The sequence below is a fragment of the Microlunatus sp. M237 genome (assembly GCF_056896895.1).
On sequence record NZ_JBXHBL010000001.1, the window covers coordinates 56834 to 169116 of the forward strand.

The 112283-nt window shown below is 69.2% G+C and carries 107 protein-coding genes and 1 tRNA gene (2 of these 108 running past the window's edge); 53 read left to right on the forward strand and 55 right to left on the reverse strand.

What is annotated here, in order from left to right; translation table 11 throughout:
* Nucleotides 1–1180, reverse strand: the 5' portion of a protein-coding gene (gene leuS / locus AC1XX3_RS00255) for a leucine--tRNA ligase (protein ID WP_483319069.1). It extends 1322 nt beyond the left edge of the window; only the first 1180 of its 2502 coding nucleotides appear in the window; its start codon is at nt 1178–1180; the stop codon falls past the left edge of the window.
* A gap of 244 nt (nt 1181–1424) precedes the next feature.
* On the opposite strand from leuS, the gene AC1XX3_RS00260 reads away from it, so the two are divergent.
* Both AC1XX3_RS00260 and galE read left to right on the forward strand, forming a co-directional pair.
* A complete protein-coding gene (locus AC1XX3_RS00260; RefSeq protein WP_483319070.1) occupies nt 1425–2612 on the forward strand; it encodes a winged helix DNA-binding domain-containing protein in 1188 nt (395 codons plus the stop codon).
* Between the two features lie 220 nt (nt 2613–2832).
* Nucleotides 2833–3837, forward strand: a complete 1005-nt coding sequence (galE, locus tag AC1XX3_RS00265) for a UDP-glucose 4-epimerase GalE (RefSeq protein ID WP_483319071.1) — start codon at nt 2833–2835, stop codon at nt 3835–3837.
* Nucleotides 3838–3843: 6 nt separating this feature from the next.
* Here galE and AC1XX3_RS00270 read toward each other — a convergent pair whose 3' ends face one another.
* Nucleotides 3844–5388: a class I SAM-dependent methyltransferase gene (locus AC1XX3_RS00270; RefSeq protein ID WP_483319072.1), complete on the reverse strand. Its 1545-nt coding sequence runs from the start codon at nt 5386–5388 to the stop codon at nt 3844–3846.
* 218 nt (nt 5389–5606) lie between these two features.
* On the opposite strand from AC1XX3_RS00270, the gene AC1XX3_RS00275 reads away from it, so the two are divergent.
* From AC1XX3_RS00275 to AC1XX3_RS00290, 4 genes are all read left to right on the forward strand, one after another.
* A complete protein-coding gene (locus tag AC1XX3_RS00275; protein ID WP_483319073.1) occupies nt 5607–6983 on the forward strand; it encodes an ammonium transporter in 1377 nt (458 codons plus the stop codon).
* On the forward strand, nt 6980–7318 hold the full coding sequence (locus AC1XX3_RS00280) for a P-II family nitrogen regulator (RefSeq protein ID WP_483319074.1): 339 nt from the start codon (nt 6980–6982) through the stop codon (nt 7316–7318). Before AC1XX3_RS00275 ends, AC1XX3_RS00280 begins: the two co-directional genes overlap by 4 nt.
* Before the next feature lie 35 nt (nt 7319–7353).
* Complete coding sequence (locus AC1XX3_RS00285) at nt 7354–9705, forward strand: [protein-PII] uridylyltransferase (protein ID WP_483320186.1); 2352 nt, start codon at nt 7354–7356, stop codon at nt 9703–9705.
* Between the two features lie 206 nt (nt 9706–9911).
* Nucleotides 9912–10979 carry a DUF2776 family protein gene (locus tag AC1XX3_RS00290; RefSeq protein WP_483319075.1) on the forward strand — a complete coding sequence of 356 codons (1068 nt, stop codon included), beginning with the start codon at nt 9912–9914 and terminating at the stop codon, nt 10977–10979.
* Nucleotides 10980–11011: 32 nt separating this feature from the next.
* On the opposite strand, the gene AC1XX3_RS00295 is transcribed toward AC1XX3_RS00290, so the two are convergent.
* Nucleotides 11012–11992 carry a carbohydrate kinase family protein gene (locus tag AC1XX3_RS00295; protein ID WP_483319076.1) on the reverse strand — a complete coding sequence of 327 codons (981 nt, stop codon included), beginning with the start codon at nt 11990–11992 and terminating at the stop codon, nt 11012–11014.
* A gap of 33 nt (nt 11993–12025) precedes the next feature.
* Nucleotides 12026–13039, reverse strand: coding sequence for a DUF4192 domain-containing protein (locus AC1XX3_RS00300; protein ID WP_483319077.1), 1014 nt, complete (start codon nt 13037–13039; stop codon nt 12026–12028).
* 152 nt (nt 13040–13191) lie between these two features.
* Between AC1XX3_RS00300 and AC1XX3_RS00305 the strand changes: the two genes are divergently transcribed.
* The 3 genes from AC1XX3_RS00305 (at nt 13192) to AC1XX3_RS00315 (ending at nt 16024) form a co-directional block, all read left to right on the forward strand.
* A complete protein-coding gene (locus AC1XX3_RS00305; RefSeq protein ID WP_483319078.1) occupies nt 13192–13944 on the forward strand; it encodes a DUF4352 domain-containing protein in 753 nt (250 codons plus the stop codon).
* A gap of 62 nt (nt 13945–14006) precedes the next feature.
* Nucleotides 14007–14990 (forward strand): aldose epimerase family protein, encoded by a 984-nt coding sequence (locus AC1XX3_RS00310; RefSeq protein WP_483319079.1) that lies wholly within the window; start codon nt 14007–14009, stop codon nt 14988–14990.
* Nucleotides 14987–16024: a DUF2891 domain-containing protein gene (locus tag AC1XX3_RS00315; RefSeq protein WP_483319080.1), complete on the forward strand. Its 1038-nt coding sequence runs from the start codon at nt 14987–14989 to the stop codon at nt 16022–16024. The genes AC1XX3_RS00310 and AC1XX3_RS00315 overlap by 4 nt, the downstream gene beginning before the upstream one ends.
* Before the next feature lie 48 nt (nt 16025–16072).
* Here the strand turns inward: AC1XX3_RS00315 and AC1XX3_RS00320 are convergent, their stop codons facing one another.
* Both AC1XX3_RS00320 and AC1XX3_RS00325 read right to left on the reverse strand, forming a co-directional pair.
* Nucleotides 16073–17086 (reverse strand): Gfo/Idh/MocA family protein, encoded by a 1014-nt coding sequence (locus AC1XX3_RS00320; RefSeq protein ID WP_483319081.1) that lies wholly within the window; start codon nt 17084–17086, stop codon nt 16073–16075.
* Entirely contained in the window at nt 17083–18111 is a 1029-nt protein-coding gene (locus tag AC1XX3_RS00325; RefSeq protein WP_483319082.1) for a Gfo/Idh/MocA family protein, read from the reverse strand. Before AC1XX3_RS00325 ends, AC1XX3_RS00320 begins: the two co-directional genes overlap by 4 nt.
* Before the next feature lie 242 nt (nt 18112–18353).
* Here AC1XX3_RS00325 and AC1XX3_RS00330 point away from each other — a divergent pair, with 242 nt between their 5' ends.
* The 6 genes from AC1XX3_RS00330 to AC1XX3_RS00355 all read left to right on the forward strand — a co-directional run bounded on the left by AC1XX3_RS00330 (nt 18354) and on the right by AC1XX3_RS00355 (nt 23288).
* Nucleotides 18354–18959, forward strand: a complete 606-nt coding sequence (locus AC1XX3_RS00330) for a rhomboid family intramembrane serine protease (RefSeq protein WP_483319083.1) — start codon at nt 18354–18356, stop codon at nt 18957–18959.
* An 82-nt stretch (nt 18960–19041) separates the two neighbouring features.
* Entirely contained in the window at nt 19042–19794 is a 753-nt protein-coding gene (locus tag AC1XX3_RS00335) for a DUF4129 domain-containing protein (protein WP_483319084.1), read from the forward strand.
* Nucleotides 19787–20320 (forward strand): hypothetical protein, encoded by a 534-nt coding sequence (locus AC1XX3_RS00340; RefSeq protein ID WP_483319085.1) that lies wholly within the window; start codon nt 19787–19789, stop codon nt 20318–20320. Before AC1XX3_RS00335 ends, AC1XX3_RS00340 begins: the two co-directional genes overlap by 8 nt.
* Nucleotides 20317–21330 (forward strand): AAA family ATPase, encoded by a 1014-nt coding sequence (locus tag AC1XX3_RS00345; protein WP_483319086.1) that lies wholly within the window; start codon nt 20317–20319, stop codon nt 21328–21330. The genes AC1XX3_RS00340 and AC1XX3_RS00345 overlap by 4 nt, the downstream gene beginning before the upstream one ends.
* Before the next feature lie 3 nt (nt 21331–21333).
* The gene (locus AC1XX3_RS00350) at nt 21334–22677 is read left to right on the forward strand and encodes a DUF58 domain-containing protein (protein WP_483319087.1); all 1344 of its coding nucleotides are present in this window, start codon (nt 21334–21336) and stop codon (nt 22675–22677) included.
* 11 nt (nt 22678–22688) lie between these two features.
* Nucleotides 22689–23288: a hypothetical protein gene (locus AC1XX3_RS00355; protein ID WP_483319088.1), complete on the forward strand. Its 600-nt coding sequence runs from the start codon at nt 22689–22691 to the stop codon at nt 23286–23288.
* Nucleotides 23289–23292: 4 nt separating this feature from the next.
* Here AC1XX3_RS00355 and AC1XX3_RS00360 read toward each other — a convergent pair whose 3' ends face one another.
* Both AC1XX3_RS00360 and AC1XX3_RS00365 read right to left on the reverse strand, forming a co-directional pair.
* Nucleotides 23293–23619, reverse strand: a complete 327-nt coding sequence (locus AC1XX3_RS00360) for an Hpt domain-containing protein (RefSeq protein ID WP_483319089.1) — start codon at nt 23617–23619, stop codon at nt 23293–23295.
* The gene (locus tag AC1XX3_RS00365; protein WP_483319090.1) at nt 23616–23996 is read right to left on the reverse strand and encodes a response regulator; all 381 of its coding nucleotides are present in this window, start codon (nt 23994–23996) and stop codon (nt 23616–23618) included. The genes AC1XX3_RS00360 and AC1XX3_RS00365 overlap by 4 nt, the downstream gene beginning before the upstream one ends.
* 229 nt (nt 23997–24225) lie before the next feature.
* Here AC1XX3_RS00365 and AC1XX3_RS00370 point away from each other — a divergent pair, with 229 nt between their 5' ends.
* The 4 genes from AC1XX3_RS00370 (at nt 24226) to AC1XX3_RS00385 (ending at nt 29179) form a co-directional block, all read left to right on the forward strand.
* Nucleotides 24226–27135: a hybrid sensor histidine kinase/response regulator gene (locus AC1XX3_RS00370; RefSeq protein ID WP_483319091.1), complete on the forward strand. Its 2910-nt coding sequence runs from the start codon at nt 24226–24228 to the stop codon at nt 27133–27135.
* A gap of 123 nt (nt 27136–27258) precedes the next feature.
* Complete coding sequence (locus tag AC1XX3_RS00375; protein WP_483320187.1) at nt 27259–27765, forward strand: pyruvoyl-dependent arginine decarboxylase; 507 nt, start codon at nt 27259–27261, stop codon at nt 27763–27765.
* On the forward strand, nt 27762–28367 hold the full coding sequence (locus tag AC1XX3_RS00380; protein ID WP_483319092.1) for a hypothetical protein: 606 nt from the start codon (nt 27762–27764) through the stop codon (nt 28365–28367). The genes AC1XX3_RS00375 and AC1XX3_RS00380 overlap by 4 nt, the downstream gene beginning before the upstream one ends.
* 23 nt (nt 28368–28390) lie before the next feature.
* Nucleotides 28391–29179: a response regulator transcription factor gene (locus tag AC1XX3_RS00385; protein WP_483319093.1), complete on the forward strand. Its 789-nt coding sequence runs from the start codon at nt 28391–28393 to the stop codon at nt 29177–29179.
* Here the strand turns inward: AC1XX3_RS00385 and AC1XX3_RS00390 are convergent, their stop codons facing one another.
* The gene (locus tag AC1XX3_RS00390; protein WP_483319094.1) at nt 29180–29626 is read right to left on the reverse strand and encodes a hypothetical protein; all 447 of its coding nucleotides are present in this window, start codon (nt 29624–29626) and stop codon (nt 29180–29182) included.
* A gap of 467 nt (nt 29627–30093) precedes the next feature.
* Entirely contained in the window at nt 30094–31371 is a 1278-nt protein-coding gene (locus tag AC1XX3_RS00395; RefSeq protein ID WP_483319095.1) for a uracil-xanthine permease family protein, read from the reverse strand.
* A 100-nt stretch (nt 31372–31471) separates the two neighbouring features.
* Here AC1XX3_RS00395 and AC1XX3_RS00400 point away from each other — a divergent pair, with 100 nt between their 5' ends.
* Nucleotides 31472–32449: an NAD-dependent epimerase/dehydratase family protein gene (locus tag AC1XX3_RS00400; protein ID WP_483319096.1), complete on the forward strand. Its 978-nt coding sequence runs from the start codon at nt 31472–31474 to the stop codon at nt 32447–32449.
* 131 nt (nt 32450–32580) lie between these two features.
* Nucleotides 32581–33372, forward strand: a complete 792-nt coding sequence (locus tag AC1XX3_RS00405) for a hypothetical protein (RefSeq protein ID WP_483319097.1) — start codon at nt 32581–32583, stop codon at nt 33370–33372.
* A gap of 22 nt (nt 33373–33394) precedes the next feature.
* Here AC1XX3_RS00405 and AC1XX3_RS00410 read toward each other — a convergent pair whose 3' ends face one another.
* The 3 genes from AC1XX3_RS00410 to AC1XX3_RS00420 are packed head-to-tail and all read right to left on the reverse strand — an operon-like array spanning nt 33395 to nt 35501.
* Entirely contained in the window at nt 33395–34711 is a 1317-nt protein-coding gene (locus AC1XX3_RS00410) for a M20 family metallopeptidase (protein WP_483319098.1), read from the reverse strand.
* A gap of 54 nt (nt 34712–34765) precedes the next feature.
* Nucleotides 34766–35056, reverse strand: coding sequence for a Dabb family protein (locus tag AC1XX3_RS00415; protein ID WP_483319099.1), 291 nt, complete (start codon nt 35054–35056; stop codon nt 34766–34768).
* Nucleotides 35057–35084: 28 nt separating this feature from the next.
* Complete coding sequence (locus tag AC1XX3_RS00420; RefSeq protein WP_483319100.1) at nt 35085–35501, reverse strand: ChaB family protein; 417 nt, start codon at nt 35499–35501, stop codon at nt 35085–35087.
* Between the two features lie 113 nt (nt 35502–35614).
* On the opposite strand from AC1XX3_RS00420, the gene AC1XX3_RS00425 reads away from it, so the two are divergent.
* A complete protein-coding gene (locus AC1XX3_RS00425; protein ID WP_483319101.1) occupies nt 35615–36424 on the forward strand; it encodes an alpha/beta fold hydrolase in 810 nt (269 codons plus the stop codon).
* A 75-nt stretch (nt 36425–36499) separates the two neighbouring features.
* Nucleotides 36500–37939 carry an HNH endonuclease signature motif containing protein gene (locus tag AC1XX3_RS00430; RefSeq protein ID WP_483319102.1) on the forward strand — a complete coding sequence of 480 codons (1440 nt, stop codon included), beginning with the start codon at nt 36500–36502 and terminating at the stop codon, nt 37937–37939.
* Nucleotides 37940–38106: 167 nt separating this feature from the next.
* On the opposite strand, the gene AC1XX3_RS00435 is transcribed toward AC1XX3_RS00430, so the two are convergent.
* The gene (locus tag AC1XX3_RS00435) at nt 38107–39339 is read right to left on the reverse strand and encodes a saccharopine dehydrogenase family protein (RefSeq protein ID WP_483319103.1); all 1233 of its coding nucleotides are present in this window, start codon (nt 39337–39339) and stop codon (nt 38107–38109) included.
* A gap of 106 nt (nt 39340–39445) precedes the next feature.
* Here AC1XX3_RS00435 and AC1XX3_RS00440 point away from each other — a divergent pair, with 106 nt between their 5' ends.
* The gene (locus AC1XX3_RS00440; protein ID WP_483319104.1) at nt 39446–40009 is read left to right on the forward strand and encodes a type 1 glutamine amidotransferase domain-containing protein; all 564 of its coding nucleotides are present in this window, start codon (nt 39446–39448) and stop codon (nt 40007–40009) included.
* A 23-nt stretch (nt 40010–40032) separates the two neighbouring features.
* Nucleotides 40033–41325, forward strand: coding sequence for a plasmid pRiA4b ORF-3 family protein (locus AC1XX3_RS00445; RefSeq protein ID WP_483319105.1), 1293 nt, complete (start codon nt 40033–40035; stop codon nt 41323–41325).
* 21 nt (nt 41326–41346) lie between these two features.
* Here the strand turns inward: AC1XX3_RS00445 and AC1XX3_RS00450 are convergent, their stop codons facing one another.
* The 3 genes from AC1XX3_RS00450 to AC1XX3_RS00460 all read right to left on the reverse strand — a co-directional run bounded on the left by AC1XX3_RS00450 (nt 41347) and on the right by AC1XX3_RS00460 (nt 43120).
* A complete protein-coding gene (locus tag AC1XX3_RS00450; protein WP_483319106.1) occupies nt 41347–41640 on the reverse strand; it encodes a hypothetical protein in 294 nt (97 codons plus the stop codon).
* A gap of 102 nt (nt 41641–41742) precedes the next feature.
* Nucleotides 41743–42039, reverse strand: coding sequence for a hypothetical protein (locus tag AC1XX3_RS00455; protein ID WP_483319107.1), 297 nt, complete (start codon nt 42037–42039; stop codon nt 41743–41745).
* 88 nt (nt 42040–42127) lie between these two features.
* Nucleotides 42128–43120, reverse strand: coding sequence for an aldo/keto reductase (locus tag AC1XX3_RS00460; protein WP_483319108.1), 993 nt, complete (start codon nt 43118–43120; stop codon nt 42128–42130).
* Nucleotides 43121–43287: 167 nt separating this feature from the next.
* On the opposite strand from AC1XX3_RS00460, the gene AC1XX3_RS00465 reads away from it, so the two are divergent.
* On the forward strand, nt 43288–43827 hold the full coding sequence (locus tag AC1XX3_RS00465) for a Dps family protein (protein WP_483319109.1): 540 nt from the start codon (nt 43288–43290) through the stop codon (nt 43825–43827).
* Between the two features lie 63 nt (nt 43828–43890).
* Entirely contained in the window at nt 43891–45153 is a 1263-nt protein-coding gene (locus AC1XX3_RS00470; protein ID WP_483319110.1) for a geranylgeranyl reductase family protein, read from the forward strand.
* A 1-nt stretch (nt 45154) separates the two neighbouring features.
* Here the strand turns inward: AC1XX3_RS00470 and AC1XX3_RS00475 are convergent, their stop codons facing one another.
* Complete coding sequence (locus tag AC1XX3_RS00475; protein ID WP_483319111.1) at nt 45155–46012, reverse strand: DNA-3-methyladenine glycosylase family protein; 858 nt, start codon at nt 46010–46012, stop codon at nt 45155–45157.
* A 133-nt stretch (nt 46013–46145) separates the two neighbouring features.
* Here AC1XX3_RS00475 and AC1XX3_RS00480 point away from each other — a divergent pair, with 133 nt between their 5' ends.
* Together AC1XX3_RS00480 and AC1XX3_RS00485 are read left to right on the forward strand one after the other, a co-directional pair.
* Nucleotides 46146–47618, forward strand: coding sequence for a S8 family peptidase (locus AC1XX3_RS00480; RefSeq protein WP_483319112.1), 1473 nt, complete (start codon nt 46146–46148; stop codon nt 47616–47618).
* Nucleotides 47615–50212, forward strand: a complete 2598-nt coding sequence (locus AC1XX3_RS00485; protein ID WP_483319113.1) for a CHAT domain-containing protein — start codon at nt 47615–47617, stop codon at nt 50210–50212. The genes AC1XX3_RS00480 and AC1XX3_RS00485 overlap by 4 nt, the downstream gene beginning before the upstream one ends.
* Nucleotides 50213–50240: 28 nt before the next feature.
* On the opposite strand, the gene AC1XX3_RS00490 is transcribed toward AC1XX3_RS00485, so the two are convergent.
* Nucleotides 50241–51521 carry an aminotransferase class V-fold PLP-dependent enzyme gene (locus AC1XX3_RS00490; protein WP_483319114.1) on the reverse strand — a complete coding sequence of 427 codons (1281 nt, stop codon included), beginning with the start codon at nt 51519–51521 and terminating at the stop codon, nt 50241–50243.
* 337 nt (nt 51522–51858) lie between these two features.
* On the opposite strand from AC1XX3_RS00490, the gene AC1XX3_RS00495 reads away from it, so the two are divergent.
* The 6 genes from AC1XX3_RS00495 (at nt 51859) to AC1XX3_RS00520 (ending at nt 57806) form a co-directional block, all read left to right on the forward strand.
* Nucleotides 51859–52890 (forward strand): Gfo/Idh/MocA family protein, encoded by a 1032-nt coding sequence (locus AC1XX3_RS00495; RefSeq protein WP_483320188.1) that lies wholly within the window; start codon nt 51859–51861, stop codon nt 52888–52890.
* Between the two features lie 62 nt (nt 52891–52952).
* Complete coding sequence (locus tag AC1XX3_RS00500; RefSeq protein ID WP_483319115.1) at nt 52953–53978, forward strand: Gfo/Idh/MocA family protein; 1026 nt, start codon at nt 52953–52955, stop codon at nt 53976–53978.
* A gap of 101 nt (nt 53979–54079) precedes the next feature.
* Nucleotides 54080–55483 carry an MFS transporter gene (locus AC1XX3_RS00505; RefSeq protein WP_483319116.1) on the forward strand — a complete coding sequence of 468 codons (1404 nt, stop codon included), beginning with the start codon at nt 54080–54082 and terminating at the stop codon, nt 55481–55483.
* Nucleotides 55484–55535: 52 nt separating this feature from the next.
* Nucleotides 55536–56081: a gamma carbonic anhydrase family protein gene (locus tag AC1XX3_RS00510; RefSeq protein ID WP_483319117.1), complete on the forward strand. Its 546-nt coding sequence runs from the start codon at nt 55536–55538 to the stop codon at nt 56079–56081.
* Between the two features lie 72 nt (nt 56082–56153).
* Nucleotides 56154–57125 carry an aldo/keto reductase gene (locus AC1XX3_RS00515; RefSeq protein WP_483319118.1) on the forward strand — a complete coding sequence of 324 codons (972 nt, stop codon included), beginning with the start codon at nt 56154–56156 and terminating at the stop codon, nt 57123–57125.
* 189 nt (nt 57126–57314) lie between these two features.
* Nucleotides 57315–57806, forward strand: coding sequence for a MarR family winged helix-turn-helix transcriptional regulator (locus tag AC1XX3_RS00520; protein WP_483319119.1), 492 nt, complete (start codon nt 57315–57317; stop codon nt 57804–57806).
* 29 nt (nt 57807–57835) lie between these two features.
* Here the strand turns inward: AC1XX3_RS00520 and AC1XX3_RS00525 are convergent, their stop codons facing one another.
* The 6 genes from AC1XX3_RS00525 to AC1XX3_RS00550 form a co-directional block, all read right to left on the reverse strand.
* Nucleotides 57836–58726 (reverse strand): LysR family transcriptional regulator, encoded by an 891-nt coding sequence (locus AC1XX3_RS00525; protein WP_483319120.1) that lies wholly within the window; start codon nt 58724–58726, stop codon nt 57836–57838.
* A 21-nt stretch (nt 58727–58747) separates the two neighbouring features.
* Nucleotides 58748–62005 (reverse strand): DEAD/DEAH box helicase, encoded by a 3258-nt coding sequence (locus tag AC1XX3_RS00530; RefSeq protein WP_483319121.1) that lies wholly within the window; start codon nt 62003–62005, stop codon nt 58748–58750.
* A 40-nt stretch (nt 62006–62045) separates the two neighbouring features.
* Nucleotides 62046–63515: a mannitol dehydrogenase family protein gene (locus tag AC1XX3_RS00535; protein ID WP_483319122.1), complete on the reverse strand. Its 1470-nt coding sequence runs from the start codon at nt 63513–63515 to the stop codon at nt 62046–62048.
* Nucleotides 63516–63596: 81 nt separating this feature from the next.
* Nucleotides 63597–64637, reverse strand: coding sequence for a zinc-binding dehydrogenase (locus AC1XX3_RS00540; protein WP_483319123.1), 1041 nt, complete (start codon nt 64635–64637; stop codon nt 63597–63599).
* On the reverse strand, nt 64637–65686 hold the full coding sequence (locus tag AC1XX3_RS00545; RefSeq protein WP_483319124.1) for a D-2-hydroxyacid dehydrogenase: 1050 nt from the start codon (nt 65684–65686) through the stop codon (nt 64637–64639). The genes AC1XX3_RS00540 and AC1XX3_RS00545 overlap by 1 nt, the downstream gene beginning before the upstream one ends.
* A gap of 52 nt (nt 65687–65738) precedes the next feature.
* A complete protein-coding gene (locus AC1XX3_RS00550) occupies nt 65739–65951 on the reverse strand; it encodes a KTSC domain-containing protein (protein ID WP_483319125.1) in 213 nt (70 codons plus the stop codon).
* Nucleotides 65952–66078: 127 nt separating this feature from the next.
* Here AC1XX3_RS00550 and AC1XX3_RS00555 point away from each other — a divergent pair, with 127 nt between their 5' ends.
* Together AC1XX3_RS00555 and AC1XX3_RS00560 are read left to right on the forward strand one after the other, a co-directional pair.
* Nucleotides 66079–66921: a pentapeptide repeat-containing protein gene (locus tag AC1XX3_RS00555; protein WP_483319126.1), complete on the forward strand. Its 843-nt coding sequence runs from the start codon at nt 66079–66081 to the stop codon at nt 66919–66921.
* 121 nt (nt 66922–67042) lie between these two features.
* The gene (locus AC1XX3_RS00560; RefSeq protein ID WP_483319127.1) at nt 67043–68347 is read left to right on the forward strand and encodes a DICT sensory domain-containing protein; all 1305 of its coding nucleotides are present in this window, start codon (nt 67043–67045) and stop codon (nt 68345–68347) included.
* Nucleotides 68348–68388: 41 nt separating this feature from the next.
* Here the strand turns inward: AC1XX3_RS00560 and AC1XX3_RS00565 are convergent, their stop codons facing one another.
* From AC1XX3_RS00565 to AC1XX3_RS00580, 4 genes are all read right to left on the reverse strand, one after another.
* Nucleotides 68389–69567, reverse strand: coding sequence for a PQQ-dependent sugar dehydrogenase (locus AC1XX3_RS00565; protein ID WP_483319128.1), 1179 nt, complete (start codon nt 69565–69567; stop codon nt 68389–68391).
* A gap of 79 nt (nt 69568–69646) precedes the next feature.
* Entirely contained in the window at nt 69647–70114 is a 468-nt protein-coding gene (gene arfB, locus AC1XX3_RS00570) for an alternative ribosome rescue aminoacyl-tRNA hydrolase ArfB (protein ID WP_483319129.1), read from the reverse strand.
* A 45-nt stretch (nt 70115–70159) separates the two neighbouring features.
* The gene (locus AC1XX3_RS00575; RefSeq protein WP_483319130.1) at nt 70160–71035 is read right to left on the reverse strand and encodes a CPBP family intramembrane glutamic endopeptidase; all 876 of its coding nucleotides are present in this window, start codon (nt 71033–71035) and stop codon (nt 70160–70162) included.
* On the reverse strand, nt 71032–71568 hold the full coding sequence (locus AC1XX3_RS00580) for a PadR family transcriptional regulator (RefSeq protein ID WP_483319131.1): 537 nt from the start codon (nt 71566–71568) through the stop codon (nt 71032–71034). The genes AC1XX3_RS00575 and AC1XX3_RS00580 overlap by 4 nt, the downstream gene beginning before the upstream one ends.
* Nucleotides 71569–71677: 109 nt before the next feature.
* On the opposite strand from AC1XX3_RS00580, the gene AC1XX3_RS00585 reads away from it, so the two are divergent.
* A complete protein-coding gene (locus AC1XX3_RS00585) occupies nt 71678–73021 on the forward strand; it encodes an MFS transporter (protein ID WP_483319132.1) in 1344 nt (447 codons plus the stop codon).
* Between the two features lie 14 nt (nt 73022–73035).
* Here the strand turns inward: AC1XX3_RS00585 and AC1XX3_RS00590 are convergent, their stop codons facing one another.
* Nucleotides 73036–73473, reverse strand: a complete 438-nt coding sequence (locus tag AC1XX3_RS00590) for a DUF1810 domain-containing protein (RefSeq protein WP_483319133.1) — start codon at nt 73471–73473, stop codon at nt 73036–73038.
* Between the two features lie 50 nt (nt 73474–73523).
* Here AC1XX3_RS00590 and AC1XX3_RS00595 point away from each other — a divergent pair, with 50 nt between their 5' ends.
* Complete coding sequence (locus AC1XX3_RS00595; protein WP_483319134.1) at nt 73524–73991, forward strand: GrpB family protein; 468 nt, start codon at nt 73524–73526, stop codon at nt 73989–73991.
* A 37-nt stretch (nt 73992–74028) separates the two neighbouring features.
* Nucleotides 74029–75198, forward strand: a complete 1170-nt coding sequence (locus AC1XX3_RS00600; RefSeq protein WP_483319135.1) for a GntR family transcriptional regulator — start codon at nt 74029–74031, stop codon at nt 75196–75198.
* Here AC1XX3_RS00600 and AC1XX3_RS00605 read toward each other — a convergent pair.
* From AC1XX3_RS00605 to AC1XX3_RS00620, 4 genes are all read right to left on the reverse strand, one after another.
* Complete coding sequence (locus AC1XX3_RS00605) at nt 75195–76256, reverse strand: glycoside hydrolase family 76 protein (RefSeq protein ID WP_483319136.1); 1062 nt, start codon at nt 76254–76256, stop codon at nt 75195–75197. The two genes, AC1XX3_RS00600 and AC1XX3_RS00605, sit on opposite strands and share 4 nt — an antisense overlap.
* A gap of 8 nt (nt 76257–76264) precedes the next feature.
* On the reverse strand, nt 76265–77524 hold the full coding sequence (locus tag AC1XX3_RS00610) for an ABC transporter substrate-binding protein (protein ID WP_483319137.1): 1260 nt from the start codon (nt 77522–77524) through the stop codon (nt 76265–76267).
* A 93-nt stretch (nt 77525–77617) separates the two neighbouring features.
* Nucleotides 77618–78544 (reverse strand): carbohydrate ABC transporter permease, encoded by a 927-nt coding sequence (locus AC1XX3_RS00615; protein WP_483319138.1) that lies wholly within the window; start codon nt 78542–78544, stop codon nt 77618–77620.
* Nucleotides 78541–79497 (reverse strand): carbohydrate ABC transporter permease, encoded by a 957-nt coding sequence (locus AC1XX3_RS00620; protein ID WP_483319139.1) that lies wholly within the window; start codon nt 79495–79497, stop codon nt 78541–78543. Before AC1XX3_RS00620 ends, AC1XX3_RS00615 begins: the two co-directional genes overlap by 4 nt.
* Nucleotides 79498–79801: 304 nt before the next feature.
* Between AC1XX3_RS00620 and AC1XX3_RS00625 the strand changes: the two genes are divergently transcribed.
* Nucleotides 79802–80998, forward strand: a complete 1197-nt coding sequence (locus AC1XX3_RS00625) for a glycoside hydrolase family 76 protein (protein WP_483319140.1) — start codon at nt 79802–79804, stop codon at nt 80996–80998.
* Between the two features lie 46 nt (nt 80999–81044).
* On the opposite strand, the gene AC1XX3_RS00630 is transcribed toward AC1XX3_RS00625, so the two are convergent.
* Nucleotides 81045–82172 (reverse strand): TetR/AcrR family transcriptional regulator, encoded by a 1128-nt coding sequence (locus AC1XX3_RS00630; RefSeq protein WP_483319141.1) that lies wholly within the window; start codon nt 82170–82172, stop codon nt 81045–81047.
* Nucleotides 82173–82220: 48 nt separating this feature from the next.
* Here AC1XX3_RS00630 and AC1XX3_RS00635 point away from each other — a divergent pair, with 48 nt between their 5' ends.
* The 3 genes from AC1XX3_RS00635 to AC1XX3_RS00645 are packed head-to-tail and all read left to right on the forward strand — an operon-like array spanning nt 82221 to nt 84639.
* Nucleotides 82221–82793, forward strand: coding sequence for a hypothetical protein (locus tag AC1XX3_RS00635; RefSeq protein WP_483319142.1), 573 nt, complete (start codon nt 82221–82223; stop codon nt 82791–82793).
* Between the two features lie 3 nt (nt 82794–82796).
* Nucleotides 82797–83426 carry a histidine phosphatase family protein gene (locus AC1XX3_RS00640; RefSeq protein ID WP_483319143.1) on the forward strand — a complete coding sequence of 210 codons (630 nt, stop codon included), beginning with the start codon at nt 82797–82799 and terminating at the stop codon, nt 83424–83426.
* Nucleotides 83398–84639, forward strand: coding sequence for a PEP/pyruvate-binding domain-containing protein (locus tag AC1XX3_RS00645; protein ID WP_483319144.1), 1242 nt, complete (start codon nt 83398–83400; stop codon nt 84637–84639). Before AC1XX3_RS00640 ends, AC1XX3_RS00645 begins: the two co-directional genes overlap by 29 nt.
* A gap of 237 nt (nt 84640–84876) precedes the next feature.
* Here AC1XX3_RS00645 and AC1XX3_RS00650 read toward each other — a convergent pair whose 3' ends face one another.
* Nucleotides 84877–85200 (reverse strand): hypothetical protein, encoded by a 324-nt coding sequence (locus AC1XX3_RS00650; protein ID WP_483319145.1) that lies wholly within the window; start codon nt 85198–85200, stop codon nt 84877–84879.
* A gap of 395 nt (nt 85201–85595) precedes the next feature.
* Here AC1XX3_RS00650 and AC1XX3_RS00655 point away from each other — a divergent pair, with 395 nt between their 5' ends.
* The 4 genes from AC1XX3_RS00655 (at nt 85596) to AC1XX3_RS00670 (ending at nt 89089) form a co-directional block, all read left to right on the forward strand.
* A complete protein-coding gene (locus AC1XX3_RS00655) occupies nt 85596–86144 on the forward strand; it encodes a helix-turn-helix domain-containing protein (protein WP_483319146.1) in 549 nt (182 codons plus the stop codon).
* Nucleotides 86137–86964, forward strand: a complete 828-nt coding sequence (locus tag AC1XX3_RS00660; protein WP_483319147.1) for a CPBP family intramembrane glutamic endopeptidase — start codon at nt 86137–86139, stop codon at nt 86962–86964. The genes AC1XX3_RS00655 and AC1XX3_RS00660 overlap by 8 nt, the downstream gene beginning before the upstream one ends.
* An 860-nt stretch (nt 86965–87824) precedes the next feature.
* Entirely contained in the window at nt 87825–88406 is a 582-nt protein-coding gene (locus tag AC1XX3_RS00665; RefSeq protein ID WP_483319148.1) for a hypothetical protein, read from the forward strand.
* A 239-nt stretch (nt 88407–88645) separates the two neighbouring features.
* Nucleotides 88646–89089, forward strand: a complete 444-nt coding sequence (locus tag AC1XX3_RS00670) for a hypothetical protein (protein WP_483319149.1) — start codon at nt 88646–88648, stop codon at nt 89087–89089.
* Between the two features lie 194 nt (nt 89090–89283).
* On the opposite strand, the gene AC1XX3_RS00675 is transcribed toward AC1XX3_RS00670, so the two are convergent.
* From AC1XX3_RS00675 to AC1XX3_RS00705, 7 genes are all read right to left on the reverse strand, one after another.
* A tRNA-Ala gene (locus AC1XX3_RS00675) sits at nt 89284–89359 on the reverse strand.
* Nucleotides 89360–89423: 64 nt separating this feature from the next.
* Entirely contained in the window at nt 89424–90065 is a 642-nt protein-coding gene (locus AC1XX3_RS00680) for a histidine phosphatase family protein (protein ID WP_483319150.1), read from the reverse strand.
* Nucleotides 90062–90430: a ribosome silencing factor gene (gene rsfS, locus AC1XX3_RS00685; RefSeq protein ID WP_483319151.1), complete on the reverse strand. Its 369-nt coding sequence runs from the start codon at nt 90428–90430 to the stop codon at nt 90062–90064. Before rsfS ends, AC1XX3_RS00680 begins: the two co-directional genes overlap by 4 nt.
* 38 nt (nt 90431–90468) lie before the next feature.
* Nucleotides 90469–91131 (reverse strand): nicotinate-nucleotide adenylyltransferase, encoded by a 663-nt coding sequence (nadD, locus tag AC1XX3_RS00690; protein WP_483319152.1) that lies wholly within the window; start codon nt 91129–91131, stop codon nt 90469–90471.
* Nucleotides 91132–91278: a hypothetical protein gene (locus tag AC1XX3_RS00695; RefSeq protein WP_483319153.1), complete on the reverse strand. Its 147-nt coding sequence runs from the start codon at nt 91276–91278 to the stop codon at nt 91132–91134.
* 94 nt (nt 91279–91372) lie between these two features.
* Nucleotides 91373–92647: a glutamate-5-semialdehyde dehydrogenase gene (locus AC1XX3_RS00700; protein WP_483319154.1), complete on the reverse strand. Its 1275-nt coding sequence runs from the start codon at nt 92645–92647 to the stop codon at nt 91373–91375.
* 62 nt (nt 92648–92709) lie between these two features.
* Nucleotides 92710–93030: a putative quinol monooxygenase gene (locus AC1XX3_RS00705; RefSeq protein WP_483319155.1), complete on the reverse strand. Its 321-nt coding sequence runs from the start codon at nt 93028–93030 to the stop codon at nt 92710–92712.
* Nucleotides 93031–93188: 158 nt separating this feature from the next.
* Here AC1XX3_RS00705 and AC1XX3_RS00710 point away from each other — a divergent pair, with 158 nt between their 5' ends.
* Entirely contained in the window at nt 93189–95237 is a 2049-nt protein-coding gene (locus AC1XX3_RS00710) for an AAA family ATPase (RefSeq protein WP_483319156.1), read from the forward strand.
* Nucleotide 95238: 1 nt separating this feature from the next.
* On the opposite strand, the gene AC1XX3_RS00715 is transcribed toward AC1XX3_RS00710, so the two are convergent.
* From AC1XX3_RS00715 to AC1XX3_RS00740, 6 genes are all read right to left on the reverse strand, one after another.
* Complete coding sequence (locus AC1XX3_RS00715; protein ID WP_483319157.1) at nt 95239–95748, reverse strand: methylated-DNA--[protein]-cysteine S-methyltransferase; 510 nt, start codon at nt 95746–95748, stop codon at nt 95239–95241.
* Nucleotides 95745–96872: an ABC transporter ATP-binding protein gene (locus AC1XX3_RS00720; RefSeq protein ID WP_483319158.1), complete on the reverse strand. Its 1128-nt coding sequence runs from the start codon at nt 96870–96872 to the stop codon at nt 95745–95747. Before AC1XX3_RS00720 ends, AC1XX3_RS00715 begins: the two co-directional genes overlap by 4 nt.
* Nucleotides 96872–97960 (reverse strand): ABC transporter ATP-binding protein, encoded by a 1089-nt coding sequence (locus AC1XX3_RS00725; protein WP_483319159.1) that lies wholly within the window; start codon nt 97958–97960, stop codon nt 96872–96874. The genes AC1XX3_RS00720 and AC1XX3_RS00725 overlap by 1 nt, the downstream gene beginning before the upstream one ends.
* A gap of 2 nt (nt 97961–97962) precedes the next feature.
* On the reverse strand, nt 97963–98904 hold the full coding sequence (locus tag AC1XX3_RS00730; RefSeq protein ID WP_483319160.1) for an ABC transporter permease: 942 nt from the start codon (nt 98902–98904) through the stop codon (nt 97963–97965).
* Between the two features lie 7 nt (nt 98905–98911).
* Nucleotides 98912–99952, reverse strand: coding sequence for an ABC transporter permease (locus AC1XX3_RS00735; protein ID WP_483319161.1), 1041 nt, complete (start codon nt 99950–99952; stop codon nt 98912–98914).
* Between the two features lie 124 nt (nt 99953–100076).
* Nucleotides 100077–101750 (reverse strand): ABC transporter substrate-binding protein, encoded by a 1674-nt coding sequence (locus AC1XX3_RS00740; RefSeq protein WP_483319162.1) that lies wholly within the window; start codon nt 101748–101750, stop codon nt 100077–100079.
* 297 nt (nt 101751–102047) lie between these two features.
* Between AC1XX3_RS00740 and AC1XX3_RS00745 the strand changes: the two genes are divergently transcribed.
* Nucleotides 102048–102695, forward strand: a complete 648-nt coding sequence (locus tag AC1XX3_RS00745) for a TIGR03085 family metal-binding protein (protein ID WP_483319163.1) — start codon at nt 102048–102050, stop codon at nt 102693–102695.
* A 96-nt stretch (nt 102696–102791) separates the two neighbouring features.
* On the opposite strand, the gene proB is transcribed toward AC1XX3_RS00745, so the two are convergent.
* The 4 genes from proB to rplU all read right to left on the reverse strand — a co-directional run bounded on the left by proB (nt 102792) and on the right by rplU (nt 106108).
* A complete protein-coding gene (gene proB, locus AC1XX3_RS00750) occupies nt 102792–103922 on the reverse strand; it encodes a glutamate 5-kinase (RefSeq protein WP_483319164.1) in 1131 nt (376 codons plus the stop codon).
* Nucleotides 103923–103942: 20 nt separating this feature from the next.
* Nucleotides 103943–105418 carry a GTPase ObgE gene (gene obgE, locus AC1XX3_RS00755; protein ID WP_483319165.1) on the reverse strand — a complete coding sequence of 492 codons (1476 nt, stop codon included), beginning with the start codon at nt 105416–105418 and terminating at the stop codon, nt 103943–103945.
* Nucleotides 105419–105513: 95 nt separating this feature from the next.
* Nucleotides 105514–105786 (reverse strand): 50S ribosomal protein L27, encoded by a 273-nt coding sequence (gene rpmA, locus AC1XX3_RS00760; RefSeq protein ID WP_483319166.1) that lies wholly within the window; start codon nt 105784–105786, stop codon nt 105514–105516.
* Nucleotides 105787–105796: 10 nt separating this feature from the next.
* The gene (gene rplU / locus AC1XX3_RS00765) at nt 105797–106108 is read right to left on the reverse strand and encodes a 50S ribosomal protein L21 (RefSeq protein ID WP_483319167.1); all 312 of its coding nucleotides are present in this window, start codon (nt 106106–106108) and stop codon (nt 105797–105799) included.
* 215 nt (nt 106109–106323) lie between these two features.
* Between rplU and AC1XX3_RS00770 the strand changes: the two genes are divergently transcribed.
* Together AC1XX3_RS00770 and AC1XX3_RS00775 are read left to right on the forward strand one after the other, a co-directional pair.
* Nucleotides 106324–107082: a HipA family kinase gene (locus AC1XX3_RS00770; protein ID WP_483319168.1), complete on the forward strand. Its 759-nt coding sequence runs from the start codon at nt 106324–106326 to the stop codon at nt 107080–107082.
* Complete coding sequence (locus AC1XX3_RS00775) at nt 107079–107552, forward strand: DUF3037 domain-containing protein (RefSeq protein WP_483319169.1); 474 nt, start codon at nt 107079–107081, stop codon at nt 107550–107552. The genes AC1XX3_RS00770 and AC1XX3_RS00775 overlap by 4 nt, the downstream gene beginning before the upstream one ends.
* Before the next feature lie 36 nt (nt 107553–107588).
* Here the strand turns inward: AC1XX3_RS00775 and AC1XX3_RS00780 are convergent, their stop codons facing one another.
* Nucleotides 107589–109031, reverse strand: coding sequence for an FAD-dependent oxidoreductase (locus AC1XX3_RS00780; protein ID WP_483319170.1), 1443 nt, complete (start codon nt 109029–109031; stop codon nt 107589–107591).
* Nucleotides 109032–109146: 115 nt separating this feature from the next.
* On the opposite strand from AC1XX3_RS00780, the gene AC1XX3_RS00785 reads away from it, so the two are divergent.
* Entirely contained in the window at nt 109147–109533 is a 387-nt protein-coding gene (locus AC1XX3_RS00785; RefSeq protein WP_483319171.1) for a DUF1304 domain-containing protein, read from the forward strand.
* A gap of 133 nt (nt 109534–109666) precedes the next feature.
* Here the strand turns inward: AC1XX3_RS00785 and AC1XX3_RS00790 are convergent, their stop codons facing one another.
* A protein-coding gene (locus AC1XX3_RS00790; protein ID WP_483320189.1) for an Rne/Rng family ribonuclease crosses the window boundary here: on the reverse strand, nt 109667–112283 show its 3' portion. The gene runs 473 nt beyond the window's last position; only the last 2617 of its 3090 coding nucleotides appear in the window; its start codon lies off the right edge, out of view — the gene reads right to left on this strand; it ends in the stop codon at nt 109667–109669.

The window sequence follows — 112283 nt, forward strand, 5'->3', positions numbered from 1 at the left end:
CGGCAGTCGCCTCGAAGCTCTTGGCCGGGTCCGGCGCGCCGGTGTCGACGACCATCCGGACCGGCAGGTCGTGGTTGCGGGCGAAGTCCAGGTCGCGCTGGTCGTGGGCCGGTACGGCCATCACCGCGCCGGTGCCGTAGTCGGCCAGCACGTAGTCGGCGGCCCAGACCGGGATCCGCTCTCCGTTGGCCGGGTTGGTCGCGTAGACGCCCAGGAACACCCCGGTCTTGGGCCGGTCGGTGGCTTGGCGCTCGATCTCCGTGGCCTGCTTGGTCTTCTCCAGGTAGGCCTCGAACTCCGCCCGCTGCTCGTCGCGGACGATCTCGGCGGCCAGCGGAGCCTCGGGGGCCACCACGAAGAAGGTGGCGCCGAACAGGGTGTCCGGGCGGGTGGTGAACACCGTCACCGGGTCCTTGTGGCCCTCGATCTCGAAGTCGACGTACGCCCCCTCGGAGCGCCCGATCCAGTTGCGCTGCATGGCCAGCACCCGGTCGGGCCAGCCGCCCTCCAGCTGGGCCATGTCGTCCAGCAGCCGCTGGGCGTACTCGGTCACCCGGAAGTACCACTGGTTCAGCTGACGCTTGGTGACCACCGAGCCACAGCGCTCGCACATGCCGGCCACCACCTGCTCGTTGGCCAGCACCGTCTGGTCCTTGGGGCACCAGTTGACGAACGAGTCCTTGCGATAGGCCAGGCCACGCTCGCGGAACCGCAGGAACAGCCACTGGGTCCAGCGGTAGTACTCGGGGTCGGAGGTATGCAGCCGGCGAGACCAGTCCAGGCTCAGCCCGTAGCGCTTGAACGAGTTGGCCTGGGTCTCGATGTTGGCGTACGTCCACTCCGCCGGGTGCGCGTTGCGCTGGATGGCCGCGTTCTCGGCCGGCAGGCCGAAGGAGTCCCAGCCGATCGGGTGCAGGACGTCGTAGCCCTTCAGCCGCAGGAATCGCGACACCACGTCACCCATCACGAAGGCCTCGGCGTGGCCCATGTGCAGGTCGCCGGAGGGATAGGGGAACATGTCCAGCACGTAGCGGCGCTCGCGGCGGTCATCATCGGCCGGGGTGAAGGTGCCGTCGGACTCCCAGAACGCCTGCCAGCGCTCTTGAGCCGCGGCGGCGTCATAGCGAGCGCGCTCCGGACGGTCGTCGGTGCGCTCGGCCTGGTCCACGTGCTGGGTCATCGATCTCTCCTTAGTCATGCACTCGTACGTTTCGGACGCCCTGCGGGCAGAAAAAAACCCCTCGCGAGGTGCCGATAGGCACGAGGGGCGGCCGCGTAGGAAGACCTACGCGGCTAGGTAAGGAGTGCGACACGATGCATGGCACCATCTTATCGCACCTGGCCGGACTGTCAGCCCTGCGGCCTACCGTGATTGTCATGACCGACAGTGAGCACCGGACGGGTCCACGGCGACGGCCACCACGATGCGTGAGCTGACCGGGGCCGAGCTCCGCGCCCGCTCGCTGAGTCGTCAGTTCCCGCTACCGGCCGACACGAACGCGACGGCGGTGCTGGCACTGTTCGACCGGCTCGGTCCGATCCAGTCCCAGGTCCCCCGCTCGCCGTTCCTCACCGCGGCGTCCCGGCTGCCCGGGGTGACGTACGAGATCGTGCGCGACCTCTTCGTCACGGCCAGGTTGGTGAAGACCTCCAGTCTGCGGGGCACAGTGCACACCACCACTCGCAACCACTTCGCCGCCACCGACGCCGTCGCCCGGGGCCCCCGTGCCGCTGCGCTGCGCCGCGAGCTGGGACTCCTCCGGCTACACCCGGAGGAGGTGTACGCCGAGGTCCGGCGCTTCTGCGCCGACAACTGGCGCCCGCGGGCCGACCTCGTCGAGCACCTTCGCGACTGGGTGGCCGAGCACGAGTCGGCGAGCAGCGCGGCTGCGCTGACCGGCAGCTCCGCCGAGGGTCTGGTGTGGAGCCACAGTGGCCTGCTCCGCCGGCCGCGGGCGCCGGGCCCCGATGTCGAACCGGGCTCGGGCGGCTGGGACACCCGGACTGACGCGTTCCACCGCACCGCCGCCTCGGTGCTGCCCGACCTGGTGCCCGTCGAGCCGGAGCCGGCGTTGCGGGACCTCGTCCGGACCCAGCTGGGCGCCTGCGGACCGCTGACCCGCGACGACCTGGCGTACTTCTTCGGCGTCGGGCTCGGGCAGGTGGACCGGGCCGTAGCTGCGCTTGGCGACGAGGTGGAGCCCGTCGGCCTGCTGGAGGGTCGCCCGTGTCTCGACCTGGTCGAGCCGCCGCGCGGCGACCCGGACCCCGGCGTCCGCCTGCTGCCGGAATTCGACGCGCTGCTGGTGGGTTACGCCGGCCGCCACCGGCTCCGGTTCCTTGACGCCGACCAGCTCGCCCAGGTGTGGGCCAAGGCCAACGGGCAGTTCGCCCCGGTGCTGCTGGCCGGTGACCGGCTGGTGGCCACCTGGCGCAGCGTGACCCGCGGCCGGCGGTTCGACCTCGAGGTGACGCCGCTGCCCGGGGCGGGCTCGCTGCGCGGAATCGAGCTGACCGAGGCCGTCCGGGCCGTCGAGCTGGGCCTCGGCGTCGGCGTCACCGACGTACGGCTGCTGCAGGGGTCACACAGGTCCGCAAGCTCGGCGCCGTAGCTGCGTCGCGCCACGACGGCCCTGGCCGGTCGGCCGGCACGCTCGACGATGTGTTCCTCCCGGTGCACTGCCTGGAGATGATCAAGAAGCTCGGAAATGGTGCTGCTTCGTCCGCCGATCATGGGACTCACCCTGAGCGGATAGTTGCATAAGTCAAGGCCCATTCTCTGTGCCTGCCACCGCCCGCCGCGGCAGCGACGCAGCCCACTACAGTGCAGGCATGACTGTCCTGGTGACTGGCGGCGCGGGCTATATCGGCGCGCACGTGATTCGACTGCTCCAGCAACGTGGCGACACCGTCGTGGTCGTCGACGACCTCAGCAGCGGGATCGCCGAGCACGTCGGCGACGCCGCGTTGGTGCACCTCGACCTCTCGACCCAGGAGGCGGTGGACAAGCTCGAGGCGATCCTGACCGAATACAGCGTCGACGCCGTCATCCATATCGCGGCGAAGAAGCAGGTGGGCGAGTCCGCCGAGCGGCCGGCCTGGTACTACGCGCAGAACGTCGGCGGATTCGCCCACCTGCTGCAGGCCATGCAGAACGCACACGTCGACAAGATGATGTTCTCCTCCTCCGCCGCGACCTATGGGCTGCCGAACCTGCCGCCGGGCCAGCTGCTGACCGAGGACACCCCGCCGAACCCGATCAGCCCGTACGGCGAGACCAAGCTGGTCTGCGAGTGGATGATGCGGGCCGCCGGCAAGGCGTGGGGGCTGCGCGGGGTGGGGCTGCGCTACTTCAACGTGGCCGGCGCTGGCTGGCCCGAGCTCGGCGACCCGGCGGTGATGAACCTGATTCCGATCGCCCTGCGGGCCTGGACCAACGGCGAGCAGCCCACCATCTACGGGCGGGACTACCCCACTCCGGACGGCACCTGCATCCGCGACTACATCCATGTGCTGGACCTGGCCGAGGCGCACCTGTCGGCCTTGGACTACCTGGGCAGCGACGACCGGCCGCACGACATCTTCAACGTCGGCACCGGCACTGGGTCGTCGGTGATCGAGGTGCTGGAGCACCTGGCCGCGTCGTCGGGCTACGCCCTGGATCCGGCGATCGGTCCTCGGCGTGCGGGTGACCCCGCCGCCCTGGTCGCCGACGTGACCCGGATCGAGTCCGTGTTGGGCTGGCGGGCCACCAGGGACCTGGCCGAGATGACCGACTCCGCCTGGCAGGCCTGGGCGCCCGTGCACGGCGAGCCCGCCACTCCCCCGTCGCGCTGACCCGACTCAGCCGACGGTGTGGTCGGGTCGGCTGGCGACCGCCAGCAGGTGGGTCACCGGCCACTCCATCCCCGCGCCGCTGAGGTCGCGCAAGGACGCCACCGGGGCGATCCGGTTCTCGATCACCCAGTCGTTGCGCCACGCGTGCGACCCCGGCGCCAGGGTGAGACCCGCATTCTGGATGATCATGGTCCAGTCCGCCCAGGACAGACCGCAGAACTGCTCGTGGGCCTCCGACAGCCAGTTGTCGGCGTAGTCCTTGCGAGTCAGGAAGTCCATCGCGTCGCCGAGCCGCAGCTGCACCTCGTCGCCGACCGCGACGACGTCGATCGCCACCCCGGCCTGGGCGGCGAAGTCCCGCACGAACTGGTCCAGCCGGGCCCGGGTCGACAGGGTCCGGATGTGGTCGGCGACGCGCTCCCGCTCCCAGCCCGTCAGGTCGACGGTACGGGCGGGGTTGGCGCCGTCGGAGTCGTCCAGTCCCAGCAGCACCTGACGGTCACCGTCGTCGGGTCCGCAGACGTCGGAGTTGATCCACACCCCGCCCGGCGCTGTGTGGGCGGCGATGTTGTCGGCGAAGCGCTGGACCGCGCGGCGGCGCGCCTGCGGATCGGTGGGCCGCGTGTACGACCAGATCTCATGGGTCAGCGCGATGCTGATCGAGGTGTCGATCGAGCCCGGCGCGAAGATCGCATCACCGAGCATGTTGCGCTGATAGAAGAAGACGTTGGGGTTGGTGAACACGCCCTGGGCGAGTTTGTGCTCGCACTCGGCCATCAGGTGCCGCGCCACCTCGACGCCCAGCAGGTCCGACTCGTGGAACCGGGGGTCGCGGTCGATGCACTCCAACAGGCCACCGGTCGCGCAGCCGATGTCGAGGATGCGGCCCGGGCGGACGTGTTCGGCGATCTGGTTCCACTTGCGCGCCGACGCGGTCTCGAAGGCCTCCGCGTAGGTGTGGTAGTCGCGGGTGGTGGTCAGTCCGCCGTCGTCACCGATCACCGGGTCGTTCACCACCCGGGCGATGTGAGTCGCCAGGTTGTAGCGGTCGAAGACGTCCACGGTGGCGGGGTGGGCGAGCTCGCGCCACTGCGCATCCCCGGTGGCCACCTGCAAGAGCACGTCCCACGGCCGGGCGGGCGAGGGGTCGACGGTGTCCTCCACGCCGACCACCGAATAGCCCAGGGACGCATACATCGCCGCCACCGACGGCGTCGAGCATGCCACCACCGCCGCAGCCGGGCTGAGGTCGACGCCGAGCTGCTCCTCGCAGACCTTGATCGTCGTCGCGGCGAAGTCGTCGTTGGGCGGCACGTCGTGCACGCCAACCACCAATGACCGCAGCCCTTCGCGGACCGACAGCTGCTCGATGGCCGCTTCGCGGCGGTGGTACGGCACCGGGTTGCGGCGGGTCGTGTGGTGGTTGGCCGAGGTCACCGCCCAGACCACCGTCGCCGGCTCACCAGAGTCGGTGGTGACCAGCCGGGCCAGGTGCTCGGCCTGGAACCGGGTCAGAACATGGTGTCGGCCGGGGAACAAGACGGTAGGCACCGGGTCACCGTACCCACTCCCGGAGCAGCGTCGCTCCACCGTGGTGCGCGGCGCGAAACGTGTTCGTCACACGCACCTCGCAAGTGTCACCGAGCCGTAACGCACGAAGCCTTCGGTGCAACACGCACAGGACAGAGTTCTTCCTAGCCTGCTACGTCCAGGATCCAGCCGTGTCAGGTCAGTGCATACGTCCAGTTTCCTTCACCGAAAGAAGCAACATGACCCCACTCGAACTCGATTCGGGCGACACCGCCTGGATTCTCACCTCGGCTGCGCTGGTGCTCTTGATGACACCGGGCCTGGCGTTGTTCTACGGCGGCATGGTCCGCGCCAAGAGTGTCCTCAACATGATGATGATGAGCTTCGGAGCGCTGGCGCTGGTGTCCGTGCTCTGGGTGCTCTACGGCTATTCGTTCGCCTTCGGCAACGACATCGGCGGTGGCCTGCTCGGCGACCCGGGCGAGTTCTTGGGCCTGAAGGGTCTGATGGCCGAGGATCCGGAGGCGAGCTACCCGGTGATGGCCTTCGTGGCCTTCCAGGCCGTCTTCGCGATCATCACCGTCGCGCTCATCTCCGGCGCCATCGCCGACCGCGCCAAGTTCAGCACCTGGATGATCTTCGTCGGCATCTGGGTCAGCATCGTCTACTTCCCGATCGCCCACTGGGTGTTCGACTTCACCGTGACCGACGACGCCGACGTGATCACCCACACCGGTGGGTGGATCGCCAACAACCTGGGCGCGATCGACTTCGCCGGAGGCACCGCGGTCCACATCAATGCCGGTGCTGCCGGCCTGGCCCTGGCCCTGGTCCTCGGTCAGCGGATCGGCTTTCGGCGGGAGCCGATGCGGCCGCACAACCTGACCCTGGTCATGATCGGTGCCGGCCTGCTGTGGTTCGGCTGGTTCGGCTTCAACGCCGGCTCCGCCCTGTCGGCCGGCAACACCGCATCGGTGGTCTGGGTCAACACCCTGGTCGCCACGGCGGCCGCCTCGCTCGGCTGGCTGGTCACCGAACGGCTGCGGGACGGACACCCGACCTCGCTGGGCGCCGCCTCCGGTGTGGTCGCGGGTCTAGTCGCCATCACCCCGTCCTGCTCCTCGGTCAGCCCGATCGGTGCCATCATCATCGGCGTCCTCGCCGGTGTGCTCTGCGCGCTGGCGGTCGGCCTGAAGTACAAGCTCGGCTACGACGACTCGCTCGACGTGGTCGGCGTCCACCTGGTCGGTGGTCTGTGGGGCACCCTCGCCATCGGTCTGCTCGCCACGGCTGACGCCCCGGCCGCGGTCGACGGTCTGTTCTACGGCGGTGGTGTCACCCAGCTCTGGAAGCAGGCGGTGGGCGCTCTCGCTGTGCTGGTCACCAGCTTCGTCCTGACCCTGCTCATCGGCCTACTGTTGGAGAAGACGATCGGCTTCCGCGTCAGCGAGGACGACGAGCTCTCCGGTGTCGACGGGTCTGAGCACGCGGAGTCGGCGTACGACCTCGGCACCCTCGGGGCAGGTCTGCGTGGGCTGGGCGGCGGTTCGCCGGCGCGCCGTCCCGACACCGACCCCACCACCACCACGAACACCGATGAGGAGGTGACGGCATGAAGCTCGTGACTGCGATCATCAAGCCGCACATGCTGGACGAAGTGAAGACAGCCCTGGAGTCGTTCGGGGTCGAGGGCATGACGGTCAGCGAAGCCAGTGGGTTCGGCCGTCAGCGGGGCCATACCGAGGTCTACCGCGGTGCCGAGTACACCGTCGACCTGGTCCCGAAAGTGAGACTTGAGGTGCTCGTGGACGACGCCGATGCGAAAGACATCGTCGACGTCTTGGTGAAGAGCGCTCGGACCGGCCGTATCGGTGACGGCAAGGTCTGGTCCGTTCCCGTGGATGACGTCGTCCGCGTACGAACGGGCGAGCGCGGGCTGGACGCGCTCTGAAGCGTGATGTAACCAGCGAGCGTCTCAACGTCGCGATCCGGTCCGCGTGGTCTTCCACGGCAGGGCCGGATCGTCGGCGTTCGGTGACGGACTCGGTCGAGTCCGCTCTGGTCGGGCTCTACGCCGACGTGGCCGGACCGGCGAAGGGTACGGCCCTGGCGGCGGTCGGCAGCCTGGCCCGCGGTGAGCTGGGCCCCCGCAGTGACATCGACCTGGTGCTGCTGCACGACGGCCACGACCGTGGCGCGATCACCGCGTTGGCGGACCGGCTCTGGTATCCCCTGTGGGACGGCGGGGCGCGGCTCGACCACGCGGTCCGCACGCCGGCGGAATGCGCGCAGGTGGCTGGGCAGGAGCTCAGCGCCGGCGTCGGGCTGCTCGACCTGCGGCTGGTCAGCGGCGACGCGGAACTGGTGGCGTCGGCGCGGACGTCGCTGCTCACCGCGTGGCGGGGGAACGCCCGCAAGCGACTGGCTGAGCTGCTGGCCGCGGTCGAGGAGCGGCACGCCCAGCACGGCGACGCGGCCTACCTGCTCGAGCCGGATCTCAAGGAGGCCCGCGGCGGCTTCCGCGACATGATCATGCTCCGGGCGCTGGCCGCGACCTGGCTGACCGACCGGCCGCACGAGGGGGTCCGCGAGCCGTATGAGCGGCTCCTCGACGTCCGGGACGCGCTGCACATCACGTCGGGGCGTACCCTCGACCGGCTGCTCGCGGCCGAGGCGGGCGACGTGGCGACCCTGCTCGGTCACGCCGACACCGACGCCCTGCACCGCGAGGTGAGCCTGGCGGCCCGCCGGATCGGGCACGCGGTGGATCTCACGGTCCGCGCCGCCCGGCAGGCCCTGCCGCAGCGCCGGGCGCTCTCCTTCACCCGCCGGGAGCGCCGGCCCGTATTCGACTCCGCCCCGCACGGGCTGATCGTCCACTCCGGCGAGGTGGGGCTGGACCGGACCACGCCGGCGGACGGGCCGCTGCTCGGGCTCCGGGCCGGTGCGCTCGCCGCCCAGCGCGGCCTGGTGCTCTCCCCCGTCACGGCCGAGAATCTGGGCCGGCACGCCCCGGCCATCGAGACCCCGTGGCCGGCCGAGGCGCGAGACGCCCTCTTGGAGCTGCTGGCTGCCGGACCCCACCTGGTGCCGGTATGGGAGGCGCTGGACCTGGCCGGATGTATCCCCCGGTGGATCCCCTGCTGGAACCTGATCCGCGCCCAGCCACAGCACAACCCGGTGCACCAGCACACCGTGGACCGGCACTCGGTGCAGACCGCCGCCGAGGCGCACCGGCATCTGACCCAGGTGGAGCGGCCCGACCTGCTGCTGCTCGCCTGCCTCTTCCATGACATCGGCAAGGTGCCCGGCGCCGGCGTCGACCACGCGACCGTCGGCGCGCCGATCGCCCGGCGCGCGGTCGAGGACCTGGGCCTGGACGAGGCCGATGCCGCCCTGGTCGAGCGGCTGGTCCGTCACCACCTGACCCTGGCCGAGCTGGCCACCCGACGCGACCACGACGACCCGGCGACCGTGGACGCGCTGGTCGAGGCGGTGGACGGCCGGCTGCAGACCCTGCAGCTGCTCCGCCGGCTGACCGAGGCGGACGCCCGTGCGGCCGGACCTGCCGCCTGGTCGCCGTGGCGGGCGCAGCTGATCCATGCCCTGGCCGAACGGGCCGAAGGACGGTTGGTCGGCGAAGAGCGACGCGAGGCGTTCGCGGAGCTGAGCGACCTCGGACTGGCACGCTCGGTCCGCGTGGACGGCCTGCCACGGATCAAGCTGGATCAGCGTCCCGGCGGGATCCAGCTGATGATCGCCGCCCGCGACCGGCTCGGACTGTTCAGCGAGACCGCCGGTCTGCTGGCGGCCCACTCGGTGTCCGTCCGCTCGGCGGTGCTGACCACTGTCGAGGGCATCGCGGTGAACACGTGGCGGGTGGACGCCCAGGTCAGCGCCGACCTGCCCGACCTGGCCTTCTTGGTCAAGGAGCTGCAACGGCTGGAGCGGGGCGACACGACCATGCTCGCCGCCATCCGGCGCCGAGAGGACCGGGCCCAAGACGGTGCGGCGGCGGAAGGCGCGGCACCGTTCGTCGCCGTGGTCCCCGACGCCAGCGAGACGGCAGCTGTGCTGGAGGTCCGTACCGGTGACCGTTCGGGTCTGCTGTTCGGCCTCGGCCGGGCGCTGAAGGCGGAACGGATCTCGATCCGCTCGGCACACATCTCCACCCTCGCCAACCAGGCGATCGACACCTTCTATCTGACCGAGGTGGACGGGTCATCCCTGACCCCGGACCGAGTGCGCCGCGCCGTCGCTGTGCTCGCCGAGGCGGCCGGCGGACCGGGCACGGTGGACTCCGGCCGGCTGGTCGGGCGGGCTGCGGAACCGAGCTGAGATCGGTCGGGCTCTGCTCGACCAGCTCGAGGACGACATCGAGGGCTTCACTCGTTGTGGGTGATGCCACGGCCCAGCAGCGGCGATTAGCGTCGATGATCGGAGCAGTCAGCAGGTGTTGAGACGCTCGTCGGTGCGTCTGCTGGTTGCTGGCCGTCCGTCCGTGTTCCCCGGACCGACCGTCAACGCAGCGAGGTCGTGGTTTCGTGAACTATTGGGTCAGCGTCATCTTCCGGGCCATCCCGCTGGCCATGATGGGCGTCTGCGTCGGGTTCGGCAGCTATGTCTGGCAGGCCGGCGATGCCCCCGGCAACTTCGTGGCCGGGCGGGTGGTCACCTTCCTCGGCGCGATCTGCCTGTGCCTGTTCTGCACGGCCGCCACGATCATCCGGCAGCTGATCGGACGGTTCAACGCTCTCGACCGGATCGCCTACCCAGCGCTCGGCTACCTGGCGGCGATCTGCACCTCGGCGTACGGCATCAGCGTCTTCGCCGGAGCCTCCGGCGGCGGCCAGAACCCGGAGTACGTCGCCGGACACGTCGTGTTCGGCCTCGGCCTGATCAGCGGCTGCGTGGCCACCGTTGCCACGGCGTCCACCAAGTTCTCGCTCATCCCCGCCAACTCCGCGAAGCCCGCTGCGAAGGAGGCGGTACCGCCACCGGGGTCGTTCGCCGCAGGCGCCGTCATCGTGCTGGCGGCGCTGCCGGTGCTGCTGGCGGCCGTCGCCTGGGCCTTCGCGATCGTCAACCTGCTGTCGACCAGCTCGCCGAGCAGGTTCACGGTGGGCCACGTCGTCAGCGGCCTGGCGATGATCTGTACCAGCCTGATCGGGCTGGTGTGGAGCATCCTGCGCCAGGTCCAGGACGTCTACGGCCCCCGGGACCGCGTCGGATGGTCCTGGCTGGTGATCGTCATGGGCACTGCCGCCATGCTGTGGGGCATCGTGCTGCTGATCCTCGACAGCGAGCCGTACTACCGCACCCCCGGCTTCGTGATGATCGGCCTGGGTCTGGTCTGCTTCAGCATCCTCAGCAAGGTCGGCCTGCTGGCGCTGGTGTGGCGCCGCACCTTCAGCCTTGCCAACCGGGTCCCCCTGATCCCGATCGTGACCGCCCTCAGCTGTCTGTTCCTGGCAGCGTTCGTGTTCCAGGCCGCATACACCGACCCCAACGTCTTCATCGCCGCGCACGTGCTGGTGGGGCTGGGCGCCATCTGCTTCACGCTCTACTCGATCGTCTCCATCCTGGAGAGCGGCACGTCCTCCTCGTCGTGAGCCGGAGCGTCCCAGGACGAGCCACAAGCCCGTTACGCGGGCGCGTCAGGCACGCCGGTCATCGGCCGCCGTGGCATCCCGACCAGCTGGTCGACCTCGGCTGCTGTGGGCGGCTGAGCTCCTTGTCGACCGCAGACGATCGAGGCGGCTGCGGCACCCCGACGCAGGGCCGTGTCAACGTCGGTCCCCTGCTCCACCCACGCGTCGAGGAACCCGGCCATGAAGGTGTCTCCAGCACCCACCGTGTCGACCACCTCCGTCTGATAGCCCGGCACCCGAGTGACGACGCCGTCGGGCTGCACGGCCACCGCACCGTCGGCACCCAGCGTGACGACCGCCATGGCGAGCCCGTAGTGCGCCACCCAGTCAGTCGCGATCTCGACCGGGTCGTCGCTGCGAGCGCCGGCCGCAGCCAGGAAGGCCAGGTCCTGGTCGCTGGCCTTGACGATGCCGCCGCGATGGCCGATGGCCCGCAGCCATGGCTTCACCCGGGCCCAATACTGCTCGGGCTCGGGGATCACGGTGGGCCGGACGTTGATGTCATAGGAAGCGCGCGCCGTGGTCCCCTTGACCCAGTCGAGCAGTACGTCCGCGCCCGGACTGACCACGCAGGCCAGTGACGCGACGTGCAACCAGTCGGAGGGTCCCAGGTTCGGGAGGTCCTCGGGCTGCCAGCCGAAGTTGGCCGTGTCCGCGAAGTGGAAGGTGTAGCTGGCCACACCCTGCTCGTCGAGGCTCACCACTGCGATCGACGTCGCCTGGGACGACTCGGTGGACAGGTCCAGCTGGACCCCGGCATCGTTCAGGTGGTCGCGGAGCTGGCCACCGAAGGCGTCGGTGGAGATCCGGCCGAGAAAGTGGGCGTCGGCACCGAGCCGGCCGAGCGCGACGGCAGAGTTCATCGGTCCACCGGCCGACAGCGCCTGCCAGGAGCTGCTGAAGCTGCTCCGAGGCGACGCGTCGGACCGCACGAGATCGATCAAGGTCTCCCCGCACACCACGAATCGCGTCATGGGGCCAAACCTTAGCCCGCCGCAGCCACCTCCTCATCCGCCCGCCAGCCCGACGATCTCCCGTAGCGATGCCGCCATCTCGTCCCACACGTCCGGCGACACCGCGCGCAGATTCAGGTCCTCCAGCAGCCGCGCCATGGTGCAGTCCGGGTCACCCTCGAGCGCCCGCTCGATGCAGCACACCATCAGCGCGCCGTCCCCGCTGATCCACGCCGCCATCCCGAGCAGACACAGCGGTGCGGTCTCCAGCGGGGGCGGCGTGCGGCTGACCACCCGCTGCCAGAGCCGGACGTGGTCCTCGGCCGTGGCCTGCGTGATCAGCGCCCAGGCCACGTCGCGGACGTCCACGTCGGCCGCCAGCAGCGCGAGCCAGGCGCACTCCGCCTCGGTGGCCACCGGCTCCGCCTGCAGCAGCCGGCTCACCGCCTCGGCCATCAGGCGCTTGCGGGCCGCGCTCGACCGGCCCGCCAGCTTGTCCCTGGCATGCGTTCGCAGCGCCAGCAGGCCGGCCACGGTGTCGGCGGCCGGACCGCGGACCCGGGCGGCCACGTCGTCTCGGCTGGCCCGGGCGCTCAGCCCGGCATAGACCGCCTCCGCCGCCAGCCGGCCGCCCACCGGGTCGTACGGGGTGCCCTCCTCGGGACAGCACGCGCCGCCACACACCAACGACCACCAGCGCCGGCCGTCCGCATGCAGCACGTCGACCAGGTCGACCTGCTCCAGGCCTGAGGCGACGGTGCCGAGCACCGCCCGCGCTCGGTCGGCGTCGGCGGTGAACGCGAGCAGCACCACACCGCTGGCGCGGTGCTGGTTGGCCAGGCCGGCCAGTCTGTCGGTCAGCAACCCCTCCAGTCCCGGCGCCGGCAGATCGACCCGGGCAGCGAGTGCCACCTGGTGGCCGCGGATCACGATCAGCACCACCGACTCCTCCGGATGGAACCCGAGCAGGTACGGCACCAGCTCGAGCAGGTCGGCCGGACTCCTCGTGCGGAGCCGGACCCGCGGCCGAGCGGCCCGCGCACCGGCGGAGTTCTCTGGACTTCTCATGCCCCATCCCTGCCCACGGTGGGCCCGATGGGTCCGACCGCCTGCCGTGCTGTGGATGACCACGTCCCGGCCCCGCCCCTGTGGACGGGCGGACCGCCCGCCGGCTCGTTGCCGCCGGGCGACGGATGGGCCAGCGAGTAGGTTGGGTTTCGATGAGCGAGTCCCACGACCCCACCCGCCCGGACCCCGGCCCCACCGCGCCGCCGACCGGTGGAGCGGTCACGCCCGGCCAACAGACACACGGCATGGGCGGCAGTCCACGCGGCCCCGAGTTCGCGCCCGTCTCGTCCACCGGACCTGGATGGCCCGCCCAGTACGGCCCCGCTGCCGGGGCACCCCTACGGGTCCCCAGCGTCGCCCCGGACCCGAGCACGTACACGCCGCCGCGCAGCCGCTGGCCCGGCCTGCTGAGCGCCGCCGCGATCCTCGTCGTGGCACTGGTCGTCGCCGTGGCGACCGTGGTGGCGAACCGGCCGGAGACCGCACCGGTGGCCACCGGCGGCGCGTCCTCCAGCAGTGCCGTCCCAGCCCCGGTCCCGGCGGAGGACGCGATCGACTTCTCCTCCGACGAGGGCGCCGGACGGCTCGTGATCCTCGACCACAGCTGGCGACCCGGCAGCGGGCCCAACTCGAGCCAGACCCACCTGCGGCTCCAGGTCGAGCTACGCTGCGCCTCCGGCGAGGTGGACTACGACCCGTACCTGTTCCAGGCCTTCGACGCTCGCGGTGACCTCTATGACACGGCCCCGAGGCAGGGCGCGGGCACCGACCTCGGGACCGGAACACTGCGTCCGGGCGAGATCGTCCGAGGCATCATCGGATTCGACATCCCCCGCGGCGACGTCACGCTGCTGCTGACCAACCAGAGCTCGACCTCGGTCACGGCCATCAAGATCGACGACTGACTCCGGTCCGCCACCCGGCCACCTGACCGGGAGCGACGACGGCGCACCGTAGGCTGCCTGCCATGCCAGATGTCGAGCCCCGAACCCGTAACGGCTGGGAGGTCCTCCACCTCAGCACCGACAGCCTGAGCCTCGAGGTCGTGCCCGGACTCGGCGGCACCATCGTGTCGCTGCGACGTCGGTCCGACGACGTGGAGCTGCTCTGGTCCTCCCCCTGGGGGCTGCGCTCCCGCGGGGCCGCCACGCTGCCCGGCAGCAGCGAGGCCGTCATGGTCGACCACTTCGCCGGTGGCTGGCAGAGCCTCTTCCCCAACGCCGGGGACACCGCCAACGCGCACGGGGTCGAGTGGGGCTACAACGGCGAGCTGCGCATCGCCCCCTTCGCCTGGGAGCTGCTGGGCGATGCCCTGGTGATGACCACCCGACTGGTCCGCTCCCCCTTCGAGGTCACCAAGATCATCACCCTGGACGGCGACCGGGTCACCGTGGAGGAGACCGTGCTCAACGTCGGCGGGGAGGAGATCGAGACGATGTGGGGGTCGCAGCTGATCTTCGGTGCCCCACTGGTCAGCGAGCACACCATCGTCGACGCCGCGGCCGCGCTGGTGCACCCGGACCCAGGGGTCACCTCCGGCAGCGGCTATCACGACATCTCGCCCTGGCCGCGGACGCGGGGCGGTGACGGTTCCATGATCAATCTCCGGACGCTGCCGCCGCCGGAGGCCCAGCAGTCGCGGATGGCCTACCTGGCCGAGTTCTCCTCGCCCCGGATGACGGTCCGCAATCCACAGCTCGACCTCGGCGTCGAGCTGGAATGGGATTCCGACGTCTGGCCGTTCGCCTGGTACGCGCTGGAGGCCGGCCGTCGCGGCGGCTTCCCCTGGTTCAAGGCCGGCTACTTCTTGGCCCTCACCCCGTCGAGCAGCTGGCCGGCCCACGGTCTGCACGACTCCCGGCGGGTGAGCGAGACGACGAGGCGCATCCAGCCCGGCGAGACCCGCAGCAGCCACGTCACCCTGCGGCTGCTGTCGCCGACCCGGCGATGATCACGCTGCCGCACGCGGCGGCCTGGGCCCGTACGGCTGTCCAGGTGCTGCAGACGCCGTACCCCTACGGCGCCGCCCACCAGTCAGGCCACGCCCGTGACAATGACGTCACCCCCGAGGTGCTGCACCCTGCGTTCTGGGGCGCGCTCGACTGGCACTCCAGCGTGCACATGCAGTGGTCCCTGGTCCGGCTGCTCACGCTGGCTCCCGAGGCGCTGGCGGCAGCCGGTCTGACCGAGCAGGTCTGCGCGCTGCTGGACGATCGGCTGCAGCCAGCGGCGATCACGACCGAGGTGGCCTACCTGCGATCCCATCCGGGGTACGAGCGCCCGTACGGTTGGGCCTGGGCCATCGCCCTGGCCGGCGCCGCCCGCACCGCTCAGCTGCCACAAGCCGAGCAGTGGGCGAGCGCCACGAGTGAGCTGACAGCGGTCATCACCGACCAGCTGGCGGCGTTCCTGCCGAAGCTGACCTATCCGGTCCGCTCTGGAACGCACCCGAACACCGCCTTCTCCCTCGCGCTGTGCCTGCCGGGACTCCGCGAGCTCGGGTTCGACGACCTGCAGCAGCTGATCATGGAACGCGCCGAGGACTGGTATGCGCACGACTCTGACGCCGACACCCGCCATGAGCCCTCGGGCACCGACTTCTTGTCCCCCGTGCTGTGTCAGGCGGTGCTGATGCGCCGGGTGCTGCCGGCCACCGCGTTCGGCCCCTGGTTCGACGCATTCCTGCCGGGGCTCGGACACCCCGGCGGCAGTCGCCATGATCATCTGCTGACGCCGCCGACGGTGACAGACGCCACCGACGGTCAGCTGGCCCACCTGCACGGGCTGGCGCTGTCCCGGGCCTGGGCGTTGGCCGAGATCGCCACCGCTCTGCCACCAGACGACCGTCGGCGACCGGTGCTGCTCGCCTCAGCACGCCGTCAGTACGACGAGACGCTGCCGGTCGTCGTGGGTGGGCACTTCATGTCCACCCACTGGCTGGTCAGCTTCGCGCTGCTGGCCGCCACCGCCCTCGACGCTGCCTGACAGGCAGGGCCGAGGGCCGTGGACGCCTCTGGCGGACCCTATCGAGCACTAGCCGAGAGTCACCGGCTGGCCAGTGCGCACCGACTCATAGCCGGCGGACACCACCTGCAGCGTCCGATAGCCCGCCTCACCGTCCGGCTGCGCGGGTCGCCCTTCGGCCACGGCCGAGAGAAACTCCTTGATCATCAGCTGGTCGGAGTCAGCGCCATAGTCGAGCCACAACGCAGACCGGCTGGACTCCGCGTGACCATGCACCCGGGACCCGAACGCGTCCATGTCGGCGATTCCGGCCGTACCGACCAGCTGCAGGGTCAACCCACCCCAGGTGGGGTAGGAGTCCGGCTTGGACCAACTGCAGTCGATCGTCGCCACCACGCCGTTGGCGTACTCGATGCTGATCAGTCCACCGGTCTCCACCTCGACGTCGTCGTGGTGCAGCACCCGGTTGGTGGTGGCGTAGACGCTGCGCGCCGGCGTGCCGCCGAACAGGCAGTCGAGCAGGTCGGCGACGTGCACCGTGTGGTCGGTCAGCGACCCGCCACCGGCGAGCTCAGCGTCCACGAACCACTGGCGCACGTTCAGGGGAATGCGACCGTTGTTGGTGCCGGTGATGGCCAGCGCCTCACCCAGCGCACCGGAGTCGTACGCCGACTTCAGTCCGGCGAAGGCCGGCGAGAACCGAACCGGGTAGGCGATCATGAGCTGCACCCCGGCTGCCGCGCAGGCGTCGATCATGGCGCGCGCGTCCTCCAGCGAGGTGGCGATCGGCTTCTCACAGAGCACGTGCGCTCCGGCGGCCGCGGCCAGCTCGACCACCTCACGGTGCTTGGCGTTCTCCGAGCACACCACGACACCGTCGGGTCCCCAGGCGAGCGCCTCCTCGTAGCTGTCGACGTAGGCCACGCCGAGATCGGCAGCCAGCGACGGACCACCGGCCTCGCCCGCAGGGCGGTTGACGTGATCGGGATCTGCGGTCAGCAGCTCGATCCCGTCCATGGCCTGGAGCGAACGTACATAGGACACCGCGTGGAGGTGGGCGAAGGACAAGATGGCGATCTTCATCGGACGGCTCCTGCGATGTCGGCGGTGCTCTGGGCGGCGTGGAGAGGGGCGGCGGGCTGGACGGCCCGGCCGGTGGCGAGCGACTCGATCGCGGCCTCCGCCAGCTGGACGGCGACCACGCCGTCCTCGGCGCTGACGCGCGGGGGTGGCCCACCACGGAAGGCGGCCAGGACCTCACGCAGCTCGGTCAGGAACGGGCTCTCGCCGAAGCCCATGGCCGGCAGCAACCCGGTACCGGACTCGTCGACGGCGCCGCCGTCCACGAACAGCGGCGGGTGCTCACGCGAGTCGTGCTGCAAGACGCCGCCGCTGCCGGCGATCTCGAACCGGGTCCGGAAGGTGGTCCCGGGCCGCGCCCAGGTTCCCGTGACGTAGCTGATCGCGCCGGAGGTGTGGGTCAGGACGACCTGGCAGCTGCGCACCCCCGAGCCGCTGACCTCGCGGGCGAACACGGTAGCCACCTCGCCGGCGTTCCACCGGGCGAAGTCGATGTCGTGGATGCTCTGGTCCATCACCAGCCCACCGGACATCTCGTCGTCGGAGAACCAGGGGGCCTCCGGTCGTGAGCCGGTACGGGCGAAACGCTGCACAGCGACCTCGCCGATCTTGCCGCCGGCCACGGCGGCGTGCATGGTGGCGTACTCCGGGAAGTAGCGCACCACGTGGCCGGGATACAGCTGCACACCGGCAGCAGCGCAGGCGTCGACAACCCCGCGGGCCTGCTCGGCGGTGCGGGCGAGCGGCTTCTCGCAGAAGATGTCACGCCCCGCGGCGGCAGCCGACAGCGCGATCTCGGCGTGGCTGGGGGTCGGGGTGCAGATGTCGACGGCGTCGCAGGCGGCGAGGAGTTCGTCCAACGACTCGACCACGCGGCCGCTGCCGTGGCGGCTGACCAGCTCCGGCGCCCCCTCCAGGGAGAACACCACCACCTCCACCCCGAGCGCGGTCCAGGCAGGCAGGTGGGAGTTGGCAATCCCGCCTGCACCGACCATGCCGACGGTATAGCTGTCGTTCCTTGTAGACACGTGAAGATCGTCCCTTCGTCCGTCATGGCTGTGCGGCAATGACATGTCTCGCTCGGTACGTCCTTGATCAGCTGCGGTCTGCCGCTGGACGTCGATGCTGCGTTACATGATCACGCCGCGATGCAGACATGCTAGGGGTCCCGGCGGCGCTGATGCCGACCGGGCCTCTGGCGTGAGCAGCTTGACATTTGGCACCAGCGGGCACGCTGGGTGGCCTAGAGCACGAAAGGGTGGCGAACCAGATGTCCTCCATCACCGCGGCACGCAGCCGCGTCGACCGGCCCGCCCGAGCCGCGGGCGTGATGGGACTGCTGTTGATCGCTTTGTGGCTGACCGAGCTGGTGGACACGCTCGCCGGTCACCGGCTCGACCTGTATGGCATTCACGCCCGCGAGCTCGACGGACTGCCCGAGATCGCTACGGCCTGGTTCCTGCACGCCGGCTGGGACCATCTCATCTCCAACTCGCTGCCGTTCTTCGTGCTCGGGTTCCTGGTGCTGCTCGGGGGGCTGGCGCGCTGGATCTGGTCCTCGGTGATCAGCATCCTCACCTCAGGGCTCGCGGCCTGGCTGCTCACCCCCGCCGGCACGATCGTGCTGGGGGCCAGTGGCCTGATCCTTGGTTGGCTGACCTATCTCCTGGCTCGCAGCCTGTGGTCGCGCCAGCCGCTGCAGGTGCTGCTCGCCGTCGCCGTCCTGGTCGTCTACGGCGGCATGATCTGGGGTGTCCTGCCGACCGAGGCCGGGATCTCTTGGCAGGCCCACCTCGGCGGCGCCGGCGGCGGCGTGCTCGCGGCGTGGCTGCTGCACCGGCGGCGGCCGGCCGTCCGTCGGCGCGCGCTCCACTGACCCACGCCGGCGAACCGGCTGCCCACGAGCACGGTCCGGCTCGTATGCTGGCGGACCAGACCCTGGAGATGGAGTTCGTTTCGTGCGTCGCGCAGCCCGCTCGGGCACCGAGGGCCCGCGCCGGTCCGCCGTTCCCGGCGCAGCGGTGGCCGGGGTCGCGGTGGTGCTGACGCTGGTCGTCGCCTCGGCCGGTGTCGGGGGCAGCTGGACACTGGTGAACCGCTTCCCGCTGCAGCCGGGCGGCGAGCGCTCGCTGCAGCTGGAGCCGCCACGCGGCCTGACGCCGCCGACCGGCGCGCCTTCGGTACCGCCACGCTCGAGCCGGGAGCCACTGGACTTCAGCTGGCTCCCTCCGGTGCTCGCCGGGCTCGGCGCCCTGGCCGTGATCGCGGCGATCTGGTGGCTGGTCCGTCGCTATCGGGCCACCCGCGTCGCACCGGCAAACCCGCCGCGGGGCGCGGAGCTGGCCGACCTCGGCGAGCCGGAGCCGGACCTGCCGGCGCTGCGCCGCGGGGTCGCCTCGGCGCTGGCCGTGGTCAGCGGCCATGCCGATCCCCGCGACGCCATCCTCGCCGCCTGGCTGGCGATGGAGTCAGCCGCGGCCAGCTCCGGAGTGGCCCGCGACGCAGCGCAGACGCCGACCGAGTTCACCGTCGCTGTGCTGTCGCGCACCGCGGCAGACCCGAGCGCCGTGCGCGAGCTACTCGACCTCTACCTCCGGGCCCGGTTCGCCGCCACCGGCTCCACCGAGGCGGACCGGGAACAGGTCCGAGACGTGCTGAGCCGACTCGCCGCCAGTTGGGCCCCGCTCGCCACGACGGATCCCCGTGGCTGACCTCCAGCCGCGCCGCGCGGCGCTCACCGCGGCGATCGTCGGCGTCGTCGTGGGTGTCGTGGGCTGGTTCGGCGGCCTGGCCGTGGCTCAGGCTGGCCTCCTGGCCGCCGCCGGCGCCCTGCTCTGCTGCCTGCGACTGGTGCCGTCCTCGACCGACGACACCGACTGGCCCGAGACGACCGAGGACTCCAGCCGCGACGACGGTGCCCGACGTGAGGTGGCCCGCCTGTCGTGGCAGCTGCGCGGATTCGAGGCGCGGGTGGAGCCACGCTCGGTCCGGCGGCTGGAGTCGGTCGCCGCCCGACGGCTGCAGGCCCATGGTCTGGTCCTGGCCGAGCCCACCGACGCCGACCGGTGCCGCTCGCTGCTGGGCGATCGGGCGTACGCCGCGCTGACCACGGACGTCAACCCGCCGCCCTACTACGACGACTTCGTCCACGCCCTGACCGCCGTGGAACGGCTCGGACCCCCCGACCCGACTGCTGCCCTGCACGTACCCACCCCCGAGAGGACCTTTCCGTCGTGACCCCATCGTCCAGCCCTGTCCCTGCCGACCGGGAGCCGAGCACGCCGCTGCCGGTGGCCGAGGTGGCCCGCCTCGCAGAGCTGGTGCTGGCCGAGGTCGGCACCGTCGTGGTGGGCATGCAGTCCGCCCTGCGGACTGCGTTGGCCGCGATCCTCGCCGGCGGCCATGTGCTGTTCGAGGATGTGCCGGGCCTGGGCAAGACGCTGGCCGCGCGCAGCCTGGCCCAGGCACTGGGACTCGACTTCCGCCGGCTCCAGTGCACCCCCGACCTGCTGCCGGCCGACATCACCGGCTCCTACGTCTACGACCCGGCCGAGGCCACCTTCGACTTCCGCCCCGGACCGGTGTTCACCGGTCTGTTCCTGGCCGACGAGATCAACCGGACGGCGCCGAAGACCCAGTCCGCCCTGCTCGAGGCGATGGCCGAGCGACAGGTGACGGTGGAGGGCCACAGCTTCCCCCTGCCCGCACCGTTCCACGTGATGGCCACCTCCAACCCGGTGGAGTACGAGGGGACGTACCCGCTGCCGGAGGCACAGCTGGACCGGTTCATGGTGCGGCTGGGCGTCGGCTATCCCGAGGCCGGCGCGGAGAGCGACGTGCTGCGCCGTCGGCTGTCCCGCCGCGAGGAGGCCACCCAGGTGGCCGCAGTGGTCGACCCGTCGGTGCTGTTGGCGATGCAGGCCGGGGTGGAGACCGTTGACGTCGACCCCGACATCGTCGACTACTGCGTCGCCCTGGCCGCCAGCACCCGCAGCCATCCCTCGGTCGAGGTCGGCGCCTCACCACGCGGCTCGCTGGCCCTGCTGCTGGTGGCGCGCGGGATGGCTGTCCTCTCGGGTCGTGACTTCGTCACCCCCGAGGACGTGAAGCAGATCGCCGTCGCTGCCCTCGCGCACCGGCTGACGTTGACCCCGCAGACCTGGGCCAGCGGCATGCAGCCGGCCGATGTCGTCTCCTCCCTGCTCGGACGCGTACCGGGCCCGGCAGCCATGGCAGCGGTGCGCTGACCCGTGCCGCAGATCAACAGTGTCGCCGGACCGTGGTGCCGTGGCCCGGCGGCCGTTCCGGTCGCGGTCAGCGGACTGATCCTGTTGGTGGTCGGCGTGGTGGTGCAGCGAACCGATGTCGCCGTGCTCGGTGTCCCGCTGGTGGCCCTGGTCTGCCTGGCGTGGCTGCGGCCCGCTCCAGGCGCGGTGTCGGTCCGGCTCCGCAACGCCAGCCAGCTCGACCAGCCGGGCGAGGTGCCGGCCACGGTGGAGATCGACGCGCCGGACGGCGTCGAGACGGTCGCACTGCGGGTGTCGGCACCTGGTCACCGGATGAGGACGGCGCTGGTCGCCGCCGGTCAGCGCGAGATCAACGTCTCGATGCGGACCGTCCGCACCGGTGCCCGGGCGCTCTTCACCATCGACCACCGGGCCGGTACGGCCGACCAGCTGCTGCGGACGGTGCCGGTCAGCCTCGGGCCGATCACCGTGACCGTGTTGCCTGGCAGCTCACCGTCGCGCGAGCTGCCGCTCCCCTTCCGGCTGCAGGGGCTCACCGGCCCGCACAGCTGGCGACGTACTGGCGACGGCGGCGACCTGCACGACGTGAACCTGTTCACCCCGGGAGACCGGCTGCGCCGGATCGACTGGCGGGTGACCGCCCGCCATGTCGGACCGCCGCCCGCGGACCGGGCCGGTCAGGCCCGGATCTCCGAGCTGTACGTCCGCCGCACCTTCGCCACCGCGGACGCCACCGTGATGCTGGTGGTGGACTCCCGAGACGAGGTCGGCCCGGACGTCGCCACCTGGGGTGACGCCACCCAGCTGCGGGAGGACGAGCCCACCTCGTTGGACATTGCCAGGACCGCGGCGGCGTCGCTGGCCCGCGGCTATCTGGAGGCCGGGGACCGGGTCGGCCTGGAGGATCTCGGTCGGCTCCGACGCCCGCTCCCGCCGGGTGGCGGCCGCAAGCACCTTCGCCGAGTGGCGCAGCGGCTGGCGCTGTCCCGGCCGGAGGGCGAGCCGAAGCGACGCGAGCGGGTACCGCGGCTGCCCGCCGGGGCGCTGATCGTCGTCTTCTCCACCTTCCTGGACGACGACACCGCCCGGTTGGCCCAGATCTGGCGGTCGTCGGGCCACCGGGTGCTCGCGGTGGACGTGCTCCCCCGGCTGCACACCGCCGACCTGTCCGCCCGGGTACGCACGGCCTACCGTCTCGTCGCCATGGAACGCCGGGACCGGATCGATGCGCTGACCCGCGGCGGCGTGGAGGTGCTGGCCTGGGAAGGCCCTCAGCCCGTCGGCGACCCGGCGCTCGCCCCGGACGTGGTGCTCGCCGGCCTGGCCCGGGCTCGAGCGGTCCGATGAGGATCGCGGGTGTGCTCGAGACCTGGACCGGTCGCTGGCAGCGCCTGGTCGCGACCCTTCGGCTGCGCCGCTCGCCCACCGAGCGGGTACTGCCCCGGGTTCAGATCGGCACTGCCGCGGCGGTCCCGGCCTGGGTCGTGCGACTGCTGATCGCGGCGGTCGGGGTGGGAAGCGGATGGCTGCTGCACCCGCCGGTGCCGCTGTGGATCGTGGTGGGTCTCGCGGTCGCGGTGACGGTGCTACGCCCCGGCGGTCCGGCACCCGCTGTTCTCGCGGGGGTGCTGGGGCTGACGCTTCTCGTCACGGACCCGGGACCGTTCGCCCTCGCCGGATCGCTGCTGCTGGTCGCGGTCCATGTGCTGGTGGCGCTCGGCTCGATCATCGGCGACCTGGCCTGGTCCAGCGCGGTGGAGCTGCGGGCGTTCGCCCGTAGCGCCCCCCGGCATCTGGTGCTGCAGGCCGGCGCTCAGCTGTTGGCCTGGGGCTCGGCCTGGATCGCCTCCACCGGGGTCGTCCTCGCCGTGGTTCCGGTGCTGACAGTGCTGATGCTGGTCGGCCTGGCGTGGTGGCTGCTCACTGCGTTGGCACAGCGGACCGGTGGCCGCAGCTGAGCCGTCATTCCTCGTCCAGGTCGCGCCCGAGGTCGACCCGGATGGCGGCGACCAGCTCGTTCGCTGCGTCGAGATCACGGCCCGCGGTCAGCGGCCGTCCGCCGAGCAGGTCCTCGAGTCGACGTGCCAGCGCAGTGGTGTGGTCGTAGCCGAAGGTGCCGGCGGAGCCGGCCAGCTGGTGGGCCACGTCTCTGGCGTCGAACTGCGCCTGCTCGCCGAGCCGGCCGGCGGCGGCCGACGTGAGTACGGCAGCCAGCTCGTCGACCCGCGCAAGGTTCGATGCATGCGCCCGCTCCGCGATCTGACGAAAGGCGCCCGGCAGCTCGGTCACGGTGCCCACCCCAGCAGGTTGCCGACATCGCGGGCCAGCGTCATCGGGTCGAACGGCTTGGCGATCACCCCGGCGAGATCGAGGTCCGCCCAGGCCCGACGATCCCCCGCCTGCACCTTGGCGGTCAAGAAGATGATCGGAATGGCTCGGGTGGCCGGGTCCTTCCGGAGTTCGGCGAAGGTGGACGGCCCGTCCATCCCCGGCATCATCACGTCCAACAAGATGGCGTCCGGGAGCAGCTCCGCGGCCCGCAGGATGGCGTCGTTGCCCGAGCTGGCTGTGCTGATCTCCCAGCCGCCGACGATCTCCAGCGCCATCTTGGCCACCTCGCGGATGCCGTCGTCATCGTCCACGACCAGCACGCGATGCGCCGTCATCGGCACATCCCTTCGCTCTCGTGTGACACTGCCATCGCTTGTCTGCCTCGCCTCGTCGTGGGGTGCGCGGCCAACCGGCTGGTGGCCCGGGTGACCGATCACTGATCGGTCCCCGAGACCAGCGTTGTCATCCTACTCAGAGCAGCCATCCGATGCCGCCGTCCGAACTGGCTCGGCGCAGGGAGTCCAAGATCATCGTCGCCGTCGCCCGGTGATACCGTCATGCCCCATGGAGGGGCTGTCCCGTCCCCAAGTTCGGGGGACCTGGCGATTCCGGTTGATGGGGCTAGCGGCTCTCATTATAGCCGGCGTCTTCGTCGCGCTCCTCGGCAGCGACCTCGATGCCGCTACCCGCAAGCTGATCAGCGACATCGGCCTGCTCGGTGGTGGAGTCGCCGCGGCGATCAGCTGTGGCAGCCGCTACCGGCTGTCGACAGGTGGTCGTCGGCGCGCGTGGGGGTTCCTGACCCTGGGCGGCATCCTCGGAGCCATCGGCAACAGCTGGGTCCTGCTGGTCAACCTCGCCGACGCCCCCGATGAGCTGGCGCGGATCGGCGACTTCGGGTTCATCGCGGCGCTGCTCTGCGGAATGGGCGCCCTGATCGTCTTCCCCTCCCATCCGCGCCGAGGCACCGAACTGCTGCGGATGGTGCTCGACGGCCTGGTCATCGGTGGCTCAGCCCTGTTCATGTCCAGCGTGACCGTCTTCCCCCAGCTATTGGCCAGCGACGATTTCCCGCTGGCCGACCGGGTCACCTCGCTCCTGCTGCCGATTGCCGACGTGGCTTTCGCCACCCTGGCCGCGCTGTTGATCTTGCGGAGCAACCGGGAGGACCGCCCAGCCCTGGCACTGGCGAGTGCCGGGTTCGTCTTGTACGCAGTGTCCGATATCGCCTTCGCAGTCTTGACCGCGCAGGGTCCGTTCGCTTTCGGGACGCCGGTCGACGTCGGCTGGATCGCCGGATACCTGCTGATGGCGCTCGCCGCTCAGCATCCGGCGGCGGCGATCGAGAACCACGTCAACGACAAGCGTGAGACATCCCCGGTCGCGGGCACCGCCGTCGTATTCACCGTGTTCCTGGCCGCCGCGATCGTCAGCCTGGTCAGCCTGCAGTCCTCCGCCCTGAGCGCCGCGTCGGCCGTTACCTGGCTGGTCGTCCTGCTGGCGGTGGCTGCTCGACAGATCCTGCTGATCGTGGACAACGACGCGCTGCGCCGCGGTCTGGAACGACGCGTCGACGAACGGACAGCCGAGCTGCGCCGTCTGACCCGGCAGAGCGAACTGCTGCTGACCTCGGTCGGTGACGGCATCTACGGCGTCGACACCGACGGCCGGATCACTTTCATCAACCCGACGGCGGCGGCCACGTTGGGCTATCGCCAGAAGGACCTGGTCGGCTCGGTCGCCCACCACGCATTCCATGCCAACCGCGAGGACGGCGAGCCGTACCCGATCTCCGACTGCTACATCACTGAGGCGATCCGCCAAGCGATGGTGACCAACTCCGAGGACGACATCTACGACCGCGCCGACGGGCGCCAGATCCCGGTCGAGGTCACGGCGAGTCCGCTGGTCAACGACGGCGTCGTCCAGGGCGCGGTCGTGGTGTTCCGCGACGTGACGCAACGGCGTGAGGTGGACCGCCTGAAGACGGAGTTCGTCTCCATCGTCAGCCACGAGCTGCGGACGCCGCTGACCTCGATCCGTGGATCGCTCGGCCTGTTGTCCGGCGGTGCCATGGGCGCTCTGCCGGCCCCGGCGACTCGGATGATCGGCATCGCGCTGGACAGCAGCGAACGCCTGACCCGATTGATCAATGACATCTTGGACATCGAGCGGATCGAGTCGGGCTCGCTGCCGATGTCGCCGGTAGAGCTCGACAGCGCCGCGCTCGTCGACGCCGCCATGGAACAGATCGGGGTGCTGGCGGACGAAGCCGGCATCAAGGTGGTGGTGAGCTCAGTCAGCGGCCGGGTGCATGCCGACGCGGACCGGGTGCTGCAGGCGCTGCTGAACCTGCTGGGCAACGCGATCAAGTTCTCCCCACGCGGGTCGACCGTCACGATCGGAGCCGTCGGACGAGGCTCCTTCGTCCAGTTCAGTGTCTCCGACCAGGGCCGTGGCATCCCGGCCGACAAGCTCGACAGCGTGTTCCGCCGGTTCGAGCAGGTGGACTCCTCCGATGCTCGGGAGAAGGGTGGCACCGGACTCGGACTGGCCATCAGCCGGAGCCTGATCGAGCGGCTCGGCGGTCGGATCTGGGCCGAGGCCAACTCGACCGGGACCGGAACCACCTTCCGGTTCACCCTGCCCCGTGCGCTCGACCCGGCCGCCGACTTCTCGGGCGACGGTCCCCTGGTCGTGGTCTGCGACGACGACCAGTACGTGGTGGAGGTGCTGGTGGAGGCACTTCGTCGCCGCGGCTACCGCCCGCTGGGCGTGACCAGCGGTCGTGGGGCCATTGACCTGGTGATCGCCGAACAACCCGACGCGGTGGTGGTCGGCCTGCGGATGCCGGATATCTCGGGCGGCGACGTGGTCAACGCGATGAAGAAGCGATCGGAAACCATGCACATCCCGATCATCGTGATCTCGGGCATGGGTCCGGACGCCAGCCCGGGTCTCGCCAGGCAGGCCGCCGCCTGGCTGGCGAAGCCGGTGAACGAGGATCGGCTGCTGCAGACGTTGGCCGCAGCGATCGCCGCGCAGCCCACCTCGGGCACCGTGCTGCTGGTGGAGAAGGACGCCGACCTGGCCGACGCGATCCGCACCCTGCTGGAACAGCACAGACTCACCGTCCACTACGCGCGCACCTCGGCCGAAGCGCTCGACCACTGCGAGCACGTTCACCCGCAGGCCATCATCGTTGACCCGGACCTCCCGGACGGCGACGGCAGCGAGCTGATCGGCTCCCTGCGCGGCGACCCGCGACTGGCTCAGTCCGCCGTCGTGGTTTACAGTGCGGTCGACGTGGACGCCAGCGCGAGATCTGACCTCACGCTGGGCAAGACTCTCTTCCTCACCAAGGGTCGGGTGACGCCGCAGCAGGTGACCGAGCGGGTACTGCGGCTCCTCGATCTCATCCCGCAGGGCAGCCGACGGGGCACTGCCCCAGTCCATGCCGGGTCGGAACACTGAGTGTCTGCAGCCAACTCCAGCGGTCGCGCCGACCACAGCAGTGGTCAGTCGGCGGCACCGACAGACCATAAGGAAAGGACGTCCACCAGCGTGCTCAAAAGTGTGGGGAAGTCGTTGACCAGAATGCCGGCCGAGTCGAGGAACGCCCTCACCATCCGAGTCAGCGCCGGGACCGGCGTCGGCCGCACCCGGCTGTCGGCCTTCGACGCCGCGTTGCGCGCCGCCGGCGTGGCTGACTTCAACCTGATCCGGCTTAGTTCGGTGATCCCCCCGGGCAGCGACGTGATCGAGGTCGATCGCGCCGCCCAGCTGCAGGGCCATCACGGTGACGCGCTGTACTGCGTCTACGCCGACGCCTACGCGAGCAACCCGGGCGAAGAGGCGTGGGCGGGGGTGGCCTGGTCGCTGCGGGACGACGGATCGAACTCAGGGCTCTTCGTCGAGCACCACGGCTCGTCGCGGCACACCGTCGAGCGTGACCTGTCGGCGAGCCTGGAAGACCTGTCTGAGGGTCGAGGTGGCATGTATCACCCGGCCGGCATGCTGATCACCTCCGCCGAGTGCATCGACCACCCCGTCGCCGCGGTGGTCGTCGCGACCTACTACGCGTCCTCCTGGGCGTCGCAATGACCGCTGAGCCGAGACCGCCCGACCCGTTCGCGGACCGGCGTCGCCGCCGACTCGGCTCCAGCGCGGCGAGCATCACCGTCGAGCAAGCGATCACGGCGGTCCACGCGGGAGCGTTCTGGGACTTGTATCTGGCTGCGTTCGGTCCGCTGCGCACCCGGGCGGTCGCCCGCCAGGTCCTGCACCGCGACGAGTTCATGGCGGAGATGGCCGACCCCCGGGTGGCCAAGTACGTCGTGTGGGGAGCTGACGGCGAGCCGCTGGGCCTGACCACGCTCACCCGCGACCTCACCTCGGTGCCGTGGATCAGCCCGGAATACTTCCAGGCGAAATACCCGGAGGCCGCGGCGCGCAACGCCGTGTTCTATCTGGGCTTCACGCTGACCCACCCTGACCGGAGACAGCCCCACCTCATCGCCGCGATGCTCACGCGGGTGATCGATGATCTTGCCGCCGCCCGCGCGGTGTGCGGTTATGACGTCTGCGCCTACAACAACGCCACCATGTCCTTCGCCGATCATCTCGAACAGATGATGCACCGGCTGTCCGATGTCACCGTCGAGCGCATCGACACGCAGGTCTACTACAGTGCGACCTTCGCCTGAGAACCGATTGGTACCGTGACCCCATGATCGAACCTGCCCGTCGCGTTGCTGTCGTCATCGAAGATGATGCCGACATCCGCAATCTGTTGGAGGCCATCCTCGGCCAGGCTGGGTTCACCTGTTACAGCGCAGCGACCGGGAGCGACGGCGTTGAGGCGGTCCGCGAACATCTGCCGATCCTGACGACCCTCGACATCAGCCTGCCCGGGATCGACGGCTTCGAGGTGGCCCGCCGGATCCGCGCTTTCAGCTCGACCTACATCATCATGTTGTCGGCCCGGATGGAGGAGATCGACACCTTGATGGGTCTCGACGCCGGTGCCGACGACTATCTGACCAAGCCGTTCCGGCCGCGAGAGCTGCGTGCCCGGGTGGAGGCGATGCTGCGTCGCTACCGGACCGACCAGGAGAACGCGACCTCACCGATCAGTGCGACCCGGCAGGACGCCGTGGACGTGGCTGGTGTCGGCTACGACGCCGACGACGGCTGGATCAGCCACAACGGGCTGCGGATCCACCCTGATATGCGGCTCTGCGAGATCGATGGCGCACCGGTCGACCTGACCCGCAGTGAGTTCGAGCTGCTGATGGTGATCATGCAGGGTCAGCGGCGGGTCATCTCGAAGAACACCTTGGCGCTCGAGCTCCGCGGCGACGACGTCACCGGCGGCTACGTCAGCGACTCCGACCGCCGCGCGGTCGAGGTGCATCTGGCCAACCTGCGCCGCAAGATCAAGGACCCGGTGACCTCACCGCGCTATGTCGAGACCGTCCGTGGTGTTGGCTATCGCCTGGCCGTGCCGCAGCCATGATCATCCGCCGCCGTAGCCCATTTGCTGCAGGTGGTGGCGGGTCCGACCGGCCTGATGCGCCAGCGTGCGCCAGAGTGTGTCGCTATCGCCCTCAGCCCGGCCGGTGACGACCAGCCGCAGGGTGCGCGCAGCGCCGGCCGTGGCCGCTGCCGGTCCGCCGATCATGCTGCTGGTCGACTCGAGGCTCAGCAACGAGACATAGCACGCCTCCCGGTCCCCACGTGCCAGGTCGCGCCGGATGGTGTCCAGTCGGCGGTCGAGCAGCTGTAGGTAGTCGTCGACGAACCGGCGAACCAGAGCGGCGTCACCGAGCTCCACGCACAGGTCGCTGAGCTCGGGACTGACCGGTTCTGCATCGCGGTCGGCCGGCCCGTCCTGGGGCCAGGATCCGCTCGAGAGCCGGGATACCTCGCCGTCGTCGGTCCAGTCCCCCGATGAGTCCGCCATGTCAGTAGGCAGCGACCGAAGCGTCATGCCAGACTCCCGTCCGGCATTCCCGCACCGCACCAGCCGCGCTCGCCGTCTTGCGGCGACCCCCCACGCGGCTGGTGCTCACGGTGACTCCTTGTTTGACGACACGGACGACTGCTCCCCGTGTACGAGACCCCCCGATCCCGACATCTGAACTCTGACGGGCGGGCCTTAGGAGCCAATTGCGGTTGGGCTAGCGTCCGCTCAGGTTTTTCCAAAGATTGCTCAAGGTGCCCGGCGATCTTGCTGAGCCCACCACGACGAGGAGCCGGTGGGGGCGCCCGTCGTCATCGCCCCCACCGGCCTCTTGACGGACCGCCGGACGGCCCGTGGACGCCACCCTGCGCCGTCATGCTGAAGACATCCGCCGAGCAGGGTCAGGGCCGGATCAGTATTTGCTCAGGAAACCGCGCAGCCGGCCCACCGCGGGTCAGATCGACCGCTCAGGCGGTGCCGCGGACCCGACCCACGAAGGCCATCAGGTGATAGACCACGATGGCGGCCACCGTACCGAGCGCGATGCCGTTGAAGCTCAGGCTGCCAGCAGCGAAGGTGAAGTCCGCGATGCCGATGATCAGCGCGGTAGCCGCGGTGAACTGGTTGGTGGGACGAGAGAAGTCGACGGCGTTGTCCAGCCAGATCTTCACGCCGATGATGCCGATCAGGCCGTACAGCGCGGTGGTCACGCCGCCCAGGACGCCCGGCGGGATGGTGTTGATGACTGCGCCGACCTTGGGCGAGAGCCCGAGCGCGATCGCGACCACACCGGCCACCCAGTAGGCGGCCGTCGAGTAGATCCGGGTCGCTGCCATCACGCCGATGTTCTCTCCGTAGGTCGTCGTACCGGACCCACCACCGAGACCGGCCAGGACCGTGGCGGCACCGTCGGCCATGAGGGCCCGCCCAGTCAGCCTGGTCACCGCCGGGTCGGTCATCTGCGCCACGCCCTTGATATGTCCGACGTTCTCGGCGATCAGCACCAGCACCACCGGCAGGAACGCCGGCAGCACCGACCACACCGCGGAGTTGGTGAACGGGTTCGCCGGGGCGGAGAAGTCCGGCAGGCCGACCCAGGGAGCGGCGGCCACCGTGGAGAAGTCGACCTCGCCGAGGAGGACCGCGGCCAGATAGCCGACCACGACGCCGACGAAGATCGACAACCGACCGACGATGCCGCGAAAGAGCACAGTGGTCAACAGCACCGCGGCCAGGGTGATCACCGCCGTCAGCGGACCAAGCTCGAAGTTCGACTTGGCCGCCGGCGCCAGGTTGAACCCGATCAGCGCCACGATCGCGCCGGACACCACGGGGGGCATCAGCACGTCGATCCAGCGGGTGCCGACCACCTGGACCACGACGCCGACCGCGGCCAGCAGGACTCCGACGGACAGGATCCCGAAGAGGGCGCTACCCATCCCCTGGCTCGCCGTCGCGGCGGTGATCGGGGCGATGAACGCGAAGGAGGAACCGAGATAGCTGGGGAGCCGATTGCGGGTGATCACCAAGAACAGCAGGGTGCCGAGGCCCGAGAACAACAAGGTGGTGCTCGGGGGGAAGTCGGTCAGGATCGGCACCAAGAAGGTGGCACCGAACATGGCCACGACGTGCTGGGCGCCGATGCCGATCGTACGGGGCCAGCTGAGCCGTTCGCCGGGAGCGACGACCGCGTTGGCGTCGACGGCGCGGCCGTCTCCGTGCAGGGTCCAGGACAGTAGCGGCACGGGGGTCCTTCTTTCCGAGTGGTCGTCGCGGGCGGACGCATCGTAGCGGCTGCTGACACGCCCGCCGTACGGCCTCGGACCGCCTGGCTAGAGTCGAGCCATGGACATCGCGATCATCGGCGGCACCGGGCACATCGGCACCTATCTGACGCCGCGGCTGGTCCGCGCCGGACACCGGGTTATCAGCATCAGCCGCGGGCAGCGCCGGCCGTACACGCCGGACCCGAGCTGGGACCAGGTCGAGCAGGTGACGATGGATCGGGAGGCGGCGGAGGCTGCCGGCACCTTCGCCGCGGCGGTCGCCGACCTCGGGGCCGAGGCGGTAGTGGACCTGACCTGTTTCACCCCTGAATCGGCCCAGCACCTCCTCGACGGGCTGCGCGGCCGGGTGGGTCACCTGGTGCATTGCGGCTCGATCTGGAAATACGGCCCGAGCGCGAAGTTGCCGGTCACCGAAGATGATCACACTCCCCCGGTCGGTCAGTACGGAGTGGCGAAGGCAGCGATCGCTGCCATGCTGACCGAGGAGACGCGTTTCGGCGGGCTGGTGACGACCTCCCTGCACCCGGGCCACATCAGCGGCCCGGGATGGGCACCGATCGGGCCGCTCGGCAACCTCGACCCCTCGGTGTGGCGTGCGCTGTCTGCCGGTGAGGAGCTGCTCGTCCCCGGGGTGGGTGCAGAGCTGATGCACCACGTACACGCCGACGATGTGGCGCTGGCCTTCGTCGCGGCGCTGGAGCACCGGGACGCGGCGGCCGGTGAGTCGTTCAACGTGGTGGCGCCGTCAGCTCTGACCGTGCGTGGCTTCTGCGAGATCGCGGCCGGCTGGTTCGGCCAGGAGGCGCAGCTGCGCTTCGTCAGCTGGGAGGAGTTCCGGTCCCAGACCACGCCCGACTACGCCCAGCAGAGCTGGGACCACCTGTGGCGCAGTCATTACGCCGCAATCGACAAGGCCCGCTCGCTGCTCGACTACGCGCCCGGCCACCAGCCCGAGGCTGCCGTGCGCGCGGCGGTCGGCTGGCTGATCGATCACGGCCAGCTGGACGTGGCCCGCGGGCTGGCAGCGACCGGCTGATCGCCGGCAGAGTCTTGGTCAGAACAAAAGTTTCCTCCCCGGGGCGCGTTTCGGGCCGTCCTCGGCGGCACATCGTTGGCTAGCGTTTGCTCCGGTCACTTCCCCGCCCGACCGATCGGAGCCTCCCCCGCATGCTCGTCCGCAGCACCGCCGCGCGCCTGAGGGCGCTACCTCGTTCCCTGGCCCTGGTCACGGTTCTGTCATTGGTCATCTCCCTGGCCGGAGCCGCCGCACCGGCCGAGGCACGTACCCCCGACGTCTGTTCGGAGCGTCCGGCCACGGTCCGGACCACGGTGACCAGCGCCAAGACGTCGCCGTCGGTGCTGTCGGTCGGCACCAAGAAGACCAAGCGTCTGGTCATCACGGTCAAGGTCCGTGACCTGTGCGGGGTGGACGACGTGCAGGCCGGCGTCTACGGCAACTATGGCGACGGCGACCTGGTCGGCCTCGACCGGGTCCGTACCTCCGGTGATACCTCGACCTGGGACGTCCAGCTGCAGGTCCGACCGAAGGACCTGCTGAATTCCGACGCCGGACGCTGGAGCACCGAGGTGTTCGCCTCCGGCAGCCAGCAGGTACGCAAGCCGGGTCCGGGCTTTCGGATCGTTCGGGCGTCCCGGCTCACCATCAACGCGACGCCCGAACCCGTACGCCGCGGCGGCACCCTCACCGTGCGTGGTCACCTGGAGCGCGCGAACTGGCAGACCGGCCGTTACGCCGGCCATGCCAACCAGAAGGTGGACCTGCAGTTCCGGACACCCAAGGGCAGCTACACCACGGTGAAGACCGTGACCACCGACCGACGCGGTGACCTGCGGACCACGGTGAAGGCGCGGAAGGACGGCTGCTTCCGCTTCGTGTTCGCCGGGACCCGCACCACCAACCGGTCCACGGCCAAGGGCGACTGCGTCGACGTGCGCTGACCCGGCGGCAGCCGGTGGGCGGTCAGGCGAAGTAGGACGGGACGTCCAACGCACCACCGGCGGCGGTGAAGTTCGCTGCCACCGCCGAGCGGAGGTCAGCGTCGCTGAGATAGTCCAGCGCTGTCGCGGCCAGGCCGAACGCGCTGTCGACGACCACCTGGTCGGCGGTCTCGGTCACTGCGGCGGCGGCGAACTCCCGGGTGTGCAGCGACAGCTGACTGTCCGCGATCTTGACCATGGCGTGCAGACCGGGCACCCGGTAGGACACGTTGCCGAAGTCGGTGGAGCCGGCAAAGGTGGCGGGCACCACGCCCGCGGCCAGCATCGCGTGACCGCGACCGCCGTACCGGCTGTTCCAGGCCCGGGCCAGCGGCTGGTTGGTCCGCAGCGGCAGATAGGCGGGTGCCTCGTCCCAGCTGAGCTCGACCGCGCAGCCGGTCATCAGGGCTGCGCCGCGGGCGATGTCCGCGAGCCGCCCGCTGAGCACCTTCAGGCTCTCCGGATATTCGCTGCGGAGGTAGAACAACAGCTCAGCACGCTCGGGGATGACGTTGGGCCGCTGACCGCCGTCGGTGATCACGCAGTGCACCCGGTCTGTCGGCGGCATCTGCTGACGATGCAGCCCGACCCCTGTATAGGTCAGGTTCACCGCGTCGAGCGCGTTGCGGCCCATGAACGGCTGTGCCGAGGCGTGGGAGGTGATGCCGGTGAAGGTGGCGCGGAGCTGGCGGCGGCCGAGGAAGACCGAGTCCGCCAGGTCGTAGGTGAAGGGGTGCACCATGATCGCCGCGTCGACGTCGTCGAACGCACCGTCGAGGGCCATGTATTCCTTGCCGGAGCCGCCCTCCTCCGCGGGCGTACCCAGCCAGACCACCCGCCCGGGCAGTCGATCTTGGAGCCCGGCAAGGGCGAGGAACGCCCCCAGACCGGCGGTGGCGATCACGTTGTGCCCGCACCCGTGGCCGATGCCGGGCAAGGCGTCATATTCCGACAAGATCGCGATCGTGGGTCCGCCGGCGCCGATCTCCGCACGCAGGGCTGTGTCCAGCCCATGAGCGCCGCGGGTGACACCGATGCCGTGCGCTTCGACGAGATCGGCCAACGCGGCACTGGAGCGGTGCTCTTCGAAGGCCACCTCCGGGTGCTCGGCGAGGTCGTGGGAGGCGGCCACCAGCTCGTCCCGCAGTGCGGCGACCTGCCGGTCCAGCTCAGTGATCAGATCGGCAGCGGCACCGGAATAACTGCTGCTCTCAACGGTCGAGGTCGCCGCGCGGGCCTCGGTCTCGCGACCGAGCTGCTGCATGATGAAGGGATCGGCTGGGATGGGCTCGGGGCACATGGCCACAGTCCTCGCTCTCGGATGGTCGGGGCGGTACGCAGGTCCGGAGCGGGGTCAGAGCGGGGCGAAGTCCAGCTCCTGGAAGTCCAGCACCTCCGCCCCCCACCGGTTGTGCACGAAGGCGACGTGCACCGGGTGCTCGTTGTAACCGGTGTAGGCAGGCTGGTCGGCGAACTCCATCGAGAACGAGAAGGTGAAGTCGCTCTCCGGGCTGACCTGACGCAACTGCTCGAACCGCTCGACACCAGGGATATCGGCCAGATCCTGTGCCGCCACAAGGAAAGAACGCTCCTCCTCTGAGCCGGCCGGATGACGCAACGAGAACACCACGGTGTGTCGAATCATGACGTCATCCTTGCACGGTCGTCGAGAGTCACCGTGCCTTGCGGGTGGCCCGGTCGTTGGACTTCTGCAGCGCCTCGACCAGCTCGTCCTTGGTCATGGTGGACCGCCCGGGGATGTCCGCCTTCTTGGCCAGGTCATACAGGTGCTGCTTGGACGCGTTGGCGTCAACGCCGCCGGCCGTATCCCGGTCAGTGCCGCGGCCGCCCTCCGCCTGAGCGTCGGAGGGTCCCTTCTCGTCCTTGGGCTCCCAGTGGTCCCCGACCTTCTCGTACGAGTGCTTCACCGCGGCGAAGGCCACCTGATGAGCGCGTCGTTCATCGTCGTACTGCTCGGCCGCGGAGTCGTGTGCCTTGGCGAAGGTCTGCTGGGCGTGGCGTTCGGACCGCTGCAGTGTGCTGGGCAGCTCGTCGGCCTTGGCCTTGCCGGACTTGGTGGTCTTGGGCATCCGATGCTCCTCTGTCGTCCACTGCCCTGCGGTGCTTGCTCAGACGCTACCCCTCGGCGGCGCTCATCGTCACCCATGGTGGTACGGCGTGAGCCCTCCTAGACTGGCCGGTCATGGACCACTTCAGCAACGACGGACTGTTGTTCGACGTGATCGACAACGGTGACCCGGCCGATCCCCCCGTCGTCCTGCTGCACGGCTTCCCACAGCAGCCGTCGGCGTTCGACGCCGTCGTGCCGTCGCTGCATGCCGAAGGGCTGCGCACCCTGGTGCCGTCGCAACGTGGCTACACCGCGACTGCGCGTCCGCGCCGCCGCAGTGACTACTCGACGACCCACACGGTGAGCGACGTGGTCGCGCTGCTGGATGCAGCGGGGCTCGAGTCCGCCCATCTGGTCGGTCACGACTGGGGCGGCTTCCAGGCCTGGGGCATGGCCGCCTGGTATCCCGAGCGGGTGAAGTCGGTGACGGTGTTGTCCACGCCACATCCGCGCGCCATGATCAAGTCGCTGACGCGGAGCGGCCAGGCGCTGCAGTCGTCCTACATGGGGCTGTTCCAGCTGCCGGTGGCCCCGGAGATCCTGGCCCGTCGCGGCCTGCGCAAGACCCTCACCGACAGTGGGCTCCCAGCCGAGCACGTCGAGGAGTACGCCCGTGAGATGGCGCGGCCCGGTGCGCTGAGCGGAGCGCTCGGCTGGTATCGCGGGCTCCCGTTCTCGCGCCGCGTGATCGGACGTATCGCTGTGCCGACCACCTACGTCTGGGGCGACCACGACTTCGCGTTGGGCCGCACGGCCGCTGAGCTGACCGAGTCCTGCGTCGATGGTCCGTACGTCTTCCGCGAAGTACCGAGCGGTCATTGGCTGCCCGAGGCGGTGCCCGACCTGGTGGCTGCTGCGGTGCTGGATCGCGTTCTGGGCTGACCTGTCGCCCTATCTGGAACCTGCCTGCTGTGGATGAGCGGCGAAAGTGTCAGTGGCGGGTCGTAAATTGTACGTATGTTCGATTCGGGGATGGAGTTGCCGGCTGACACGTCGGCGACTGCGACATGCGTCGCGGAGCTGCACCGGATGGTGGTGATGGCGGAGACGCGGTTGTTGGTGGTTGCCGCGCATTGGGCTGACCTGCACGGCCCGGACCCGGAACTGGTGTCCGAACCTGAACCGGTGCGGGAGCAGTTTCGTCAGTTGGGTGGGGACGGGACACCGTTGGTGTCGGAGTACGCCGCCGGCGAACTCGGGGCGTTGCAGGAGACCACCACCGGTGCTGCGTCGGCGCAGATGGCCGATGCGTTGGATCTGCGGCACCGCTTCCCGCGGCTCTGGGCACGAGTGCTGGCCGGGGAGGTCCGCGGGTGGAAGGCCCGTAAGGTCGCCCAGCACACCCGCCACCTGTCAGCCGACGCAGCGGCGATCGTGGACGCGATGGTCGCCGGTCCGATCGGGGCGATCTCCTGGGCACGCTTTGAGAACCTGCTCCAGGCAGCCGTGATGAGCGCCGACCCCGTCGGTGCGGAAGCGCGGGCGAGGTTGTGGGAGGCGGAACGGTTCGTCCGCGCCGGCCGCACCGAAGTGGGTGGACTGAAAGTGCTGGTCGCCCGGGCCAATGCCGGTGATGTGGTCTGGTTCGTCGCCATGGTCAACCGCATCGCCGAGATCCTTCAGCTGGAAGGCGATACCGGTCCCGTCGGGGTGCGTCGGTCCAGGGCGATCGGGATTCTCGGTCAGCCGGCGACGGCGCTGGCGATGCTGCAGGCACACCAGGGCGACCCATGCGATCAGGTCGAACCCAGTACCGACGACCCCGGCGACACCGACACGCATCAGTCGGTGCGGTTCGACGGGCCGGTGGTGGATCCGGTGAAGGCGCGGCCGCAGACCACGCTCTACATCCACCTCAGCCACGAAGCCCTGCCCGACCCCACTGGCCTGGTGGGCCGGATCGAAGGCGACGGACCCGTCACCATCGACCAAATCCGCCGGTTCCTCCGCGACACCCCGAACACCATCACCGTCCGCCCAGTGCTCGACCCGAACCCGGCACCGGTGGACGCCTACGAGATCCCGCACCGCCACCGCGAAGCCCTGCGACTCCGCAATCCGGCCGACGTCTTCCCCTACGGCACCAGCCTCAGCCGCACCATGGACCTCGACCACACCATCCCGTACGCCGACCCAGGCCCACCGGAGCAGACCAGCCTGGCCAACCTCGGCCCGCTGGACCGACGACATCACCGACTCAAGACCCACGGCCGTTGGCGACTCCGACAACCCGTCCCCGGTGAATATCTGTGGCGATCACCGCACGGCTGGGTGTATCTGGTCACCAACCAAGGCACCCAAGCATTGGGCAACAACGCCTTCACCGACCGCATCTGGAAGGTCGCGACCGCCATGCAACGGAGCCCGACCCGCAGTGAGGTCACGCCGGCGGCGTGAGGTCCATGATCAGCTCGCAGATGCGGGTCCGACCTCGATGTTGATCTCGCGCACCGCGCGCTTAGCGCTGATGAAGATCAAGATCGGGTCAGCTTCGGGGATCAACTCCTGCTGATCGCCTTCATGATGTTGAGGGGTCCTTGGTGTCTTCCGGTCACGTGGCCGAATCAGTCGATCCTGCTCGCGCCGACCACGAATCCTTGATCACGAAGCCTCTCGGCGAGCCGTTCGCCGATGGCCGTCATCGGTGTGAGGACTCCCCCCGCCCGAGGCGACCCGTCGACGGCGAGCGTCAGTGCCGACTGACCCAGCATGACGGCAGTTCCTCCGTACCCGGGATCAAGATCGGCACCGATGGTGCTTCGATACCGTGCCCCACTCGCCGTCTCCGCTTCGACCTCGACCAGGAAGCGCCCCGCGTCGCGGGTCTTGGCACTCGGACCGTCCCCGGGTTCGGGGAGCAAGCGGTCGAGCAGCCGCCGCGCCGGGGCGAAGGCCATTCCCGCAGTCAAGGCGGCCACGCCCGCGGTGATCGCCGTTGCCGCAATCGCGCCAGCCGGGCCCGAGCCGGCGTCGATCACCTCCCGGTAGCGGAAGTCAGCTCCATAGGCCCACCCGGACAGGGCGTTGCTGCGGTGCACGATCTGCCGGTTGTAACCACCCATCACAAACGGCGCCGACCACCGACCTGTGCGCGGGTCCCGCCGTGCGGGCGGGCGAAGTCCGCGCTGGTGCACCCGATGGACCGGCGGCTCCTCGACGAAGGCGTACGGGCTGGAGACGACTGCGCGCAGCGCCGGGTCTCCCACCGACTCGATCACCTGCTGCCGCAGTGAGTCGATGGTGCCGCCGCTGATCCCGCCGCGCATGGATCGGACATGCAGCGTCGCCGACCGAATGGGCCCTGCGCCGTCGGCCGCGGCGCGGTTCGCCGCCAGGCCGACCCCGAGGTCGGACGGAATGGAGTCGAAGCCACAGGAGTGGACGATCCGCGCTCCGCTGGCGACTGCGAGGTCGTGACAGTGATCGATACTGCGCCGGACGAACAGTGTCTCCCCGGTGAGATCGCAGTAGTCGGTCCCCGCCGCAGCACAGGCACGCACCAACGGCAGCCCGTAGCGCAGATACGGACCCACCGTGCTGACCACCACCCTGGTACGCCCGGCGAGGCCGGCGACAGCCTCCTCGTCCAGGACGTCCACCGTGAGTAGCGGCCAGTCGCGAGCGCGCTCGGTCAGGGCGCCCCGGAGCGCCTGCAGCCGTTCGAGTGATCGACCCGCCAATGCCACCCGCAGGCCCTCCGGCGCATGGTCGGCCAGGTGATGCGCAGTCAACCGGCCGACGAAGCCGGTGGCACCGACGAGCACGAGGTCGAAGTCCCGGTCTGTGGGGGAGGTCATGCTCGGCAGGCTAGCCGAGAGCTCGGCATCAGGCGGATCACACCGTGCTCGCTGAAGATTCCGCCCTGGCCTCGTCGCTTTACGACGTAAACGCTAAGTTGGGTTGATGGCAACCAACAAGAAGATCGCTTTTCTGGTCGCAGCTGAAGGCATCGAGAAGGCCGAGCTGGTCGAGCCCTGGGCCGCAGTCGAAGACGGCGGACACGACCCGGTGCTGTTGAGTCCCGAGAACGGCACGGTGCAACTCTTCGAACATCTGGACAAGGCTGACACCCGGCCCGTCGACGTGACCGTCTCGTCCGCCAGCATCGACGACTACGACGCGTTGGTGCTGCCCGGTGGTGTGGCCAATCCGGACGCCCTGCGGATGGACGCGAATGCCGTGCACTTCATCGGTGAGTTCCTCAACTCCGGCAAGCCGGTGGCGGCCATCTGTCACGCGCCATGGACCCTGGTCGAGGCCGGCGTGCTGCGGGGCAAGCGCCTCACCTCCTGGCCGAGTCTGCGGACCGACATCACCAATGCCGGCGGCGAATGGGTCGACGAGCCGGTCGTGGTGGACGGCAACCTGATCACCTCGCGCAACCCCGGAGACATCCCGGCCTTCAACAATGCCCTGCTCGAGGCCATCAACCACAGGGTGTCGAGCGCGGCCGCGGTCGCTGACTGATCTCCAGGCCCCAGAATGGACTGGTGTCCCCCGCCGAACCAGCCCCGACCGCCGTCTACCGCCTCCGGGTGTCGCTGGTCGGGAGTGAACCGGAGATCTGGCGTACGTTCGACGTACCTGATCGGCTGACGCTCGCTGAGCTGCATGACGTCATCCAAATCGCCTTCGGGTGGCGCCACCTCCATCCCTATGTGTTCACCGACACCGACGGCGGTCACCCCGACGGCGAGGTCGAGCTCCGCGACGTGCTGAGTGCCGAGGTCGGGCCGCTGCTCTACGCCTACGATCCGCGTGACAACTGGGAGCACCTGGTCGAGTTCGTGCGCGCAGTCCCGACCACCGACGGCCGCGCCACGCCTGCGCTAGTGGACGGCGCTCGTTCCGGGCCGTTGACCGACACCGGCGGTGTGGACGGATACGCCGACTTCGTCGCCGCGTGGACCGATCCCGACGATGAGCGTCATGCCTCGGCCCAGGCGTGGGCGGTGGAGACCGCAGGGCCATGGCGGGCGCCGTATGCACCGGAGGTCTTCGACCAAGACGCCGTGGCCCATGCGCTGGCTGACCGGTTCTCGCCGACGTCACGCCAGTCTTGGAGCGCCGAGCTGGTCGATCTGGTGGAGCGGGTCGATCCCGGTCTCCGGCCGGAGCTGGTCGCCTTCCTTGCCGCGGCCGAGCTCGATTCCGCACCGGAGCCGGTCGACGTGGAGGCCACCACCACCGCATACCGCTGGCTGTTGCGCCACGTCGGCGACAACGGCGTACCACTGACCTCCAGCGGCTGGCTGATGTCGGAGTCGGTTGCGGCCGGAGCTGACGAGCTGGGGTGGCGATCGCGTTGGGCCGGCGTCGAGGGCCGCGAGGACGGGGCGGTCCCGATGATGCACCTCCGTCAGAGCGCCATCCGGCTCGGCCTGCTCCGCAAGCAGAAGAACCTTCTGGTTCGCACCTCGGTCGGGGCTTCGCTGCAGTCGGACGCGGCGGCGCTCTGGACTCATCTGGCACGACGCTGGCTCCCGACCAAGCGTGCGGGGATGGACCGCGATGCGGCGATCCTGCTGGCCGTCGAGCTCTCCCGACCCGCGGATCACAGTGAGGACAGTCTGTTCGCGTCCCTGGCCTACGGGCTGGACGCGCTCGGGTGGGTGGACGCGGATTCGCGGGCCTCAGTCAGCCCGGCCGACGTGGCGGGCATGGTGCAGGCTGACCTGGCCCTGTTCGCGGACCTGGGCCTGGTCGATATGTCCGCAGGTCGGGTACGCCCGACGCCAGCTGGTCGCAGCCTGGCTCGGGCGATGATCAGCAGCCGGACCTGACCTCAGGGTGCGTGGCCGGGGTCAACCCGCGGCGAGGAACTCCTGATAACGCAGCTCCAATCGCCCGCGGCTGGGACGTGACGGGCGGCCCGTGGGAACCGACAGGGACTGACCTGCCATCTCCTGGATGCCGTGGCGCAGCATCGGGCCGTCGATCTCCTCGAGCAGGTCGCGGCGGACGGCGATCGTGAGGTCCGGTGTCACGCCAAGGAGGTGCTGGTCGAAGGCAGCGTGGTGGATCTTGCACAGAGCAAGACCCGTCGGGAACAACCGGCTGACCGAGCTCGTGCTTGTCGCCGAGGATGTGGCTCGCATCCAGCAGTGACATCTGCCGCAGCCGACACATCGCACCGCGCCTCTCGTACGCCTCCAGGACCCGAACTCGGAACAAGGGTTGGTGAAGTCGTTGGCGGGTGATCACCTCGGCATAGCGTCGGTCATCAGCCGACTGGCCCTCCCATCGAGCGCCACCAGATGGCGTTGAGCGTGGTCGAGCGCGACCACGCACTGTCCGTCGGGTCGCTCCTCACCCACCAGAAAGACTGGATAGCGCGGCAGATAGGCGCCCGAGGCCACGCCGACGAACCAGATGAGCGGCAGCTTGGCCTTCATCGCGTTGCGCAAGGCGACGTTCTCTGGGTGGAAGGGATCGTCGCCGCGGATCTTGTATCGCAGCAGTCCGTCCTCGCCGGCGCTGTCGACGTACGGCGGCACCTGCCCAGGCGGGGTGAAAGCGCAACACGCTCTCGTCGCCGTGCTGACGCAGCCACTCCATCGCCGCGGGGCCGGCTTAGACCCACGATCACCAGCGGTCGTGCACCGACGCCTTAATCTCGCGCTCATAGAGGTCGGCCACCTTGGCCATGAACTCCTCGCCCAGCGGCGGAACCTCACCCGCAGCCGCATTGGCCCGCGCCTGCTCCATCGAGCGCGCCCCGGGGATGACGGTGCTGACGCCGGGCTGCTGCACGACCCAGGCCAGCGCGGCCTGCGCCGGGGTGATGTCCAGGCCCAGGTCGGCAACCAGCGAGGAAAACTCCGCGGCCGCTCGGACGCCGGTCTCGTACGGCACGCCGGAGAAGGTCTCACCGACGTCGAAGGAGGAGCCGTCGCGGTTGAAGTTGCGGTGGTCGTTCTCGTCGAACTCGGTCTCGGTGGTGTAGCGACCACTGAGCAGGCCGCTGGCCAGTGGCACCCGCGCAATGATGCCCACCCCCGCCTCCTGGGCCGCCGGCAGCACGAACTCCAGCGGCTTCAGCCGGAAGGCGTTGAGAATGATCTGCACGGTCGCGGTCCCCCGCCGCGAGATCGCGGTGAGCGCCTCGTCGGTGGTCTCCACGCTCACCCCATAGCTCGCGATCAGCTGCTCCTCGACCAGGGTGTCCAGGGCGTCATAGACCTGATCATGGGAGTAGACCTCGGTCGGCGGGCAGTGCAGCTGGACCAGGTCCAGCCGATCGACGCCGAGATTGCTTCGGGACGAGTGGACCCAGCTGCGAAAGTTCGCCAGGGTGAAGTTGGCCGGGTCCAACGGGCCGCGACGTCCCATCTTTGTGGCCACCGTGATGCCGTGACCGGGGTGGTCGGCGAGGAACTGGCCGATGAGCCGCTCGCTGCGGCCGTCCCCGTAGACGTCAGCCGTGTCGAAGAACGTGACGCCCGCCTCCGCCGACGCCTCCAGCACCGCCAGGGCGTCCGACTCCGACACCACGCCCCAGCTGCCGCCGATCTGCCACGTGCCAAGTCCGATGACCGCCACCGGACGCTCTGTTCTGCCCAACACCCTGGTTTCCATGGCGCCAGCCTAGGGTCCACCGGCCCCGGATGCGTGCGACGGTCCCGTGGAGAGAGGCAAGGCTAACTTTCCTGGAACCGTTCCAGAATGCGTGGTGTGATGAACCCATGCCGCGCGGAGACGCGCCGGCACCCACTGCCTGATCGACCGACGGAAGGATGACACCCATGACCGACACCATCGAACGTCGTGACAACCCCACCCCTGAGCACGTGGCCCGCCCGCCGTTCAAGGCCTCCCAGCAGCTCGCCGACCATCTGCAGCAGCTGCACGTCGACCTGATCGACCTGCACCTGCAGGGCAAGCAGGCCCATTGGAACGTCGTCGGCAAGAACTTCCGCGACCTGCACCTCCAGCTCGACGAGGTCATCGACGCGGCTCGCGCGTTCTCCGACCAGGTCGCCGAGCGGATGCGCGCCATCTACATCACCCCGGACGGCCGCGCGGCCACGGTCGCCGCACACACCAGCCTGCCGCAGTTCCCGGCCGACGAGGTGGACACCGCCGAGACCGTCGACCTGATCACCGCCGCGCTGTACGCCGTCGCCGGCACCGCGCGCACCATCCACGACGCGGTCGACGAGGAGGACCCCACGTCGGCCGACATCCTGCACAGCATCTTGGAGAAGCTGGAGCAGTTCGCCTGGATGATCGACTCCGAGAACCGGATCGCGAACCGCAGCATCCCGCGCCCGATCCACGAGTGATGACCGGTCGGCGAGCCGTAGCACCCCGTCTGGACTAGGGGCGGGGTGCAACAATCGCTCCTTGTGACCACCGACCCGCCCACCCGCACCGACGTCCTGGTCGTTGGGGCGGGACCGGCCGGGTCCTCGGCGGCCTACTGGGCAGCGAACCAGGGATGGGACACCGTCCTGGCCGATGCCGCCACCTTCCCGCGGGACAAGACCTGCGGCGACGGGCTCACCCCGCGGGCGATGGCGCAGCTCGACGACCTCGGTCTCGGCGCATGGACCCGAGCGCACGTCACCAACCGGGGCCTGCGTGCCCACGGGTTCGGACAGGTGCTGGAGCTGCCGTGGCCGGGCGGATCACTGCCCGATCATGGTTCGGCGGTCCCCCGGACCGAGCTCGACGCCCGCATTCGGGCGGTGGCCCTGGACGCGGGTGCCGTCGCGCTGGATGCGGCCCGGGCCACCGACGTGGTGCGCTCCGGCAGCCGGGTCACCGGCGTCGTGTTCACCCGCGCCGACCGGAGCACGCACACCGTCGCCTGTGACCGCCTCGTCGTCGCCGACGGCGTACGCTCCCCGCTCGGCCGGGTGCTCGGCCGGCAGTGGCACCGCGACACCGCATACGGGGTTGCCGGCCGGTCCTACGTCACCTCCGAGCGCAGCGACGACCCGTGGATCTCCTCCCATCTCGAGCTGCGGGGCGAGTCGGGTGAGATCCTCTCCGGCTACGGCTGGATCTTCCCGCTCGGCGACGGCGAGGTGAACCTGGGCGTCGGCACCCTCGCCACCGCCAAGCGCCCGGCCCGCGTCCAACTGCGCCCGCTGATGGAGTTCTATGCCGGCCAGCGGCGAGACGAGTGGGAGCTGGGGAGCACCCTGCGCGCTCCGACCTCCGCGCTGCTGCCGATGGGCGGCGCCGTCTCCTCCATCGCCGGCGCCAACTGGGCCCTGATCGGCGATGCCGCGGCCTGCGTCAACCCGCTCAACGGCGAAGGCATCGACTACGGCCTGGAGACCGGCCGGTTCGTGGTCGAGCTGATGGCCACCGACGCCGACCTGACGTTGGCCTGGCCGGCGGTGCTGCGCCGCCATTACGGCGAACCGTTCTCCATCGCCCGGCGGCTGGCCGGCCTGATCACCGTGCCGCACATCCTTCCGACCCTCGGCCCGATCGGGATGCGGTCGCGGACCTTGATGACGGTGGCGCTGCGGGTGATGGGCAACCTGATCACCGACGAGGACCGTGATGTGGTGGCCCGCGCCTGGCGGCTGGCGGGCCGGCTCTCCACCAAGATCGACAAGCGAGCACCGTTCCCCGCCGCCGACCTGCGCAGCTGACTCAGCGCAGCGCCGTCCCCTGACGCCACAGGTGGACCAGCGCATAGGCGCGCAGTGGCGACCAGGGCTGCGACCGGGCTTCCGCCTCGCCGGTCGAGATGCCACCCAGCGCCCGGCGCAGCACCAGATCTCCGGCCGGGAACGCATCGCGGTCCCCCAGCACCCGCACGCCCAGATAGTCCACGGTCCAGGCACCGATGCCCGGCAGCGCCAGCAGCCGGCGACGCGTCTGCGCCAGATCCGGCGCATCCAGCTGCAACCCGTCGGCGCAGGCCACAGCCAGGGCGTGCACCGTCCGTGACCGGGCGCCGGTCAGCCCGACCGCCGACTGGATCTCCCCCGGTGACGAGATCGCCAGCCGCTCCGCCGACGGGAAGATCAGCAGGCCACCGGGCCCGGGCGCACCGAAGGCGGCCACCAGCCGGCCGGCGAACGTACGACCGGCCGCGAGCGACACCTGCTGACCCACCACGGTGAGCACGGCCGCGTCGAACGGCGCCGGGTAGCCGATCACCCGCAGCCCAGGTGCGGCGCGTACCAACGGGCCCAGGACAGGGTCCCCGCCGAGGACGGCCACCACCGAGGCGGGATCCCGATCGAGATCCAGCCAGCGACGTACCAGTGTCACCAGGTCCGGCAGTCGCGCCGGGTCGTCGCAGCTGAGCTCCACCTCCGTGTCAGCGAACCGGAGCTCGGTCAGCACCGGCGTCGCGCCGATCACGATCACCCGCCGATAACGGCGCTCGACCAGGTCAACGACCTCGGCCCCTGGGACTGCGTGGGCCGCCAGTGTCGTCAGCGCCGCTGCCACCTCGTACGGACGGGTGAAAGGCAGCCGGGTGGTCGCGGTGAGGGGCATGGTCGCTCGAGTGTGCCCGACCCGACCACGAGATCACGAGTTCGCCGAACGGCCGGGTCCGGTTGCCTCTAGTGTGCAAGAGGCGACGGGGCGCACCGTCGTGGGCGTATCGGACGCGAGGGCTGGAGCACGGATGACCGAATACCAGGGCATGTACAACCCGATCGTCGCCCACCGCGCGCGATACCTCGACCCTGCCAGGGCGGTGCGACTCGCTGACGAAGGGTTCGACACCACGATCTACGTGGCCGATAGCGTGCTGCTGTCCACCACTCCGGCGTCCGATGAGTCCGTCGGGTTCGTCGAGTTCGCCCGCGAACGTGGCATCGAGGTCACCGTTGATCCCACCAACGCGCGGCTGTATGAGCGGGCCCGTGGCCGTCAGCTGGATGAGCAGCTGGACGCCAGCTGGGTCACCCCGGTCAAGCTCACCCCGCTGCCCGGAATGGCGGTGGCCGTGGACGCCTGGACGCTGCTCCAGGAGTGGCGCGCGCAGCCGGACCTGACCGACGAGCGCCGCGCAGTGGTCGGTCTGGACCACCTGATGTTCGCGAACGCGAGCGGTAACACGATGACCCTCGGTGGCACCATGACGCTCGGCGGCACCATGACCCTCGGCGGCACCATGACCCTGGGTGGCACCATGACCCTCGGCGGCGGCGTCAAGGTGCAGTACGCCGTGCCCGGCCTCGGTGGTCGCACCCCGGTCGCCTTCACCGGGCCGGCCCCGGTACGGGCCCGCAAGCTCAAGCATCGACGCCCGGTCATCGCCGTGCTCGACACCGGCGTCGGCAAGCATCCATGGCTGGCCGAGGGGGTGGTGGTCGTGCCCGCCCCGGCCGACGCGGAGCCGGAGAGCACGGGCATCTGCCACGACCGCCTCGAAGGGGGCCTGGACGACTACTCAGGTCACGGTACGTTCATCGCCGGTCTGATCCGCCAGACCTTCCCCGACGCCGACATCCATGCCGTCCGGGTGATGGGTGCTGACGGGTTCGTCGAGGAGACCACGATGGTCAACGCCCTGCACGCGCTGTGGCTGGACGTCCTCGACGCCAAGCTCCGGATCGACGTCGTTTCCATGTCCTTCGGCTATTACCACGAGGCCCCCGAGGACCTGCGTACCGACGCCTCCCTGCTCGGACCGCTGACCCTGCTGGCCAGCCGGGACATCGGGCTGGTCGCCTCGGCCGGCAACGACGCCACCGACCGGCCGATGTTCCCGGCCGCATTCTCCCGGTCGATCGACCTGGTCAGCGTCGGGGCGACCAACCCCAACGGCACGGTGGCGTTGTTCAGCAACTCCGGCGACTGGGTCACCCATCACGAGATCGGCGCCGCGGTCCTCAGCACCCAGCCGACGACCTTCAACGCGTCACTGCAGCCCAGCGCCCGGGTTCGCGAGCCGGGCGCCGCGGTGCGCGAGTCGATCGACCCCGACGACTTCAGCGGCGGCTTCGCCACCTGGTCCGGCACCTCCTTCGCCGCTCCGATCGCCGCGGCCAAGCTGGCCGAAGGGTTGCTTCGCAGCCGCCCGACACGGGCCAAGCCTGAGGTTCTCGGAAGCCTGGCGCGCGCTCGCGGCGAGCTGCTGTCCGGGCGATGACCGCTCCGGCGCCGACTGCTCTGGCCGACGATGCGGCCGCCGAGGCCACTGCCCTGCACACGCAGGCCGTGGCCGAGAACGCTGCCGGACGACACCGGCGCGGGGCGGCGCTGATCGGCCGCGGGCTCGCCGCGCTGGGCATCGCCGCGGACACCGATCCAGAATCGGCGGCGGACCCTGCCCACCGTCGGCTGGTGCCCCGGCTGCTGGCCACGCTGGCCAAGTCGGAGGTCGAGATGAACAGCCTCGACCAAGGACTGGCGTCGATGACGCGGGCCCTGGACTGGGCGGCGCCCGAGGACGAGGAGCTGCTCGCTTTTCTGGCCAGCCAGCGCGGCCTCATCTATTTCCGCGGCGGTCGCTTCGCCGAGGCCCGCGCCGACCTCGATGCTGCGGCGGAGCGGATCCCCGATGACGCCGGTCTGGACAAGTGCCGGGTCCTGCTCAACCGCGGCGCGCTATTCGTCGAGATGGGCGACATCGCGGCCGCTCGGGCGGACCTGACCGCGTGCATCGCGCTCGCCCGACGCTTCCAGCTGCAGCTGGCCGAACGGATAGCGCTGCACAACCTCGGCTGCCTGGAGTTCCTGGCCGGTGACCTGCCGCTGGCCCTGCGGACGATGGACGCCGGGATCGCGCTGGACAGCAGCACCCAGCCCGGCATCGCGCACCTCGACCGTGCCCGGGTGCTGCTGGCCGCCGGCCTGCAGCAGGAGGCCGACGAGACCCTCGCGGCGGCGGCCACCCAGCTCAGCCGTGACCGCAGCTCGCAAGACGTCGGCGAGGTCGAGCTGACCCGGGCCGAGTCGGCGCTGCTGGCCGGCGACCACGACACCGCACGGCGGCTGGCCGGTCGAGCCCGGGACCGGTTCCGCCGGCACGGCAACGACCGCTGGCGGCGCAACGCCGAGCTGGTGCTGCTGCAGGCCGACCTCCGCGCCGGCCGTCCGATCCGCCGGTTGCTCGGCAACGCCCTCCGCCTCGCCGGGGAATATGCCGAAGACGGGTTCGCCCTGCAGCGACGGACCGCACTGCTGCTGGCCGCCGAGATCTCCGAACGGCTCGGCGACGTGACCGCAGCCCGGGCCCGCGCCGCCGAGGCGGGTGAACCGCAGCGCCACGACCCCATCCCGGTCAGGTTGCACACGCGCTACGTCCGAGCCCGGCTGGCACTGGCCGACGGTGACCGGATCGGCGCCCGACGTTCGCTCAGCGCCGGGATGTCCGAGCTCGCCGGCTACCAGGCGGGGTTCGGCGGGATCGACCTGCAGACCGCCAGTGCGGTGCACGGGACCCGACTGGCCGAGCTCGACCTCGACGTCGCCCTCCGTGCCGGTACGCCCGCCGCCGTACTCGGAGCGGTCGAGCGCGGCCGCGCCGCTTCGCGCCGGCTCCGCCCGGTGACACCGCCACCCGACCCTGACGTCGCGGCCCTGCTGACCCGGCTCCGGCAGAGCGTTGACGACCTGCGGACCCGGCAGACAGCGCCGGCCGCCGAGCTGGCGCCGGTCCGGCGTCAGGCCGCCGAGCTGCAGCGCGAGCTCCGGGAGCGGTCATGGCAGACCGGCGGCACCGGCGACTGGCGCCGGACCGCCAGTCTGGCCGAGCTCCGCGACGGCCTACGGACCAGCGGCTCGTCGGCGGTGGTCCACCTGGAGGCTCGCGGCCGGCTGTATGCCGTCACGGTCGGGCACCGGCGCCCGGCGCTGCACGACCTCGGCGATGCCGCCGGGTGCTACGAGCTGGTGGCGCGGGTCCGTGCCGACCTGGACGCCCTGGCCAACCCGCTGCTGCCCGAGCCGCTGGTGAAGGCCGTCCGCAGCTCACTCACCCGATCGCTGGCAGCTCTCGAGGACCGGCTGCTGGCGCCGCTGCAGCTGCCCGACGCGCCGCTGGTGCTGCTGCCGGCCGGGCCGCTGCTGACGGTGGCCTGGGGTCTGCTGCCGCGGCTGCGGGCCACACCGGTGGTGGTGGCTCCGTCGGCCACCGCCTGGCTGCAGACCATCGGGTCGCATCCGGGTGCGGAGCATTCCCCCACGCCGCAAGCGGTGACCGTACTCGCCGGGCCGGGGCTGGCGCGGGCCGAGGACGAGGCCCGCGAGATCGGCCGGGTCTGGGCCGACGCTACCGTCCTGACCGGGGAGCAGGCCCAGCCGGAGCGGCTCCGAACCGCCCTGTCCACGTCGAAGGTCGTCCACGTGGCCGCGCACGGCGAGCATCAAGGGGAGAGCCCGATGTTCTCCTGGCTCCGGCTCGCCGGCGGACCGGTGTTCGCCTACGAGCTGGACCAGCAGGCACGTGCGGCCGAGCATGTCGTGCTGTCCGCCTGTGACCTCGGCAAGACCACACTGCGCGCCGGCGGCGAGGCCCTGGGACTGACCAGTGTGCTGCTGCATCTCGGCAGCCGAAGCGTTGTCTCCGGCGTCGCCCGGGTCAACGACGAGGTGGCTGCGTCGGTGATGGTGCGCTATCACCGGCTGCTGGCCGCCGGGACCGACTCGGCCACGGCGCTGGCCGTCGCCTGTGACGGCGCGGACCGGCCGGCCCCGTTCGTCTGCTTCGGCGGCACCTGGTCGCCGGGGGCGCCCCGCTGACCACCCCCTCGGGCGTGCGATCAGCCCTTCACTGTTCCCTGCGTTCAGCGGGGCTGGTGGTGGGCGGCGCGGGGTTCGCCTCGGCGGCCCAGCGGACCAGGAGCGGCACGGCGCGGTCGATGAAGTCCAGGTAGTCGTCGGCGGTGTTGTAGACGTGGGCCGACAGCCGGAGATAGCCCTGCCCGGCGAAGCTGGTGAACGCTGTCTCGATGCCGGCCTCGGCCATCATGCGGTCGCGCAGCGCGTTGCCGCTCAGATGCGCTGTCGCCAGCGGGTGCGGCAACGCCACCAACCGGATGGGTGGGGCCGCCATCCCGACCTGCACCGGGTTCGCGGACTCCGCGGCGCCGACGTCGAAGGCGTCGTCGATCGCGGCGGCGACCCTCTGCTGGGCCCAGTCGGCGAGGTCGGTGGAGTAGCGGCGGACCTGGTCCCACCCGAACGTCTCCTCGACGTAGTCCAGGGCCGTCGGCGCGGCCAGCCAGCTGGTCAGGTCGAGGGTGCCCTGGTGGTCGAACCGCTGCGGGTAGGCCAGGTCACCGCCCCAGGAGTCGATCAGCGGGTACGCCAGGTCCGCCACCTCGGGCCTGGCCACCAGCACCGCGGTCCCGCGCGGCGCACAGGCGTACTTGTGCAGGTTGCCGACCCAGAAGTCGGCGTCGGCGTCGGCGATCGCCCCCGGGATCATCATCGGCACGTGGGCGCCGTCGACGAGGGTGCGAATGCCCCGGCGCCGTGCCTCCGCGCAGATCTCCCGCACCGGCAGCCGTCGGGCGGTGGGCGAGGTGATGTGGTCCACCACGATCAAGGCGGTGCGTTCGGTCACGGCGGCGAAGATCGCGTCGAAGGCCTCGTCCTCCGCTGCGGTCAACGGCACCGCCGCGGTCCGGACCGAGCCGCCGGCCCGTCGAGCGGCGCGCGCGGCTCCGCCGGTCACCGCGCCGTAGCCGTGATCGGTGACCAGCACCTCAGCCCCCGGCGGCAGCGCCAGGCTGCCGAAGACCACGGACGCGCCGCCGCTGGCGTTGGGCACCAGGGCGAGTCGCTCCACCGGGACATCCAGCCAACCGGCCAGTCGCCCACGGGCGCCCTCGATCCGCTCTGGCAGCCCCGGGAACCACGCGATCGGCGCCGCCTCCGACTGTGCCCGGTATTCGTCCTGCAGCTCCAGCGCCGCGCGTGGGACGGCACCGAAGGAGCCATGATTGAGATGGCGCACCGCCGGGTCGAGCGCCCAGCCGGTCAGGGCCGGGCGACCATCCGGCGTCGTCATCGGCGCGGGGGCGGGCAAGGGGGTCGGAGCGGGCATCACACCTCCAGTAGCAGCAACGCTGCTAACGATGTCTGATCAAGGACAGCTCTGTCTAACCTGGGCGCGTTGAGCTGTCCGAGCTGGTGTCGGTGGAGCCCACGACCGCCGCCGGTGATCAGGTCGACCAGGATGGTCGGGGTGCGCAGATCCGCGTAGCACAAGGAATTTCCGGCCGATCACGGCTGTCGTTCCACTGCTGGGCCCTGGGATACCAAGATCAGCGACCGGCTCGCCGGGACGATGACCCGGGGGTATCCAGGAGGACATCGGTTCCGATACGGTGAATTCACGCCAGCAAACACCCTTAGGTGTAACAAAAAATAACCCGATGGAGATGAACGCTGCTGTGAACCCTTCCGGTTCCACCGACGTAACCCGAGAACTCCGCGTAGCCGTTGTGGGCACGTGGCATGTTCACACCTTCGACTACGCCCGCCAGGTACGAGAGCATCCGCACACCGAGCTGGTGGCGGTGTGGGACGACGACGTCGACCGCGGTCGCGCCGCTGCTGACCAGCTCGGCGTCGACTACACCGACGACCTCGCGGCTCTGCTGGCCCGAGACGACATCGACGCCGTCACGATCACCACCGAGACCAGCGTGCACCGCGATGTGATGCTCGCCGCGCTCGAGGCCGGCAAGCACGTGTTCACCGAGAAGCTGCTCGCTCCCACCGTCGAGGAGGCGGAGTCGATCATCAAGGCCGCGGACGAGCACGGCCGGGCGCTGATGGTGTCGCTGCCCAGGCTCTACCACGGCTACACCCGCGCGATCACCGAGGTGATCAACAGCGGCGCCCTCGGCCGATTGACGTACGCCCGGGTTCGGCTCTCCCACGACGGCGCGGTCGCCAACTGGCTGCCCGACAGGTTCTATGACCCGGCGCCCGCCATCGGCGGCGCGCTCACCGACCTGGGCTGCCACCCGGTCTACCTGACCCAGTTGTTCCTCGGGGCCACCCCGGACACGGTCAGCGCGACCTACCGCAGCGTCACCGACCGGGCCGTGGAGGACCACGCCGTGGTGACGATCGGCTATCCCGACCAGGCCATCGGGGTGATCGAGGCCGGATTCGTCAGTCCCAACCCGTTCACCATCGATCTCGGCGGCACGGCCGGCACCCTGAGCTATTCCGACGCCGACAACTCACTGCGGGTCTCGGGTGAGGCGTGGGGCGGCGGCAAGACCTGGCACGCGCTGGAGGTGCCCGAGCACCAGCCGATGGCGTTCGACCAGTGGGTCGATCACATCGCAGCCGGCACCCGCGCCGACGACAACCTGGCTCGCGCCGTCGAGCTGACCCGCCTGGTGGAGGCGGCGAACGAGTCCGCAGCTACCGGTCGGGCTGTGGCGTACCCGCGCTGAGTCACGACCATCCCACCGAGAGAACCTCTCTACCCGCTCGACGACGAACGAGGAGTCTTGTCATGTCCCAGACGTCCCCCATCCGGGTCGGCCTGCTCGGCGGTGGCGGTATCGCCACCGCCCATCTGCGGGGCTACGCCGCCCACGCGGAGAAGATCGGCGTCACGGCGGTCGCCGACGCCGACGAAGAGACCGCTCGGTCGCGGGCGGTCGAGCTGGGCGCCCGGCCGTATGCCCGCTTCCAAGAGCTCATCGCCGATGAGGCCGACCTCGACGCGGTGGACATCTGCCTGCCGCACCATCTGCACCGTGACGCCATCGTCGCCGCCGCGGAGCGCGGGCTGCACATCCTGTGCGAGAAGCCGCTGTGCCTGACCGCCACCGAGGCGCAGGAGGTCGCCGCCGCGGTCGCCGCCAACGGCGTCACCCTGATGAGCGCCCACAACCAGCTCTTCCTGCCCGCCGTGGCCCAGGCCAAGACCCTGCTGGAGGCCGGCACGCTGGGCACGGTGTACGAGGTCCGCACCACTGACAGCTTCTACAACGACTTCGACCCCTCCACCATGGGCTGGCGCGCGAGTGCCCGGACCAGTGGTGGCGGCGAGCTGATCGACACCGGCTATCACCCGACCTATCTGATGCTGCATCTGGCGGGGTCGGAGCCGGTCGAGGCCACCGCGATGCTGTCCACCCATCGGCTGACCTTCATGGAGGGAGAGGACTCCGCCCAGGTGCTGGTCCGATTCGCCAACGGCGTGGTCGGCCAGCTCGTCACCAGCTGGGCGTACGCCGCCGCCGGCTGCACCGAGCGGTTCTCCGTCGTGGGCGAGCTCGGCTCGCTGTACGGCACAGCCACCTCACTCAGCTACAACCTGCGCTCCGGGGAGTCGGAGACCTTCGAGTTCGAGCCCGTCGACACGTTCGTCGCCGAGATCGGTCACTTCGCCGATGCCCTGCTGAGTGGCACCCGCCCGCTGCATACCGAGAAGGAGGGTATCGAGGCCCTCACCATGATCCTGGCCGCCTATGAGGGCGCCCGCTCCGGCACCATTGCCCCAGTGGCGGGCAGCCTGCCCGCACCGGCCTGACGGCACCGGGGAGGGTCCGGCCGGGTTCGACGGCGCTGGACCGATGAGTTCGCCGGCGAGACGATGTCCATATCGCATCGCCCGCCCACTCGGAGGTCCTGATGTCGAGCTCGAGCCCGGACCCTGCCCCGGTACCCGCCCACCTGGCGCGGACCTTCGGCCATCTGCTGGTCAACACGCTGCTGGTCTCGGTGATCAACTTCACCGTCTGGTTCGCAATCACGTTCTACGTCTATCTGCAGACCCGGTCGGTCTTCGCCACCGGCATGGTCGCCGGGATCTTCCTGGTCGCCACCACGCTGACCGGGATCTGGTTCGGCAGCGTCGTTGACCATCACCGCAAGAAGGCGGTGATGCAGCTGTCGGCGGTCGTGTCCTTCACCGTCTACGCCGCGTGTCTGGCCCTCTACCTGCTCGTCCCGCACCGGCGGTTCGCCGACCCGGGCGACCCGCTGCTGTGGGTGTTCGTCGTCTCCTTGATGCTCGGGGTGATCGCCGGCAACCTGCGCTCGATCGCGCTGCCGACCCTGGTGACCGCCCTCATCCCCGAGAACCGCCGGGACCGGGCGAACGGTCTGGTCGGGACCACCTCGGGGGTGTCCTTCCTGGTCACCTCCGTGATCAGCGGACTCCTGGTCGGCGCGTCCGGGATGCTGGCTGTGCTGGTCCTGGCGCTGGCGGTGCTGGCTGCCGCCGTGATCCACCTGGGCCGACTGTCGGTGCCGGAACGCGAGGTCCCGGCCGGCGCCGGCGACGCAGGGCCGAAGACGGTGGACGTGCGCGGCACCCTGCGGGTGATCGGCTCCGTGCCCGGGCTGTCGGCGCTGATCCTGTTCAGCACGTTCAACAACTTCCTGGGCGGCGCCTTCATGGCGCTGATGGACGCGTACGGGCTGTCGCTGATGTCGGTCCAGGCCTGGGGGCTGTTATGGGGCGTGCTCAGCACCGGCTTCATCGTCGGCGGCCTGGTCATCGCCCGGACCGGGCTCAGCAGCAACCCGGTCCGTCTGCTGCTGCTGGTCAACGTGGTGCTGTGGTCGGTGACGTGCCTGTTCCCGTTGCACAGCTCGGTGGTGGCCTTGTCGGTGGGGATGTACGTCTACATGCTGCTGGTCCCCTATGCCGAGGCCGCGGAACAGACGATCCTGCAGAAGGTGGTGCCCTACGAGCGACAGGGCCGGGTGTTCGGCTTCGCCCAGAGCGTCGAGCAGGCCGCCTCTCCGCTGACCGCCTTCCTGATCGGCCCGATCACCCAGTTCGTCTTCATCCCGTTCATGACCGACGGACGGGGTGCCCAGCTGATCGGCTGGTGGTTCGGCACCGGTCCTGCCCGCGGCATGGCCTTGGTCTTCGTCCTCACCGGCATCCTCGGACTGGTGCTCACCGTGGCCGCGCTGCAGAGTCCCTACTATCGCCGGTTGTCGAAGCGCTACCAGGCGCGGGCCGGCTCGGACGACGAGCCCTCGGCCGAGGAGCCCGAGCCGATGACGTCCGCACCGGGGTGAGACGCTGCTGCCGAGGCGAACCAGTCGCCTCCGGTTCCCCGAAGGAGTACGCATGTCCTGGTCCGGTTCGCTGCTGCCGTACGCCGGTCACATCCCCGAGGTGGACCCGTCCGCCTGGATCGCGCCCGGCGCGTACCTGGTCGGGCAGGTGAGCGTGGCGGCGACCGCGAGCGTCTTCTACGGCGCGGTGCTCCGCGGCGACATGGCACCGATCACGCTCGGGGAGGGCAGCAACCTGCAGGACAACGTGGTGGTGCATACCGACACAGGATTTCCCACCCGGATCGGCGCCCGGGTCAGCGTCGGGCACGCGGCGGTGGTGCATGGCTGCACGGTCGAAGACGACTGCCTGATCGGGATGAGCGCCACCGTGCTCAACGGCGCGGTGATCGGGCAGGGTTCGCTGGTCGCCGCGGGGACAGTGGTGCTGGAGGGCACCGTGGTGCCGCCGCGCTCTCTGGTGGCCGGTGTACCGGGCAAGGTCCGACGCCCACTTCGCGACGAGGAGGTGGCACACGTGATCACCAACGCGAGCATCTATCTCGACCTGTCGGCCGAGCACCGGCGCAGCCTGAGCCGGCATCCGCTGCGCGATTGAGAACGTGGAGTGCTGAATCCCATGAAGATTTATTGTTGGCATTAGTTCGGGCCATCACCCATGGTGGTGGTCATGGAGTACACACAACTCGGCCGTACCGGCCTCAAGGTATCCCGACTCTGCCTCGGCACGATGAACTTCGGTCCGCAGACCGAAGAGAGCGACTCGCACGCGATCATGGACTCGGCGCATGCGTCGGGGATCAACTTCTTCGACACCGCCAACGTCTACGGCGGGGTCGAGCACCGCGGTTGGACCGAGGAGATCGTCGGCCGCTGGTTCGCCCAGGGCGGCGGGCGCCGGGAGAAGACCGTGCTGGCCACCAAGCTGTACGGCGACATGGGCAGCTGGCCCAATGAGAGCAAGCTGTCGGCGCTCAACATCCGGCGCGCCCTGGACGCGAGCCTGAAGCGGCTGCAGACCGACTACATCGATCTCTACCAGTTCCACCACATCGACCGCGCCACCGGCTGGGACGAGATCTGGCAGGCCATGGAGGTCGCCGTGCAGCAGGGGAAGATCCTCTACGCCGGCAGCAGCAACTTCGCCGGCTGGCACATCGCCGACGCACAGGCTCATGCCGCGAAGCGCAACTTCACCGGTCTGGTGTCGGAGCAGTCGATCTACAACCTGCTGGTGCGCGACGTCGAGCTCGAGGTACTGCCGGCGGCCCAGCACTACGGCCTCGGGGTCATCCCCTGGTCCCCGCTGCAGGGTGGGCTGCTCGGCGGTGTGATCAAGAAGGCCAATCAGGGCAAGCGCCGTCTGGAGGGCCGGGCGGCCGAGTCCGTGGCGGAGCACCGTGACCAGCTTGAGGCGTACGAGAACTTCGCCGAGGAGCTCGGTCACGAGCCGGGCGACGTCGCCCTGGCGTGGCTGCTGCACCAGCCGGCGGTGACCGCACCGATCGTCGGGCCGCGCATCCAAGAGCAGCTCGACGGAGCGATCCGCGCGGTCGACGTCAAGCTCGACGCGGCGACGCTGGAGCGACTCGACGAGATCTTCCCGGGCCACAAGACTGCTCCGGAGGATTACGCCTGGTGATCGTCTGAGGCATCAGAAAGCACGATCACGGCCCCGTCCTCCTGCCCCCGCGGGCTGGCGCCCCCCGACACCGGAGGACGGGGCCGCTATCGCGGGTCAAGCCACGATGACTCGTGCTGAGCTTGATCCTTCAAGGGAAGTTAGGGAACCGGCGTAGCGAATGTCAAGAGGTTCGCTAAGGTCATGGTCATGGGCGAGACCGCATGGCTGACTCGAGCCGAACAGGAGACCTGGATCGCGCTGGTCAACGTCGCGATGCGATTGGAAGGCAACCTTGACACCGAGCTGCGCCGCGACGGCGGGGTCACGCTGGCGGAGTATCTGGTGCTGGCGATGCTGTCGGAGAACCCCGACCGGACACTGACGCTGAGCGAGCTGGCCGCGCGGATCAACTCATCGGCGTCGCGGATGTCACACATCGCCACCCGGCTGGAGAAGCGCGGCTGGCTGGAGCGTCGTCCCTCCCCCACCGACGGCCGCACGACCCTGGGGTATCTCACCGACGCCGGTCTGGCCCAGCTGGTCGATTTGGCGCCCGTGCACGTCCAGTACGTCCGCCGGTTGATCTTCGACGTGCTCGATTCCGAGGAGCTGGCACCGCTGCACCGGGCACTGAGCAAGATCGCCGACTCCATCACCCCGGTGAACGGCCGTACTCGGCTGCCGCCGGTCATCGTCTGACCTGCGTCGCGGACGCCGACCGTCGGCGGTCAGGCCGCAGCGGTCGGGACCACCAGGTCGGAGAACTGGCTGAGCAGCGCATTCGCCGCCGTCGACGCTTTGGTCGGCAGCGCAGCGGCCACCTGCCAGCGCAGCATCGGGTGCGCGATCGGCACGGCCCGCAGCGTCGCCGGCCGCTTCAGGGCGAAGTGACCCGGCACGATCGCCACCCCCAGGTCCTGGTCGACCAGGTCGAGCAGGGTGTGGACGTCGTTGACCTCCATCGCCACCCGGTGCCGCAGCCCGGCCGCGGCGAAGGCCTGCTCGGCCAGCACCCGTGCACCCCAGCCGGGGAGGAAGCCGACCTGAGTCTCGCCGGCCAGCTGGTCCAGGGCCAGCTCAGTTTCGGTCGCCAGCCGGTGACCGGGGTGGCAGAGCAGCACGAAGCCCTCCGACCACAGCGGCAGCAGTTGCAGGCCACGGGTGTCGGTCTCGCATCGAGCGACCAGCGCCAGGTCGAGCTGGCCGGCGGACAACCGGTCGACCAGGGTGGACGAACCCTCGAACGTGAGTCGCACCTCCACTCCGGGGTGCCGGCCCCGAAAACGTCCGAGCTCGCCGGGCAGGTCGACCACACCGAGACACTGTTCGGTGCCCACCCGCAGCGACCCGCGGAGCATCCCACGGACGGCCTCCACCGCGTTCCGGGCAGCGGCGGCGCTGGAGAGCGTACGCTCCGCCTCGACCAGGAAAGCCCGCCCGGCCTGGGTCAGCTCCACCCGCCGGGTGCTGCGCACGAACAGGTCGGTGCCGAGCTCGGACTCCAGGGCACGGATCGAGGCGGACAGCCCGGACTGGGAAATGTGCAGCAACTCAGCCGCGCGGGTGAAGTGCTGCTCCTCGGCGACGGCGACGAAATGTTCGAGCTGGCGAAGTTCCACGACGTCGGAGTCTAGCCAGACTCAGCCGGCCAGGAGGTCCTTGATCTCGTCGGCGGTCAGCGCGGCCCCAGTCATCGGGTCGTCGCCCATCACCGAGCTGAACAGCTTCTCCTTGCGTGCCTTGAGCTCCATCACCTTCTCTTCGATCGTGCCGCGGGCGACCAGGCGATACACCATCACCGTCTTGTCCTGCCCGATCCGGTGCGTGCGGTCGACGGCCTGCGCCTCGGCAGCGGGGTTCCACCAGGGGTCGAGGACGAAGCAGTAGTCGGCCTCGGTCAGGTTGAGCCCGAACCCGCCTGCCTTGAGGCTGATCAGGAACACCGGTGCGGTGCCGCCGGTGAACGCCTCCACCGCAGCGGTCCGGTCACGGGTCCGGCCGTCGAGATAGACATGGTCGATACCCTCCGCAGTGAGCCGCTCTCGGATCCGGGTGAGGAATCCGGTGAACTGGCTGAACACCAGGGCCCGGTGTCCCTCCGCAGCCAGCTCGGCGACCTGCTCGCACAGCATGTCGATCTTGGCCGACGGCACCCCGGCGTACTCCGGGCTCACCAGGCTGGCGTCCAGGCTGAGCTGTCGGAGCAGGGTGATCGAGGCCAAGATGGTGAAGCGGTTGGAGTCCAGATCGTCGATCAGTCCCAGCACCTTCTGCCGCTCCCGCTGCAGGTGCGTCTGATAGATCCGCTGGTGTCTGGGCTGCAGCTCGACGTCGAGCACCTGCTCCTGCTTGGGCGGCAGGTCGGAGGCCACCATCTCCTTGGTGCGCCGCAGCATCAGCGGACGGATCCGGCGGCGCAGCTGAGCCAGCAGCTCCGGGGCGTCGCCGCGCTCGATCGGGCGACGGTAGTACTCGGAGAACCGGTCGGGATGCGGGAACAGGCCGGGAGCGACGATGGACAGCAGCGACCACAGATCCATCAGGCTGTTCTCCAGCGGGGTGCCGGTGATCGCGAACTTCACCTCCGCCCCGATCCGACGGGCGCACTGGTAGGTCTTGGCGCGGTGGTTCTTCACGAACTGCGCCTCGTCCAGGATCAGGGCCGACCACGGCTGCGCGGCGTAGGCGTCGACGTCCAGCCGCAGCAGGGTGTACGAGGTGATCACCAGGTCGGCGCCCGCGACCTGCTCGGCGACCGAACGCCGGGACTTCGCCTGCGACCTGTCGACGGTCACCACCTTCAGGTCGGGGGCGAACCGGGCCGCCTCCTTGGCCCAGTTGCCCACCACGCTGGTCGGCGCGGTCACCAGGAAGGGGGCCGCCTCCGGTTCCACCTGGCGCGCCCGGCAGATCAGGGCCAGCATCTGCAGGGTCTTGCCGAGGCCCATGTCGTCGGCCAGGACGCCGCCGAGCCCGTGCGACCACAGCGAGCTGAGCCAGCGGAAGCCGTCCAGCTGATAGGGCCGCAGCTCGGCCCGCAACCCGTCGGGCAGCGCTGTGCCCGTGCCCGGCTCATCGGCGGTGAGGCTGCGGACGGTCTTGGACCAGCGGTCGGACTGCTCGATCACCACGCCGAGCTGCAGCAGCTCCTGCCACAGGCTGGCCTGATACTTGTTGATCGAGAGCCCGTCGCTGTCATGGTCGGTCAGCGTCCGAGCCTCGGTGATCAGGTCGCGGAGCGAGGTGAACTCCGGCCGGTCCAGCTCGCAGTAGACACCGCTGTCCAAGATCAGGTATTCGTCACCGCGGGTGAGGGCCACGAACAGCTCGTCGAAGGGAACCTCCTCCCCCTCCACCGACACGTGGATGTGCAGGTCGAACCAGTCGGCCCGGGCTTCGTCGTCCACGGTCGCCAGCTCGACCAACGGCACCTCGTGGGTCAGCCGATAGTCCGGGACGGTGCCGACCGTCTCCACCTCCACCCCGGCGTCGCGCAGGCGCGGCAGGATCTGCTCGGTGACATAGGCGGCGTCCAGGTCGGCGAGCAGCACGTGCGGGGCAGGCAGTCCGGAACCGGGCGACCGCTCGAGTTGACGCAGTCGTGCATACGGCAGGTCCAGACCGGTCAGCAGTCGCCGCTCCGCCACCTCGTCGCGCGGGGTGCCGGCGTCCACCGGCTCATCGAGGTCGAACCGGCGCACGTCGTCGTCGGCACCGTAGAGGTATGCCCAGTCCAGTCGCAGCTGATGACCGGGACGGAAGCCGGCCCGCAGGCCCAGCCGCGGTGGGGTGTAGACGGGAAGCGCCACGGAGGCGTCGGAGGAACCGATCTCGGCCTTGTGCCGCAGCCGGGGATAGAAGTCTCGCCAGAAGCGGGCGGCGTCACGGGCCGGAATGCGGACCGGGTGCGCGTCCAGCACCAGCTGGCGCAGCTCACGGCTCAGCGGCTCGGCCAGCGCCACCAGCTCGAGACCACTGCCGCCGGGGGCGCCGTCGGGTGCGTGGAACAGGCCGTGGGCGGGCTCCCCCAGCAGCCCGATCTGGTTCAGTGCCACCGCGCGGTCACCGATCCGCACGACCGGCAGCAGCCGCAGTCCGTCCTGCTCCGAGCGCACCAGGTCGAGTCCCACCCTAGCCCGCTCGCTGGTCACCGCGACCGGCGGCTGCTGCGCCCCGCCGGTGATCAGGGCCACGCCGGCCTCCTGCGCGGCCTCGAGCAGGGACCACAGACTGCTGCCCACGGTGGCGAGGGTCAACCACGGGCTGCGGGGATAGACGAAGCGCGCCCCTGGTCCCGCAGCCGCACGGATCTGCAACAGCACGTCGCGCTGTCCGCTGGGGTGCGGGTGGGCCGGCAGGTCGAGCTCGTCCCAGGAGATGCCGCTGCGCACCCACTTCCCGCTCCGCCCCCGTTGCACCGGGCGGGCCCGGACGCCGAGATGACCGGGAAAGCCACGGAAGCCGGGCGTCTGCTCAACCTCGAACTCCAGCCCCAGCGGCACCTGCGCGGTCACCGCGACCGGATCGGGAGCCGCCAGCAGCCGGGCCAGGCTCTTCTCCCACGCCGGTCGGTCCAGCTGCTCCTGCACCTCGGGCAGGGTGCGAGCCACCACCAGCACCGCCGCCGCGTGCTTGCAGTCCAGCGCCACCGGGCAGCTGCAGTGCCCGCGGTGTGCGGCGGGAGCACCGGCCTCGTCCGAGGCCAGTCGGATGGTGGTGTCGTACGCCTCCCGATAGCTGCCGCGGACGTGTCCTCCGACCACCCGGGTCTCGGCGTCGAAGACGACTCCTGACACGTGGCCGCCGCGGGCGTACACCAGGCCGCGCGCGAACGCCTCATGTCCCACCATCGCGATGATGGCGTCGTTGTCGAGCAGCGCTCGCCAGGTGTCGACCATGTGCGCGATCGTAGTCGCCGCCACTGACACCGAAGCGGCGTCAGTCCCCGGCGAGCTCGCTCATGGTGGCGTGGGCGCCGTGGACGTAGAGCGAGTCGAGGGCGGCCGTGTAGGCCTCGGCGAACCGCGCGTCGTCAGCCACGTCGCCGAAGAGGGCGGCGTTACGAACGAAGGCCAGCCGATCGGTGCGCTGCTGCAATGCGGTCACGGTGAGGGCGTCGGCGAGATAGTCGGCGATCTCGATCAGCTTGCCCTGCTCGTCCACCCCCTCGGCGTAGCGCGCCCAGCTGGCGACGATGGCGGCCGAGGCCGTCACCGGCCGCCCGTTCGCCAGGTTGTCGAAGATCACCGGCATCAGCCACTTCGGGATCCGGTCGGAGCCGTCGGTGGCCAACCGGGCCACCGTGTCGAGCACCTCGGGGTTGGAGAACCGGCTGATCAGGCTGCTGGTGTAGTCGGCCAGGTCGATCCCGGGTACCGGCTGCAGGGTGGGGATCGCCTCGGTGTCCCAGTATCGCCTCAGGAAGCGCCGGAAGACGGGGTCGGTGGCTGCCTCGTGCACATAGCGGTAGCCACTGAGATGGCCGAAGTACGCGATCGCCTGATGACCGGCGTTGAGCAGCCGCAGCTTCATCATCTCGTACGGCTCCACGTCTGCCACCACCTGGACGCCGGCCTCCTCGAACGGCGGCCGGCCGGCACCGAAGTCGTCCTCCAGCACCCACTGGAAGAACGGCTCGGCCACCACCGGCCAGGCGTCGTCGACGCCGAACTGCTCGGCCACCTGCGCGCGGTCGACATCGGTGGTTCCCGGCGTGATCCGGTCCACCATGGAGCTGGGGAACCGCACCTCCGCCTCGATCCAGGCGGCGAGCTCGGGGTCCTTGGCCGCGGCGAACGCGGTCAGCACCCGCCTGGCCACGTGGCCGTTGCCGGAGATGTTGTCGCACGACATCACGGTGAACGGCACGACGCCGCGGTCGCGGCGGCGGCGCAGACCCTCGGTGATCAGCCCGAACGCCGTGGCCGGCACGGCACCGGGCGCCAGGTCCGCGGTGACTGTCGGGTTGGTCAGGTCGAACTCCCCGGTCAGCGGGGAGATGTTGTAGCCGCCCTCGGTCATGGTGAGCGAGACGATGCGGATGGCCGGGTCGGCCAGCTTCTCGAGCACGGCCTCCACGTCGGCGGGTGCGAACAGATATTCGATGATCGAGCCGACCACGCGGGCTTCCCGATGACCGTCCGGATGCTTCTCCACCAGCGTGTACAGCCCGTCCTGCGCCGTCAGCACCTCCGCCATCCGCTGGTCACCCGGCAGCACGCCGACGCCGCAGATGGCCCAGTCACGCGCCCGGCCGGCGTTCAGCAGCCGGTCCAGCACCAGCGCCTGATGCGAGCGGTGGAAGCCGCCGACGCCGAAGTGCACGATGCCGGCGGTGAGGGTGGAGCGATCGTACGTCGGCCGGGCGACCTCGGGGTGCGCCTCGGCCAGCAACGTGTCTGCGGTCATGTCCTGCATCCTCTCGTGGTCGGGCCACACCGGGCGACCGGGCCACGCCGACATGGTCAGATCATTCTCGCCAGCGGCGTGCTACGAGTCGGTGAAGCGGAGCAGCACCTTGCCGGAGCGCTGCGCGTTCCGCGCGGTCTCGAAGGCAGCCACCGCCTCGGACACCTCGAACTCGTGGGTGATGACCGGATCGACGACCAGCGACCCGTCGGCCAGCGCGGCGACGACCTCGTCGATCTCCTCGTTGAAGCGGAATGATCCGACCAGCTCCAGCTCACGGGCAGTGGCCAGCGCCATCGGCACCGGGGCATCGCCGGGCGGCAGCATCCCCACCATCACGACGCGACCGCCGCGGGTCGCGGCACGGATGGCGGCGGCGAGCCCGGCCGCGGTGCCGGAGGACTCGACCACCACATCGGCGTCCACCAGGTCCACGGCCGGGTCGTCGGCGGCGATCGTCGACGTGGCGCCGAGCTGCTCGGCGATCAGCCGGGGATGCAGGTGCAGGTCGGTGGCGATGATCTCCGCCGCCCCGGCCCGCTTCAGCACTGCGACGGTCAGTGCCCCGATCGGCCCCGATCCGATCACCAGCACCCGGCGGCCGGTGACGTCGCCGGCCCGGGCTACGGCGTGCCAGGCCACGGCTGCAGGCTCCACCAGGACGGCGGTGCGCAGCGGCACTCCGGACGGCAGCGGCCGGAGCATCGAAGTCTCCAGGGGTGTCCGTCGGACGAAGGCTCCCTGGGTGTGCGGCAGGTGCGCGGCACTGCCCAGGTAAGTCCCGGCCGGTGACAGGTTCGGTCGGTCAGCCGGGTAACGGACACTGCCGTTCCCGGCATCCGGTCGGGCCGGATGGACGGTGACCGGTGTGCCTGCTGCGGGTCCGGACCCGTCGGCCGCGGCCACCGCGACGATCCCCGCCACCTCGTGACCGAGGAGCAGCGGTTCGCGCAAGATCGACTGGCCGGCCGCGCCGGCGGTCCAGTAGTGCAGGTCGGACCCGCAGATGCCGCCATAGCCGATCTGCACCACGGCCTGGTCGTCACGGGGTTCGGGCATGGTGACTGGCTCGACCCGCAGGTCGTTGATCCCGTGGATGACCACGCCCAGTGTCTGCGACATCAGTAGAACTCCACCGTGTCGACCACGTTGGCCAGCTCCTGACCGTCGAGCAGCCGAGTGGCGTTGGCCGCGAACAGCTCCGCGATCCGCCGCTGCTCGGCCGCGTCCATGGCGGCCGTGTGCGGGCTGACGAGCACCGAGTCCATCGACCACAGCGGACTGTCGGCCGGCAGCGGCTCGGTGGCGAAGACATCCAAAGCGGCGAAGCCCACCTGGCCCTGCGTCAGCGCGTGGACCAGCGCCGCCTCGTCGATAACGCTGCCGCGCCCGACGTTGACCACCGTCAGGCCCGGTCGGACCGCGTCGAAGAAGTCAGCTCCGATGAGCTTCTCGGTCAGCTCGGTGCCCGGCAGAGTGACCACCACCGCGTCGTAGCGCTGGGCCGTCGTGACCATGTCGTCGGGGTGGATGACGTCGGCCACCCCGGGCGCAGCCGTACCGCGTCGGCTGGTGCCGACGACGGTGACGCCCCAGGCGGCCAGCAACCGAGCGACCTCGGCCCCGATGCCACCGAGCCCCACGACCAGGACTGTCTGGTCGCGCAGCTGGCCCATCAGCCACCGTCCGGGCCAGCGGTGCGCGGCCTGGTCCCGGTGCAGCCGGGGCAGGTTCTTGGCGCCGCACATCAGTCCGAAGATGGCGAACTCCGCCAACGGTCCCCCGTGCACTCCGGCCGAGGTGGTGAACTGCACCCGTTGCAGGTCGTCGGAGTCGAGCTGGGCGGCCTTGACCTGCGCCCCGCCGCCGGCGGCCATGGTGTGCACCCAGCGCAGCCCCGGGTTGGCCGCGATCGTGCGGGCAAGCTGTTCGGGGCTGGAATCCGGTACGCCGAAGATGGCGTCCGCGGAGTCCAGCAGCTCTTCGAACCGCTGCTGCTGCGCGTCGGAGCGTCGAAAGTCCGGATCACCGCCGAAGTCGATCTCGGACCGCATCGGTGCCAACAGCTCGGGGTCCCAGACGAGCTCGATCCGCGGCTCGCGCTCGGTCAGGAGCGCCGCGATGGCGTCGTCGATGGGGGTGCCGACCACGACCCGAAGCTGATCACTCACCTGGTTGTCCTCTCTCGCGTCCACTGGCGTGCCCTCATCCTGCCCTGCGACGTCAGAGCCGACGTGTCGGGTACCGCTGGCGCACCTGAGCCAGGAAGTAACGTCCGACGCTCGGGGCCGCCATCAGCTCCGCATGCACCGACGCCGGCACCGCGAAGTACTGGTAGGTCTCATCAGAGGCGAACTCGATCTCCAGCACCGAGGTCGTGTCGTCGTAGCCGATCGAGCGAATGCTGCTGCTCTCGACCCGCACTCGATTCAGCACAGCTGCCACCTTACGAGAGCTCGACGTGGTCCGGGCGGGAGGTCACGAGGTCTAGATTTGGTCCGATCCCGGCGTCAGACGCGCTGACCCGGCGTGGTCATCCTCGGAAGAAGGCAGGTGGACCCGCTTGCAGGAATGTCCTACCCGGCTGACGGCCGACTGCAATAGCTGCTTCGGGCTCTGCTGCGTGGCGCTGGCCTTCACCCGGTCGACCGACTTCGCCGTCGACAAGGAGGCCGGCGAGCCCTGTGTGAACCTCGATGTGCACGATCGCTGCCGCATCCATGCCGACCTGCGTCCGGCCGGGTTCAAGGGGTGCACGGTGTTCGACTGCTTCGGGGCCGGGCAGCGGGTCTCGGCAGTCACCTTCGCCAACCGCAGCTGGCGCGACGACCCGGCGGTGCGGCAGCAGATGTTCGCGGTGTTCCCGCTCGTCCGCCAGCTGCACGAGCTGCTCTGGTATCTGGCTGAGGCACTCCGGCTGCCGCTGCCGAGCGAGCTGCACGATGAGGTGCACCAGGCGTACGTCCGCACCGACGCACTGGCCGGCGCTGAGCCTGCCGACATCGGCGCGATCGAGCTCGGCGGTCACAAGGACTCAGTCATCTCCCTGCTCCGCCGGGTCAGCTCGACCGCCCGCGCATCCGCGACCCCGTCCCGAGGCCGCGGACGAGGTGGCCGCTCGGGCAGCCGCCGCGAGCTGGCGGGTGCGGACCTGATCGGGGCCGACCTGACCCGGCGCGATCTGCGGGGGATGGACCTGCGCGGGGCGTACCTGATCGCGGCCGACCTCCGCGGCGTCGACCTGAGCCAGACCGACCTGATCGGCGCCGACCTGCGGGACGCCGATCTCACCGGCGCCGATCTGTCGCGCGCGCTCTTCGTCACCCAGACCCAGGTCAACGCCGCGCGGGGGGATGCCACGACGAAACTGCCCACGACGCTGACCAGGCCCGGTCACTGGCGATGAGTCTCGGCCCGGACACGATCTGGCACATTCGACCTCGGGTGCAAGCTCTGTTTGATGTACTAACCAATTCAGTGGGTAAACCTCGACGATTCCCCGTCGCATCCCGAAAGGTCCGCCACCGTTGCCGCACCAGACCGGGCGTCCGCGCCCCCCTGCACGCCCTCGGGACGGCGACGAGACACTGGGGGCTGAGCTGGGCGAGCTGGCACCGGCGTCACAGTTCGGTGACCTCTTCCGGTACGGTCAGCTCGAGGCCTCCGAGATCCCGGTCGTCGACCTCGCGACGGGCACCGTGGTCGCGGTCAAGATCGTCCCGCACGGTCCCGCAAGCGGGCCGTACGCCGACCCGGACCTGTTCCGCTCACTGATCGAGGGCTCCGAACATGCGCTCGCGATGGACATCGCCGCGCGCTCTGTCGGGCTGCAGCTCGCCCAAGAACTGGTCGACGGCCGCGACCATGCGCTGTTGATGGACGCCGAGCTCTCCTCGTTCGTCGATCTGGGCTCGGCCGAGCCCTTTCACGACCGCCGCTTCGTGCTGGTGATTCCCAGCGAAGGTCTGCTGGAGCGTCCGGCCCAGATGCTGCGACTGATCAGCACCGCACGGCTGCAGGGCTGGGAGATCGGACTGCGCGGCGTCGGCCGCAGCTTCGACTCGATCGCCGCCGTCTCGATCGTGGAGCCGGCCGCGATCGTGCTCGACCCGCTCGTGTTGGCCGACCCGGGATCCGACCTCGCGATGGAGACCCTGCAGACCGTCACCGCCTTCACCCAGAGCTCCGGGGCGATCGTCACCGCCGAGCACCTGGACGACTCGTCCCTGGTGGCGACCGCCCGCAGCCTGTCGGTGGTCGCCGGCTCGGGCCTCGCGGTCGCCGATCCCCAGCACGTCTGGTCCGACGACTCGGCGGACCTGCGGTTCGACATGTTCACCCCACCCTTGCCGACGCCGCATCACAGCTCCTACGAGCTGGCGGTCAAGCGATATCCGGCGCGACGGGGCACCAAGGCGATGCTGCTGGCGCTGAGTGCGCATATCGAGCAGCTGGCGCAGCACGCCGGCCGGTCCACGTTGATCTTCTCCAGCTTCCAGCACGCCGACCAGATCACACCCGCCACACTGGAGCGCTACGTTCCGCTGGTCGACAACTCGACCATGATCATGATGGCGGCACGGAACCTCCCTGCCGTGGATCTGCCGGGTGTCTCGGTGGCCGACCTCGACGCGTCGGACCCGCTGACGCGGGAGTGGGTGGTCGTGGTGCTGGGTCCGACCGTCGCCGTGCTGCTCGCCGCAGCCGACCACGACATCGGGCACGGGACCGAGGCCGATCGCGAGTTCGACTATGTCCTCACCTTCGACCGTGACCTGACCGCGCACGCCGCGCGCTCGATGCTGACCCGGTTGGCCCGCCGAGCGGTCTAAGGCTGGGATGCACGTCAACACCGTGCCGGCCGAGGGTGATGCTATAGCGACACCCGCAGGATCAAGTCGTCGTCGCGGCCGGGGGCAACGCGTCCGTCGGTGTTGCTGGTCGTCATCCACAACGCCCCGTCCGGGCTGACCACCACGGAGCGGATCCGGCCGTGGTCGCCGCCGAAGTGAGCGCGCGGCTCCCCCGCCCGCTCACCCGTGAGCGGGACCGAGAACAGGCACTTCCCCTGCAGTGCGCCGACGAAGGCGGTCGAGCGGGTGATGGCCAGGCCGGCCGGCGAGCAGCTGCTGGTCGGCGACCACACCGCCCGCGGTGAGGCGTACCGGTCGCCCTCGACGCGTCCCTCCACCCGCGGCCAGCCGTAGTTGCCCCCGCGCTGCAGCAGATTCAGCTCGTCGGCCTCCTTGTCGCCGAACTCGGTCGCCCACAGTCGGCCGGCGGCGTCGAAGGCGAGACCCTCGATGTTGCGGTGGCCGTAGGTCCATGCCCGGTTGCCGAACGGGTTGCCCGGCGCCGGCCGGCCGTCGGGACGTATCCGCAAGACCTTGCCGGCCAGCGACCTCCGGTCCTGCGCGGCCGAGGAGTCTTCGGCATCGCCGGTGGAGACGAACAGCGTCCGGTCGGAGCCGAACAGCAGCCGGCCGCCGTGGTGATGGGTGCTGGTGGGGATTCCGGCCAGCACCACCCGCGGCCGGCCGAGCCGACCGCCGGCGATACTCATCCGGACCACGCGGTTGTCTGACCCGCTGGTGAGGAAGGCGAACAGCGTCTCGTCGTCGCCGGGAGCGAGGGCGATGCCCAGCAGCCCACCCTCCCCCAGCCCGGTCGGTGCCACCACGCCGCGCACCTGGCCCAGGGTGGTCACCTTGCCGGATCGCTCGATCCGCCGGACCCGTCCGGTGCCGCGCTCGGAGACGAGAGCGGCTCCGGAGGAGAGGAAGGCGATCCCCCACGGAACGTCCAGTCCTTCGGCGATGGTTTCGCTGACCCGAGGGCTCGGCGCGGTGGTGGGCGTCGGTGCCGCCGAACGGCTGGGTGACGACCGCCTGCTCGGCGACGCGGACGCGGCGGAAGGCCGAGTTGAGGCAGGCAGTGCTGTCGGGGACGCCCTCGTCGATCCCGAGGGCGCCACCGGACCTGGACCGGTGCTGCAGCCCACCAGCGCGCCGAACACCGCCGCAGAACCCAGCAGCACCGTACGACGACTCACGATGGACTCAACCGGGCCCCGTCCGTACCTCCGCGTCACCATGGCTCGATTGTGACGCGTCCGCGATCGATCACCGGACTCAGCTGCCGTGGTCGGGACGCGACCGTTCCTGCTTGAGCCGTGACCGCGCCGACTTGCTCTCCAGCCGCCGCTCCACCGAGCCACGGGTGGGACGGGTGGCGCGGCGGCGGCGGGGTGGCGGTGCGAGGGCCTCGCGCAGCAGCTGGGCCAGGCGACGACGGGCGGCCTCACGGTTGCGCAGCTGAGCCCGATACTCCGACGCGGTGATGACCAGTTCCGCATTGACCAGCCGTGGTTCGAGCCGGTGCAGCACCCGTTCGCGCAAGGGGTCTCCGAGAGCGGCGAGGCTGCGGGAGGCAGTGGGGTTCCAGCGCAGGGTGACCCGGCTGTCGGCGGTGTTGACGCCCTGACCGCCGGGGCCGGAGGCGCGGGAGAACCGCCAGCTCAGCTCGTCAGCAGCGATGGTCAGTGCGTCGTTCACGCGCAACGCGGCGTCAACGCGGTCAGAGCCGGTCGGATCCACCATCTGCCACCTCCGTCGTGTCTGCCCGGACCTCCATGGTGGCAGTGATCATCGAGCGTGCGCCCCGACCGCCGTGGGAGCTGGAGTCGCGTCGCTGCGGCGCTGGTCTGGAAGTCCGAGCCGTCCGCGCGTGAGGACAATGGTGATCATCGCCAGCACGGCCATGCCGAGGGCTGCGGGCCAGTTGTCGGCCACCGCATGGCCGGCCAGGGTGCCAACGGCGAAGAGCGCCCAGTTGATGCCGTTGTGGCCGAGGATCACCAGCAGCACCGAGCCGCCTGAGCCATTGGCCAGCCAGGACATCACGTACGACATGCTGACCACCAGCAGCAAGTACGCCAGGAACTGGCTCGGGTCCTGTCGGGCGGTGTCCCACTCGTCGGTGAGGAACAGGGGTGCGTGCCAGCAGCAGTGGACCACGCCGAGCGCGAGCGCCGCAGCCATCGGGTGGAGCCGTTCTTGGAGTCGGGGCAGCGCGAAGCCGCGCCAGCCGGGTTCCTCCTGGATCGGACCGCCCAGCAGGTAGGTGAGGTAGGTGACGCTGAGCAGTCCCACCACCGCGCCGCCCCCGCCGGGCACGACGCTCCCCGGCGCGAGCAGGTAGGCGATGCCGGTGGCCGCAGGGATGGCGACCAGGGCGAGCAGATACCAGATCGGATGGACCCGCCACGCGACGATGCGGCGCAGCAACTGTCGAAGTCCCGCACGGCCCTCGGTGAGGCGAGTCACCAGCAGAGCGGCGCAGAACGGACCCGCGAACAGCCCGAGCTGGTTGATGCCGGCGACCGCGGAGAACGGCAGCTGGAACGACAGCAGACCGAGTCCGCTCTGGGACAGCCACCACGGACTCCAGGCCACCCAGGAGCCGAGGTAGGCGAGGACGAAGAACGCCGTCAGCGGGTGGCGTTGGATGACTGTGATCATTGTGGTTCTCCGAGGTCATCGAGGACTGACTGCCAGAAAGCGAGGTCGGCACGCGCGGTCATCCGGCCCCAGGAAAGGACCCGACGGTGGCTGGCCTGGACGCCGCCCAGGCCGGGTTGATCAAGGAACTGCAGCGTTGCCGTGAGCTCGCCCACCCGCTGTGTCGCCAGCGGCTCGATCACCGACGGTGCGGCGTCTGCGAAGAACAACCGCAGCATCGCCGGGTCGCGGTACTGCGGCGGTTCGGGAGCCGCTCCTAGCCACTCGACGAGCGCGGCGCGGCCTCCATCGGTGATCGTGAAGGTGCGGCGTCTGCGGCCCGTCTCCTCCTGCGCCGCCGAGACGAGACCGATGTCCGCCAGACGCTGCGGCTCGGCATACAACTGCGATCTGGGGACCTGCCAGAAGAAGGAGACGGACACCTCGACGTTGCGTCCGAGCTCATAGGAGGTCTGCGGACCGGCAGTGGCCAGCAGCCCGAGCACGATGTAGGAGACCGGCCGAAGCGTACGGTCCGATTCGGACGGTTGCATGGCTTGATCGTACCAAGCATGTCGTCGTGTCGGCGTCGGAATGCTTGCAGCCGATCATTCTCTCGGCCAGCATGTGGGTGACGTGCCGTATCCCCGGACGGAGAAGATCATGAGCGAACTCGCAGCCGATCAACCCGGAGCGGCCGGCAGCACGGCCAGCCAGTCCGATGTCCGACGCGCAGCGTGGGCCGGACTGATCGGGACCGCACTCGAGCAGTATGACTTCGTCATCTACGGGACCGCGGCGGCGCTGGTCTTCAACCAGATCTTCTTCACCAACCAGGATCCGGCGGTCGGCATCATCTCCGCCTTCGCGACGTACGCCATCGGGTTCGGCGCCCGACCGCTGGGTGGACTGTTCTTCTCGCGCTTCGGTGACCGACTCGGTCGCAAATGGGTGATGGTCGCCACCTTGTTCCTGATGGGCATCTCCACCTTCGCCGTCGGGTTGCTGCCCACCTACGGACAGGTCGGCGTCGTGGCCCCGCTGCTCCTGGTGGTCTGCCGGTTCTTCCAGGGCTTCGGCGCCGGAGCGGAACAGGCCGGCGGTGTGGTGCTGCTGACCGAGACCGCGGCCACCGGCACCCGCGGCCGATACGCCTCGCTGGTGTTCGTGGGGGCTGCCGCGGGCACCGCGATCGGTGCGGTTGCCTGGATCCTGGTCCAGCTGCTGCCGGACGAGGATGTCCTCAGCTATGGCTGGCGGCTGGTGTTCTTCTCCTCCGCCCTCGTCACTGTTGCCGCCTATGTCATCCGGCGGCGGATGAACGAGTCGCCGGTGTTCGCCGAACTGCAGAAAGAGGGCATCGCCGAGCGCGAGGCACCGATCACCGATGTGTGGCGCAACGGGCGCCGCAACCTCTTCCGGGTGTTCTTGATGAACGTCGGCGCCAACGCCCACTCCTACATCTTCCAGGTGTTCCTCGGCAGCTATCTGATCACCTACCTCGATGTGGACTCCGACTTCATCCCGAAGGTGCTGCTCGTCGGTGCCCTGTTCGCCTGCGTCTCCGCCTTCACCGCCGGCACGCTCAGTGATCGGCTGGGACGCAAACCGGTGGCCCTGTTCGTCACCGGCTTCTTGTTGATCTTCCCGGTGCCGGCGTTCTTGTTGCTGGACACCCGCAACCTGCTGCTCATTGCGGTGGTGATCGTCCTCGGCTTCATCTTCGCCGCCCAGGGCACGGTCGGCGTCCAGGGCGTCTTCTTCGCCGAGCTGTTCGGCAGCCGTTACCGCTACGCCGGAGTCGCCCTGGGCCGGGAGTTCTCCAGCGTGGTCGGCGGTGGCATCTCACCGCTGGTCTGCTCCGCCCTGGTGACCTGGGCCGCCGGTCACTGGTGGCCGGTCGCCGTCTACATGACGTTCATGATGGCGATCACCTTCTTCACCACCTGGCTCTGGGCCCCGGAGACGCGGGACCGCGATCTGCGACTGGAGACCGACGCGGTCTGAACAGGCAGGGCGCCTCAGAGCAGCGCCAGAGTCGCCGCGTCCCGGCGGCCGTCGAAGAACCGCTCCAGGACCGCGGCGCAGCGCGACCGGATCATCGGCCGGCCCTCGGCGGCCAGCTCGAACAGGGTCATCGACGAGCGCAGCTTGACCGCGTCGACAGCACCCAGGACCTCCTCGACCGTGACCGGGGTGAGTTCGAGCAGGGCCTGGCAGCACTCGCCCAGCCGCGGCCCGAGGACCGGGTGATCCAGGTAGGCCCGCGCCTCGTCCAACGAGGTCAGTGCGTACGCCCTGGCGGTGGCGCTCCGGCCGAGCCCGGCGATCTGCGGGAAGACGAACCACATCCAGTGGCTGGTCTTGCGGCCACGCCGCAGCTCGGCCAGCGCAGCCCGATAGGTGCCACCGCGATCCTGCGCCTCGACGAACCGCTGGAGGTCGTACTGATCGCTCATCTGCGCAGTCTAGGACCGCCAGGGAGCGCACCGGTCGTACTGTGGCTGCTGTGCCCGAGCTACGCCCCGCCGAGGACTTCCAGGCCGTCGCAGCGCGGGTCCTCCGGCGACAGCGACAGCTGCTCGAGACACACCACGTGCCCGGTGAGCTGGTGCTGATCGGTGGCGCCAGCGTGGCCGGTGCCCTGACCCGCGGAGATGTCGATCTTCACCTGCGGGTGGAGCCGGGCGACTTCGCCGGCGTGGTGCGAGTGCTGCGCACTCTGCATGCCGTGGTGCACCCCCAGATCTGGCAGTCCACCCTGGCCACGTTCGAGGTGGCGGAGGAGGCTCCGACCGGGATCGCTGTCACGCCGCTGCACTCCGAGCACGATCAGCGGTTCACCCTGGCTTGGCAGCGCTTGGCGGCCGACCCGGCGCTGGTCGCCGAGTACAACGCGGTCAAGCTCGCCGCCGGCGCCGAAGACTACGAGGACGCGAAGTCGCGTTTCTTCACTCGTCTCGTCAGCGGCTGTTAGCATTCAATATACTTTTAAGTCGGAAAACGGAGACGCGATGACCGCTTTGTACCGCCAGGTGTACGCCCGTCTCCGCGCCGACATCGAGAATCACGTCGTGGCCGTCGGCGATCGGCTGCCGATCGAGGCAGAGCTCGCCGAGCAGCATCGGGTCAGCGCCATCACGATCAAGAAGGCACTCGGCATGCTGCGGGACGACGGGTTGGTGATCCGCCGCCCTCGACTGGGAACCGTGGTCGTCGCCGACCGGGTCGCCACTGCTCCCACGCTGCCCGCCCGACCGCTGCGTCCGGTGATCGGCGTGGTGTTCACGAACTTCGACGACACGTTCGGCACCAGTCTGCTCACGGGGATGCTGGACGCGGCCCATCAGACGGCCGACGTTTCGGTGCACCGCAGCCACGGACGTACCGAGGTGGAGGACGAGATCCTGCGAGGGCTGACCGAGCGCGGCGTGCAGGGAATCATCTTGGAACCGACGTCATCGCAGTACGTCTCCCCCGCCGTGCTGGAGATGATCACCCGGCAGTTCCCGGTCACCATCGTCGACCGGGCGCTTGACGGTGTCCCGGTGTCGACGGTCAGCTCCGACAACGTCGACGGGGCGCGGCTGGCGACCCAGCACCTCTTCGACGCCGGGCACACCCGGCTCGGCCTGGTGCGACCGACCGGTCACGTCTCCAGCCTCGAGGACCGGCACCGCGGCTTCATCCTCGCCCATGCCACCGCTTCGGTCCCGCACGACGAAGGCAGCGTCTTTCGGGGGGTGGAATCCACCCGCCCGTCCAGCAAGACCAGTATCGAGACCGACGTGGCCCGGCTGCGCGACTACGTCGCCGCCCACCCGGAGCTGACCGCCTTCGTTGCCTGCGAATACAACATCGCCTTGATGTTGGCGGAGGCGTGCCGGCTGGAGGGGCTGTCGGTGCCGGCTGACCGGTCAGTGGTCTGCTTCGACCATCCCGACCTGAGCTTCGACCTGGCGCACTTCCGCTTCACCCACGTCCGACAACAGCAGGGCGAGCTGGGTGGGTTGGCCCTGCGCCAGACGCTGGCGCAGCTGGACGAGACGGCACAGATCGGCAAGCACACCCTCCCCATGACCCTGGTCGAGGGGCAGTCGGTACGGCGACTGAGCGCCCCGGTCCGCGCCGCCGGCGCGACGGCGCGGACCAAGCGGTCCCGCCCGAGCGGGGCCCGGGCCTAGCGAGACGCCGAATCCGACTCCAGCCGAGCCCGCAGCTCGGTCGCCATGATGGCGCTGAGCATGGTGGAGTAGGACACCGGCAGCTCGACCGGCGCCAGCCAGTCGTTGCCCGGTAGCAGCCACCCCTCAGCCTCCGCCTCCTGCCACAGCACATCGGTGCTGGACCGGAGAAACCGCTCGATCCGGACCCGGGCGGCGGACTCGTGGCCGAGCCGCGGCAGCAGCAGACCGAGGTAGCGATAGCAGACGCCCTTGAACAGTCCTTCGTCGCCACCGGAGCCCTCCGGCAAGAAGATGCCGTCCTGTCCCAGCTCGTCCACCGCGGTGATCGCGGTCCGGGCGGCCCGCTCCAGCAGATCGGGCTCAGCGAGCGCCTCCGCCAGCTCGACGGCAGCTCCGACGTACAGACCCTGGTTGTAGGTGAAGCGCCACTGGGTGTCCACCTTGCCGTCCTCGAGGCGGTTCACCCCGTCCTCGACGAACCCTGACTCGTTGACCAGGTTGGTGCTGAGCCAGTCGAAGGCGGTGGTGGCGACGTCGAGATAGCGCTGCTCACCGGTCAGCCGGTGCAACCGCACCGACAAGATCACCAGCGGGCCGTTGGCCGGGGTGTTCTTGTAGCCCAGCTGCTGTTTGCGCCAGGCCAGGCTCCAGCCCAGCGTGTCATTCCATCCGTGCTCGACCACGTGGTCCCACAGGTCGACGGCCAGCTGCCGGTGCTTGGCGTCCCCGCCGGCCTGGTGAAGCCGGAGCAGGGCGAGTGCATACCACAGCATGTCGTCGAAGTAGTCGTTGAACGGACTGCCCCCGTTGCGTTCCAGCAGGTTCGTGCTCACCGCCTCGGTGGCCACCAGCCAGGCCGGATCCTGGGTACGCTCCCACGCATCCAGGCGGCAGTCCATCACGTGCGCCAGCCACCAGTAGTTGAACACCTTGTTGTCGACGTCCGGGTGGGTGTTGTTGAACAGCTGCGGCGACGCGCTGCCGAAGAAGTGCTCGAGACTGGCGTGGCTACGGTCGGCGCGGTCGTTCCACAGCGCCGAGCGGCGGTCCGTCATCGGCGCTGTCACTTCCGGTTGCTCGCGAGGATCTGGTTGCCCTGCTTCTCAGCCTCGGCCAGCGCCTGCTCGGCAGCCATCTCGTTGGCCAGGAACTTCTGCAGCGCCGGAATCAGGGCCTTGCCCTCCACGTCGGAGTAGCCCGGTGTCGCCGGCCGAACCTCGGCGTACTCCATGGTGGCGACGAAGGCCTTGTACTTCGGGTCGCCGGTGAAGAACTCGTCCTGGGACGCCGGCTTCAGTGCCGGCAGCTGGCCGGAGATCTTGCCGAAGCCCAGTGCGTTCGCCGGCGTCGTGCACCACCACTTCATGAAGGCCCATGCCCCCTCGCTGTTCTTCGCCCCGCGCGGGATGGCCAGACCGAAGCCGCCCATTCCGGCCGCCTTGTCGCCGTTGGGACCGGCCGGCGGCTCGGTGATGCCGTACTTCAGGTCCGGCACCTTGCCGAGATCGGCCAGCACCCACGGACCGTTGTATTGCAACGCCATCTTGCCCTCGGCGAAGGGCACCCCGCCCGCACCGAAGCCGGGCTCGTAGACGCCGGCGTCCATCAGCTGCTTCCAGAACTGCAGCACCCGGAGCCCTTCGGTGGAGTTGAAGGCCACCGTCTGGCTGTCGGAGCTCAGCATCGACCCGCCGGCCTGGCGCAGCCACATGCTGAACAGTCCCGGGTCGTCCAGCGCGAACCCGGAGACGGCGAGCTTGCCGTTCTTGCGCTGCGTCGTCTTCTGCGCGACATCGAGCAGGCTGTCCCAGGTGGTGGGTGGCTCGACGCCGGCCTTCTCCAGCAGCTCCACGTTGTAGTACAACGAGCGGTTGTCGACGATCAGCGGAAGACCGTAGACCTTGCCGTCGACGGTCATCTCAGTCAGTGCCTGCTCGTAGAGCTGCGCGGTGTCGACCTTGTCGGCGGCGATCTTGTCGTCGACCGCGGCCAGGGCGCCCTTGGGGACATACAGCGAGGTCTGGAACCGGTCCCAGAGCACGACGTCGGGCACCTGCCCACTCGCCAGTCCGGTGAGCAGCTTCTGCTCGGTCTCCTTCTGCTGGACGTACTTGACGGTGTAGTCCGTCTGCGCTGCGTTGAAGGCAGCCACCTGCTTGGTGATCTGTGCGGCCTGGTCGCCGACCCAGCCACCCCAGAAGGTCACCTCCTTGATTCCCGAGCCGCCCGATGCCTGGCCGCCGTCAGAGCTGCCGCAGCCGGCGACGCCGGCAGCCGCCGACCCCAGCACGAGTGCTCCGAATGTCCTGCGTGAGATGTCCATGGATAGTCCCTTCGTTGGGTCGGCCGCGGCCGGGAGAACTGACTGGAGAGAAGGTCGGCGGGCGGGAGGGCTGGTCGACGCTCGCCGACGTGCTTACTTGGTGCCGATATGGGCGATGCCCTCGATGATCCACCGCTGGGTGAACAGGAACAGGATGAGCATCGGCAGGCTGGTCAGGATGGTGCCTGCCATCAGCGGCCCGAAGTCGGTGGCCCGTTCGTTGACGAACGACGACAGCGCGACTTGGACGGTGAACATTCGCGGGTCGTTGAGCACGATCAACGGCCACAAGAAGGCGTTCCAGCCCGCCTGGATGGTCATCACGCCCAGAACGGCGAGACCGCCCTTGGCCAGTGGCAGATACACCCGGCTGAAGATCTTGAACTCGCTAGCGCCGTCGATCCGGGCTGCCTCGCCGAGCTCATCGGGCAGAGCGAGGAAGAACTGCCGCATGAAGAACACCGCCATCGGACCGGCCGCGCCGGGCAGGATGATGGCCCAGAAGGTGTTGATGAAGCCGAAGCCGCCCTGGCCGGTGATGTCGTTGCCACCCACCAGCGGGAAGTAACGCAGCACCAAGAAGGTGGGGACCATGGTGACGATGCCGGGGACCATCATGGATCCGAGGAACAGCGCGAACACCGGCGTCCGGCCGCGAAAGCGCAGCTTGGCCAGCGCGTAGCCACCGAGGCCACCGAAGAACAAGTTGGTGGCCGTGCCGGTCAGGGCCAGCACCGCCGAGTTCACCAGATAGCGAGCGAACGGGGTGTCGGTGAAGACCTTGCGATAGTTGTCCAGGGTGGGGTGCCTCGGCAGGATGGACAGATAGCCCCCGAGCACCTCTGCCGGCGGCTTCAGCGACGTGGCGAGGGTCCACAGCAACGGCATCACCGTGCTGAAGGCGATGGCCACCACGGCCACCCACCACAGGGCCTTGCCGACCAGCCGCCACCGGCTGGTGCGCTTCTTCCGCGGCATCGCGACCGCGGCAAGGCGCGGGTCCAGCGACGTGGCGCTCACTTGTCCCCCAATCCGTTGACCCTGGCGTTGATGAGCGAGAAGACCATGATGATCAAGAAGAGGACGAAGCTGAGGGCGGAGGCATAGCCCATCCGCAGCGAGCCGAACCCCTCGGTGAAGATGTAGTAGACCATCGTCACCGTCGAGTTGCCCGGACCTCCCTTGGTCAGGATGTAGGCCTGGTCGAAGACTTGGAAGGCCCCGATGATCTGGAGGGTGGAGACCAAGAACATCGTCTTGGAGATGCCGGGCAGCGTGACGTGCCAGAACGAGCGCCACACATTGGCCCCGTCGATCAGCGCCGCGTCGTAGAGGTCACGGGGTACACCCTGGAGGCCGCCGAGGAAGATGATCATGTTCGCGCCGAACCCGGCCCAGACGCTCATCACCACGATCACCGGCATGGCCCAGGCCGACTCGTAGAGCCAAGCGGGCCCGTCGATGCCGAACCAGCCGAGCACGACGTTGAAGACGCCGTACTGGGGGTTGAGCAGCCAGAACCAGATCGATGCCGTGGCCACGCTCGAGGAGACCACCGGGATGTAGAACAACGTGCGGAACACCCGCGAGACCCGGCTGTTGCGGTTCAGCAACAGCGCTGTCGACAGGGCGACGACAATGCCGAGAGGCACGTACAACGCTGTGTAGTAAGCGGTGTTGCGCAGCGCTATCCAGAAGAAGGAGTCACGAAAGATCTTGGTGTAGTTGCTGACCCCGACCCAGTCGAAGGCCCCGATGATCGAATAGTCGGTGAAGCTCAGCACTGCGGCAGCGCCGACCGGGATGAGCAGGAAGACGATGAACAAGATCACCGGCACGGCGACGAAGAGCCAGCCGTTGATCGCTTGTTCCCGCCGCGTGGTCCGGCCGGATCCGATCCGTCGTCGTGACCGGCGAGGCGGTTCACCGGGCGTGGTCTGCCCGCGGACGGAACCGTCCAACAACGCTGTCATCTGATGCTCCCTTGCCCAGTCACGATGCCGGAAACATATATTCATACTATTACGTCTTGCAAGTCCGGGCGAATAAGTATAAGTAATCTACCCATTGCCAAGCGGCAGGCGGTGTCGTAGGTTCGACCCGAATCCCCTGCCGCGATCGGCCACCTGGGTGGCGACGATCGAGCGGGACTGACGATCGACTCACTCCAGCGCCGTCGTCGGTCCCGATGGCTGCGGTGTCCGCTGCCGCAGATCACTGCCCCACCGTCACACCGGGCGCCCAGAGCGGGCGCCTTTCGAACAAGGGAGTTCGTCCATGCAGCAGTCCCAGCCCATCAGCCGCCGCGCCTTCACCGTCGGCCTCGGCGGAGTCGGTCTCGCCGCCGCCGTCCCGACTGGTCTCGCGGCAGCCCACAACAGACCGCCACAGACGTCCGCCCGTTCGTGGGAGCACAGGGCTCGGGCCAGCTATGCCGCTCTCCAGCGATACTTCCGCGCCGACGACGGGTCGGGCCTCTACCGCGAGCGTTACCCGGTCACCGCGGAGGACCCCAAGTATTCCTACGAGTGGCCCTTCTCCCAGGCCCACGTGGCCGCCCTCGACCTGACGGGGATGCGAGGCGCCACCCGGGCCGACCGCCGGGCGCTGGCCGGGCACGAGCGCGCCCAGCAGCTCTACTGGAGCGAGGCCGGCAGCACCGGGCTGCCCGGGTTCGCCTCCGCGGTCGTCCCGCCGTACGGCAACGGCGGTGACTTCTTCTACGACGATAACGAGTGGGTCGGGCTGAAGGATGTGCAGCAGTGGCGGATGTTCGGTGACCGCGATGCCGTCCGGGAGGCCGAGAAGATCTTCGCACTGGTCATCTCCGGGTGGGACACAGATCCCGACCATGCAGCGCCGGGCGGGGTGTTCTGGACCCAGGCGCCGTGGAGCTCGGACCGCAACACGGTATCCAACATGCCCGGTGCAGAACTGGGGCTGCGGCTGTATCAGATCACCGGGCGCCGGTCCTACCTGGACTGGTCGCTGCGGATGTATCGCTGGACGAACCGCTACCTGCAGCGCCCGGACGGGCTCTACCACGACCACCTGGACCTGGCCGGCACGGTGGAGAAGACGATCTGGAGCTACAACCAGGGCGTGCCGGTCTGCGTCAATGTGGCGCTGTACGAGGTGACCAGGGATCGCCGGTATCTGGCCGAAGCCGTCCGGATCGCCCGTGCCGCCCGGGCCTTCTACGCCACCGACGACCGCCTCGACGGCCAGCCGGCGTTCTTCAACTCGATCTACTTCAAGAACCTGCTCCGGCTGGGAGCGGCGACCCGTCAGGACAGCTATCGCGACGACATGGCTGCCTACGCCGACCGGATGTGGCGCACCCGGCGCGACCCGGAGACCGGATTGTTCGGCGGTGCGGACGGTGAGCGGGCGGAGATGATCCAGCAGGCCGCGATGGTGCAGATCTACGCAGTGCTGGCCTGGTCACCCCGGCGGCATCACTTGCTCTACTGAGGCCGCGCTGGGCCGACTCCTGGCGGCGTTCTGCTTGGTCGTGCGGTCACTCCGCTGGCAGCAGCGGCGACAGGTCACGTGGCAGGCTTTGCGATGGCGCACCCCTGCCGGTGATCGCAACGGCGTACGCGGCTCCGCGGCCGGATGCGCGCGAGACAATTCTGCCTCCCTCGATACGGACGGCCGCTTCGGTCTCGTCATCGATGTTGTGCAGCCCAAGAGCCGATGCGATGAGATCCGTGTCGTCGATGACCAGCTGAATGCTGTCCCATGCCTCGAGCGGGAAGACGCTACGAGCGCAGCCAAGGAGATCGCTGATGCGCAGCCGGATCAGATGGCCGGTCTCCGCCGGGTCGCCGGTGACGATCACGATGCTGACCTGATCACCGGCGACTGCGGATCGCAACGCCTCCTCGGCAGCAGACGCGCGCGCCGCGCCCAGCACGACGATGAGGCCGTCTGCGTCCAGGTCGACACTCGTACGGCCGATCCGATCCACCACGTCGGTCGGCGCCGTCCACGACTGCTCGCAGACCTCTGCCGGCTCGATGTACGGCAGATGCGGAGGGGCCCAGGCGTCCGCCAACTCGAGGCTCGCCAGATGCTCAACCGCCCGGATGCGGTCGAAGGGATCGCCGAACCCGGGAGCACACTCAGCGAGGTGGCTCGACCCCCACAGCACCGTCATGGCCAGCTCTGCCAGCCGGACCCGTCGCTGCGGCGCCCCACCTCGATCGCATGCTTCGAGTCCGATCGCAAGCAGCAACGCCTCCAACCGCGCCAGTTGCGCAATGACGACTCGACTGTGGTCATCGTCGATCACCCCGACGAGGGAACGCAGTTGAAGGCGGCCACCCGGCGCGCTGTCATCGAGGAGCGGCAGCCGCTCCAACCAGCTCCGAGCGAACGCTCCAAGCGCCTCACTCACGGAGGCCGGCGCCCCAGCAGGTGTGCCGGTGTCAGCGCCGTCGACGAGATCGACGAGAACGGCCAAGTACAAAGCACGTTTGCTCGGGAAGTTGGAGTAGACCGCGCCTCTCGTCAACTCCGCCCACTCGGCGATCCGATCGACCTTGGCCGCACCGTATCCGAACTCGCTGAACTCCTGCCGCGCCGCCGCCAGCACCGCTGCGCGATTGTGTGCCTGCTGCTCAGCCCGCGTCATCCGGGACATCGCCGCTCCTTCCATCGTTCGCGGAACTAGGATACTTTCAACATTCAGATGGTCGCATCATCTGAATTGGCGTGGCGGCGCACGGACCTGGCAGCCAATCTCGTCGGTGACACTCTCCGCGGCCTCGAACGACAAGATCTGGTCGAGCGGATGACCTTCGCTGACGCCGGTGGCTGGATCCTCACCGACGCCGGCAAGGGCCGCGACGCTGAATTGCTGGGGGAAGAACTCGAGGCATCCGGAGCGCGGCGCGTTCTCCAAGCCACTGTTGAGAAATTCGAGAGGACCGTGAACCCCCGGCTCGTCGAGGCAATCACGGCCTGGCAGCTTCACTCCTCCACTGACCGCTCGGTCAGGCGCGTGGAGGTGCTGTCGGAGCTGACTCACCTAGCCGATGGCCTCAGTCTTCTGATGGCCCACCTCGGCGGTCAGCTTCCGCGGTTCTGCCGATACCCGCGTCAGTATGCGGTGGCACTGGAGAAGGCTCGCGCTGGTGACGATCGGTGGGTGGCGGGCGTGGGGCGACTTTCCTGCCACACCGTGTGGGCCGAGCTTCACCAAGACCTTCTGTCGAGTCTCGGTCGCGACCGTTCCGCGGATCCACGCCAGGGAGGTCGATGACTCATGGCTGCTCGCACCCTCTACCTCGTGCGCCACGGGGCAGCTGACGCCTGGGGCCAGTTGACTGATGAAGGCCGGGAACAGTCTCACCTGATCGGCCGGCGGCTCTCGCGGCTGCCCATTGATGTCGTGTGGCATTCGCCGCTGGCCCGGGCGGTCGAGAGCGCCCAGATCATCGCAGCGCAGATGCCGCGGGTCCTGGTCGACGAAGCGGCTGAACTCGTCGACCACGTCCCGTTCGTCCCGGACAGCGAAGATCTCTCACCCACATGGACCGGGTTCTTCGACGGCTATGACCGCGCCGAGGCCGAAGCCGGGCGACGTAGTGCCGACGACCTGGTCGCGCGGTTCGGCACACCGAGCATCCGGGCCTCGCGCCCGACCCACGAAGTGGCCGTCACCCATGCCTACCCGATTGCCTGGCTGGTGCGCGACGCGCTCGGTGCCCCACCGGCTCGATGGATGTCCCTGGACGGTGTCGCCAATACGGGTCTCACGGTGATCCAACACACCGACGGTGAACCTCCTGTCGTCGTGATGGTCAACGACATGTCTCATCTGCCCACCCCGCTGCGCTGGACAGGCTTTGCCGGTGGCAGACACTATGAGCGTCGTGAACCTCATAGCGGCTGATCACGTGACCGCAGGTGGCAAAGCCGCTGCCTTGGCCGACCTCCTACGGGCAGGTTTCCACGTACCGCAAGGTGTTGTCCTCCCTGCCAGCACGTATCGGGCCGCAGCCGCGGCGCTTCGCCTCAGTGAGCTCTCCGCGAATCAAGCCGAAGAGGCTCGATCGCGCATCCTGGGCTCGCGCCTGCCGAGCCAAGTCGTCGATGACGTCTCTCGGGCCTTGGAGCACCTCACCGACGAGGCACCGACCGACTACCTTGCCGTGCGCTCATCCTCCATCGCTGAGGATGACGAAGACGCATCTGCGGCAGGACAACACGACAGCTTCCTTGCCGTACGTGGAACCCAGCAGGTATGCGACGCGATCCTCAAGTGCTGGGCCTCGGTGTGGACCGAGCGCGCGATCGCCTACCGAACCCGGCAAGCCATGCGGGACACCGCAGCGTTCGATATGGCGGTGCTGGTCCAGCAGTTCGTCGATGCGAGCGTCTCCGGGATCATGTTCACCGACGGCGGCAGCGTGATCGAAGGCTCCTGGGGACTTGGAGAACGCATCGTCGCCGGCCACGTCACTCCGGATTCCTGGCGCGTCGGCGACGTCGGGATCATCGAGCGCCGACTAGGCCGCAAGACCGAGCGCACGGACCGCCACGACGGCCGCCTCGTCACGCGCGCCATCGCGCCTGTCGAGCAGATGAATCCCTGTCTCACCGATACTCAGGTGCTGCACCTGCACGCCGTGGGCGCGGAGGTCTCCGCCACGCTGCGCGGTCCTCGAGACATCGAATGGGCCATCACCGGACACTCGACGTGGATCCTTCAAGCCCGGCCCGTCACAGCACCCGTACCCGTACCCGAGCGCATAACGCCGCCACCCGCTGCTGACGCTGGGGCGGCCATCATCGGCGAGCCAGCCAGTCCAGGTGTCGCCTCCGGACCCGTTCGCCTCGTGCGCGGTCCCGCTGACTTTGCCAAGGTGGAACGCGGGGACGTGATCGTTTGCCGCCACACGGACCCGGCGTGGACGCCACTGTTCACCGTCGCAGCCGCGGTGGTGACCGAGACCGGCGGAGTCCTCTCTCATGCCGCGATTGTCGCTAGGGAAATCGGGATACCCGCCGTCCTCGCAGTTCCACGAGCGACCGAAGTGCTCGCCGCCTCATCCAGAGTCACCGTTAATGGCAACACCGGTCGCGTCTCGCCGTGCGTGTCGTAGGACAGCGTTTGGCCGCACACCGCTGCGACCCGGGCCACATGCAAAACTATCGCGCCAATGCCCAGGGAGATTTCGATTTCGCAATTTGGCTGCAGGAACACTCAGCGGCTGACCACTTTCAAGCCGCCGAGTTCCGAAACTCTGATCTGACGAGGTTGCGACCTGCTTATTGGTGGAGCAATTGACTGTTCGTCAGCGGCCCCACCAATAGCAGATGCTTACAGACGAGTGTCGGTGCTATCCGCAGTTGACAGCTGCATACGAGGTCCACGAGCGGTCGTAGCTGCCGGTCGACTGAGGATTGATCCAGGTACGCGCCTGCAGATCGCAGCCGCGATAGTAAATCGACTCCATCTCACCCGGTCCGTGCGCGTTGTAGGACAACTGGCAGGCCACGGCTACCGGCCCAAGGAGGCCGCACGCGGCGACGCCCGTGTTTGCGGCATCGAGGAACTCGCCGAGTTCAGCATTCGAGGAGGTGTTGGTGATATCCGGCGTGCCCGTGGCATAACTTGGATCCGCACTGGCGGTGGTAGCGGTGAACAGCGACGCGAAGGTCATAGACCCGGCCACAGCGGCGGTTGCTATTACTCGTTTCGTATTGTTCAACATGTCTTCTACGTTACCAAACTGTGACCTTATGCGTAAGCCCCCCTCCCCTATTTGCCGTGAAACGGAATAGCGACGCCGTTAGAACCGTGCGCGTTGCCAGCGAAGGGAGAAACCAAATCAACAGCACGGCGGGAGCTAGCGCACAGTTGCCTGGGGCGAGCAAGCTTGTGCTCATTTGATCGTCTCGCTGGCCTGCCGCCCGGTCGCGTTCTTGAGTGCTGGGCCCCGGGAAGGGAGGCGCTGGAGTGCAGAGCATGACCAGCGGAGAGTCGCCAATCACCGCCTGACCAGGGACTTTATCGCACACTAGATGCAAAGAAGTGTTTGCACTAGCGTATCGGCCTGTGAACCCTGAAACGTCACCCGGCGTGCTGCGCGCCCTTGCGCACCCGCTGCGGGTTCGTTTGCTGATGGAGCTTCGGGAGGGGTCAGCCACCTCGGCGATGTTGGCTAGGCGTACCGCGCAGACCCGCGGAAACGTCAGCTATCACTTGCGCTCACTCGCACGGGCAGGACTGATCGATGAAGACGGCGATAAGGGCACCGACCGTGAGCGTTGGTGGCGAGTCGTCACACTTCCCGAGGTCGATGCGCTGACACTCAGCGGGGGTGACGGCGTAGTGGGCGCCGCCGAAGCGGTGATGTTCGAGCGGGGGCGGCGAGTGGCGCGGTTCGCTGAACGGTTGAGCGCCGGGAAGGTCCCGCCGGATCGCGTGGAGGCGACCCGTGTCAGTGAGCTGCGTTTCAACGTCTCTGCTGCACGGCAAGCGGACCTCGTGGCCGAGATCGACGCCGTGCTCGCTCGGTGGGAACAGCTCGCTGATGAGCCCGGAGTGGACGGGGAGACGGTGGAAGTGCAGCTCGCCATCTTCTCGGTGCCCTCCGATGACTGAGCGCGGCCGCATGGGGATCGGTGCTTTCGTCACCATCGCTTTCGGGTGGGCCTGGGCGTGGTGGGCGCTCTCCATCCTGCTGCTGACAAGAGATCCGGACTCTCCACTCGCAGAGGTGGCTACCTTTCTTGGCACCTGCGCCCCGGCTCTTGCCGCATGGACGATCTGGTGCCGATCGAGCGATGCGCGCGGCGCGTGGCGCAAGCTCGGGCGCTGCGTGATCCCGTCCGGGCCGTGGACCGCATGGGTCGCTCCGTCACTGGCGATCTTCGCGGTAGCCGGGGTCGCGTCCTGGTCACAGCGGCTCTGGGGCGACCCGGTGCCGGCGTCGCCGTCGCTGTGGCTGATTCTGCCGCAGCTACTCGTGATGCTCGTCGCCGGCGGCGGCCAAGAGGAGATCGGTTGGCGCGGATGGCTGCACCCCGCCGTTCGTAGTCGAACCGGACGCTGGCGCACGCCACTTGTCATCGGTGCAATCTGGTTCTGTTGGCATCTGCCGTTGTGGTGGACACCCGGCTCGATCCAGACCTACGTTCCCATGCCCGCCTTCGCGATGGTGCTTCTCGGCCTATCGTTGCTCCTGACAAGGGCACTCGAAGCAACCGACGGCCGGCCTTCGGTCGCGATCTGGTTGCACGCCCTGAACAACCTCGCGGCCAGCTGGCTCGTCTTCATCACGCCAGAAGCCGACGCGACACAAGTCGGTTCCTGGGTGATGGGTGCTGGGTATCTCATCATCGGGGTAGTCGCGATGCAAACTCGCGCGATCCGACGCTTCCCCCGACTTCGCCTCCGCCATCCGAGGCCGGATACCGACTGACCACCAGTGGGCCGAACCGCAGATCCAAGCCGATCAAGACTGGATCGGGGCGATGGCACGTACCGGGACTTCGCTCGGTCGAGAGACGGCTACCGGTCATACCCAGTGGCTCGAACAATGCCTGCTGAGCCAGAACCGGCAGCAAGCTGCCGGTCACCGAGGTCAGCCTCTCCGCCCGCAGGATGTAGCCCACGATGCTGTAGGCGAAGACACTGCCCGCAGGCGCCTCGGGCGCAGCCAGGCTGCTCCCCCCTGCAGCACCGAACCGTTGGTCAGCTGCTGTACGTCTTCCAGGCCGAGGGCCGCCACCGCCCGCGCCGCGGACCCGATTCCGGCTGTGTGGCGTGTCGTCGGGACGCAACCGACCCGACAACACCTGCTGCCCGACCAGCAGACCGACGAACTACTTGGATACCGATCCGCAATGAGAGGCGCTGAATGTGCCTCTGACTAAGTGTCTTGCTGGTGGAGCATAGGAGACTCGAACTCCGGACCTCTTCCATGCCATGGAAGCGCGCTACCAACCCTAGAACAAGAGCACGAGCGCCCGCTAACTAGGCAATTTACGTTAGTCCTCATTGCGGGTCGTCAGGGTTCACATCCGTCCGAACCCTCTAGTGTTGTTGAATGTGTTGTCAGGCGCTAACGTTCCCTAGCACTGTCTCGACTCAGGACACTCCCGAATAGAGTTCGAACAGCGAGCCCTCTGTCCTTGTGGGAAGGCAGAGGGCTCTGCTATCTCTGGGTGTGCCGCTGAGACGCCGTGTGTGCCCGATCTGAGCGCATTGTAGAACACCGTGACGTCCTCTTGAGGCTTCCATTCCCGAGGGCTTAGATCGCCAACCAGTTAGCCTCATGCCATGGAATTTTGGATGAGCGCGACTGCGCCGTGGTGGAACGGTCTGTTGGGCATCGTTATTGGTCTTCTTGCGGGGTGGTTCGCAGACAAGAGTCGTAGCAGGGCAGCCGCCAGGGAGACTGCTCGCCTACAGGTCCAGGCCACGTGCATAGAGATGGCGAACGAGGCTGTCGATTTCGCCACCACATTTCTTACCACCGTGGAGAGGTTGAACAAGGCGGAGCCTGCCCGTCCGTTGACGCCCGAGGTACGGGCGCAGTGGGATGAGGCTCTGGACCCCCTGGAGAAGACGGCATTCAACTTCTCGAATCTGTACACCAGGCTCCAGGTCATGGCCCCCGACGATCTGATCGAGGCCGCGCGCAACATGCTCATAGTCCTGCAAGAGGCAAGTAGTAGTGATATCGAATTTGATCCTGACGAGTTGACAGCCTGGGAGCTGAAGTTCCAAGACGCTCACGACATCTTCATCTTCGGCGCGCGTGTTATCACTCACCACAACCACCCACGCTTGGAGAACCGGGCTCCGTTCAGGAAGGTGCGGGCATACCTATTCAAGCGTAGGGCTCTGCGAGGCGGATAGCCCGAGTGTGCCTCTGTGCGACGTGCTGGGCTGCCGAAGATTGCACTGACGACGTAGCGTCCAGCGCGGTCCTTGCTGAGGTCCAACTCAGCGGGAATCAGGCTCGTAGATCCTGCTAGGTGCCCACGAGGTCCTTGGCCATCCTTTTAGCCCTCGTACTCCACCACTTCTGGTCTCAGTACGGGCCTCAGCCGCCCGCTAGGCTCCCGGCATGACGTTGATTCAGATGCTGGTGCCGTTTGCTTGGTGTCCTCGTCGGTGGCGTCATCACCTACCTGACGACGCACAGCCACGAAAGCAGCCGTGCGAAGCGTGAAGCGCAGGAACGCTGGGTCACTGAGGTTCAGTCCCTAGCCTCGACTCTCCTGGGGCTGGCGTTCAAGTTCAGCCTTCAGTTCGGCATCCTGAGATTGGCCTACGGGGCGCGACAGGCTCAGCAGCATGCCGAGTATGTTTCGGACCTCAACTCCATGCTCGCCGAAATGCAGAGCCTGAGCCTGCGACTTCGCGTCCTGAACGCCGGTGATATCTCAGAGGCTGCGGAGCGGATCGTGGGAGTGCACGTCAAGTACCGAATGACTGACTCCGACGACGAGTTCGGTGAGTGGCTCGATGCGTCGAGCGAGGCGCAGGCCGCACTGCTGCGAGCGGTGCAGCCGCTGGCTGCACGGCCTGGTACGTGAGCGGCCAGACAACCGAGCAGTTGGCGTGCTGACAACACACTGTGCTGTCAACTGTGCAGGGGTCGGTCGAGAACACCAATATGCAGGTGCTGTCAGAACGTGGTGTGCTGTCAGAATCCGTTGTCATTGGAGCCTGTCAGGGCTGCTCTTGAGTCAATAAGAGCACTGAATACGCCTCTGACTAGGTGTCTTGCTGGTGGAGCATAGGAGATTCGAACTCCTGACCTCTTCCATGCCATGGAAGCGCGCTACCAACTGCGCCAATGCCCCTCGCGTCTCGCCCGTCACACCGTGTCGAACAAGCCTCGTAGATACTAGCCGATTCCCTGCCCAGTCACGAAATCGGCCCGTTCAGCTCGCCCAGTCCGGTGACGTTGTAGTCCTCCAACCGCCAGAATCCGCCGCTGCGGTGGCGCACCACGGTGGCCCAGGCGCAGTTGTCCATGCCGGCCAGCCGGTTCCACAGTTCAGGCGGCAGTCCGACCAGGCAACCGATGCCGGCGCGGGCAGCCAGCCCGTGCATGGTGACCACCACGGTTGAGCCGTCGGGAGCGGCGGCGGCGATCTCCTCGAAGGCCTCAGCGACCCGGTGTCCGACCTCGGAGACCGTCTCGCCGGTCGGTGAGCGGCGTACGTCCTCGCCGGCGGCCAACCGGTCGACGGTCTCCGGGTCCAGCAGCCGCGCCTGGTCGGCGGTCAGACCCTGCCAGGTGCCGACGTGGATCTCCCGCAGCCGTACGTCGTAGCGGACCTCCAGGCCGGTGACCTCGGCCAGCGCGGCTGCTGTCGCCCGCGCCCGGGACAGGTCACTGGACACGATCTCGGCCGGCTCGTAGCGGGCCAGCAGCTGGGCAGTGGCCTTGGCCTGCGCCTGACCGAGGTCGTCCAGCTCGATGTCGGCCTGGCCCTGGTAGCGGCCGGTGTGGTTCCACGAGGTACGGCCATGGCGCCAGACGATCAGGCGCGCGGCGGTCATCGGGTCTCGTCGACCCGGAGCTCGATCCGGGGGCAGTCGTGCCAGAGCCGCTCGAGGGCATAGAACTTGCGCTCCTCGGTGTGCTGCACGTGCACCACCACGTCGAGATAGTCCAGCAGTACCCAGCGCTGCAGCCGATCCCCCTCGCGGCGAACGGGCTTGGCATCCATGGCTCGCAGCGCCTCCTCGATCCCATCCACCACGGCGCCGACCTGACGCTCGTTAGACGCGGTGACGACGAGGAAGACGTCGGTGATGGCCAGCTGCTCCGAGACGTCGTAGGCGACCAGGTCGGTGCCCAGCTTGTCGGCGGCGGCGGTGGCCGCGGCCCGGGTCAGGGCGATGGCGCGTTCGGTGGCAGTCACAGGATTTCTCTTCTCGTTGGTACGTAGGTGCGCGATGTTCAGCTGGAGTGGTAGAGACCACGCTTGGCGATGTACTGGACGATCCCGTCCGGGACCAGATACCAGATCGGGTTCGCCTCGGTCACCCGCTGGCGGCAGTCGGTGGAGGAGATGGCGAGCGCGGGCACCTCCATCAGTGTCACCCGCTCCTGCGGCAGCTGGTCGATCGCCGGCGAATCCAGCTCCACCCCCGGGCGGGTACAAGCCACGAAGTGGGCCAGGGTGAACAGCTCCTCCACCCCACGCCAGGTCATGATCTGTGCCATCGCGTCGGCGCCGGTGATGAAGAACAGGTCGACGTCCTCGCCGCGTTCGGCCCGGATGTCCTTCAGCGTGTCGACGGTGTAGGTCATCCCGGGTCGGTCGATATCGACGCGGCTGACCGTGAACCGCGGGTTGGAGGCGGTGGCGATCACCGTCATCAGATAGCGGTCCTCGGCCTCGGAGACCTGCCGGTCGGCCTTCTGCCATGGTTCGCCGGTCGGAACGAAGACGACCTCGTCGAGGGAGAACTTGGTGGCGACCTCGCTCGCCGCCACGAGGTGGCCGTGGTGGATCGGGTCGAACGTGCCGCCCATCACGCCGAGGCGATAGCGATGCGCGGACGCGGCCGAGCGGTTGCGGGCCAGGCCGGTGGGTGATGGCCGCGGTGAGTCGGACATCTAGCTGTGCGCGCGGCCCTTGCCGATGGACAGCGTGATCAGCAGCGCGGCGATCAGCAGACCGAAAGCGATCAGACCGAAGCCCCAGGCCGGGATGGGAAGCTCGTGACCGACTTCGGTTTCGAGCAGTGTGAGTCCGAACATCATGGCTGAAGACTACCGGTCATCTTCCACTGGTGCCGCCAGGCCCCGCCCCCGCCCCGCCGTCGCCGAGTGACGCCCCCCGGGCCCGGCCACCGACTCAGCCGCGGGTCTGACCGGCGCCCGTGACCACGTACTTGGTCGAGGTCATCTCCACCAGCCCCATCGGTCCCCTGGCGTGCAGCTTCTGGGTCGAGATGCCGATCTCCGCCCCGAAGCCGAACTCGCCCCCGTCGACGAAGCGGCTGGACGCGTTCACCAGCACGGCCGCGGCGTCGACCTCGGCGACGAAGCGCTGCGCCGACGAGGCCGAATCGGTGACGATGGTCTCGCTGTGACCGGTGGAGTACGTCCGGATATGACCAAGGGCGGCGTCCAGTGACTCCACCACCGCTGCGGCCAGGTCGAGGGACAGGTATTCCTCGGCGAAGTCGGCGTCGTCGGCGGGCAGCACCTCGCCGTAGGACGCCACCCGCTCGTCGCCGTGCACTGTGACGCCCGCGGCCCGCAGCGCCGACAGTGCGCCGGGCAGGAACTCGGCAGCGATGTCGGCGTGCACCAAGAGGGTCTCCACCGCGTTGCACACCGAGGGCCGCTGGGTCTTGGCGTTCAGCAGGATCTCCAGGGCCATGGCCTGGTCCGCGCTGGCATCGACGAACAGGTGACAGTTGCCCACCCCGGTCTCGATCACCGGCACCTGGGAGTCGCGCACCACCGCCTCGATCAGGCCGGCCCCGCCACGCGGGATGAGGACGTCCACCAGGCCACGTGCCTGCATCATCGCGGTGGTCACCTCGCGAGGACCGGTGACCAGCTGGATCGCATCCTCGGGCAAGCCTGACGCGGCCAGCCCTGCCCGGAGCGCCGTCACCACGGCGGCGTTGGACTCGACCGCTGACGACGACCCTCGGAGCAGCGCGGCGTTGCCGGACTTCAGGCAGATGCCGCCGGCGTCGGCGGTCACGTTGGGACGCGCCTCGTAGATGATGCCCACCACGCCGAACGGCACCCGCACCTGGCGGACCTGGACTCCATTGGGGTTCGTCCAGCCTCGGACCACGTCACCGACCGGATCGGGCAGGGCCGCGAGCGAGCGCAGTCCCTCGACCATCCCGGCCAGCCGCTCACTGGTCAGCCGCAGCCGGTCGACCAGCGCCGCCGCGGTGCCGCCGGCCTCGGCCCGGGTGACATCGCGCTCGTTGGCCTCCAGCACCTGCGTCTCGGCCTTGGCCAGCGCGTCGGCCATCGCCTGCAACCCGGCGTCCTTGGCCGCCCGGGTGGAACGCGCCAGCACCCGCGCCGCCGCGCGGGCGCGGATGGCCTGGTCACCGAAGGCGGCGTTCGGCGTGTGCGATCGGGTGTCGGTGCTGCTCACAGGTCAAATCTAGTCCGGCGCAGCATACCGGCCGCGACGTTCTCACTCCGGCGGCACCAGCGTCAGATCAGACCCTGCTCCGGGGTGCCGGCGGGGATGGGCGACATCCGGATCACCGAGGTGGGCCCGGCCATGAGTCCGGTGGTCCGCTCCACCAGCTGGCGGACGGCTTCGCCGGCGCCGTGGGCGTCCAGCAGCGCCGCAGTGGTCCACTTCTCCAGCATGTAGATGGTGTCGCCGGGGGCGTCATGGATCGCGTACAGCTCACACCCCGGCTCGGCGTGCACCGCCGGGATGGAAGCGACCAGGGCTTCGCGCAGCTCAGCCAGACGGCCCTCGGCCGCCTGGAAGACAGCCACCACGACCACCGGATTGTCCGACATGCACCCACGCTCCTTCGCTGTGCGGCGTGTCGGCGACACGACCGTCGGGGTGAGCCTAATGGGCCCGACCGTGGCTGCCTGACATGCTGGCGGCCTGGCGGTATCGCCGCCCGGCCGTAGGTGCGAGGATGTCGCCACATTCGGGGAGGAGATCAGCGGTGTCGAGACTGGTGTTGCCCGACGATCTGGCCGTCTTGATGTCCGGTGAGCCATACATCGACGTGATCGGTGTCGCCGCGCCCTGGCGGGTGCCGCCCGGCTGGTGGGAAGCGGCCCAGGTCCGGGTCCGCGAACTGGTCGAGGACCCCCGCGCCGGAGCGAGCCAGAACTGGACCAGCTGGCCGGACAACACCCGGGACGTGGCGCCGTTCCTGCAGAACATCGCCATGGCACTCGGCGGCTACGTCGCCATCTTCGCCGGGGAGCACGCCCAGTTCCCCGAGCAGCTGATCGCCGAATACCTGTCGCCCGGCCAGCGGCGCGAGCCGATGGTCGCCCGCAACTGGTATCTGACCGACGCTGAGTGGCCGCTGTTCCTGCTCAAGTTCGCCGGCGCTGACCCCGAGCGGCGCCGGTCGGCACTGGAGCTGTCCCGCGACTGCGTGGCGTTTCTGGCCGAGGTCGCGCCGCTGCGCGGTCGCGCCGAGGCCCTGATGGCGGTCTACGACCGCGTGCTGAGCTCGGCGACACTGCTGCACGAACACTGCACGCAGCCGTACCCCGAGGTGGCCCGGAGCTGGCGCCACCAGCTGCTGACCGAGGACGAGCTCGCCCTGCTGCCCGAGATCGGTGGTTGGCCGGCCGCGTTGGCCTGGTCCTACCAAGGTCTCGCCGCGGCCCACCATCATCTGGCTGCGGTCACCACCCGGGCGCAGAGCGTGCCGGTGACGGTCGCGTCGATGGCGCTGGCCGACAAGCTCGCGACCCTGCCCGCCGGTCTCTCGGTCGCCGTCGGCTCGGACGAGTTCGCCGAGATCTCGGCCGCCTTCGAGGACCTGCGCAACGGCTTCGACGCCGACAGCTGGCTGCAGGAGAACCGCGGCTGGCTGGCCCGCGGGATGCTGGCCGGTGAGATCGAGGCGTGCCGGGTGTGGCTGGCCATGGCCGCCCAGGTGTCGCGCGTCGTCGCCGGGCTGCCCCGAGCGCCGCAGCCGTCCCGGTCGCCCGACACGATCGGCTTCGTCACCGATGTGGAGGAGCTGTTCACCGTCCGCCGAGCCGTCAACCCGTTGGTGCAGTCCTTCGCCGCCCGGATGAGCGAACGAGTCACCCACCCGGTGGTGGCCCCCGCGAGCCGGCCGCGGCCGCGCCCCCTGGCGTCCACCGACACCGACATCGACGAGGTCGATGACGACATCCCGGAGGTGGAGATCGGCGACCCGCAGGGTGAGCTGGCTGCCCTGATCGGGCTGGAACCGGTCAAGCAGCAGGTTCGCCGGCTCGTGGCGGAGGCTCGCGCCGACCAGCTCCGCCGCCAGGCCGGGATGCCGGAGAGTGACCGATCGCGACACATGGTCTTCCTGGGCAACCCCGGCACGGCCAAGACAACCATCGCCCGGCTGCTGGCGCGGATCTACGCCGAGCTCGGAACGTTGTCCAACGGCCACCTGGTGGAGGCCAGCCGGGTCGACCTGGTCGGTGAGTACATCGGCCAGACAGCACCCAAGGTCCGCAAGATGTTCAACAAGGCATCCGGCGGCGTGCTGTTCATCGACGAGGCCTACGCGTTGATCCCCGCCGACTCACACCGAGACTTCGGGGTCGAGGCAGTCGCCACCCTCCTCAAGATGATGGAGGACCGCCGCGACGAGGTGGTGGTGATCGTGGCCGGCTATCCGGCGGAGATGCGCCGGTTCCTCGCCTCCAACCCCGGTCTGGCGTCGAGATTTCCCAAGACGCTGACGTTCGAGGACTACAGCGACGACGACCTGGTCGCCATCTTCCGTCTGATCGCCACCGCGCAAGGCTTCGTGGTCGGTCCCGGCGTGGACGAGACCCTACGTTCCTTGGTGCCGCACCCGCACCCACCCGGTTTCGGTAACGGCAGGTTCGTCCGCAACCTGTTCGAGGAGGCTGTCTCGATTCAGGCGGAGCGGATCATCTCGATGCCCGACCCGACCCCGGACGCCATCCGGATGCTGCTCAGCGTGGACATCCCGCGAGAGGCACCGCCTACCGACCGGCCGCTGCAGGGCATGTACCTCTAGCTCAGAGCAGGGTCGGCGGCAGTGCTCCCTCGCACTCCAGCAGCCACACCTTGGTCTCCCGCTCCCGCCCCGGCTCACCACCGGAGAAGCCGCCGAGCCCGTTGCCGGCCACCACCCGGTGGCACGGAATGATCACCGGCAGCGGGTTGGCGGCCATGATCGAGCCGATCGCCCGGGCCGGAATGGCAGTTCCGGTGCGGGCGGCGAGCTCGCCGTAGGTGATCGTCTGACCGTAGCCGACCGTCTCGGTCAGCGTGTGCAACACCGTGCTGCGCACCGACTCCCCCGGTGGCGGCAGGTCCAGGGGCAACGCGAAGGCGGTCCGCCGGCCGGCGAAGTAGTCGCTCAGCTGGGCCAGAGCCTCACCCAGCAAGTGGTCGGCCTCGCCGGCGTCGTCGGCCGGGGAGCCGCCGGCGGGCCGAAGTCCCCAGCCGATGCGGCGCACGCCCGCCGGTCCGGCCAGCACGCCCAGCGTCCCGACCGGTGTTCGCAGCGTCGCGAACCGCGTCACGCCACCGGCTCGACGACCAGGTCGGGGTCGGTGATGGCGATCGCCCCGGTCATGATCTCCTCGGCCCAGTGGCAGGCGACCCGGCGACCCGGCGCGACCTCGGTCAGCTCGCGCAGGACAGGGACCTCGGTGTCGCACCGGCTCTGCTGTCGGAACGGGCACCGGGTGTGGAAACGGCAGCCGCTCGGCGGGTTCGCCGGGCTGGGCAGGTCACCACGCAGCAAGATCCGCTCGCGCTGATCCTCCACCGCCGGGTCGGGGATCGGGATGGCCGACATCAGCGCGATCGTGTACGGATGAAGCGGCTTGGCGTAGAGGTCGTCGGAGGGAGCCTCCTCGACCAGCTGACCGAGATACATCACCCCGATGGTGTCGGAGATGTGGCGGACCACCGCCAGGTCGTGCGCGATCACGATGTAGGTAAGGCCGAGGAGGTCCTGCAGCTCCTCCAGCAGATTGATCACCTGCGCCTGGACCGAGACGTCCAGCGCACTGACCGGCTCGTCGGCGATGACCAGGTCGGGGTTGAGGATCATCGCTCGGGCGATACCGATCCGCTGCCGCTGTCCGCCGGAGAACTCGTGCGGATACTTGGCCAGCGCGCCGCGGGGCAGACCGACCACCTCGAGCATCGACGCCACCTTGGCCAGGTGGTTCTTCGGTGAGTCCGCGCCGAACCGCTCCCGGTCAGCCGGCGACAGCCCGTGCACCCGCAGCGGCTCGACCAGCAGGCTCTGCACCGACTGACGTGGGTCCAGGCTGGCCAGCGGGTCCTGGAACACCATCTGCATCCGCCGGCGGAGCTTGCGCAGCGGCTCGGCCTTGAGTGCGGCGAGGTCGTGGCCGTCGAAGATCACCGACCCGCCGGTCGGCTCCTCCAGTCGCAGCAGGGCGCGGCCGAGCGTGGACTTCCCGCACCCCGACTCCCCCACCAGCCCGTACGTCTGACCGCGGGCGATCTCGAGGTCCACTCCGTCCACCGCCCGTACGTGGCCCACGGTGCGGTCGAACACGAGGCCCTGCTTGATCGGGAAGTGCACTTCCAGCCCGGAGACCGACAACAGAGCGGGCGCCCGGGTGGTGGTCGCGACCGAGGCGGTGGTGGCTTCCGAGGCGGTGGTCATCACAGGTCTCCTCGTACGTCGTGCGCGGCGTCCGCGGGGATGCCCCCGGCCGGGTGCACGCAGCGCATCCGGTGGGCCGGTGCCGCGGTCGGAATCAGTTCCAGGTCGCTGACGATGCAGTCGTCGGCCGCATGCGGGCACCGGGGGGCGAACGCGCAGGCCTTCGACCAGGAGATGGTGTCGCGGGGGGTGCCCGGGATGGGCCGCAGCGCCTCGCCGCGGGGGGCGTCCAGCCGCGGGATCGAGCTCAGCAGTCCTTCGGTGTAGCGGTGCCGCGGGTGGGCGAACAGCTCGCGCCGCGGGGCCGACTCGACCACCCGACCGGCATACATCACGTTGACGAAGTCGCAGAGCCCGGCCACGACGCCGAGGTCGTGGGTGATCATCACCATCGCGGTGCCGAGGTCGTTGACCAGCTCTTTGAGCAGCTCGAGCACCTGGGCCTGGATGGTGACGTCGAGGGCGGTGGTCGGCTCGTCGCAGATCAGCAGCGACGGCTTGCAGGCCAAGGCGATGGCGATCAGGGCACGCTGACGCATGCCGCCGGACAGCTGGTGCGGATACTCGTCCAGGCGACGGCGGGGGTCCGGGATCCCACAGCGGCGCAGCAGGTCCTCGGCCTCGGCGCGGGCGGCGGACCGGGAGATGTCCTGATGGCGGCGCAGCACCTCGGTCACCTGCAGCCCGACCGGAATCACGGGGTTCAGGGAGCTCATCGGGTCCTGGAAGACCATGGCCAGATCCTTGCCGCGCAGCTCGGCCAGGTCGCGGTTGCTCAGCCGGAGCAGGTCACGGCCGCGATAGAGCACCTCGCCGCTGACCTGCACCCCGCGGCGGGGCAGCAGCCCCATCACGGCCATCGAGGTCACCGACTTGCCGCTGCCGGACTCCCCCACCACGCCGACGATCTCGCCGGGCTTGACGCTGAAGGAGACCCCGTCGACAGCGGCGGTCGCCGGTCCCCGGCGTCGCTGGAACCGTACGCTCAGGTTCTTGATCTCCAGCAGCGCCTCGTCGCGGTTCACCGGGCCGCGGCTGCCGCGACGGCCGCCGGCGGGGGCGGCAGCGGGGGTGATGGTGGACGACATGGTCATCTCCTCGACTTCGGATCGAGCGCTTCACGCAGCGACTCACCGAACAGGGTGAAGCCGAGTGCGGTGACGGCGATGCAGAGGCCGGGCAGCACCGTCAGGTGTGGGTCACTCTGCAGCCGGTCCTGGGCCTTGACCAGCATTCGGCCCCATTCGGCGACCGCCGGGTCCGCCGCGCCGAGCCCGAGATAGCTGAGCGCGGCCACCTCGATGATCGCCGTGGCCAGGGTGAGGGTGGCCTGGACGATCACCGGACCCAGCGAGTTGGGCAGCACATGGCCCATCACGATGCTGCGACGGCGCAGACCGAGCGAGAACGAGGCCAGCACATAGTCCTGACCGCGCTGGGCCAGCATCGAGCCGCGCAGCAACCGGGCGAAGATCGGGATCTGCGCCGCGGCGATGGCGATCATGATCGCGGCGGGCCGTCGCCCCAGCACGGCTGCCACGCTGACCGCGAGCAGCAGCGACGGGATGGACAACAAGATGTCGACGATCCGCATCACCAAGGTGTCCACCCAGCCACCGAAGGCGCCGGCGACACCGCCGAGGAGGGCACCGCCGACCAGCCCGAGGGCGGTGGAGACCACCCCGATGATCAGCGACTGGCGGGCACCGTAGACGAGCTGCGTGAACAGGTCGGAGCCGAAGGGGTCCAGGCCGAGCCGGTGCTCGGCCGAGCTGCCCGGCACCTGGTTGGGCGTCACCTGGTCGATCCACTGGCTGCCGGCCGGGGCGTACGGGGCGATCAGCGGCGCGAAGACCGCCACCGCCACGAAGCCGAGCACGATCAGGGCACCGATGATCGCCGAGGGGTTTCGCGCCATCCGCGCGAACGCTCCACGCCACAGGCTGGTGCCGCGCTCGTCGGACCGGCCGTCGCCCATCAGGGCCGACAGCGACTCCGGACGGGATGCCTGCACGGGATCGAGGGCTGTCATCTCTGCCTCACTTGGTCCGCAGCCGGGGGTCGATGACGCCGTAGAGCAGGTCCACCGCGAGGTTGACCAGGGCGTACACCAACGCGATGAAGAGGATGAAGCCCTGCAGGACAGCGAAGTCCAGCCCGCTGATGGCGTCGAACAGATAGGAACCGATGCCGTTGAACGCGAACACCGACTCGGTCAGCACCGCACCGGAGAGCAGCGCCCCGGTCTGCAGGCCGATGGTGGTGGTGACCGGCAGCATCGCGTTGCGGAGGACGTGGCGGACAGTGATCAGCTGCGGCGCCAGGCCTTTGGCGGTCGCGGTGCGGACATAGTCCTCATTCAGCACGTCGATCACCGAGGCGCGGGTCATCCGGACGATGATCGCCAGCGGGATGGATCCCAAGGCGATGGCCGGCAGCACCAGGTGCACCACCGCGTCCCAGGCTGCATCCCACTCCCGGGTGAGCAGACCGTCCAGCACGTAGAAGTTGGTCACGTGGGTGGCGTCGATCCGCGGGCTCTGCCGCCCAGACGTGGGTAGCACGGCCAGGTCGGCCAGCGAGATGCCGAAGATCTGTCCCGGCAGGCCGATCGCGAAGACGATCTTGAGCAGGTACGCCAGCACGAACACCGGGATCACCACACCAAGCAGTGAGCCTCCGACAGTGACCAGATCGATCACGCCGCCGGCCCGGCGGGCCGCGAGGTAACCGAGCGGGATGCCCACCACGATGGCGAAGAGGAGCGCTGCGACCGCCAGCTCGATGGTGGCTGGGAACCTGTCGAGAAAGGTACCGAGGACCGGCTCTCCGGTCCTGGGCGAGGAGCCGAAGTCACCGCGCAGCAGCCGGGCGGTGTAGGTCAGGTATTGGGTGAGCAGCGGCTTGTCGAAGCCGTACTGCGCGTTCACCTGCGCGATCGAAGCGGGTGTGGCCTTCTCGCCCAACAGCGCTCGCGCCGGGTCACCGGGCAGCGCACGCAGCCAGGCGAACAGCAGCACGCTGAGCCCGAACAGCACGGGCACCATCAGCAGGATCCGACGGATCGTAAATCTCAGCACGGGTCACGCCCCTCTGCTGGGTCGGGACGGCAGCTGCCGTCGTGGTCGGGAGACAGGGGCGGGTCCGGGACCGCTCGACGAGCAGACCCGGACCCGACCGTTGGAACCGTTGCGGCTCAGCGCCTCACTTGGCCACCGTGACGTTGTTCCAGACCTCGTCCTGCACCGGGCTGGCGACGTAGCCCTGGACGTCCTTGCCGAACGCCAGCGACGGCGCCGGGTGAGCAAGCGGCACGCCCGGGACGAAGGTGGCGATCTCCTGGTTGATCTTCGAGTAGACCGGGAGCTGCTCCTCGCGGGTGGGCAGCTCACGGGCCGCCTTCAGGTCCGCGAACAGCTTCTTGTTCTCAAAGCCCCACTCGTTGGCCTTCTGACCGAAGAAGACGCCGACGAAGTTGTCCGGGTCGTTGTAGTCACCGGTCCAGCCGAGCAGATGCAGGTCATGCTTGTCGGTGCCGCCATCACCTTGGATCATGTCCAGGTAGTCGGGGCTCCACTTCGCCGCGACCGGCTCGACCTTGATGCCGACCTTCTCCAGCTGGGACTTGATCACCGCGAAGGTGTCCTCCGGAGACGGCATGTACGGCCGCGAGACCCCGGTCGGGTAGGCGAACTTGACGGTGAGGTTCTCCTGGCCGGCCTCCTTCAACAGCGACTTCGCCTTGTCGACGTTGTACGCATACTCGGTCACCGAGTCGTTGTAGCCCTCGACGGTGGGTGGCATGAACTGGGTGGCCACCACCGATCCGTCGGGCAGCGAGCTCTTGACGACGCCTTCCTTGTCGATGGCGTAGCTGATGGCCTGGCGCACCCGTACGTCCTGCAGCGCCTTGTTCTTCTGGTTCATGCCGAGATACAAGATGTTGAAGGCGGGCCGGTTCTGGATCTGGAAGCCCTTGTCCTTGAGTGGCTGCAGGTCGGCCGGGCCGACCAGGTCGTAACCGTCGATCTCTTCGGACTCCAGGGCCTGGGTCCGGGCCTTCGGATCGCTGATGGTGCGGATGATCACCGTGTCGACCTTGGCCTTCTCGCCCCAGTAGCCGTCGTTGCGCTTCAGGGTGACCTGCTGACCACGGTCCCACTTGTCGAAGACGAAGGGACCGGTGCCGGTCGGGTGCGCGGTGGCGTACTCGGAGAACCGCGGGTCGGACTCACTGCCGGAGGTGTTGTCCGCGTTGTACTGCTTGAGTGCCGTCGGGCTCTGCATCGAGAACGAAGGCAGAGTCATCGCCTGGACGAAGCCGGCGAACGGGCTCTTCAGCTTGACCGTGGCTTCGGTGGCGCTGCCTGCGGTGCAGGAGTCGTAGATGCCGCCGGTCTTGCCGGTCTTGAAGCCCTTGAACAAGTTGTTGTAGTAGTACGTGATGTTCTCGCTCTGGTTCAGCCCGGACCAGTTGTACCAGCGGTCGAAGTTGGCGCAGACCGCCTCGCCGTTGAAGTCGGTGCCGTCGGAGAACTTGACACCTTCGCGGAGGGTGAAGGTGTAGCTCTTGCCGTCAGCAGCGGCCTTCCACTCGGTGGCCAGCAGCGGCTCCAGGTCGGTCGTCCCGGGCTTGGCGCTGACGAGTCCCTCGAAGATCTGACGCGAGATGCGGAACGTCTCACCTTCGCTCGCCATGGCGGGGTCGAGCATCACCGGGTCGGACGACGCGGCGAAGACGAACTGGCCGCCGCCGGCACCAGCGCTCTCGCTGCCTTCCGGGGCGCGCTCGCTTTCGGCGCAGGCGGCGAGCGAGCCGACCAGAGCGAACGTCGCGGCCAGGGCCGCAGCGCGACGGAATGATCTCGTGATACGCAAGATGGTCACCTCGATTTATGCGGGCGGGAGGGCCCGGCAGATGAATTCCTAGTGCTTTTGACCGCTGCCGCGGGCGGCTGGCCTGGAGTGACCCTATCCCACCCTGTTCGCTGGATGTGGTCTGGTCGCGCCCCCGTTGCCGGAGTGCAACCTGGCGCAACCCGGGAGGAATACGACCCCTTTGCGCGGCAGCGGCGCGCGGGCGGCCGGGTCGGTGCCGCTAGCCTGTGATCGGATCAATCAACGCGCCGAGCCGCGTCCGGAGATGTTCGACACCCCGACAGAGACGAGGACCCGATGGCCTGGATGGAAACCGAACGGACGATGCTGGTGGCCACGCTGCGGGGGTCCGATCCCGAGGCGGCCACCCTCTGCGAGGGGTGGAACGTCCGGCAGCTGCTGGCGCACCTGGTGCTGCGCGAGCATGAGATGACGAAGATCATCCGCGACGCCGTGCGCCGGCCCAAGCCGGGAAACGAGCACTTCCTCAACCAGACCGCGGACGCTGCACGTACTCCCGACGGGTATGCCGCCCTGGTGGACCGCTTCGCCGCCGGACCGGGCCGTTGGTCGCCGATGCGGGCGCTGGGCGATGCCGCCAACCTGGTCGAGTACGTCGTCCACCACGAGGACATCCGGCGCGCAGGCCCCCATCCCGCTGACCCGCGCGTGCTGCCGGCCGGCGAGGTGGCCGCGGTGTGGCGCCACTCCGCCATGCTCACCCGGGCCAGCTATCGCGGCTGTCCGGTCGGGGTGGTCCTGCAGGCCCCGGGCGCGGAGCCCCGGGTGGCGCACAAGGGGGCCGACCCGGTCACCATCACCGGCGAGCCGGTGGAGCTGGTGCTGCACGCCATGGGTCGGCGCGACGCTGCCCGGGTGGAGATCGGTGGGGCGCCGGAGCCGTTGGCGGCGTTCACCGCCTGGCTGGCCGGTCCTGGCCGCTGAGCCCGCACTAGCCCGGCCGGTCGAGGACGACGCGATAGTTAGTCAATTAGGCCGGTCGAGGACGACGCATCAATTAGGCCGGTCGAGGACGACGCATCAATTAGGCCGGTCGAGGACGACCAGGGCATCGCGGTGCACGACGGTCCGGTCGTACCCGGCCCCCAGCGCCGCGGTCAGCTCCTTGGTGGTGCGACCGAGCAGCTCGGGCAGCTCGTCGGAGTCGTAGTTGGCCAGCCCCCGCGCCACCACCTTGCCGTCGACATCGACCAGGTCGACGGCGTCGCCGACGGCGAACGTACCGCGCACGGCGGTGATGCCGGCCGGCAGCAGTGATGCGTTGCGGTGCACCACGGCGCGAACGGCGCCCGGGTCCAGAGTCAGCTCGCCGTGGGCATCACTGGCGTGCTCCAGCCACAGCAGCCGGGTCGGACGCCGCGGGCCGGTGACGTGGAACTGTGTCCCCACCGGTTCCCCGGCCAGTGCCTCGGCTGCCCGGTCGGCCGCGGCGAGCACCACCGGGATGCCCGCGGACGTGGCGATCCGGGCCGCGTCGATCTTGGTCACCATGCCACCGGTGCCGACCGCCGAGCCCCTGGACGAGATGTCGATGGCCGTCAGATCGGCGTCGCTGTGGACGTCGCTCACGCGGCGGGCGCCGGGCTTGTGGGGATTGGAGGTGTAGAGCGAGTCGATGTCGCTGAGCAGGATGAGTGCGTCGGCGTGCACCAGGTGCGCCACCAGGGCGGCCAGCCGGTCGTTGTCGCCGAACCTGATCTCCTGGGTCGCCACCGTGTCGTTCTCGTTGACGATTGGCACCACGCCCAGCTCAAGCAGCCGACCGAACGTCCGGTAGGCGTTGCGGTAGTTTCCGCGCCGGGTGACGTCGTCGACGGTCAGCAGCACCTGGCCGACGCCGAGCTGCTGCGTCCCGAACAGGTGGGTGTAGTAGCCCATCAGCAGTCCCTGACCGACCGATGCCGCCGCTTGCTGGGTGGCCAGGTCACGCGGCCGGGTCCGCAGGGCGAGCGGGGCCAGACCGGCGGCGATCGCGCCGGAGGAGACCAGCACCACCTCCCGCCCCGCAAGCCGGGCGCCGGCGAGCGCATCGACCAGGGCCTGGATCCGCTCCGGGTCGATGCCGCCGGTGGGCGTGGTCAGCGACGACGACCCGACCTTGACCACCACGCGGTGGGCGCCGGCGATCACGTCGCGGACCTGCTCGCTCATCGTCTCGTCTTCTGGGTGGGTCAGTCGTCGACCGACGGGGTCGCGTCCGCGGGCCGATGGTCTGCGACCCACGCGTCGTCGTCGCGGGTCTCGTGATACTCGCGGTCCTTGGCGCGACGACGCTGTGCGGCCGGGCGCTCCTCCTCGAACCGCTGATCCTCACCGCGGCGACTGAGGATCTCAGCCCCGACGTCGATCTGCGGAGCGAAATCGAAGACGACAGCGTCCTCGCCGCCGATGGCCACGCCGTCACCGGCGCGGGCACCCAGCTCGAGCAGCTTGTCCTCGATACCGATCCGGTTGAGCCGGTCAGCGAGATAGCCGACCGCCTCGGCGTTGTTGAAGTCGGTCTGGCGGACCCAGCGCTCGGGCTTCTCACCCCGGACGCGCCACAGCTCGCCCTCGGCCTCGACGGTGAACTCTTCCTTGTTGCCGACCGAACGGGGCCGCAGCACGATCCGGGCCGGTGCCGGGGCGGGCATGCTGGCCCGGCGGGCGGCGACGATCTCCGACATGGCGAAGGTCAGCGCCTGGAGGCCCTCGTGGTTCTTGGTGGACACCTGGAAGACCCGCAACCCACGGGCTTCGATGTCGGGGGTGACCAGCTCGGCCAGCTCACGAGCATCGGGGATGTCCACCTTGTTGAGCACGACCAGCCGCGGGCGGTCCTCGAGCCCGCCGTGCGCGCTCAGCTCCGCCTCGATGACGTCGAGGTCGCTCAGCGGGTCCCGTCCGGCTTCGAAGGTGGCGCAGTCGATGACGTGCACCAGAGCTGCGCAACGCTCGATGTGGCGCAGGAAGTCATGTCCGAGACCCCGGCCCTCGCTGGCGCCTTCGATCAGACCGGGCACATCGGCCACGGTGTAGGTGAGATTTCCTGCCACCACCACACCGAGGTTGGGGACCAAGGTGGTGAACGGGTAGTCGGCGATCTTCGGCCGGGCCCGGGAGATGGCGGCGACCAGCGACGACTTGCCGGCGCTGGGGAAACCCACCAGACCGACGTCGGCGACCACCTTGAGCTCGAGCGTGATGACGCGGCTCGTACCCTCTTCGCCGAGCAGGGCGAAGCCGGGCGCCTTGCGGGCCGACGAGGCAAGGGCCGCGTTGCCGAGGCCGCCACGACCACCGCGGGCGACGACGATCTCGGCACCTTCACCGGTGAGATCGGCCAACCGCTCGCCGGTCTCGGCGTCGGTGACCACGGTGCCGTCCGGCACCGGCAGCACGACGTCTTCGCCATTGGCGCCGTTGGAGTGGTCGCCTTTGCCGGGTACGCCGTTGGTGGCGTGCCGGTGGGACTGCCGGTGGTAGTCCACCAGGGTGGTCAGGCTGCTGTCGACGCGGAGGATCACCGATCCCCCGTCACCGCCGTTGCCGCCGTCCGGGCCGCCGAGCGGCTTGAACTTCTCACGCTTGACAGATGCGCAACCGTGGCCGCCGTTGCCGCCGTACACGTGGAGCGTCACCTGGTCCACGAAACTCGGGATCGCCATGAGCTTGCTCCTTTCGTGTGGGTGGTGCAGGAAATGCCGAAGAGGGCGGCCCAGCAAGCCGGGCCACCCTCTTGGTATGTCGATTCAGAACTGAATCACTGTGCCGCGACAGCAACCTCGACAGGCGTGATGTTCACGACGCGACGGCCACGCTTGGTGCCGAAGAGCACCGTACCCTCACGCAGCGCGAACAGGGTGTCGTCGCCACCGCGGCCGACACCGTCGCCCGGGTGGAAGTGAGTGCCGCGCTGGCGCACGATGATCTCGCCGGCGTTGACCAGCTGACCGCCGAAGCGCTTCACGCCGAGGCGCTGCGCATTGGAGTCGCGACCGTTCCGGGTGGAGGATGCGCCCTTTTTGTGTGCCATGTCTGTGTCCTCAGCTCTCGATGCCGGTGACCTTGACCTGGGTGTACCGCTGACGGTGACCCTGGCGCTTCCGGTATCCGGTCTTGTTCTTGTACTTCAGGATGTGGATCTTCGGACCCTTGCTCCCGCCCACGACCTCGGCCGTGACCGACGCGGACGCCAGTCCGGACTTGTCCGAGGTCACCGACTCGCCGTCGACGACGAGCAACGGCTGGAGTTCTACCCGCGCACCAACAGCTGGGTCATCGACCTTGTCGAGCTCGATGACGTCGCCGACGGCGACTTTGTGCTGGCGGCCGCCACTACGCACGATCGCGTACACGCCTGACCTACTCTCTTAGAAGACTGTCTGCAGGTGGTGTGGGCCCCTCGACCCGAGGGATCAGATTGGCCAGCACACCGAAGGCGCGCGACCAACGCACACCGAGGGTCAAGATTACGCGGCTGTGGTCCGCACGGTCAAACCGGCGGTCCACGGCCCTGTCAGTCTGAGTTAAACCCACTCCCCTTTCCGGCGCGGCCCACTACCCTGGGCCGGTGCTTCCTCGGATCGTCGCCACCACCTATCTGACCGCCCTGCGCGAGGGCGGTTCGCTTCCGGGGGTGCTGGAGGCCGATGACCTGGGGACGTATGTGGTCAAGTTCACCGCCGCCGGTCAGGGGCCCAAGGCACTGGTGGCCGAGATCGTGGTCGGCGAGCTGGCCCGGCACCTCGGCATCCGTACGCCCGCGCTGGCGCTGATCGAGGTGGATGCCGAGATCGGCCGGCGGGAGCCGGACGAGGAGGTGCAGGAGCTGGTGGCCAAGAGCGCCGGGCTGAACCTCGCGGTGGATTTCCTGCCCGGCTCGGTCGGCTACGACCTCACCTTCGAGGTGCCGGCCGAGGACGCCGCACGGATCGTGTGGCTGGACGCCTTCGTGGCCAACGTCGACCGCAGCGCCCGCAACACCAACCTGCTGATCTGGCATCGCACCCTGTGGGCGATCGACCACGGCGCCTGTCTGCGGTTCCACCACGCCTGGGGCAGCCAACAGGCCTTCGCCGAGTCGTCCTACAACTACGACGACCATGTGCTGCGTCGGATCGGCGACCCGAGGACGGTGCACGACGAGCTGAGCGCCAAGGTCGACGCCGACGTGCTCGCCGCGGTGCTGGACCTGGTGCCGGACGAATGGCTCGAACCCGACCCGCACCGACCCGACCCCAAGGCCCCCGCGAGCGCCGCCGAGGCCCGGGTGGCGTATCGCGACTATCTGCTGGCCCGGCTCGCTGCCGCTTCTCGGTGGCTGCCGTGACGTCGGCGCCCGGTCGTGGCGAGGGTGACCGCCCACGGCATCCTCTCCAGTCGCCGGTCCCCCGGCACGCCTTTCAACCGTCGGTCCCCCGGCATGCCTTCCAGTACGCCACCCTGCGGGCAGTGCCGCGGGTGGAGCGTGGTGAGTTCGTCAACATCGGCGTGGTGCTCTATTGCCAAGAGCTGGACTTTCTCGCGGCCGAGGTGGAGCTGGACCCCGACCGGCTGATCGCGCTGTGGTCCGGGGTCGACCTTGATGCGGTGGCCCGTTCGGCCGACGCTGTCGTCCAGGCGTGTCAGGCACCGGTGGGGTCGGCCCGCACGAACACCGGCCTGGCCAACCGGTTCGGCATTCTCACCGCGCCGCGGAGCACGGTGGTTCAGCCCTCTCCGGTGCACGCCGGAGTGACGGCTGATCCCGCCCGGATGCTGAAGGCTCTGGTGGCGAAACTGGTCACCCCGCCTCGCTGACCCCCGTGGATGGGACCTCGGCCCACGCCGAGCCTGCTAGACCCCCGTCAGGGGGTGGTCGCCGGCGTGGTCGTCGGCGGCGGCGAGCAGCTCGCTGCGGTGGGCCAGCGTGGTCCGTTGGCGGCCGTGGCTCACTCCGCGTTCGATCTCGGCGGCGTCGATCCGGTGCCATGCCGGCATCCCGAGCGGTTGCAGGCCCCGCTCGGCCAGCAGCGCGTCGAGCTCCTCGATCCGGTGTCCAGCGGTAATGGCACCGTCGTGGATATCGGCGATCAGTGACATCACCGTCTCGACGGCGTCGGACCTGTTGGTGCCGATGACGCCGGTGGGTCCGCGCTTGATCCACCCCGTGACGTACTCATCGACCGAGAAGGCCCCGTCGCGGATCACTCGGCCTTCGGAGTGCGGCACCCGCCCGGTGGCGGCGTCGAACGGTACGCCGGGCAGCTGGACCCCTTTGTAGCCGACCGAACGGACCACCAGCTGCGCGTCCAGGACGGAGGTGTCACCGGTGCCCTCGACCAGCCCGTCGGCGTTGATCCGGGTTCGTTCCAGTCGGACCTGCGCGACCCGATCGACGCCGAGGATCTCCACCGGCCGGGTCCAGAAATGGAAGTGGATCCGCTTGCCCGCTCCGGTGAGCGGCTGGTCCGCCCATTGCCGCATCACCGCCAGGTTGCGCGCGGCGACCTTGTCCCGGCCCACCACCGCCTCGCCGGACGCGTCCAGCTCCAGGTCAGCCGGGTCGACGAGCACCGCTACGTCCGCCAGCTGGCCGAGCTCGCGCAGCTCCTTGGTCGTGAAGGCGGTGTAGGCAGGTCCACGACGGCCGAGGATGTGGACATCGGTGACCGTCTTCGCGGCCAGCGAGCTCAGCACGTCGTCGGCCATATCGGTGGTCGACAGCTCGTCGACTGACTTCATCAGCACCCGGGCCACATCCAAGGCGACGTTGCCGATGCCGACCACCACCGCCTCGCGCGTGGTGGACACCAGCTGGGCGGCGAGCTCTCGACGGCCGTCGATCTCGGCCGGTCGCGCTCCCACCTGCTCGACATCGGGGTGCACGTCGGGGTGGCCGCAATACCAGGCGACGAACTCGGGTGCGGCGATGCTGCCCGGCAGGTCCTCCCCCGGGATCCCCAGCCGTCGGTCGCTGCCGGCACCGTAGGCGTAGATCACCGCGTCGACGCGGTCACGCAGCTCGGCGATCGTCAGGTCCTGGCCGATGGTCACGTCGCCGAAGAACCGCACCCCGCTCTTCGCCAGCGTCTGTTCGAGGGTGTTGCGGATCGAGCGGATGCTGTGGTGGTCCGGGGCCACGCCGTAGCGGACCAGCCCGAAGGGCACCGGCAGCCGGTCGAGCACTGCCACGCTGACGCCCACGTCGCTCTGCTGGCTCAGCGCCTCCGCGGCATAGATGCCTGACGGCCCGGCACCGATGATGGCGACGACGTAGTGACCTTCACTCGGGCTCACCCGCTCAGTATGTCCCGCACCCCACCCGTTCGGGCGAGATCGCGGCGATTCTCGGTGCCGCGGGCCGACTGATCGGCCGGCCGGGGACCAGGGCCGCCGCTACAGTGCACTGGTGATGTCTACTGCCCTGGTGCTCGCCGCTCTCGCGGCCGCCCTGCACGTGCTGATCTTCGTGTTCGAGTCGCTGTGGTGGACGCGGGAGAAGGTCTGGCGCAGGTTCGGGGTCACCTCCCAGGCCGACGCGGAGACGACCAAACCCCTGGCCTACAACCAGGGCTTCTACAACCTCTTCCTGGCCATCGTCACCGCGCTCGGGGCGATCCTGGTGCTGGCCGGAGCGACCATCGAAGGCTGGACCATGGTGGTCGTGGGCTGCGGCAGCATGCTGGCCGCGGCCCTGGTCCTGACCTCGACCGGGCGGCGCTATCTGCGCGCCGCGGCCATCCAGGCCGTCCTGCCCCTGCTGGCACTCCTGACCGCCTTGATCGGCCTGCTGGTCTGATCCGCTTCCGTCGAGCAGACCTCACGCTCGGCAGTACGTCTCGGCGGCCGCCGAGAGACGAACAAACCCCCCGTGGCCGTCCGGCCCGCCGTCGCGGCGGGGCGGTCGGACACGAGGGGTTCGCCGTGACCCGTCAGCTGGTGGCGGGATCGTCGTTCGGGGCCTGCTCCGGCCGCACCTGCGCCGCCACGATGGGATCCTCGTGGGACTCCTCACCCCGGGGGGCAGCTGCCGACGTGGACTCCGCGGCGGCGTCGGCACCGGTATCGCGCGCCGCGCCACGACCACGGCGGCTCCGACGAGCACGAGCCGGTCGCTCGGTGGAGTCGGCGCTGCCTTGATCGACCGGGGCTTGATCAACCGGGGCCTGACCGACTGGGGCCTGACCGACTGGGGCCTGATCAAGCTGAACCTGATCAACTGGGGCCTGCTCGAGCTGAACCTGATCAACTGCGGCCTCATTAACCGGGGCCTCGTCGACCGCGGTCGTCGTCTCCCCAGCCTCGGTCACCACGGCGTCGGTCACCACGGCGTCGGGCACTACGGCCTCGGTCACCACGGCGTCGACGTCGGTCACCGTGCCAGCGGGCTCCGGGCGGTCGTCGACCAGCACGGCGCCCTCGACGACGGCAGCCACCTCAACCTCGTCCTGGCGGATATCGCTCCGGCCGCCGCCGTCCGCGTCGCCACGGCGACGACGTCCGCCCCTGCCCCCGCGCTCGTTACCTCCGCGCTCGTCGCCGCGCCCATTACCAGCGGACTCCTGGGCTTGCTTATCGGTGCCACTGCCGCCGTTGTTGCCACCGCCGTTGTTGGCGCCACCGTTGTTGCCGCCACCACCGTTGTTGCCGCCCCCACCACTGTTGCCACTACGGCGGGTGTCGCGCGGACGGGCCTCGCGGGTGCCACCGTCGGCCTGCTTCTGGGTGTCGACGGGCAGGGTGTGCAGCTCGACGCCACTGCCGTGGCAGTGCGGGCACTCGGTGCTGAACGCCTCGAGCAGACCCGTACCGATCTTCTTCCGGGTCATCTGCACCAGGCCCAGGCTGGTGACCTCGGCGACCTGGTGCCGGGTCCGGTCGCGGCCGAGGCACTCGACCAGGCGACGCAACAGCAGCTCACGGTTGTTGGGCAGCACCATGTCGATGAAGTCGATGACGATGATGCCGCCGATGTCGCGCAGCCGCAGCTGACGGACGATCTCTTCGGCCGCCTCCAGGTTGTTGCTGGTGACGGTGGCCTCGAGATTGCCTCCGGTGCCGGTGAACTTGCCGGTGTTGACGTCGATGACCGTCATGGCCTCGGTGCGGTCGATGACGAGCGAGCCACCCGAGGGGAGGAACACCTTGCGCTCAAGGCCCTTGGCGATCTGTTCGTCAAGGCGGTGTGCGGCGAAGACGTCCTCGTTGTTCTCCGGTTCCCAGCGCTTCAGCCGGTCCTTGAGGTGCGGAGCCACGTGGGTCACGTACGCCTCGACCGCGTCGTAGGCGTCGTTGGCCGCTCCGTTGCCCTGAATCACGAGCTCGGAGAAGTCCTCGGTGAACAGGTCGCGGACGATCCGGACGGTGAGGTCAGGCTCGCCGTAGAGCAGCTGCGGGGCGTTACCGGCCTTGACCTTGCGCTCGATGTCCTCCCACTGTGCCTTCAACCGGTTGACGTCTCGGACCAGCTCTTCCTCGCTGGCGCCCTCCGCCGCGGTCCGCACGATGACGCTGGCGGACTCGCCGACCAGGTCGGCCAGGATGTCCTTGAGCCGCTTGCGCTCGATGTCGGGCAGCTTGCGCGAGATCCCCGACAGGTGGCCGCCGGGGGCGTACACGATGTAGCGGCCGGGGATGGAGACGTGGTTGGTCAGCCGGGCGCCCTTGGCCCCGACCGGGTCCTTGGAGACCTGCACCAGAATCGTCTGGCCGGACTTCAGCACCTTCTCGACCTTGCGGCCCTCGCCCTGCGCGCCGAAGGACTCCCAGTCGACCTCGCCGGCGTAGAGCACGGCGTTGCGTCCACGGCCGATGTCGATGAAGGCTGCCTCCATCGACGGCAGCACGTTCTGCACCCGGCCGAGATAGACATTGCCGATCAGTGAGGTGGCCGACGCCCGGTCGACGTAGTGCTCGACCAGGATGTTGTCCTCGAGCACGGCGATCTGGGAGAGGTCGTCCCGCTGCCGCACGATCATCTTGCGGTTCACGGCCTCCCGGCGGGCGAGGAACTCGGCCTCGCTCAGAATCGGTGCCCGACGCCGGCCGGCGTCGCGACCTTCCCGGCGGCGCTGGCGCTTGGCCTCCATCCGGGTGGAGCCGGAGATGCCGGTGACCTCGTCGCTCGGCGCTGCGGCCTTCTTCCGGGCCCGCGGCTCGCGTACCCGAACCACGACCTCGGTCGGGTCGTCGGCGGCCGAACCGGAGTCCTCGCCGCGGCGACGGCGACGGCGGCGACGGCGACGCTGGCCCTCGCTGTCACCCTCGTCGGAGTCGTCGGCACCGGACTCGCCCTCGGCGTCGACCGGGGTCTCGTCTGCACCGGAGTCAGCCGCGTCGGCGGTGTCACGAGCGGCGCCGGTGTCACCGGTGGCTGCGTTCCGGGTGGGGGTGGCTTCGTCGGCGTCGTTGTCGGACTCGCCATCCGCACCGCCCCGACGATGGCGGCGACCACCGCGGCGACGGCGGCGGCGGCGGGTGGAACCGTCATCGTCGGAGTCGTCGTCAGCGGACGCGCCGGCAGGCTCGTCCGCGGTGCCCTCGTCGTCC

Coding starts and splice junctions, on each gene's coding strand:
- AC1XX3_RS00480 (WP_483319112.1), top strand. CDS start 46,146: ATGACCGAATACCAGGGCATGTACAACCCGATCGTCGCCCACCGCGCG.
- AC1XX3_RS00625 (WP_483319140.1), top strand. CDS start 79,802: ATGCAGCAGTCCCAGCCCATCAGCCGCCGCGCCTTCACCGTCGGCCTC.
- AC1XX3_RS00600 (WP_483319135.1), top strand. CDS start 74,029: ATGACCGCTTTGTACCGCCAGGTGTACGCCCGTCTCCGCGCCGACATC.
- arfB (WP_483319129.1), bottom strand. CDS start 70,114: ATGGTGGATCCGACCGGCTCTGACCGCGTTGACGCCGCGTTGCGCGTG.
- AC1XX3_RS00720 (WP_483319158.1), bottom strand. CDS start 96,872: ATGACCACCGCCTCGGAAGCCACCACCGCCTCGGTCGCGACCACCACC.
- AC1XX3_RS00500 (WP_483319115.1), top strand. CDS start 52,953: ATGTCCCAGACGTCCCCCATCCGGGTCGGCCTGCTCGGCGGTGGCGGT.
- AC1XX3_RS00280 (WP_483319074.1), top strand. CDS start 6,980: ATGAAGCTCGTGACTGCGATCATCAAGCCGCACATGCTGGACGAAGTG.
- AC1XX3_RS00705 (WP_483319155.1), bottom strand. CDS start 93,030: ATGTCGGACAATCCGGTGGTCGTGGTGGCTGTCTTCCAGGCGGCCGAG.
- nadD (WP_483319152.1), bottom strand. CDS start 91,131: ATGTCCGACTCACCGCGGCCATCACCCACCGGCCTGGCCCGCAACCGC.
- AC1XX3_RS00430 (WP_483319102.1), top strand. CDS start 36,500: ATGTTCGATTCGGGGATGGAGTTGCCGGCTGACACGTCGGCGACTGCG.
- AC1XX3_RS00275 (WP_483319073.1), top strand. CDS start 5,607: ATGACCCCACTCGAACTCGATTCGGGCGACACCGCCTGGATTCTCACC.
- AC1XX3_RS00365 (WP_483319090.1), bottom strand. CDS start 23,996: ATGACGGCGCATCGCGTGCTGGTCGTGGACGATGACGACGGCATCCGC.
- AC1XX3_RS00420 (WP_483319100.1), bottom strand. CDS start 35,501: ATGCCCAAGACCACCAAGTCCGGCAAGGCCAAGGCCGACGAGCTGCCC.
- AC1XX3_RS00450 (WP_483319106.1), bottom strand. CDS start 41,640: ATGCGAGCCACATCCTCGGCGACAAGCACGAGCTCGGTCAGCCGGTTG.
- AC1XX3_RS00460 (WP_483319108.1), bottom strand. CDS start 43,120: ATGGAAACCAGGGTGTTGGGCAGAACAGAGCGTCCGGTGGCGGTCATC.
- proB (WP_483319164.1), bottom strand. CDS start 103,922: ATGAGCGAGCAGGTCCGCGACGTGATCGCCGGCGCCCACCGCGTGGTG.
- rpmA (WP_483319166.1), bottom strand. CDS start 105,786: ATGGCACACAAAAAGGGCGCATCCTCCACCCGGAACGGTCGCGACTCC.
- AC1XX3_RS00495 (WP_483320188.1), top strand. CDS start 51,859: ATGAACGCTGCTGTGAACCCTTCCGGTTCCACCGACGTAACCCGAGAA.
- AC1XX3_RS00370 (WP_483319091.1), top strand. CDS start 24,226: ATGGAGGGGCTGTCCCGTCCCCAAGTTCGGGGGACCTGGCGATTCCGG.
- AC1XX3_RS00540 (WP_483319123.1), bottom strand. CDS start 64,637: ATGTCGCAGACACTGGGCGTGGTCATCCACGGGATCAACGACCTGCGG.
- AC1XX3_RS00295 (WP_483319076.1), bottom strand. CDS start 11,992: ATGACGCGATTCGTGGTGTGCGGGGAGACCTTGATCGATCTCGTGCGG.
- AC1XX3_RS00605 (WP_483319136.1), bottom strand. CDS start 76,256: ATGACGGACCGCCGCTCGGCGCTGTGGAACGACCGCGCCGACCGTAGC.
- AC1XX3_RS00320 (WP_483319081.1), bottom strand. CDS start 17,086: ATGAAGATCGCCATCTTGTCCTTCGCCCACCTCCACGCGGTGTCCTAT.
- AC1XX3_RS00725 (WP_483319159.1), bottom strand. CDS start 97,960: ATGTCGTCCACCATCACCCCCGCTGCCGCCCCCGCCGGCGGCCGTCGC.
- AC1XX3_RS00490 (WP_483319114.1), bottom strand. CDS start 51,521: ATGCCCGCTCCGACCCCCTTGCCCGCCCCCGCGCCGATGACGACGCCG.
- galE (WP_483319071.1), top strand. CDS start 2,833: ATGACTGTCCTGGTGACTGGCGGCGCGGGCTATATCGGCGCGCACGTG.
- AC1XX3_RS00310 (WP_483319079.1), top strand. CDS start 14,007: ATGCCAGATGTCGAGCCCCGAACCCGTAACGGCTGGGAGGTCCTCCAC.
- AC1XX3_RS00745 (WP_483319163.1), top strand. CDS start 102,048: ATGGCCTGGATGGAAACCGAACGGACGATGCTGGTGGCCACGCTGCGG.
- AC1XX3_RS00415 (WP_483319099.1), bottom strand. CDS start 35,056: ATGATTCGACACACCGTGGTGTTCTCGTTGCGTCATCCGGCCGGCTCA.
- AC1XX3_RS00515 (WP_483319118.1), top strand. CDS start 56,154: ATGGAGTACACACAACTCGGCCGTACCGGCCTCAAGGTATCCCGACTC.
- AC1XX3_RS00610 (WP_483319137.1), bottom strand. CDS start 77,524: ATGGACATCTCACGCAGGACATTCGGAGCACTCGTGCTGGGGTCGGCG.
- AC1XX3_RS00590 (WP_483319133.1), bottom strand. CDS start 73,473: ATGAGCGATCAGTACGACCTCCAGCGGTTCGTCGAGGCGCAGGATCGC.
- AC1XX3_RS00640 (WP_483319143.1), top strand. CDS start 82,797: ATGGCTGCTCGCACCCTCTACCTCGTGCGCCACGGGGCAGCTGACGCC.
- AC1XX3_RS00465 (WP_483319109.1), top strand. CDS start 43,288: ATGACCGACACCATCGAACGTCGTGACAACCCCACCCCTGAGCACGTG.
- AC1XX3_RS00380 (WP_483319092.1), top strand. CDS start 27,762: ATGACCGCTGAGCCGAGACCGCCCGACCCGTTCGCGGACCGGCGTCGC.
- AC1XX3_RS00300 (WP_483319077.1), bottom strand. CDS start 13,039: ATGAGAAGTCCAGAGAACTCCGCCGGTGCGCGGGCCGCTCGGCCGCGG.
- AC1XX3_RS00405 (WP_483319097.1), top strand. CDS start 32,581: ATGCTCGTCCGCAGCACCGCCGCGCGCCTGAGGGCGCTACCTCGTTCC.
- AC1XX3_RS00635 (WP_483319142.1), top strand. CDS start 82,221: ATGGTCGCATCATCTGAATTGGCGTGGCGGCGCACGGACCTGGCAGCC.
- AC1XX3_RS00375 (WP_483320187.1), top strand. CDS start 27,259: ATGCCGGCCGAGTCGAGGAACGCCCTCACCATCCGAGTCAGCGCCGGG.
- AC1XX3_RS00730 (WP_483319160.1), bottom strand. CDS start 98,904: ATGACAGCCCTCGATCCCGTGCAGGCATCCCGTCCGGAGTCGCTGTCG.
- AC1XX3_RS00665 (WP_483319148.1), top strand. CDS start 87,825: ATGGAATTTTGGATGAGCGCGACTGCGCCGTGGTGGAACGGTCTGTTG.
- AC1XX3_RS00330 (WP_483319083.1), top strand. CDS start 18,354: ATGTCCTCCATCACCGCGGCACGCAGCCGCGTCGACCGGCCCGCCCGA.
- AC1XX3_RS00410 (WP_483319098.1), bottom strand. CDS start 34,711: ATGTGCCCCGAGCCCATCCCAGCCGATCCCTTCATCATGCAGCAGCTC.
- AC1XX3_RS00435 (WP_483319103.1), bottom strand. CDS start 39,339: ATGACCTCCCCCACAGACCGGGACTTCGACCTCGTGCTCGTCGGTGCC.
- AC1XX3_RS00305 (WP_483319078.1), top strand. CDS start 13,192: ATGAGCGAGTCCCACGACCCCACCCGCCCGGACCCCGGCCCCACCGCG.
- AC1XX3_RS00785 (WP_483319171.1), top strand. CDS start 109,147: ATGTCTACTGCCCTGGTGCTCGCCGCTCTCGCGGCCGCCCTGCACGTG.
- AC1XX3_RS00660 (WP_483319147.1), top strand. CDS start 86,137: ATGACTGAGCGCGGCCGCATGGGGATCGGTGCTTTCGTCACCATCGCT.
- AC1XX3_RS00510 (WP_483319117.1), top strand. CDS start 55,536: ATGTCCTGGTCCGGTTCGCTGCTGCCGTACGCCGGTCACATCCCCGAG.
- AC1XX3_RS00530 (WP_483319121.1), bottom strand. CDS start 62,005: ATGGTCGACACCTGGCGAGCGCTGCTCGACAACGACGCCATCATCGCG.
- AC1XX3_RS00630 (WP_483319141.1), bottom strand. CDS start 82,172: ATGTCCCGGATGACGCGGGCTGAGCAGCAGGCACACAATCGCGCAGCG.
- AC1XX3_RS00385 (WP_483319093.1), top strand. CDS start 28,391: ATGATCGAACCTGCCCGTCGCGTTGCTGTCGTCATCGAAGATGATGCC.
- AC1XX3_RS00475 (WP_483319111.1), bottom strand. CDS start 46,012: ATGCCCCTCACCGCGACCACCCGGCTGCCTTTCACCCGTCCGTACGAG.
- AC1XX3_RS00535 (WP_483319122.1), bottom strand. CDS start 63,515: ATGACCGCAGACACGTTGCTGGCCGAGGCGCACCCCGAGGTCGCCCGG.
- AC1XX3_RS00425 (WP_483319101.1), top strand. CDS start 35,615: ATGGACCACTTCAGCAACGACGGACTGTTGTTCGACGTGATCGACAAC.
- AC1XX3_RS00680 (WP_483319150.1), bottom strand. CDS start 90,065: ATGACCGCCGCGCGCCTGATCGTCTGGCGCCATGGCCGTACCTCGTGG.
- AC1XX3_RS00505 (WP_483319116.1), top strand. CDS start 54,080: ATGTCGAGCTCGAGCCCGGACCCTGCCCCGGTACCCGCCCACCTGGCG.
- AC1XX3_RS00585 (WP_483319132.1), top strand. CDS start 71,678: ATGAGCGAACTCGCAGCCGATCAACCCGGAGCGGCCGGCAGCACGGCC.
- AC1XX3_RS00485 (WP_483319113.1), top strand. CDS start 47,615: ATGACCGCTCCGGCGCCGACTGCTCTGGCCGACGATGCGGCCGCCGAG.
- AC1XX3_RS00650 (WP_483319145.1), bottom strand. CDS start 85,200: ATGACCTTCGCGTCGCTGTTCACCGCTACCACCGCCAGTGCGGATCCA.
- obgE (WP_483319165.1), bottom strand. CDS start 105,418: ATGGCGATCCCGAGTTTCGTGGACCAGGTGACGCTCCACGTGTACGGC.
- AC1XX3_RS00645 (WP_483319144.1), top strand. CDS start 83,398: ATGAGCGTCGTGAACCTCATAGCGGCTGATCACGTGACCGCAGGTGGC.
- AC1XX3_RS00315 (WP_483319080.1), top strand. CDS start 14,987: ATGATCACGCTGCCGCACGCGGCGGCCTGGGCCCGTACGGCTGTCCAG.
- AC1XX3_RS00400 (WP_483319096.1), top strand. CDS start 31,472: ATGGACATCGCGATCATCGGCGGCACCGGGCACATCGGCACCTATCTG.
- AC1XX3_RS00575 (WP_483319130.1), bottom strand. CDS start 71,035: ATGATCACAGTCATCCAACGCCACCCGCTGACGGCGTTCTTCGTCCTC.
- AC1XX3_RS00440 (WP_483319104.1), top strand. CDS start 39,446: ATGGCAACCAACAAGAAGATCGCTTTTCTGGTCGCAGCTGAAGGCATC.
- AC1XX3_RS00695 (WP_483319153.1), bottom strand. CDS start 91,278: ATGATGTTCGGACTCACACTGCTCGAAACCGAAGTCGGTCACGAGCTT.
- AC1XX3_RS00390 (WP_483319094.1), bottom strand. CDS start 29,626: ATGGCGGACTCATCGGGGGACTGGACCGACGACGGCGAGGTATCCCGG.
- AC1XX3_RS00580 (WP_483319131.1), bottom strand. CDS start 71,568: ATGCAACCGTCCGAATCGGACCGTACGCTTCGGCCGGTCTCCTACATC.
- AC1XX3_RS00520 (WP_483319119.1), top strand. CDS start 57,315: ATGGGCGAGACCGCATGGCTGACTCGAGCCGAACAGGAGACCTGGATC.
- AC1XX3_RS00620 (WP_483319139.1), bottom strand. CDS start 79,497: ATGACAGCGTTGTTGGACGGTTCCGTCCGCGGGCAGACCACGCCCGGT.
- AC1XX3_RS00260 (WP_483319070.1), top strand. CDS start 1,425: ATGCGTGAGCTGACCGGGGCCGAGCTCCGCGCCCGCTCGCTGAGTCGT.